We start from the raw sequence: 115,343 nt of genomic DNA, 5'->3' as shown, positions 1-115,343 counted from the left end.
ATCGTTGTATCGTTGACCAACTGTTGTGTCCCCCGCGCATCTACACCCTGTGTCCATTCGAGCAGTGGAGAGATCAGGTAGAGGTCGGAGAAACACAGATGTTTGGTGTTGGTCAGCTCCATCCAGAAGTTCCCTCCTGCGGTTACCGGCTCATAGCGCTCGTACACTTCCTCGTAATATTTCTCGGCTTCCGGACGGGTCGTGCCCATCGCAGCAATCTCTTCGTCACTCATCACACTTGTGCCTGCAACGGTTGAGTCTGCACTCATCATCAGGAACGGCTTGCCCACGCCTTCCGCAGGAATACGCTTCTCGCCAAACAATACACCGTCCATATTCATGCCTGCTTTCACACGTGGATCATCCATTAACATCTGTACTGTCGTTGCTCCGCCAAATGAATGCCCAAACATGCCGATATTGTCCAGATCCATTCGTCCGGTAAAGCGTCCGCTCGGATCTTCCGCACCCAACTTCTCTACCTCATCCAGTACAAACTGTGCATCCTTCACCCATGTCTCATTCAACTTGTCCATGTAACTGAATTGTAGCTGCTCAAAACCTTCTTTCCCTTCCGATTCAAACTGCGCCACACGTCCATCCGGGAATACGGACACCAGACTGCTATACGTGTGATTAATGCCCACAACAATGAAACCTTGACTGACCAGTTGCTCGACTTGGAACGTATTCTGATTTTCATACCCATGCAGACCATGAGAGAAGAGAACAACCGGATACTTGGCTTCGGCCTCAGACAACTGAGCTTCCTGAATCGCATGTGTTTTGACCTGACTCAGACTGGAAAATAAAAGCTTTGGCAGTTTCAGTACTTCATTGAAGGCTTTCCCGTAGATATCCGGCTTATTAACATAAGGAGCTGTTGCGCCCTCTGCGTCTGAATTCGTTGGGTACCAGATCTGTACCATCAGCTCCCGTTGATCACCGGCAGAACTCGTCAGCAACTCCTCACGGCTGTTATCTGTCCAATCGTAGGATACCGTTCCGATTCCATAAGGACCTGCTGGCTTGGCAAACGTAAACACTGGGAAGAGCAGCGGCAAGCCAATGCTCACAACAGCGTATACCAACACCAGAAGAGACGTTGCGATGATTCGAACACGACCGAATTTGCCCGCCACAGGTGATGTCGAAGCAGATGCCCCGGAACGTTTACTGTTCAGCGAGGTTACACCTGACTGTTGCTGGCGTCTTGCTTTTGTAAATAACACAACCAGTGGAACCAACGTGAGCAGATACGCCGGAATCATCGGCCAACGAAGTCCTTCGACCACACCATGGACGATCAACAGCACACCCGATATGACGAATCCACCCCATACCATTTTTCGAAAATGTTGACTCTGTCTCCCGATTACCCCCACGAACATAAGCAGGTTAAAAATAAGATAAATCCATTCTACTGTCCTCATATACTTAAAGCCTCCCTTTCTACCTCCAATCTTAAAACCTCCAGTTACAGGAGATTCAAGCATGATTTTTGCGGATAAAAAAATGCACTCCTTGAATGACGCTGAATCACCCACAGGTTCTCCATTGTATTCAAGGAATGCACATATGATATTACGATATAAATTGATTTTTGAATATTGGACTAGCGATCTTCGCCGCCATCTATCCGTTGTCTTTTGCCGATGCCAAATGCGAAATATCCTGCCACCACGATTGCCATAAACGTAGCTCCAACAACCAGAGGCAAGCGCGTATCCGGGTTAAACGCCATACCGATAATGACGAGGATCAGATACACAATAATAATGTAATTGCTGATCGGGAACCATTTGGACTTGAAGTTATGATCCGCCATCTCGTTGCCCCAACGCTTTCTGAATCGGAACTGGCTGAACGCCAGGGCGAACCATGGAACCATACCCGGAAGAACACTTGCACTGTAGATGTACAGGAACAGCTTGGAGTCCGGCATCAGGTAGTTCAGCACAACCCCAATCAACAGCAAGGAGATTGTGATGACGATACTGTTGCGGGGAACCCCGCCTTTGGACAGCTTTTTGAAAAAGGCAGGTGCCTGCCCATTCTCAGCCAGTGTGTATAACATCCGTCCCGCACTGTAGATCCCGCTGTTACATCCCGACATGGCCGCCGTGAGCACCACAAAGTTAATGATCCCCGCTGCAGCAACAATACCAACTTTGGCAAAGGTGAGCACAAACGGGCTGCCCGTCTCGCCCACTTCGTTCCAAGGGTACAGGGTTACGATAACAAATATGGCGCCAACGTAGAAAATAAGAATACGCCACACGATATTTTTGATCGCTTTACGCAAGGTGTATTTCGGATTCTCCGCTTCGCCTGCTGTAATACCGACCATCTCCACCCCTTGATACGCAGCCGTTACGATACACAGCGCGAAGAGGAAACCTTTGATGCCCCCAGGGAAGAAGCCACCATGGCTGAACAGATTCGATAGACCAATGGCCTGACCCCCATTCCCCCAGCCGAAGAAAATGAGTCCTGTTCCGATCACGATCATCGCCACAATAGCCGTCACTTTGATCATCGCAAACCAGAATTCAAATTCTCCATAGAACTTCACAGCCGCCAGATTTGCCGCCGCAATGATGAGCACCCCAGCAAGTGCAGGCAGCCACTGTGGAATATCCGGGAACCAATACCCGACATAGATACCAATCGCCGTAACTTCCGCCATACCAACCGTAACCCATAGGAACCAGTAGCTCCAGGCGGTCAGGAATCCGGCAAGCGGACTAATATATTTGTGAGCAAATGTAGCAAACGAACCCGTGACCGGCTCCTGAATCAACATTTCACCCATAATGCGCATGACAAAAAAGATAACGATACCAGCCAATAAATAAGCCAGCAGCACGGATGGACCTGCCCATTTGATCGTACTTGCCGATCCCATGAACAAACCAACGCCGATTGTACCTCCGAGTGCAATCAGCTCTACATGGCGGGGCTTTAGCCCTCTAGATAGTTGCTTTGATTCCAAACGATTCTCCCCTTTTCTTGTGTACTGCTTCCTGATGTAATCTTTAATTTTCACATTCACATTAACGCAATGCAGAATTACTTCACCAAATTGTACGAGATGTGCCGCAGAAATACAACAAGGAATGTGAGGAAACGGATTCACTACACATATAGGTATAGGATAACCGCTTAATGAATATGGCAGTCAGATAAGGTGAAGTCTGATTGTACAAGCTGAGCCCATTTCAAAGTGTGGAGTAGAACGATAGTACAAAAAGTACAAAAAGAACCCCCTTCAACAGGAGGCTCTCTCAACTCTACTACTTATTACCGAACTATTGCTGCTTCATCATGGCAGGCAGTTCATTCAAAAATTCATGCATCGTGTAGGCATCACGTTTATTCCACTTTTGCTCCACCACATACACATGACCGTTCTTAACCGCAGGAAGGTCCTTCCATATCGCTGACTTCATCAGTTCGTCATTCTCAGCGGAATCTTCCCCTGCCCCAGCTGCCATCAGGAATACGTGATCCCCGGTAAATGATGGCAGACTCTCAAGTGATATTTGAGCCCATGGCATTTCTTCATCAATCGTTACCTTTTTCACCTCATTCGGTATATCCAGTCCATAAGGTGAGTATAAGTCTGCAGCCAGCCCTGTCGTCATAACATACAGCGTACGATTTGTGTTTAAAAATATCGTTGCCGTCTCATCCGGACCGATGTTCGCACTCTGTTTGAACGCATTCCAGGCTTGCTCCGATTTCGCATCATAATCGACCAGCCACTGCTGTGCCTCTGCCTCCTTATTCACCAGGAGACCAAGTGTAGGCAGGCGCTGCTCCAATGGAGCATCTACGTCGATTCCGACCGTCGGCGCCACTTTTGCAATCTGATCCAACTCCTCCCCTTGAGCGTGAAGACCTGTGATGATCAGATCTGGCTCAAGCTCAACCAGCTTTTCCAGATTCAACGGCGCACCAAGATCTTCAATGTCCTTGACTTGATCCTGATATATTGATTCGAATCGGCTATCCTGACCGACTGCATCTGCTCCAAGTACCAGCATGTCCCCGAAGGTTTTATTATCATAATAGACGATCCTCTGTGGATCAGTTGGAATCTCTACCTTACGTCCCAGATAATCCACGTAATCTTTGGTTTCCGGTTTCTCCGCAGCGGCTTCCTTTTCTTTTACGGTTGTCTGCTGCGTTGTTCCGTCATTTACCGACGCACCTTCATTGCTACTGCAAGCACTCAGGCCGATACTCAGCACCAGAACCGCACCAATAGACCATCCCCATCGTTTCACACTATACATGACGTTCTCCCCATTCACTCTGTTTTAGTGATAATCATTATCACTATCTTCTACCTATAGTAACGATCCCGCATAGGCGCATCAATGGACAATTCCAGGGCTTTTCAGACAATACTTAGCAGGTGTAACACCAAGTTATGTTCTATCTCGCCTATCAATTGGTTGAAAAAAGAGCGTATTTACACTATGCTATTCCATGAGAATCGTTATCAATTAGTAAGGGGATTGTGGCATGAAGCTTCTATTACATACCGATCAGGTACATGGAATCTATTCGCTTAGCGAGATTGATTTTATGGAGGAACCCGTCAGCATACTGCCTTCGCAAGAGCATCGTCTCCTCATTGTCGTTTCGGGAAACTTCAGGTTGGATCTGGGGGAAGAGACCCTTACTGCCATTGAAGAACAGTGTTTTTATATTCGACCCGGAGGCAACATTGTACTAACCAGGCAGGATCATGAGCCGTTCGCTGTCTATATGTTTTCTTTTCATGTAATTAAAGTTCAGGCTTCGTCCGTCTGGTTTGACACAAGTCCTGCCTTTGATGGAAGTACGTTGGGATCCGATCGTTCCTATTCCAGCGTGCACACCATTATTCAGGATATGACTCGTCAACGCCCCTATATCAACAAAGCAGAAAGCAATGCCTATCAACCTATGTTCCATATGCTGATGCTGTCTCTCTCTGAACAGAATACGAAAGCTCACTCTTTGGAAAATACCAGAGATGCCGTTAAACGCACCCTTATCTATTTGCAGGAACACTACGCCGAGAAAATTAAAGTGCAGGAACTATCCGATATATCCGGGGTCTCCTTATGGCAATACAATGAGCTGTTTCGCTCACTGACAGACAAAACCCCGATTGAATATCTAACCGAGATTCGTTTGAATCGAGCCAAGGAATTGCTTTTACAGACAGAAGAAACCATTGAGTCCATCGCCCATCAGGTTGGATTCAATGATCATTATTACTTTGTCAGACGATTTCGTCAGAAGACCGGGTTGCCTCCTAGAGAGTATGCAGCGATGTATAAGCAAAGCGATAGGGACAAGGACATTTTTTTCCGTGACTCTACAGGAAGGCTGTTAGAACTCCCCAAGGACAAATCACGTATCGTATATCTGGATCGCAATACAGCAAGTGACTTGATGGCCCTGGATTTGTTCCCAGTCGGTAGTCCCAAGAGTCTATTAGGCCAATTCATCGATACCGCTCCAATGCAAAACACAACTGAAATCAGCTTTCCCCCCAAGCCTCAGGAGATTCGAAAGCTGAAGCCCGATCTTATTCTCGTCGCCAACTACTATGGCATTTCTCTGGATGAAATGAATACCATTGCTCCAACCATTGTGTTGGATCGTGAGCAAACATTGGATAGCCGCTTGCGAACCTTGGGCCAAATTTTCGGCAAAGAAAAAGAAGCGGAACGTTGGCTGATCCGCTATGAAGCCATGGCTGAATACATGTGGAATGTGTGTAAAGGTGCATTTGAACACGGCGAAAGTGCCACAGTTCTTGTGGACGGAAATGATGGAAATCTCTATGTCATGGCCTCTCAAGGTCTCACAAACACACTGTACCATGCCAATGGATTCAGACCTCCTCATGAAGTAGCGACATTAATAGAGCAAGGCGAGGCTTTTGTTAAGATCGAGGAAAGCGATTTTGAGCGTTATGTAGGGGATCGTATTTTTATGATTTCTGCAACTCGAGATGGGGACGTCACTGACCCTACTTCTTATGAGCGCGACGTGAGTTGGATGGAAAGCCCCTATTGGCGTGATCTTCCTGCGGTGTGTAACGGCAAAGTGTATCACGTAGGGCAGCATTGGAATATGGAGGGTGCGCTGGAACGTATGCAAGTGCTACATGCTTTGCCAGAACTGTTGCGTAATCACTCCTACCCTGATAACTCGTGATGATAAACGAATCTGAAAACCCATAAAAAAAGAGCTACCAGAAAAATATCTTTGGCAGCTCAACATCCATTTTTGTAATCATCCGGAAGGCAAATGAACCATCACCGTTGTCCCCACGCCCACCTGACTTTTCATTTCGACAGTTCCGTGATGGAGCATCACGATTTTTTTGACGATGGCAAGGCCCAGACCGTTACCACTGATGCTACGATCGCGTGACAGGTCTGTTTTATAAAACCGCTCGAAAACATACTCCAGTTGCTCTGGCGCTATTCCAATGCCCGAATCGGTTATCGTGAAAAAGATTCCATCTACCGACTGGCTCGTGCGTATTTCGATATGCCCACCCACGGGAGTAAACTTAATGCTGTTGCCTAGTAAATTCATCCACACTTGGTTAAGCTGGTCCTGATCTGCCCTGATTTTGATACCGTCCACCAATTCTAAGTGAATTGGAATGCCTTTGGCTGACCATTGAGGCTCGCAAGTCACCACCACTTGCCTGATTTGCTCATCAAGATTATAGGTGGTTGTCTCGAACGGATGATGATCGGAATCCAGAGACGCAAGCTCCAGCAGATTATCACTAAGTCTGGATAGTCGTCCACTCTCCGTAATAATGATATCGAGGTAATAGTTACGATCGGCCTCAGCGACCAAGCTGCTGTTTTTCAACGCCATGGCAAAACCGGAAATAGAGGTCAGCGGCGTTTGAATCTCGTGAGATACATTGGAAACAAAATCCTGTCTCATCTGTTCCAGCTGTTTAAGCTCACTCGCCATTTCATTGAAACTCTGCGTCAATGCTCCCATTTCGTCCACACGTTTTGTTTGAATTTCCACATTAAAATCACCCTTCGCCAGTCGTTTGGTTGCCCGCGTCAACACCTGGATCGGCTTTACCAAATACCTTGCAGCAATAAGGATACAAAAACTTCCGATCAACAGTGCAAGCAATAATACCAGCAAAACCATCCGATTAATGATATTTTCATTCTGCGGAGAATACTGCATAAACATGGCTTGTGGTTCCCCTTTGTATGGAAAAGGAAGACCTATGAACGTCTGCTCCACTTCTCCGGGAGAACGATAGATCTGACCCTGCAACACCATTTGAACCACTTCTGGTGCAATTTCAACGGTCTCTGTATGGTCTAAGTCATAAAAGGTTACGTTACCCGAAACGTCATATAGATGAATGGGATAGGTGGACACTTTAACCATACTTTTGATGAAAGCATCCCTGTCCTCAGGTTGCGTTTGCTCATATAGACGGATCAGTTCCTCCCCTACAGAAATCATGTCATTCTGACCGATATGATTTACTTCCTTTTTGAAAAGGAAGATCCCCATGAAGAAAGAGGTCAGCAAGCTGAAAACAATGACGACCAGAAACGTGCAAATAATACGAACATATAAGGTTTTGATCATGTGATGACTAACCGGTAGCCCAGACTACGAGCCGTTTCAATCTGAAAATGGTGTGCATCGCCAGCGAATTTTTCCCTTAGTCGCTTGATGTGAACATCAACTGTCCGGTCATCCCCTTCGTAATCACTCCCCCAGATCTTAATGATTAATTGTTCCCGGGTAAAAATCTGCCCAGGCTGGTTTGCCAGCATGAACAGCAACTCGAACTCTTTTAGAGGCAAATTGATTGTTTCCTCTCCACGAATCACTTGAAAGCTGCGTCGATTCAGCACAATGCCCCCTAGTTGAATGGTCTGGGAAGAGACAATCAAGTAACGTTTCAGCAATGCTTTTACTCTCATCACAAGTTCTAGTGGATCAAAGGGCTTCGTTAAATAATCATCTGTTCCCAACTGAAATCCCTTCACTTTCTGGGCCGATTCCCCTTTTACCGTGACCATTAGCAATGGCATATTCAGATCCATACGCCGGATCTCCCTGCATAATTCCCAACCATCCAAACGCGGCATCATAATATCAAGGATAACTAGATCAATTGGGGATTTCCCCACAATCTCCAGTGCTTCAGCACCGTCCTTAGCTACCACAATCTCGAATCCTTCATTACGCAAAAACAAGGTAATCAGCTCACGAATATGCACATCGTCATCCACAACTAGGATTTTGGTCATATCAAATGTATGCCTCCAATATCTATCTTGTTTCTTCCACTTGGGAGGAGGTCTTCAACCAAAATGCCAGCCCAGCAGGTTCCAATGATAGAAAAATAAACTCAAGATCACTGCTGCTACCGTTACAAACGTATAGTGCACACGCTTCAGTAACGTCCAATATTGGTTTTTCCATGCCAGAACGCTCATGATGAATATTGCCGCAGTCAACCCTACAAGGATAACCGGCATAAACAGATAGAGACGTAAAGATAGTGGAATATGGCTAAGCCGATCAATCAAATCCATGTTCATCACCAGAAGCGTTGCGCCCAAGGTTAATAATCCCCATATAGACGTAATAGCTGACAACCGTACTGCCCATTTCTGCGCTTTTGGCATCACTCTGATTTCGCGTCTGCGATAAACAAATCCATGCAATACAGTGATGAACAGAACAACCGAAATGCCGAGCAAGAGGAGCCAGAACTTCGATTGGTTCATTAACGGTGCAGGTTCCAGCGGCATTGGGTTTAATATATCCAGAAACAGATACGTGACCTTGCCCTCTGCATCGGTGCGGAACCCCATCTGATGTGTCCCTCCGACCTCCTGGAATAAATTCACGCCAATCGGAGTATACACTTGCTGATCTGCACCACTTCCAATAGTCAGTCGGTTATCCGAAACCTCAATATTGATTTGAGTCAGAAAACTGAAAAACTTATCGATCTTCGTGTGATTACGGCGTGTAAATTGATAAGAGCCTGCATATTTTTCCAGAGACTCCCCTAATTCGATAGAAGATTCATTAGGCTGCTCAGTTGCATGTACAGGATAGTATCGGTCAAAAAAGGCTTGCGCCAACCCTTCTGCTGCCGTTCCGCCTTCCCCTCCACTATAGGAAACAAAGATGCCCACTTTTTTGTCCGGTACAAGATAAAGCGCTGTATTAAACAGCTCATCGGCCCCTCCATGAGAGATCACACGCAGCCCATTCATATTCAACTCGTAAAAGCCCAGATCCATGGCGGGTAAACGTTCATCAAACTGGAATGCCGGAGAATGCATGAGTTTGGCTGTTTCCGGCTTGAGCATTTGTTTATCTTCATATCGCCCGTCTTGAAGATGGGCAATCATAAAATGAGCCATATCGTTCGCCGACACGCTCGCTGATCCCGCAGGACGAAATCCTCCCTCATACGTTGGCCGTTTGGTTACAAACTCGCCGTTAGCTCGGGCGTATCCAAGGGCGGCATAAGGTTCCAGAGACGCTGGAACAGGCTCCTCTACCGTAGCATAATTCATGCCAAGCGGATCAAATATATTTTTCTGTATATAGTCATTATAGGCAACACCGCTGACCTCTTCGACGATAAGTCCCGCGAGTGAGGCGCCATAATTGGAATAAGACAGCATCTCGCCTGGTGGCTTAACCCTTGCAGGCATATGTTTTGCCATCGTTTCAGCAATAGAGACGGGAAGTTTCCCCGGATCGGTAGTGATCTGATAACCTACACCGCCTTCCTCGAACCCTGCGGTATGGGTCATGAGATGACGCAACGTAATCGGTTCCTCATAGGTTCTCGGTATTTGCACCGTTTTCAGATAAGTGTTGACGTCTGTATCAAGATCAAGCTTGCCCGCCTCAACCAATTGCATCACGGCGGTCCATGTGAACAGCTTTGTTGTTGAAGCAATTCGAAATAGGCTGGTTTGGGGATCAACGGGTTTATTTTCTTCGATGTTCGAATGTCCGTACCCTTTGGAGAGCAGGATCTTCCCATCCTTCACAATCGAAATGACTGCGCCTGGAATCTGTAAAGATCGCATTTGCACATCCATCATCCCATCCATGAATGCCGTTAACTGATCAGTATCCTCCAGATTAGCTACGACTCCTTGCTCCAATTTGCCCGAATTTAATCCCTGATTGGATACTGCTGCCGATAGTGGCATGGTCCCTAATCCAGTTGCACCTAATATCATGCCTAACAATAACACCAGTAAAATCATTTTCCCAAAAATCTTTCTTATCAACGATGACATGACTTGCCCCCACCACTCCGCATATTTTTTGATACCTGTTCCTTACGCTTTCTTTCGAGAGCATATCAAGCACGTATGAACGGAGCGTGAACCTTTTTTTCATATTTTGCCAAATTAAATTACCTTTAGTAAGATAGGAGCAGATTGAATAGGAAAAGGAGACTTTACATGCCTGACTTTTTACTGGTTTTATTTTTGTTTAACCTGTCTCTCTTTCTGCTTCACGAAATGGATGCCATCAGGCGGTCCGAGTGGAAATTGTTTATGGTGTTAAAAGATATGGAAGATGATAAAGCCTATAGGTATTTCACTTGGATTCACCTGCCAATGTATACCATCATCCTCTCTCTTCTTTTTAGCTCATATCAGACCATTACATTTTGGGTGCTGGATATCTTTTTCATCATACATACCGTATTACACTTCTTTTTCGAAAAACATCCTCGAAATGAATTTAAAAACGGGTTCTCCAGATCATTGATCTACCCTATGGGAATAATCGCTTTAATTCATTTGATATTCCTAATCATCTAATCTGTTTACACCGACGAAATGAAGGAAGCTGGAAGGGTATTGTTGAATAACAGTGAATGTGGAGGTGTGCCTATGCAGCAGCATCATGCAGAACGAGTTGAATTATTTGTTTCCAATACCCAGATCATCAAGAAGTCGTTTAAATGGCAACATGCGATGATGCAACGTCTGGTTGCCCTGCTCTATGCAGCGGAGAATAAAACAGCGGATGGGGAAGCTATTCTTCAAAGCCATGAGTTGATTAAGCAAAATACAAAACTCTTCTCTGCATTCAGAGGTAATTCGGCCATTAGCATTGCTGCCATGCTCTCCCTTACAACGGATGAAGAGACGAGACTGGCAGACACCTTGCATGTCTATGACTTGATGAAAGAGATTAAATTTCGCAACTCCGATTATCTGGTTATTGCCGCCTATCAGATCGCTACTCAGACATCAGCTGACCAGTTTCAACCTACGGTGGAGCGGGCCAAATTATTTTATGACGGCATGAAAGCAGAGCATCGTTTCCTCACTGGACAGGATGACTACATTTTCGCTGCCATGTTAGCCCTTTCCGATCTCGAAGTAGATACCGGTGTGGCACGTATGGAACAACTCTACGGGGAATTAAAACCAGAGTTCTCTTCCAGAAACAGTGTGCAGGCGTTAACACAGGTACTGGTTCTTGGAGAGGATCCCCCGGATGCAGTTGCTCGTGTGATTGCCTTAAATGAAGCTTTTCGCAAAAGGGATCTTCGAATGGACAAAACGTACACATTACCATCTCTCGGGATACTTTCTCTACTGCCTTCGGACAGAGAGTCATTAGTGGATGAAGTCGCGGAAACAAATGACTGGTTACGGACTCAAAAAGGCTTCGGTGCCTGGTCAATCGACAAACAGGAGTTGCTCCTGTTCTCGTCTGCTCTGGTAGCCATTCAACATGTGGAGAATCTGCGGAACGGTGTGCTTACGACAGCAATCTCAACCAGTATCACAAATATTATCATCGCTCAACAAGCAGCCATGGCCGCAACTGCCGCAGCATCGGCTGCTGCCGCTTCTTCATCATCGAATTGACACTTAGAACTGACTCCCAAAGTGTTCCAAGCATAATAAAAAACGAGTACCGGGGTGAACCCTGAGTACTCGTTTTCCTATGGAACTCAATCATTTCCGACATAATCATCGAGATGCTTGTCTTTCCCTAATCCAGAACATACAGAGGCAACGTGAAATAAAAAGAACTCCCTTTTCCGACTTCACTTTCTACGTGTATGTTTCCATCATGATACTGAATAATTTCCTTCGCAATCGCAAGTCCAATTCCACTGCCCTGAACCACATGCCGATCATGTTTCTCACGGAAAAAGCGATCAAATACAAATGGCAGTGACTCTTCCATAATACCCGCTCCATTGTCCTCCACACGGATGGTAAGTCGTCCTGGAGATTCACCGTCATTTTCCCATTCCTCAATGGAACAATGAAGACGAATCATTCCACCTGCACCTGTATGCTGAATCGCGTTAAACACCAGATTGGTCAACACCTGAGTAATCCGATCCATATCAATCACGACTTGATATTCACTTCGCTGAGCAGTCGTAATGTTCATCTGAAATTCGTAGCTCATGTCAGCACGTGCAATGTCCAGCCTGAATTTGTCCTGAATGGTATCCATTAACTCCTGCAAGCTCATCATGATAAAGATCATTTCAGACTTGCCCGACTCCAGTCGGGACAACTCGAATAGATCGTGAATGAGACGGTTTAGCCCCAGCGCCTTCACTAAGACCATTTGCAGATATACTTTTTGATCCTCTTCATTATCCACCAATCCGGATACAATTGCCTCCACATAACCCTGAATCGCAGTCATCGGTGTGCGCAGTTCATGCGATATATCGCTCAGCAATCGTCTGCGTGACAATTCCAGACGGCCCATATCTTTATTTTTCTGCTCCAGCTCTACTGTACGATCCTGAATACGATACTCCAGGTTGGTATTTAACTCGGATAACTGCTGATTCAACTCTTCAAGCTGCTGTGCGTTCAGACTCAGCTCCTGAGCAGACCTTTTTAACAACAACAGTGTGCGTACACGGCTTATGAGTTCATTACGTCCAATAGGTTTTGATATATAATCATTGGCTCCGGCGGCAAAACAGGCTGTAATTGTATCATCTCGATTACTTGCTGTCATAATTAGAATAGGTAACTCAATCAGACTGTAACGCTCCCTGATCAATCCGCATAGTTCATATCCAGACATGCCGACCATCATCATATCCGTGATCACCAGATCAAAATTCTGCAACTCATTGATACGCACGAGTGCTTCAGTGCCACTGTTCGCGATTTCAAACACACAGGCCAGTGGTGCAAGCTGCTGAATCACCACCTGCAGGTTAACGGGCTCATCGTCCACAATTAATACACGATAAAGTTGGATCTCCGATTCTTTCGCGGAACTGACTTCCCTATTAAGAGCATGTGAACTTGCTGTCTTAACTGCTGCAACAGAACGAAGGGTGCTTACGCCGTTCTGAATGGATTCATTGTTTTGCTTATCCGGTAGCGCAGTTGGAACATTCTTCTTATGCTGCCTGATGGTGAACGAGAAAAGGGAGCCCTGATTCACTTTCGACTGTACTTTAATCTCTCCTCCATGCAGCTCGACAAGTTGCTTGGTGATTTTCAGTCCAAGTCCGGTACCCGTGTTATCAATGGAAGCCAGCTTTTCGAATGGATTGAAAATCATTGCAAATTTATCCTCCGGTATGCCAATCCCTGTATCCTCTACCTGAATTTCTATATCGCCCTGCACAATCCGTGCACGAATCACGATATGACCCGATGGTGTGTACTTGATCGCATTGCCGACCAGATTAAACAAAATTTGCTGCATTCGATTCTCATCTGCTTCGATCGGTGGAAAATGGGGATCAATTCGATTGTGTAATAGAAGATCCCTACCAGTAATGAGCGGTTTAACCACGGTGAGGACTACCTGAACTAATTGGTGCAGATTTATTTTGGTTCGATTCAGACGTACATCGTTATTTTTAAGAAGTGCATAATCCAGAATATCGTTAATCAGAAAAGACATACGTTGACCACTTGAGACGATCATGTTCAGATGCATTCGCTGGTTATCTTCCAACCGGTCATCCATGCTGTGTAGCAACGACTGCGTAAGCCCGATAATTCCGTTGAGCGGTGTACGAAGCTCGTGGGAGGTATTGGCCAGAAACTCATCTTTTACCCGATCCAATTCAAGCAGGCGCGAAGATAAACGTTCATTGGTTTTCATGGCATTGGAAAATTTGGTGGATACAATAATCGACAGACAAAGAATGAGAAAGAGAAGACCATATGAGAAATAGATTCCTGTTTGAATTATACCGTTATTCATTAAAATATCATTCACTACGGTAATGAAGAATACGATCGTACCTGCCAGCATCCAGTGTGCCCCAGCAAGTTTTTTCATGGCAGCTCGGACCACATTTTGAATGATCACAATCCCGATCAGAATCGCGTATGCCTGCATGAACAACGCAAACTTCGTATATACCTGAGTAGGTGTGAACAGGATAAATACAGTGAATAGCAACCCTGGAATCCAAAATATACGTAATCGTTTGGACATCTCGTTGGGGAAAATGGAGTAACAAAAAAGTAGAGCAAGTGGAGAGCTGCCCAAGAAGCCTAAATACTCAATTTTAAGGAACGTATCACCACTCATTCCCGGAATAAGCTCTGATAAAATGTACTGGGAATCAGAGCTGTTCTTCATCGCCAGCAGAATGCAGATCAGACCAAAATACAGAGACTCCCGATTTTTGCGCAACAATGCATACAACAGGATATGGTAGAGCCCCATAATCAACATGCAGCCAATAATCATGCTCTCGGATACAATTTTGTATTTCATGGATTGATTCAATTGATTATATTCACCGATCGTTAGAGAGCCAAACAGACCCGCTTTTCGATGTGTATAGTTCGAAACTTGAATGATAATATCAGCTTGAGTCTGCCCTGCCTCCATTCGGATTAGAGCAGGCACCTTATATGAAGAAGATTCCTTTAACGTTCGTCCGACAATCCCACTTTCGGATACAAGTTTGCCATTAATCCACAATCGGTGTGAGGAAGTTATCCCTGAGGTTAGTAATCCCAGCTCTATATCTTGCTCAGGTAAATCCACCACCAGACGATACGTGGCGAATCCCGTATTATCCAGCTTATGCCCACTGATTTCATAATTCCCCCAAGATTCTGGAACATTAACGTAACTTACCGGACCCGTTCGTTCACTGGCAAAATCCTTGGGCTCCAGCAATTGTTTCCAATAGAATGCCCATTCGCCATCTAACCGACTTCCTTCTCCAGAGGACAGAGCTTCACTGGTAATCGTTAAACGCCCATCCTGAACTTCTGCATTCATCTGATTAGAAGGTAATTCAATCAAGATCAGTACCGTAAAAATCAGAAAAAATAGCATAACAGGGATGATGTAATACAGGAAAGAAGTACGTTCATTCATGAGATTCCCACCACTGTGTCCCCTCTTTTAACTGAATAAAAAACCGAACCACCGGGTTCATGCATGTATCATAGCACAACCCTATTGTTCAGATGCCATAGTTTTCAAGCCAGCGCTGAATCTTCTTCTCCTGCATGTGAAGATACGTATTGATCCACTGGTGGAGATGCATGCGGCGCGGATCAACGGCTATGGCAATATCGTCATCCTGATCCTCCAGCTGCACATATTGAAGATCAAGGGAGTAGGCTGGATTCTGATCCAAATAACGTGAAATTTCAAAAGCATCATAGACTGCAGCGATCACTTCGCCTTGCCTCACACGATCAAACAATTCGGAAGTATTCTTGTAGGCAATCTGATTCTGCGTGGGGAAAAGCTCACGTGTGAAGCCTACGTAAGACGTGCCTTGAACAATGCCGATCTGTGTTCCACGTTGCTGAAGCAGCGTTAGCACATCGGGAAATTTGTTTTTTTTGCCGAGCTCCGCAAGTTGAAGGCGGTTAATCAGCAGTGCTTGTTTGAAATGCAGATACGCATTGGAGAACAGTACTCGCTTCGCCCGCTCCAGGGTGATACTCAATTTGGATATGCCGACATCCACCTCCCCGGAAGACACCTGATCAATCACTTCATCGAAAGAATCCGCTGTTCGGATATACTCCGGTTTAACTCCAAGTTTAAGAGCGATGTCGTTGGCAAGCTCAACATCGCTCCCGCGCAGTAACCCTTCTTCATCGGTGTAAAAGAACGGATAACGATCCTCTACCTTCAATCCAATCCTCAGCTTGCCCCTGCTCAAAATATCCCGAATATCTTGCGGATATCCTTCTAATTCTTCCGCAGTATAAACTCTTGGCTCACTTCCCTTAGCTGCCTTAGCTGCTGTGATGTCCGTTTCTGCTGCCCGAGACTGAGCCGTTTCAGTCTGCGGACTTGCTATGGTTGATACAGCGTCTCGGGATACGCTTGTACAGGATGAGAGGATAAGTCCTATAGTTAACATGAACAACAGCAAGATGCACAGCCGGCCGTAACTTCTGATCATGGTTAGCCCCCTTCTCCTGCAAGTGGAAGCTGCGTTTTGCGAAAACAAGCTGCACATACGCTCATCTCGTACACTGCAATTCGAATGTGGCAGACTTTGCAACGTGCAATTGAAACAGTCGCCAGTCCACCGACAACCTCTTCCAGTTCTTCTTCCAGCAGTTCATCGGACTGGCGGTTCTCCTGCTCCGCATCGTTTCCATTCTGTTGATATCCCATCTTCTGCCTCTTTCGAAGATTACTGAAGCCGTATTGTCTCAGATCATATCAGAGAACAGACGGAATACCGTAACCCCACGTTATATTTTGACCACTCATGCCCTGACCATAATCAAGTAACAGGCCTAGACCTTGTACAAGCTCTTCCAATTCAGGCACAGAAGGTTTTAAGGTGAACATATCATAGTTCTTCCTGCGACTTCGTCCGGCATTTATGTGGTTCTCCATACGGTAGTAACCAAACGTTAACGTATTGACCGAGACTCGAAAAGGCGTCATCTCTTTGGCAAAGCTTTTGACATATGCCTGGGCACCCTGGTTATACACCGGAGAAGAAGGAAATCCACTATAGTGCATCATATCTGCCAGTATGGGTACGATCATCTGTCCACTCTGTTTACGCGCCATAAAATGACCTGCTGCACGGGTATATAGAAAGAGTTCACTTAACTGACGATGGCTGGTTAGAGCAAAAGCCGCCGGATCACTTTGGAGCTCAGACAGTTCATCCACCCAGCTACTACCATGAATATAGAAGTCGAGCCCCTGCATATGCTCGGCAGATGCTGACAGTACGGATTCAATTCCCTTCATTCCCAGGTCCGGCGCAACGATAGTCCGGCAGTTCTTCTGGTCGTGCACAGACAGATCGGAATGAAACTGCTCTGCTTGTTCTGATGTGGCAAAGCTTGCTGTAATCTGCAAGCCACGATGTAACAAATATACAACCATCATCTGCATAACTGTACTCTCTGCATGATGTACATACGCCGTTTTCATCAGCTTCCCTCCCTCTGATTACAATTCAAGTTTGCCCTTAACGCAAAAAGCCGCCATCCAGTTTTAATGTCTGTCCGGTATGATAACGTGCCGCAGGTCCTGCGAGGTATATTACCGCCTCAGCTATCTCTTCCGCATATCCTTGTCTTCCGGTGAGGGTGTGGCGCAGAAAATCATTCAGCTTCTCTTGCGACACCTCCCCCGTCATCTCGGTATCAATCATACCTGGTGCGATGGCACTGACCTGAATGTTGTTTGATGCATACAGGCGGGCATATAACTTCGTCAGCCCCATCAAAGCGCCTTTGGAAGCTGCATAATTACACTGCCCTTCCCGGCCATATATACCGCTCACCGACACCAGGTTGATAATGCTTCCGCTGTCCTGAAGAACCATGTAGCTGACCGCTTCCTGTGAGCAATAACAGGCACCAACATAATTGGTTTCCAGCACCTCATTCCACTGTTGCTCTTCCATCCGCAGTGCCATCTGGTCGCTCGATCTTCCGGCATTATTAATCAGGACATCCACACGGCCAAATGTATCAAATACCTCTTTCATCACATCCGCTACAAAAGCATGGTCCGCAACAGAGCCCTTGAACAACTGCATCCGTCCGCCTGCTGCACTCACCTCTTCTGTTAGCCGGTCCGCTGCAACGTCATCCCTGACATAAATGCCTGCCACAATGGCTCCCTCTGCAATGAATCTCATCGCTATGGCCCGCCCTATGCCCCGTGTTACCCCCGTAACCACAACGACGTGATCACGAAAGGTCATTGGCCTCGCGTTCCTTTGGTCTTTCTGGCCATAATCAGTTCGGCAATAGATTGCACATTTTTCAGATGAATCTGCAACTCTGTCGCGGGAAGGTCCTCGACCATCACGCCGTATACTTCTTCCATACCAACCATAACCTCAAACGCCTCCACAGAGTCCAGTCCCAGTTCTTCACCGAACAAAATCATGTCATCCGTAATTTCCTCTGCGGTGATGTCCTCCAGTTTGAGCCGATCAATTAACAACGTTTGTTTGATTGTCTGTTTGATCTCATCCATCTCTACCTCGTAATTCACTGTCATATGTGTAAGCCTCCTATAATTTTTTTCAATTAACACGGTTCACTCAGCGACGCTACTGACGATTGCCGCAGAATAACTGCCATTAACGGTAGAACTGATGGTCAAAATATGCTGATATGCAGATGTTCGCTCAGGCAGGCCCAGATGGGCGTAGGTACCTTTGGCAAGTTCGTGCATGACTCCCGGGCTTACAAGCTCTGCAGCCGCCGCGAGATGTAACATCGAACTGTACGATTCTCCATAGCCAGCCCATGCATTAAGGTTAATGATCGGCACAGATGGTACGGCCACAGCTTCCCCGATCGAAGATATGGCGCTCTGCTCTAACTCCAATTCACCGGGACGTCCCACTGAATTGAGCAAAATCAGATCCATTTGCCCCATGCTGGTTTCAGCTTCATGGAGTGCATCGGTAACTGCCCGGATCAACGCCTCGCTCTGTCTCGAAGCGTCATGTGCTGCGCCAGAAGCAACACCGAGTCCACTCAATTCCGCATAGATCCCGGATCGCGTCTGATCAGCTTCTTCCAGGTCACTGAGGACCATACAGACACTGCCTTCCGTCATCTCGTAACGGCTGTCCTGCAATCCCTTGGCCCGGTCGATATCCTCCGCAAGCTGGGATCGTTCATCTCCAGCACCAATCATACAAGACGTCAGGGCTCCCTCTCGGATCTTGCCCGTTGCATACAATGCGGCAGTCAATCCCTCAGTGCCTCCTGTGCTGAAGGAGCTATTGAATCCCTTAAATTGCAATTTCTCAGCCGTCTGACCAGCAATGGAATTAATGACCGTATGCGGGAAATAGATCGTACTTGCATACTCCGGGCCTTTGACAAATACAGATTCCAGAAAGTTCGAAATACTGCTCGTGCTTCCTCGTGCTGTACCGTAGATAAAACCCGTATGCTCCAGCTGAGACTCGCCCAGAGCTGCATCCTCCAGCGCTGCAAGAACTGCACCAATCGTATTCTGTGTGAGCTGGTTCATTCTGCGCTCATATTTGCTCTTATCGTAATCTTTTAAGGAGAAGAAGGATGTTTCCGTTACCTGTTCGGTGTCCTTACCCAAAGCCCCGAGTACATTCCCCTTACGGATATCCCCTTTGCTGACGGCACCCACTCCAGTAATGACAACACGTCGTCTGGAGACTGCCTCGCCCGGATGCTCTGCAAGTGAATTCTCACGTTCAGCATTCTGCACGCTCGAATACCGCTCTTCTTCAATTCCATTTGTACGCAGCACAAGCGAAACATTGTGTCCTCCGAAACCCGAATTGTTGCAGATCATATATGCCGGACGCATCGGACGCATCGAATGTTGAACGATATCAACATCCTCGCATCCTTCGCGAGCTTCTTCAAAATGAAGCGTAGCGGGAACGTATCCTTGCCTGATAGCGTAGAGCGAGGTAACCAGCTCCAATGCAGCCGAAGTACCTAATGTATGACCAAAATAGGCTTTGCTTGAGCTGATAGGAATCGACAGATTAGGCCCGAAACTACCCTGCAGACCACTAATTTCAGCACGATCATTTGCCTGTGTTCCAGTCCCGTGTGCGTTTACGTATTCAATATCTGTTTTGGATACTCCAGCAAGGCTGATCGCCATCTCCACTGCACGTTGTATACCCGCACCTTCCGGGTGAGAAGCCGTCATATGATGGGCATCGTTACTCAACCCATAGGCACATAATTCAGCATAGATCGTAGCACCACGTTCAAGTGCGGCGTCCAGTCTCTCCAGAACCACAAAAGCAGCACCTTCTCCCAGATTCAATCCGTATTGGGTGCTGAAGGGTGAAGAGGGACGGGAATTAAGTGCACGGAGTACATTAAATCCGGCATATACACTATGCGACAATGGATCAGATCCACCAGCGAGCATCACATCGGCATACCCCCAGCGAATGAGATCACTTGCATAGCCTATGGCATTACCACTCGCAGCACATGCCGTATTTAACGTTGCGACCGGACCTGCCACACCCAGAACTCGCGCTGCATCATCGCCCTGCTGATAAAATGGATACCGGGACGTATGATCAACGTCCAACTCAGACAGGTTCCACTGTTCTTCCAAAGATAGAACTCCACCGTTACACGTACCCAGCGTGAGTCCGATCCGCGCAGGAAAAACGGATGGCTTTCTGCCTGTTCCTTTTGCCCTGTCGTGATGTTTCATGTTATCCGCATGTGCTATTGAAAGGCCACTATCGATTAACGCTTTCCTCGCAGCAGCGATGGCATACCGTGCACATAAGTCCATGGATAGCTCCGCTGTGCCTGCAAGTGCTCCTTCACGGATGGAATCCTCCAACTGACCTGCAAGTGAACTCTGTAACTTATCCGTGTCGAAGCGGGTTACTTCCCGAATTCCGGTCTCAGCAGCAAGCATACGCTCATATACCATCTGCGGGTGATCGCCAAGTGCGCATAATACGCCCATGCCTGTAATCACGATACGATCCTTCGTGTTGGTATTCTCTCTGTCGCTCATATTCGCCCTCCTCTCCTTATCCCAATCGGATATAACTGCTTCGCTTCTCACTCGTCTTCCAAGAATACGGTGCAAGCCACTGCCGGGAAAGCTTCATCATGATTGGTGTACTTTGGTTAACTGTGAACATCGCGTGGGGGATGCCTGCCTCCGTTTGAACCCGGATGGATCTGCCCAGCATCTGAAAAGCCAGACCGAACTGTTGATATTCCGGCGCAATATACAGTGCATCATACAAGATCGTGTCCTCGTCCAGTCGATACGTCATCGACCACCCCTGAACTCCCTGTGTGGATTGAATACCGAAGCTGTTGCTTGGTTCCAGGGGAGCAAAGGTTTTGAACGGAGACAAAAATGAAGGGAAATCAAGCTCTCCTGTTTCAATGGATTGTCTAAGTTGCCCCTCTTCCTGATCTGCCCATAGAAATAACTCCAGCCCATTGGGGATAGCTCGTTCCCTTAACCAGGTCGCCTCAGCAATTCCGCTTCCAAGATGGATATGGAAAACGACTGATTCACATTGCGGCTGTATCCAGCCTTCCTTATGCAATAAAGCTTCGATCGTATCCGTCGAAGACTTGTCAGAGTAATAGCTCAGAGAGAGCGTAGCCATTTCTTTCTCCATACCTAAAATTCGTGCTTCCTGGAGCAACGATGTAGCGATTTTTTGCCTGCGCCATGGCTTCGATACGAAGATACACTGTAAGACTGCATGCCCGTATCCACCCCGCTGCTCAAGCACAAGCAGGCCCACGGGGACACCTTGCGATTCTGCTCCGATTAACATGAACCGTTCAGATTCCATTGGATCATTCAAGCTCTGTTCCACTTGTTTGTATAACCACTGAAACATGAACGATTTATACTTCAACCTGTCCTGGAGTGTTAGCCGTTTGATAGTGATCATAGTTATCCTTTCTGGCTGACAATAGTGAAGTGGTTAGACATTGTATGGATACATTCGCAGCCGTAATGATAGGATCAATAATTGGATTCATAGCCAAAAGCAGAATGATGGTGACCTCGGAAGGCAAACCGAGCATCTCCGCAATAACCGCGATCATACCAATAGAGACAACACCCGGGGAGCCTGCACCAGCAATCGATATCACCACAGCCCCTGCAAGCACCGCGATCCACTGCGACAACGTAAAGTCAAAATCATACAATTGGACGGTAAAGGTGATGCCAAGCGTATACACAAGCACCATACTGTAACGGCACATGATCATGCCCAGAGGTACGACCAATTGTACGATACGCGGATCTTGCTGAAGCTTCATACTCAGTGCCTCCATACAGGTCGGAACGGTGGCGATACTATTCCGTGTACCGAATGCCAGAATTAACGCATCCTTCAATGCAGACAAGATGACCCAGACAGGCTTCCGCAATGTTACAGCCATGATCACAATAGATAGCACAATCAGAATCACGCTGGAAATGTAAAACATCATAATCAACTTCATCATGGCAGGTAGAATATCCAAATTTAGTGTCGCGAACTGCCCTGCCATCATACAGAAGAGTGCAAAAGGCAATGCGTACATGGACCAGGAGATCACCTTTTGAAACGCTCCAAACAATACATCAGCAATCTTCAGCACGTCATCTCCCTGCGGTGTCCGCATCATGCCGACTGCCACCCCAACGATCACGGAAAAAAACAAGATTTGCAGCGTATTGTTTTCCGTCAGCGCTGTGAATATATTGGATGGAATCATGTTAAGCAAAAACGAAAATATCCCCTGCGGCTTCTCTTCGATGGACAGGGCACTGTTATCGGCGCTCAGATCGTATACAATAGCCCCAAGTACATGTTTGGATTCTTCTGGCAGCCCTGCACCCGGACGACCTATTCCACCAAGACCGAGACCCAACAGACCACAGAATATCAACGCTATGGTATATACCATGCACATGCGAACGATCATCTTCATCGCTCCGCTCTGGATAAACAGACTGCCGATGCTAGAGATGATGGCGGTCATCATAATGGGAATGACACACATCTTCAAAAAGGACAGATACAGATCGCCAAAACGTGATACGGCATGAGCCAACTCAGGAACGTATAATCCTGCCGCAATTCCAGATACCATACAGAGCACAATCATCCAGAATGATTTGATCCATTTCAATGAGAAAGCTGTCTTCCTTGACACGCAGGCACCTCTTGTTCGTCATTGTAGCCATGGTGACTGCTGCACTGAATTCCTGTTCAGACAGCGGACTTTTCGGCTCGTGTTAAGCAATTTGGAGTGCGATCCTACCTGGGTAGGGGATCACACTCCAATTCATTCCATGCTTTTTAATATAAGTATGAAGTATATAAGGAAGACTACTTGGCTTGTGCGTTACCGTAATTCTCTCCAACACGGATGGCTGCTCTTGCAGCATCCTCGGCAATACTACCCACGCCATTGAAGAAATCAGTTGCGCCGTCTTTGCTACCACCAGCCACAGATTCCAGCTCGGTTTCTGTCAACTCATCCGCCTCGCCGCGTGCTTCTGGCAATACAATCGTTGCGTGGTAACCTGTTCCATCCACTACATTGATTTTGAACTCACGTGGTACTTCTTGACCCGTTTCTTGCTGAATTGCTGCGTAGATGTCGCTTACAGCCAATGCGCGGAATGCTGCATCCGAACTTGCCTTAGCCATAACTGCGTTAACCGTTTCTTGAATCTGCTCTTCTGTCCAACTCATGTAATGATTCCTCCAATAGATCGATTTGGTTTCTTACCTTATTCAGCATAACAGCCCAGTTTCAAGCAACGCTCAAGGTTACTTCAAGTTTAGTTCAAATCTACGCCAGCTGACGGCTGGCCAGTTCTGCGAAGAGCCCATTCTGCTCCATCAGCTCCTGATAGGTGCCAGACTGAATGATTCTGCCTTTATCAAATACATAGATATGATCCACCTGCGTAATCGTACTGAGCCGGTGTGCAATCACAATCCTTGTCACCTGAAGCTTGCTGAGGCTTTGGCTGACAATACGCTGTGTCCGGTTGTCCAATGCACTTGTTGCCTCGTCAAAAAAGAGAATCTTCGGCCGTTTGGCAATGGCTCTGGCAATCATTAAACGCTGCCGTTGTCCACCAGACAGTGTACCTCCACCTTCGGAAATTACGGTATGCATGCCCATCGGCATGCTGCGGATGTCATCATCGAATCCAGCCATGGCTGCGGCCTCCCAAGCATCCTGAATCGTCAGATCCGACGTTCCTGTGATATTTGTGAAGATATCACCGGACATCAGTTTGCTATTTTGCAACACCACCCCGAACTGACTCCGAAGCAAGCTGATATCAAGCGAACGCAGATCCTGACCATCGAAATAAATAGAGCCGCTCTGAGGTTGTTCGAAACCAAGTAACAGTCGCATTAACGTAGACTTTCCACAGCCTGATGCCCCGACAAAGGCTACATATTGTCCTGATTTGATATCCATCGACAGGTCGTTCAACACAAGTGCCTGATCCTCTTCATACCGGAACTGGATATGGCGAATCTCGATCGCTCCACTCACCTCACCCGGATCTTCCAACTGATCATGAATTTCAGGTAACGTCTTGAGAATGGGTTTGGCTCGTTCATATAATGGAACAATGTTCACCACGGATAATAGTGCTGTAGCCATACCGAGCATGGCCATAAGGAAGCTGGTAAATGCAGCGAAAAAGGCGATAAACTGTCCTGCCGACATTTCTGAACGGGTAGATACCACCAGATAGAACAACACCATTGATGTCAGCAATGGGAAAAAGGCTTGAAATACACTGGAGAAGCTATCCAGCATCCGAACTTTATAGGACCACTTTTTCTGCTCCGCAAATGCCCTGGCCCACAAGAAGAAAGCCCGGTTCTCGGCTGCTGCCATCCGAAATTTGCTCATTCCGTTCAATAGCTGAAGTACTGTTCCGGCAATCTGTCCCTGAAGCTCCAACAATCGGCGCTGGTAACGTACCTGTAGCAGGCCAATCGCAAAGGTAAATGACATGGAGATGAGGACAAGACCACCCGCCACCAAGGCAAGAACAGGACTATACCGGAACAATAATGCAAATTGAAAAATGGAGAACACACCTGTTAGCAGCGAACTGATTACTGCACCGGATAACAGCTGCCGAATCGCATTGATGCTTCCCGCTCTGGAAGCCAAATCCCCGGCTGAATAGTTTCGGAAGAACGAAACCGGCAGATTCAGCAATCGATCCCAGATGGCAGCCTGAACCGCATTCTCCACGCGTCCTTCCATACGCAGCGCGGCAAGTGAACCTGCGAGTCGGAACAAGGCAATCGATAACACGACCGCGATGAGGATAAAGGCCATCTGTACCAACGGCCCTCGATAAGACTCCGGTATAATGGTATCCACCAGAATACCGCTGGCGAGCGGGACCATAATGCCCAGTAATCCAGCCAGTGCCCCCATCAGAATCACCATCACGAGATCCCGACGAACCGAGTGGTGAGCACCATACTGAAGCAGGTCTTTGATGCCAAGCTCGCGCGCGGGAAAAGGCCGGTAAAACATGTACGCCATCGGCTGTATGGTAGCCGCCATTTCATCATTAACGAACCCATTTTCCCCGTGCAATGGATTCTCCCAGCGATAAGAATTGGCCCCTGCCGGGATTAATGCAATTGGCTCGCCTGATGTCTCCAGGTATCCAACAAGCGGTCCATTGTCCGCTTCCCACCATTCCCCTTTAAGTGCGACCTGGCGGGAACGCACACCGGAAGCTTCCGCCATCTCCTGGACAGGTGAACGCTTCGATTGGCTTTTTAATTTTCGTGTAACAGGCTTCATCACGATACCAGCATAGTCCCCAACGATCTTGCCTACGGGGTAAAGCGGATCAGTAGAATAAAAAGAGACAACTTGCTGCTCATCCGGCCCGGTAACGGCAATCAGTTTTTTGAGCGCATGGTCCATTAAGGAATCATCATGCTCCGTACGCTGTTGCAAGCGTTCCTGTTCCTGCAAGCGTTCCTTGGCAACCACGACCGCAAGCCTGTTGGCGACTAATCGATGGAAGGCATATAACCCGTGAAGTGACGGGTCTGTGGGTAACCAGGACTGTGTTACTTTTACATCGACCACAGCCGCTTGTTGCGTTTCCAGCCAGCCCGAGGACGTTACGGGTATGTACCAAGCATCTTCTGTAGTAACGGGATGTTCTTTCCCCCAGAGTACCATGCCATCCTGTACTTTAATCCATACGGTACGCATCGGCCTCCAGGTCTGATCAGGTATCAGATTCTGATCTTCCCCAGGTTCCAACAGTGTAAATTCAAGTGGTGAATTCCGTACATTCAGTGCTGCCGACCAACTACCAACCCACTGATCTACCCTGGATGCCAGCCACTCGTTATCCCACTGGTCGTTTACTCTTCGGTTCAGGAGTAACTCCTTATCTATCCGGAATACTTTGGTACCGACAGACGCTGTTAACAACAAGCCCATTCGCTCCACCATCTGACCATTGTCAAAGCCGAACAAGAGCGCTCCCTCATCCAGACTGAACATATAACGGCGTTTATGTCTTGTTCCAGAGTTCTCTCCTTCCATGACTACAGCGAATACATCCACGTAACCGGAAGCCACGTACCATACACTGTTCTCATCCGTGATCAGAATAGGGTTATTTCCTTCCACATCATGAATCGTTCCAACCTTTGTAAAAAATGACTCCATTTTCGGCCTGATCGGCTCTGCCACGCTTTCACCCCCTTCTGCACCCCTGTTACTGACTCTGAATAAGACGGGTGTAATATCCGTTTTGCTCCATCAAAAACGTATGCGTTCCCCGTTCAATTATCTTCCCGCGTTCCAGTACAATGATCTCATCGGCATCCCGGATGGTGCTCAAACGATGAGCCACCGTAATACAGGTCAGACCTCTGCGCCGAAGACTGTCATCGACCAATTTCTCTGTTGCCGGATCAAGTGCACTCGTCGCCTCATCCAGGATCAGAATCGACGGGTTGCCTGAAAGGGCTCTGGCTATTTCCAGCCGCTGTCTCTGTCCTCCGCTGAAGTTACCGCCATTCTCCGAAATCATGTGGTCATACCCACCGCTACGTTCTGCGATATGGTCATGAATGACGGCGTCTTTGGCTGCACGAACGACATCCGTCTCTGGAATCGTTGCATCCCAGAATGTAATATTTTCCTTGATCGTGCCTTCAAGCAGCACAATCTCCTGATCCACAACGGCCAGGGAATTGCCCATCCGATGCCTGGAGATCTCATCCCGACGCAGATCATCAAATCGAATCTCACCTTCCCATGGTTCATATATTCCGGCAATCAGTTTTGCAATCGTGGATTTTCCGCTGCCCGAACCGCCTACCAGAGCCACCTTCATGCCTGGCTGAATAGACAGATTAAACTGGTCAATTAACGGTGCCTCCAGCTTGCTGTATCCGTATGTCAGATTACTGATCTGTACCTGACCGGATAACTTGGGACTGTCCTTCTGTTCGTCTGTTTCATCCAGATCCGATTGAATCTGACGATCCACCGGATATTGCAACACGTCATCCAGACGTTTCATGCTCCCTCCTGCTTCCTGAATCGTTCCTGCCAGCATGACCATCTCATTCACAGGCTGACTGAAGCTTGCCGCAAGACTTTGAAAAGCCACCAACGAACCAATGGTCAACGCCCCGTCCATGACTTGAAAACCGCCAAAAAATAACACGGCAACAGCCCCCAGACTGGTCAACAGTGTGGGAACAGACATCAGAAACTGATTGGATACGCCAAATTGCTGATTGGATTGCAACAGTTTTGCCTGATAACCTGACCATTTGACGAAAAAATCAGACTCAGAGCTATTGGACTTCAACGTCTCAATAACCTGAAGTCCATTCATGGAGACACCCTGCATCTTGCCGCTTTCCTGCAACAGGCGCAGATTCTGATCGTTGCGCTTACGTGTGATGAATTGCATGAATATAACATTAAGCAGGGATACCCCTATCGTAACTACAGCTAGCAATACACTGTACTGCAACATCAGGAGCAGATAAAACAGGATCATGACACAATTCAGTGCAGCGACTGCCAGCTGTCCAGACAACAGCTGCGCGACCCGATCATTGATGGCCACCCTTGATGCGATGTCTCCGCTATGCCGTTGGGAAAAAAATTCAATCGGCAACCGGAGTACATGCCAGAAAAAACGACTGGATGAGCTTAAAGCCAGTTTCATCTCCAGTCTGAGCAAGTAGTAGCGTTGCAGCCAAATCAGCAATGCACGCAGCAGCGCCGTTATTCCCATACCAACCAGAAGCGGGAATAACCAATTGTTCAGATGTCCAAGTAAGACCTGATCAATAAAAATTTTGCTGAACACCGGAATGACCAGACCGGGCAGAACCAGAAACAATCCTGCTATAATCGCATAGACCAGTGCCTTCTCCGAACCTTTGATTCGACTGGAGAGAGAGCTAAGCAGACTTGACGTTTTGCCTTGTGGGACATAACCCTCCGCAGGCTTCATCGTCAGTACAACACCCGTGAACGACTGATCCAATTCCTCAAAAGTAATCTCCCGCGGGCCCGTAACCGGATCATTGAGGAACACCCGATCCTTCTGAATGCCCTCCAATACTAGAAAGTGATTGAAGTTCCAGTGGATGATGACCGGCCATGGCATGTTTCTCAGATCCTCGGGATTTTTACGGTACCCTTTGGCTTCCATTCCATATTGCCTTGCTGCCTTGAGAATATTGTTCGCTTTACTGCCATCACGGGACACGCCACAGGATATCCGAAGCTCCTCCAGTGGAATGAAACTTGTGTAATAGGAAAGTACGATCGACAGTGAGGCAGCTCCGCATTCTACAGCTTCCATTTGTAATACCGTCGGCGTTTTCACTCTTCTTGGGGCCACTACTCCATCATCCTCCCTATGCCTGTTCGACTATATTGACTCCTCATTTGAAATAGGGAATGACGGTTGCAATCGGTCGCTGCGAATGAACCGTAATGGTTCCATCCATCGTCATTCCGCTATTCAGACGCACAGGCGGACCTTGTTTTGTTGTCCAGTTATATCCACTCGAAAACTCCGAGTTAGGTGAGAGATTCACGCGTACTTCCAGCGAGAGACCTTGTAAGGCCATCTGCTCTACAAGACCCTCGTTACCTAATGTAGACTGTAACTCTTGTACCGTTACGGGGAATTCAGATACCGAAACGACCTGCCCGATCATGGAGCCATATTCTTCACGATTAACGGTACTTGGCGAGACACGGACTTCCATGCCCGGAAGTAACTGCTTGCCTTGATTTACGGGCACATATATAACCCCTATTAATTCATCCGTCTGAGACCCGTAGGTCTCCATCCGGAACATCTCCGTTCCTTCACCCACATACATTCCATTCTTAACTAACACCTCGGTGACCTTTCCTGTGTAAGGACTGACCACTTGAGTCTGGTACTCATAGTTCAGTAACTGCTGCTCCTGCTGCTGTTTTAACTTGCCCAGCTCCGCAACACGTCCTGACTTGCCTTGAGATGAGGCACTTTGCAGATTGGTGATAGCAAGCTTCGTTTGCCTGATCTGGTCAAGCAATGCCGGTTGCTCGATCCGACCAATCACCTCTCCTTGCTGAACCGTATCATTCTCCACCACTGCAATATCGGAGATTGCGCCTTCTGAAGAGGTGTGTACCGTTTTTAGGCCGCCCGGCCGAATCAATACACCCTGTCCTTCTGCCCTCGTGGTCATGGTGCCAAAGATTCCCCAATACAGCGCAGCTGCCAGAATTAAACCTGCTCCGATGAGCATCAACCAGCCGCGGGGAGAGGTGACACGTACCAGATTATCCAGCTGTTCCGGAGAAGACAGCCGCTCAAGGGCTACTTTTCGAAAAACCTGTTTATTCATCCTGACCTCCCCCTTTCGCTGAATCTCGTGATGAATCTGAAACGGGCGTCTCATTCAGGGTCTGAAATTTGCCCTGCTGTAACTTCTTCATTACAATGCTCATTCCCTGAACATCACCCTGGGTATCAAAAAAGTGTTCACCCGTAACCCCCTCCCAAGATGTAAGGTCGGACAAAGCTTCTGCTATCGCTTTCGGACTTCGTGAACCTGCTTCTTCTATACCCGCAGCGAGTAATTTCAGTGAATCATATGCCTGTGCTGCCCATTTGTCCGGTGCCTTACCATAGTGTTTAATATAGGTTGATCGAAAATCTTGATTGACGGTCGATTGTCCCTGATCATCGTATACGGAAGCGACGATTGTGCCTTCTACGGACCCGCCGCCTTGTGCAAACTCAGCCGAATCAAGCGCATCTCCCCCAATGATAGGGGTATCCATACCCGCCGCACGGATTGCTTTGACAAACGTAATGCCTTCGTCAGCCCTAGTCGCTACCATGATCAGATCCGTGTCCAGTGTTTCCCATTTATTCGCAATCCGCATCATGTCGGCTCCGTCCTTATAACCGGATACGCGGTCAACCACATTCTGTCCGGATAGGGTAGCCTGACGTTCAAATGCATTCGCGAGCCCTCTACCATACTCGTCATCGGTATAGTAGATTGCGATATTCTCATGTTTCGTGCCCGCAGCATACAGGGCAAGAGATTGCCCGATCTGATTATCATTCGGTATATTTCTAAAAATATAAGGACTGCTCACATCGGTCAGTTTGGGCGAGGTCGATGCCGGAGACAACAGTACAATGCCCGCATTGGCATATATACGTGAAGCCGGTACGGTTACGGAAGAACCCCGATGTCCAATGACCGCGCTGACGGAGGGATTATCGGCAAATTGCTGCGCAATGGCCATGCCCTTTGTCGTGGAAGCGCCATCGTCCATCTCCAGCAATTTAATTTTTTCCCCTCCCAGAACACCCTCTTTGTTAATCTGCTCCAGCGCCAACTGAAGTCCTTCACGGAATTGTTCATTCTGCTTTTCAAAAGGCCATACAGCTCCCACGATGACTTCATTTGATGAGCTTCCAAGCGTCTTTTCTCTGATCTGGTCTGGCGCAGTGTCAGATGAACACCCACTGATTACCAGTGCACCAAGCAGTACCACACTCCACAACACCCATTTCAGGCGATTCCCCCCACTTCCATTCACTAGACCTATCTCCCTCCAGAGCTCAAACCTGGAACGCCCAAGTTTTAATATCATTAATTATAGAAGGAGCCTAATCATCAAGACCATAAATTGAAATTCAAGTTAACCTCAATTTCATATCAAATTTTATGTATCCAATCGACTTATCCCGGTCCACATGCGATACTTGAAACAGAATACATCGAGGACTTTCGACGAACGATTGGAAGGATACGGACTTTGACCAAAGCGATATACATAAGGAGAATGAAAGCCCTATGTCTTTGAAAAACACGATTTTGATCGTCGATGATGATCATGAAATCAATGAATTGTTAACGATGTCTTTGAAACGGGAAGGTTTTCAGACTATATCTGCATACACTGGCGTGGAGGCACTTCGAGCTGCACAGGAGCATTCACCTGATCTTGTACTCCTGGATGTGCTGTTGCCTGGGATGGATGGTTTTCAGATCTGTAGCGAGATTCGTAAAACGAGTAATGTGCCTATTTTGTTCGTAAGTTGTAAGGATGAAGCCACAGACAAAGTCATCGGACTTGGGCTGGGAGGGGACGACTTTATCTCCAAACCATTTAGTCCAATTGAGCTGATTGCACGAGTCAAGGCTCATATTCGGAGAAACAACATGCCACAGAAACAAGAGGAACAGGTGGATGAAACGCTGGTATTTGATCAACTACTCATCGACCCAGCTACCCATCGTGTACTCGTCGGTGACAAACCCATTGCTTTGTCGGCCAAGGAATTCAAATTATTGTTTCATCTTGCGAAGAACCCTAACCGCGTATACAAAAATGAACAGCTTTTCTCGCTGCTCTGGGATGATGTGCATATGGGCGATACGCATACAGTTATGGTACATATCTATAATCTGCGGAAGAAGCTGGAACAAAATCCGGCCAAGCCACACTATATCCGTACAATTCGGGGTGTCGGGTACAAATTCAATGACAAGCCTGTTGAATTCGCAGAGTAAACGTATTACAGCACACAGGTATGTACGTTCATTCAAACTAAAAAAGCCGCCAGAATGGCGGCATGATGATGGTAACTATATTCTCTTTTTCATTGAATGATTAACTAACGATATCTGCTTCCCGGAATTCTTCCACGAAACTATCCAGCCAATCCGAACCATAGTCCAGCGCACCCATATCACTCTCAATAAAAGCAACATCTAGTCCCATCACCCAGAATCGGCGAGCAACAATAAAGAGATCAACCGCCTGCTCATCTTCGGCAGAGAAACTTCTGACTGAACGATATCCTGCCATGAGCGCATCCCATAATGCTGCTTTTCGTTCATCAGACTGTCTTTTTCGAACTTTCACTTGAGCTAAATCATAGGCACGCCAGCCTTTGGCTGCCCACTCGAAGTCATAATGGATGAACTGATGTTCCTGTTGAAACACATTGTTATTTCCATGCATATCGCCATGGCACAGACCAAAGTCCAGCTCTTGTCTGGAAGTGGCAACGATGCGTTCTTTTAACGTTGTGGCAAACGTATGGAGAAATGCTGCTGCTTCATTGTTCTCACCGATATAGTGGATAATTCGCTCAAGGGGTTCGTCAATAAGTAACTTCAGATCCAGCTCATATCGTGGCAGCTCCATGTTCACCTGATCCATAGCCTCATGCAATTCAGCCGCAGATTGACCAAAGGCGTAACAAGACTCCTCATCCTCCAGGTTGTTCTCCGTACCCTCAATATACCGAAACATTACAGCAACCCGCTTGCCTTCCGCAGCCTCCAACACCGTATATCCCGTATGATCTTTCTTCTCGATGTATTCTCCAATGTCGGTATGTTCCGCAGAACCTAGAACGTTCTTCAGTTGAGACAATAATGAAAGCTCATACTGAACATCTGCCTCCGTGATTTCAGTGCGGTAGATACGGAGAATGTACATGCCACTGGACGTGCGAACCCGGTAAGTATCATTCAGTCCTCTAAGCCAAAACAAACATTCTTCCCATGTTCCAATGTCATAGTGATTCCTCAATGCAGACTCCAGGTACCTGGGGTTAAGCACTGAACGTAAAGCAGTCGGTTGAATGGACATATGGTTGCTCCTTCGGTTTAATATGATTATTTCTCATCTGATGAACGATGTAATCCTTTCACCTATCAACCTATAACATAGTATATTTTTCGTTTATTTTCCAGAATATATATTTTGATAAGCAAATACTCTCTAGACTCTTATAGCTCCATCTCTCTCATCAGCAGGTTAGATAGGGCTATTTACATTGACTTGCTTTCCAGGTTTCAGCAGGTTATTACACTCTGGGTCGGTGCCAGCGCTCGACAATGCAGCACATTCACGAAAGGCAAAGTGTTTGCACCCCCTACATTTCTGAACATCCAGATGCACTAATGCATAATTGATGGCTTCACCCGTGTGCTCAAACATATGATCCGAACCAATTCGTTCAATCAAACCTGTTCTCTTCAACATCTCCAACGGTTGCGCCTGAATGCCTGAAAGTAAAATCCTGCCCCCGGATCTCTCCATATGTTTGACAACACGGGCCAGATTGGATTCACCTGTTGTATCCATAAAAGGCACCTTACCCATGCGTAACAGCAGAGTGCCTGGTCGCCGATGAATCGAATCCATGACCGACTTCTCGAACATATCCGCTGCGCCGAAAAACAGTGGCCCTTCAATTGTGTATAGGCTTATTTGCGGGCAGTCATGTCCTTCCCGAACCATGTGGGCCATGACTTTCTCATGTTTATGATCGGGATCGGGTAGTACTTTGGCAACCTTCAACATCTCACTCATCCGTTTAACAAATAAAAGGACCGCCAGAATCAACCCAACCTCTACAGCCGTTGTTAAACTTGTAAATACAGTCAGCAAAAAGGTAATCAGCAGAACGAGTGAATCACTCGTTTTGGTTTTCATGACATGTATGAAGGATCTCCGTTCACTCATATTCCAGGCAACCAGCATGAGAACAGGAGCCATACTGGCAAGAGGAATGTGGGATGCATATGGCGCAAAGAGAACAAGTACCAGCGAAACCACTACACCGTGAATCACGCCAGACCATGGCGATACTGCGCCGGATTTGATATTTGTTGCTGTACGTGCAATCGCTCCTGTTGCAGGAATACCACCAAACAACGGCGTCACCATGTTAGCAATCCCCTGCCCAATCAACTCTCGATTGCTGTTATGGCGACTTCCGGTCATGCCATCGGCAACAACTGCGGATAGCAGCGATTCAATTCCACCCAGCATGGCGATGACAAAAGCGGGTTGCAGCAAGTTCACGATACGCTCCCAAGTGATCTCAGGCACATGAAACTGAGGCAAAGAGTTAGGTATCGCGCCAAAGGACGAACCAATTGTAGCCACCTGCCCTTCAAAAAAGAACGCCGCGACTACCGTCGAAAGAACCAGCCCCACCAGTGATGAAGGCACCTTCGGTGCAAACTTGGGCACAAGCAGAAGAACAGCCAGACAGATTCCAGCTGTAAGCACACTGTATATATTAATCGTCGAGATATGCATCCCGATTTCTTTCATATTGGACCAGAAATCCTCGTGTTTCTCGATGCCTCGAAGTCCCAGAAAGTTCGTTATTTGTCCGCTAAAAATAATGACGGCGATCCCTGCCGTAAAACCGATAGTCACCGGCCTTGGAATAAACTTAATTAATGCCCCGAGCTTGAATACGCCCATTAGTACAAGCATCAAACCGGCCATCATTCCGGCGATCAGCAGATTCTCATATCCATACTGCATCACAATGGCAAAGAGGATCGGAATGAATGCCCCCGTTGGCCCGCCAATCTGGAACTTGGACCCACCCAGCAAGGAAATGAGAATCCCTGCGATTACTGTGGTATACAATCCATACTCTGGTTTGACCCCGGAAGCGATGGCAAAGGCCATACCGAGTGGAATCGCAATGATACCTACAATCAGTCCTGATAACAGATCCTTGCGAAAAGCGGCAGCGTTGTACCCTGCATATCTCCCCATCCATTTCATGTACCAAAACCTTCTTTTCTTCATATATTTGAATATTTGAATATATTTAAAAGACTACTCCCCTGCATACGTCCTGTCAATCGGATTACGCACAATCTCAGCAGGAACTTAACACAAAAAAACAAGAACCTCCGGTGATTACACCCAGTTGCTCTTGTTTATTGTGTCAGGACTCTTTACGAATATCTTCCAGCATGGAAATGGCATCAACCAGATGATTGTCAAAAATCTGTTTGGTGACTGCCAGCAGATCCTTAATCAGCGGATCACGCAGCGAATAGGTGACGGTTGTCCCTTCTTTTATTCCGTGGACAACGTTTTTGCTGCGCAATACAGCCAGTTGTTGTGAAACGGCAGAGCCTTCCGATCCCAGAATGCTTTGCAGTTCATTCACGTTTTTGGCTCCTTCACTCAGCAGCTCCAGAATCTGAATCCGCATCGGGTGTGCCAACGCTTTGAAAAAATCCGCTTTAAACTGTTGTATGCTCTGATTCATACGCTATGCCCCTTCAATCGAACTTTTGAAGATGCAAATATCATAACATAGAACGGGTACCATGCTTTACTCTAACCGTAAACGGTTTGATGGAAAAATTAAGATTGACCTTGAAGTACACTTCAACCTTTATACTTCACTTATAGTCTCCACAGACCGTATATCTGAACTCCATCAGGAAGGGTGATTCCTCAATGAACCTGTATATCCATAATCACAAACGCTCGTTGACGAGCTTTCTATTCGAGAAATATATCGGAACGTTAGATACCAAGAAAATTTTTTCAACACGCGAGCTTACCCGCAAACACCTGGATCATATGGGCTTGGAAAACATTAAACCTTATATCTTGGGTAAAACAAAACTGTCATCTTCCATTAAAGAGCGCTCCCATGAAGACATGCAGGTGTTCACCTTAAACGATCAGCATTCCCGTGAACAGAGGGTCATTCTCTACATTCATGGCGGGGCGCATACACACCAGCCGCTGTCTTTACACTGGAAATTCATGGACCGCATGGCTCAGGCTCTGAATGCCAAAGTTGTTGCTCCCATCTATCCAAAGGTTCCGCATTTTAATTATCAGCACACGTATCCGAAACTGCTCAATCTATACCGGGATCTGCTTGCCTCCGTGGACGACCCAGCACAACTCACCATTATGGGGGATTCCGCAGGCGGGAACATATCCCTAGCCTTGACCCATTATCTGAAGATGCATGATCTCCCGCAGCCCAAAGATATCATCTTGTTATCACCTTGTGTGGATATGGTGCTGGACAATCCGGTCATATTTGATTACGAGACACGCGACCCTATGCTCGCTGTGGAAGGGTATGATGTCATCCGGCGGATCTGGGCAGCTGACAAACCGTTGAACGATCCGTTAATCAGTCCAATCTACGGAGATTTCGCCGGTCTGGGCAAAATCAGCATCTTTATCGGGACTCACGAGGGTTTGTTTCCTGATAATATGAAGCTCGACAAACTACTGACGGATCAAAGAATCGATCATCAAACGTACGTTTACCCCAAAATGAACCATGTCTTTGTCCTCTATCCGATTCCGGAGGCCAGGGATGCGCAGCGTAAAATGGTTAACATCATAAAAAGCTCAGCACATGAAGCTGGACAATAGACTGTAACGCATCCCCCCACTCCTTTCGCAAAAAGAATGAAAAAAAGCTCAATCCCTGGACTACCGCCACCGGATTGAGCTTACTTTCTGTTATTCTGTCATCTAAATATTATTTATATGAACCATATTCAAACCAGTCAAAGTCCGCTACCTGATCGGAAGAAGTACCGTTGCTGCTGCTAAACATTCCGATACAACAGCCAACAAAGCCGCCGGCTACTTCGGTGCTCAGGCTGCTTGTATCCACCTGTTCCGCGACCAGATGATACTGACTTCCATCCGTGCTGCAATAGAAGTTTAGTTGCTGACCTGTTGCGGCCAGTTTGATATACACCCGCGGTACATCACCCTCCAGTGCGATTTGCGCTATGTGGGTATCCTGACCATCTATACAGGTCAATACACGCAGCACCTGCTGTTTATCCGCCAGAGCACGCTCAATCCGTACGTGATACAGATCGTTCTGAATGACGACAAGACCAGCCGTTTCATTGGCATTCCCGGGCACAAATTCCATCGCTGTAGCTGCGACATAATCCATATGCCTTTGACGCAGACAAACAAAGCTGGAATTTTCTTTTTCCTTCAATGTTTGCGGTTTCAGCTTCAGTCGCAAGTATCCTTTTCGTTCGGTTAATGAATAGAGATCCTCCTGAGGATTGCGCAGGAACATCCATTGCAAGCCCAGTTTATCACTGTCAAAATGGTCAAAACGCAGTTGCGGCTCTACCGGAACAGGCTTCAAATCCAACGTGCCCTGCTCCTCCAGGATTCCGCGGCCCTCATTGACAACAGGCCATCCGTCCTCCCAAACGACAGAAGCAAGGAACGTCTCCCGCCCCAGGTTGCTATAGCTCCCTCCATATGGACGCGAAGCAAGCATGACCATGAACCATTGACCGTTCGCAGCCTGCACCAAGTCGGCATGTCCTACATTAACAACAGGGTAACGTTTACCCAAATGGCGATGTGTAATGATTGGATTATTCGGATTCCCGACGTATCCTTCGGTCAAACTTTTGCTACGAGCAATGGTCACGGCATGGTTTGGCCCTGTGCCTCCCTCTGCAATCAATAAATAGTAATATTCATCGATCTTATACAGGTGCGGGCCTTCCGGCCAGATGACATCCACCATCGCCCCGCGCCACAGAACGTAACTGTCTCCCACCAGCTTCATACTGCCCAGATCCAACTCCCGCAGCCACACTTCCCAGTTCCCATTGTAACGAACTCCCTCGGAGCAAGGACGTGTACCAAGGTAATACGCTTTGCCGTCATCGAAGAAAATCGTAGGGTCTATGCCTTCTGCGCCTTCAATAAAATATGGATCAGACCATGGCCCAGCCGGGTCGGTAGCGGTTACAACAAAATTGCCGCCATGTGACACATTGGTTGTAATCATATAGAAGGTACCTTCATGATACCGAAGCGTTGGAGCGAATATCCCCTGTGAATGGCCTGCTCCCTGAAGATTTAACTGTGAAGGGCGGTCCAGCACATTGCCAATCTGTTTCCAATTCACTAGATCACGGCTCTGAAAGATCGGAACGCCAGGAAAATAGGCAAATGTTGATGTCACCAGATAAAAATCTTCACCCACCCGGCATACGGATGGATCTGGATAAAACCCGGGCATAATCGGATTGTTATACGTGCATTTTTCGCCTTGATTTGCATTCTTCATTCTTTTACCCCTCCAATGGTTAGTCCAGTCACAAAGTATTTTTGCAAGAACGGATACAGTAAAACAATCGGCATTGCCGTCACAACCGTGATTGCTGCCCGAATGGATACAGGCGTCACCATGTTGGTTACATTTTTGAATGAATCCACGTTGACGGTCCCCCCCTGTGAGGTCGCAGAGGATAACAATTTCATCAGCTCATACTGCAAGGTGGTCAAATTCCGATTTCCCGCCGTGTACAACATAGAGTCAAACCAGGAGTTCCACTGACCTACAGCAATAAACAGTGCAACCGTAGCCAGAACCGGTTTGGATAGGGGAAGCACGATACGCATGAAAATCCGAAAATCTCCGGCTCCATCCATCTTCGCGGATTCAATCAATCCCTCCGACAGTCCCTGAATGTAGGTACGAATGACGATCATGTTGAACACCCCGATCAACCCGGGAATAATGTATACCCAGAAACTGTTCAGCAGCCCCACTTGTTTGATCAGCATGTATCCCGGAATTAAACCGCCGCTGAAATACATCGTCATGACAAACAGCGTTGTGACCAATTTGTTAAACATATATTCCTTGCGGCTCAGTACATAGGCCAGCATGGCTGTACAGAACAGCTGTACAACCGTTCCCACCACGGTTCTGGCGACTGAAACAAATGCGGCTTGCGTCAGATTCGGGTTTTGGAATACGGAGACGTAATTTTGCAGCGTCCATTCCCTCGGCCAGAGATAGATCCCCCCACGGATCGTATCCAGCCCGTTATTGAAAGATACGGCAATGGTGTTTAAAAAAGGATATAACGTAACAACCATGACAAGCAACATAAATATGCCATTGGTGATAGAAAAAATAGAGTCTCCCAAGCTTCGGTTTCTACTAAATCGTTTCACAGCTCTGCCCCCTTATCATATCAATCGCTCTTCACCAAGAGACTTGGCAATCCCGTTGGCGATAAATATGAGCACCAGACTGACCACACTTTTGAAAATGCCTGCTGCGGTGGCAAGTGAGTAGTTGCCGAGATTAATCCCGTATTTCAAAACAAAAATGTCGATCGTCTCGGATACATCCTGCACAAGTCCGTTCCCCAACAAGTATTGAATCTCAAAACCCGCGTTCAGTACGTTACCTACGTTGATGATAAGCAGGATAATAATTGTTGGTTTGATGCTTGGAAGCGTGACATTGAACATTTTACGAAACCGTCCGGCTCCGTCGATGGAAGCTGCCTCGTACAAGCTCGGATTAATCGACGCCATGGCCGCCAGATAAATAATCGTGCCCCAGCCAATTTCCTTCCACATGCTGGACAGACCTACAATCCCCCAGAAGTACTTTGGTTCGGCAAAAAAATTGATCGGTGCATCAATCAGGCCCAATTTCGTCAACAGCACATTCACTATTCCTGTTTCCGTTGATAATACATTCGCAACAATACCTGTTACGATGATCCACGACAGGAAATGTGGAAGGTAGGAAACCGTCTGTACCACACGTTTGAACAATACCATTCGCAGTTCATTCAATAAGAGCGCCAGACCAATCGAGCCGACAAATCCCAGAAACAGACTGATCAGGCTCATCGCCAGCGTATTGCGAATGACACGTAAAAATGTAGGGTCCGTGAATAATGTTCGAAAATGATCCACCCCAACCCAATCCTGCTCCATAAAACCAATGCCCGGTCTATAATTCTGAAACGCCATCAACCAGCCCCATAATGGTCCATACGCAAAAATAGCGATAAACGCAATAAACGGAAATGACATCCACATTAATTGTCGCTGACTTTTCATTCTGGACAGGTTGTACCCGATCCAGCTTGTTCCCGCTGGGATATGGCTGGTTTTTAACGAAGGCTGCAACTCCTTTTTGGCCATGTTTTTCTCTCCTTGCTTACGAGTTTATCTATATCACCCAGTCTGGGTGAATCGATTCCATTCCTATCCAACCTCTGAATCTAGCGTGTAAGAAAGGCTACGGGGTTCCCCATAGCCTTTCTGTGTGACAGGCCTTTATCCCCACAGTTCCATACGTCTGCGGACTTCCTCCGTCAGCGCATCTTCATACGCTTTAATATCTGCACTTTCCTTGAGCGTGGCTTGATACTCATCCCAAGCCTTATCAAATTCGGCTGGTGAAGTCATAATCACTTTTGGCAGCCATTTGCGTTTTACATCGTCCATTTTCTGTCTGGCGATGGTCTCCGGTTTATTCGGTTCAAAATTATAGGTATAGATTGGGAACCACGGTTCATTTTCCTCCGCAGGCTCAAGGAAGTCGGTAAACTTCGTATATCCATAAGCCTTCAGCACTTTTTTGTCGATGTCATTCAATGTGGCAAGGTACTCCTCCGGCTGCTCCTTAGGGTCAAGGGCATTCTTCCCGTCAGCGGTCATGCCTTCATGATGCGGGAAATAGACCAACGGGCTTCCCGTGTTTGCCAGCACCCAGTCCGGATCTTTGGAATTCGCACGTTGCTCTTCATTCCTGGAGAACACGCCTTTGTCATCGACTTGGTAATCCACGCCTTCCTGCCCCCAGGTTCTCAATACCTCCATCTCAGGGTCCAGCAAATCATTAATATATTGAAGTGCTCCCTCAATATCCTCGCAACTCTTTGTAATGGCCAGGCCACCATTCACATTAAGGATTGGATTGTTCTGATAGCGCCCTTTAACATCCTCGGAGAGTGTAATGGACAACGGTACATAGGTTTTGTCATACAATTTTTGCTTCACGAGTGATGCCTCGGCGTCAAGGAACTGCCATCCTTGATCCACCATGCCCAGCACACGTCCGGTTGAAATTTTGGAGATATATTGATCATAGTTTGCTGTAAAGGTTTCGTTATCGACCAGGCCTTGATGATATACCTCATTAATTTTCTTGAAATATGCCTTCGCTTCCGGAATGGTATTATAGTTTTTGGCTGTCAGCGTTTCTTTATCAACGATGGCTGCGCCTTCGTTAGGATAACCAGCCATGAAGAGCGGAGGGTTCTCCAGTGCGAAATAACGCCAGTCATAGGAGATAATTTCAAACCCAATTGTGGGCTGACCATCAACAGTCGGGTGAGCTGCTTTATACCGTTCAATCAAGTCGAAGTATTGGTCAAGCGTTTTGATTGTCGGATAATTATCCCACTCCAGTACGGCCTTCTGAATCCAGAATGCTTCTCCGTCATGGGATACTTTCATCGACTTTTCTTGTATATTGCCGAATTGAGGAATGAAGTAGATATGTCCATCCGTCGTATTTTTCATCTTCTTCCAGTCTTCGCCCAGGTAATTTTTGATGTTTGGATATTTATCGATGTAATCCTCAAGAGGTACTAACGCTCCTGCTGCTACCAGTTGCTGAGTTCCATCACTCCCATCGATAAAATCGGGATATTCGCCGCCTGCAATGAGTACACCAATCCGCTCTTTGGCTGTTTGGCCTGTAAGCCAGTCCATCGTGACTCTGGCGCCTGTTTTCTCCTCAATAGCTTTTAACACCCGATTATCGTCAGGCGCAATTTTTCCCGGTACGGCAAAAAATGCAGAAAATTGTTTCAATTCCCTTCCATCTGCTGTCTTTTCCCCTTTCGAGGACGATCCCGGTGTACATCCAGTGAGTGCGATGACCAGTATTAAAGCGAGCAGAGCACTATACTTGATTCTTTTTCTAACATCCTTTTTCATCATGACCCCTCCATCGATTATATTGACAGAAGCTTTTTGGAAAGCGCTTTCCAAAGGCTGACTTAAAATTATCATGCTTCCATGCCCCTCTCAACGGGATAAACTATAGATGGAATCCCACTAATTCCAGCATCTGCGAAAAAAAATATCCCGCCGCTCCGTCAAGGAGTGCAGGATGTTAATCAAGAGAGTACGCAGCATGGGCACTTTTACGATATTGTGCAGGAGTCTCCCCCATGAGTTTCTCGAACCGGCTAATAAAGTAATCGGAATCCCGATATCCCACCATTGTTGCGATTTCGTATACTCTTTGATCTGTTCTGCGCAACAGCCGGGCGGCTTCCTCAATACGCAATTGATTCAAATAATCACTGAAGCTGATCGAGAAATGCTTTTTGAAAATCTGACCCAGATATGCACTATTCATGTAAAACTGCTCCCCGAGCAATTTCAGGCTGATATTTTCTCTGTAATGCTCGTGAATGAAGGCCTCAATTTTGGCTAATACGCCCATCGCATTTGACTTTTGCTGCTCCTTCAGTTTCTCTGCGCACATGAGCGAGAATTCGCATAAATGTTCAATGTTTTCCTCCATGGATAACATCGCGTAGTTCACCTTCAGAAAAGTCGATTCCATCAACCCCGAATCTGGAGTAACCGTATCGTTATTCACGAGATCCAGCAATGTGTATGCCAAATAATGCAAGTGAATGCGGACCATACCAGGCTCGATTCGCTCATCCAGAAAAAATCGAAAAATGGCCTTTGCATGACTGTATAACTCATCCGTCTGCTGTTCCTCAATAGACTTGACTAGCCCATCAAATAATTGTTTTTCGAACTGTCCCGGCCGATTAACAAATAAGGTCGTATCCATAAGTTCGAAGTAATAAATGGGCCTGCAAGTGGTGAAGAAACGTAAGCTTTTCATTATGCCGCAGGATTGATAAGACTCGTGCAGCGCCTCCAACTCATGTACTTCCTTCCCGACATAACAAGCAATAGCCGCCTCTTGACCATGGCTCAGATCGGCATGTAATCGGGTCAAATATTGCTCCAAGGTCACTGCCTCACGGTTCACCATCAGGTCCGTAACCATAAGCAGAACCGCATTTTTATCACCTGTGAAGGGCTTCAAAATTTGTCCCGGCAAGGGCTTGCCCACCCATGCCTCAACCCGAGCGCACCAATCCGTTCCCTGTTCTGGACCGGCTTCCGCCTCAATCAGGATGCAACGCAGTATGCCGACATCTTGATAGTGGGGCTGCAGACTCGTAACAGCATCCTCCTCAGCCACCCCAAGCAAGATTGACTGCATATGCTGAGCCATAATAATTCGATCTTTTTTTTGCTGATATCGCTTCTCTTCCGTCCGCGCATTAAATGCGACCCTGAACTCCTCAAGCACCTGAACCAGTTCGGTCTTCACAATAGGCTTGAGAATGTAGTCATCCACCTGGTATTTAATCGCCTGCTTGGCATATCCAAACTCATAGAATCCACTTAGAAGAATCAGCTTGATGTCACCGCCATATTGCTCGTACAAGGTTTTGGCAAGCTGCAATCCGTCCATTTCCGGCATCTTAATGTCGGAAATCACCAGATCGGGCTGCATAGCGCGTATGCACTCCAATGCCTGCATGCCATTGGAAGCCTGACCGCAAATCTGAAACCCGTAAGACTCCCAATCAATTAACAATAGAAGTCCTTGGCGAATAAATGGCTCATCGTCCACAATCAGCACGTTGATCATATCCTCGCTCCTTATTCTTGAGATGCCTGCATAAGAGGAATTTGAATGCCAATCGTTGTTCCCTTCCCCTTTTCACTGAATATGTGCACCTGAACGAAATCATCAAAATACATCCGTAGCCGAATATATGCATTCATCATACCAATGCTGCTAAGCTCGCTCATCCGATCCATACTCGGGTCTTGCATCATTTTGCGGAGCGAGGCCAGCTTCTCCTGATCCATACCGACTCCGGTATCTCGAATGGAAATGTACAGTTCATTACTTCGAATTTCGAATAATACCTCCACGACCCCATCATTCGACGTCCCCTCAATGCCATGGATACAAGCATTCTCCACAAAGGTGAGAACGGTTAGCTTGGGTATCATCATGGCAGCAATGGATTCGTCTGTGATCCGGATTGCAAATTGCAGCTTTTCGCCAAAGCGATACTGCTGGATACTCAGATAACTCTCCACAAAATTGATTTCCTCTGCAATTGTAATCAGATCATCGCCCCAATTGATCGTCTGACGTAACAGCAGTGCCAGTTTATGAATGACATCGGAGGTTTCGAGCTCGTCCTTGATCAAACTCCGCATACGGATCGTTTCAAGCGTGTTGAACATGAAATGGGGATTCACCTGACTCTGAAGGGCTTTCAGCTCCGCCTGCTTTTTGGAGAGCTCAAGGGCTTGCCGCTCCACCTGGCCCTTAAACACAATCTCAATCAGGTTCTTGATCTTGATGACCATCATGTTATAACTATGGGTCAGGCTGCCGATCTCGTCTTTGCCCACAGGTCCCGATATCACCTCAAATTTCTCATGCTTCACTTGATCCAGGTGCTTCGCTATCCGATCAACTCGGATGACCAGTGATCTGGATATCAACCAGATTAGCAGTGTCGGCACCAACAGATTAAGAATGATTAGTAAAGTCAAATTAAGCTTGGAATTAACAATCTCCGACAGAACGTCCAATTTCTCCGTGCTGACGACAATCTGCCAATCCTCGGATACGACGGGAATCGATTGCATGGATTGAACAGGGTCAATTGGACTGTTTGCAATCAGATTAAATGGCTTGCGCATCTGATTCATTTTTGAATCGTTCGAGAAAATGACCCTGCCATCCGAAACGACATACACCTTCCCATTGGCTCCCTCATTTTTAAGCGATTTGTTGATGAAAGCGTAGTCCAGATCAACCTTTAACACCTTTTCAACCTGCTGCTCCCCAAAGTAATCCAGCTTACGAATAATGCTTACTTTGCGTCCTCCCTGACTTTGCGACATCTCCGCCTGTTGTTTGTCAAAATACGAATAGATCATGATATGGTCGCTCGTGTTCATCAGCGCTTGATACCAATCACTTTTCTTCACCTCATCATCCAGCTTAATAAAGTTTCCTCCATTGACGAAGGTATCATTGCCAACATAAAACGTAATTTGATTCACCTGCTGGTAGCTGTAGTAGTACCTGACCAGATTGTTGTTGCTAAGCATATCATAGTAGGCAGAGTAATAGTCTTCCTGATCGCGATACTTGAACTCCATGAACCGGTTCAGCGTTCCATCGGTATAGAGAAAATTGGACACATACAAGCTATTGTCTATACTGTTCCGCAGGTTGAACTTGATCCTTTGCTGCATTTCATTGAATCGGCTATGCTCCTTCTCTTCAATGTTACCTTTGATGCTTTGGTAAAACACGGTATTTGTGACCAGGACCGGGACCAGCACACAAAAAATGAACAATATGTACAACTTGGTTTTGAGACTCCAATCATCCAGAAACTGAATGCGCTTACAGTATATCTTTCGGCTCATGTTATGTCTTTGTCTCCTCTAACCATGTCATATATCAACATTATTATAACGAGTACAGGAAGGGTTGGATACTGCAATCCAGGATTTCCGGGAAGCCTTTCATTCAACTTCCCGATTGACTGGTCCAACAGGACACACACTAACTCCCCACATATTTTCGTATGAACCCGATCTGATCCTACGTCGAAACGGGTATCACGTTATAATTTCAAGAGCATTTCGTACTGGCCCACATGATATGCAAAACCTGATTTGACTAGGAGGAAATCTTCCATCGGTTTCAGATGAGACTCCACATTGAGGACACTGATTCTAGGAGATTCTGTACGTTGGACCATCTCTGTCAGGATGCTGCTTGCAATACCTTTGCCCCGGTAATTTTGGTTCACTGCAAGCTGTGGAACATCACCTGTTTTTAGATCTATAATGCCATAACCAACAATGTTGTGATCCTGACGTGCAACGACATAGATAAAAGCCTCCGGTACAGCGTAGATGGAATCAATTGAATTTTGCCAGGAGGGCTCCACATCCCAAAATTCCTTAAACTGCTCCACATCGATTTTCTCCACACATTCCACCGTGCAGGTCGTTTGCGGTATGAATTGATCTTTTTGCAACTGGAAACATGAAAATTCCCTTTGAATTTTGAAGTTTTGTTTACTGTACAGCTGAACTGCAGATTCGTTGGATTGGATGACCTCCAGCAAATATTGCTCTACATTTTTTTCTTTTAACAGCTTTTGAATATTCAAGAGCAGATCGCTTGTAATGCCTTGCCGTCTGCAATCTTTTACAACGCCTGTCCCAAGGTCATATGCAGTTGCCTTTCCATTCCAGCTTCGAAGCCCATTGATAACAAATCCGACCATTCTCTCATCCTTAAAGGCTCCCATAGAGATTTCGGGGTAATAACCCCTTCGTTGAAGCATCTGTTGAAACTTCCAAAAAGGCAAATCCATTTTAACCTGGTAGTCGGAGAACGCATCCACAAACGCCTCGTGAAGTGTCTCCATGCTTATTGTGTCCAACAATTTATAACTGTACATTAGGGCACTCTCTCCTTTAAAAAGATGAAAACAATAATATATTAGGGCTCATGATCCCTATCCTTATTTAAATATTCTACTAAATAGTGTTAACACTATAAAGTAATATCCGTACGATAAAATCTGCTTTCTTCAGAGTTTTCAGACACGTCCTAATAACTAAAATAGACCGCTCCCTGGTTAAGGAATACGGTCTATCGAGTCATTATTCTATGGGGATACCGATTTTGTTAAACCAATTTTGGTGATCACCGTATCATACGGCTCCAATTCCACGGTCTGTTTTCCATGCTCTGTATTGATCGTCGTGGACTGAACCTGATTGCTATTATTGATCACAACCAATATGTTGCTCTCGGGATAGTAGGCGCACTCGGTATACAAGTTATCCGTGATGTACTTTGTTTCATGGAATTCATTGCCCGCAAATCGAATCGAATTCAGAAGTAGTCTTGTATTTTCCCAGCTGAATTCGAAGGAAGGCAGGTAGATCCCTTTTCCTTTTCCAAAAGCATGTGTGGACAGTGTGATCTGACCATCCGTTTCACTTACTACAGCTGCTGATCCATCAGTAAGATAAATGTTATCTTTCGGAAGTATGCTGGCCCCCTCAGGCACCAAACCATACTCATCATTAACTTCATACGACCATTTTCCATGAACAACCCGTGCTCCTGTATCCTCATCTACCCCAAGCACATGAGCCATTCTGAAAAAGCTGTCGTACCCGTCCATTGCCGAAGGCTGGTTAATGCCAATAAAGGTACCACCCTCATACACCCATTGGGTCAATAAGTCCACAGACTTGTGGTCACTCCAATGCGCTCCACCGCTCCATGCTGAACCTACAGAGCCGGCATTGATGACGACATCTACATCCTTCAATGCCCCCTGTCGAATATCATCAAAATCAATAAACTGCACGTCAACAGGCAACCCGGCTAATGCCTCATTCACATGAATCAGATCATGCATATGTGTTTCATGAAAATGACCGGACAAGGTCCACGATCTTAACTTGCCCCAGCTATGCAGCACGGCTACCTTTGTCTTGATCTGATAAGGCTTTCCAGCCTGATGTAGCTCTTTCATTTCCCTGAATTCATGGGCAATCTTCTCGATATAATCCACAAAGTCCGGGTAAGGCTCAACCAGATGCAAATATCCACCCAGTCCAATCCGGTCAATCGACTCACGCAGCAGCGCACGCCGGATATTAATCCAGTATTTCTTCGCATCCAGGGTAGGGTCTCCGCCCTCCTTGAAGGTAGGAAGCCCGCCTAAGCCAACTGGGAACAAGTAGGGATGCAAGCGAATCTCATGGGTATCAGCCTTAACGCCGGAGCACATTCTTGCCTCGTAACCGGAGAACACACATTTGATCATGCCGTCGAATCCAAATTCCTCAAAGCGATCATTATACGGCTCCATGCCCACCCAGCTGTCATCATAGAAGACATACGCCAGCTTGTCATGATTGTGTACAATATCAATTAACTTTTTACCGAATTCAATGACAAAATCATTGATAAATGCCATCCAGTCCAGTTTGTGCTGATCCGCAGGCATGTGAGTGACCTGATATTTACCGCCATTTACAAAGTCCTCGGCGGAGAGTGAATACCCATATTTTTGAGCAAACAGATCCAGCGCTCTCGAACTTACCGTGAAATCGTATGAACCCCAATCCGAGAACAGATGGCGATTCCGCTCATCACTGCCCCAGATCCAGGCGAAGTTATAAAATAGGGACGTAAAACGTACAACGGTTGTTTCCGGGTGTTCTTGGCACCACTTTTCCATCCAATCCAGCAAATAGGTTTGTGTGTCTGTATAGATCGGGTCAATCTGCATCAGATGCTCTTTGTCCCAGTTATTCGTCGTATGGTTGTACATGGAAATCTCTTCCCATATCCGATAAACCATGAAACTCACGGTGTATTTATGCCAAGGAGCAACGCCGGTAATGACAACATTGCCAGATTCCCTTTCATAATTCCACTGTCCTCTAGGCACCTCTTCCCCAGTCGTTCGATCATAAACTTGCCAATATTTAAACGCTTCTTTGGAATCATTCACCCTGAATTGTTCAGCAAAGAAGTCCTCCATCAGATAGATGGATACATAATCTTGCACAGCAACCTTAGGATTCGTAATGAGAAAACATTGCTGCAGTTTATCCAGATTACGGGATGCCCACTCATTATGATCCCGAATAATGCAAATGGTTGAATAGATGCCGTATCCGGCATTGATAATCTCATCGGACAATTTTGTACCGTCACTGTCACGGATCACATCGGCACCCCAGCGGTTGGCAAGTTCAAGCGTCAGTGCTTCATAACCGGATTCCCCCGGTAGTGTAAAGGAGCCTTTGGTTAATTTGGACAATTGGGTTCCCTCCCTATCTCAACATATCGGACAGAAAAGCGAGTGCCAGGCCCTGACCCCAGCCCTGAATCCAGTCTTTTGGAATATTGCGATAGCCATCCCGATCCTTCATCACCGCGGTACCGCCCGATACACCAAGCACGCGTCCATCTTCGCTAATGTTGTTCAGGATGCCTTCCAATGCCTTTTGCACGTATTTGGTATGCAGTGGATTGCCGTTGTTGATCATCGCTGCTGCAATACCCGCGGAAGCTGACACCTCTTCATACGATTCTTCGTCATCCAGAACCGTACGCCACAAGCCATTCTCGGTCTGTACCAGCTTGAGAGCCGCCAATTGATCACGAAGGGCACACTCTACATCCATACATTGCGGATACAAGTACCAGTCGTTCAATTGCGGTTTCACCTGAGACATCGTATAGGCTCCCCAAGCGTTCGCTCTGCCCCAATAAAATCCGGACATGTGGTCCTTGTTGATATTGTTATAACCGTGATACCACAGACTGCTGCTCGGATCTTGCAGGTATTTGATATGCCAGTAATACTGATTCAGCGCATCCTGAATCATGGCTTCATCTTTTAATTTGCTACCTACGCGAAGCAGGAAAAATGCCGCCATAAACAAGGTGTCCGCCCAAGCCTGTTCCGGAAAATCATTGGAAACCGATACCGTATGCTGAAGCACATTGTCTCCAAAGCGAAGCGCATGATTCTGGAGATAATCGACTTTGCTGAGGACAATATCCCAATATTTCTGATCCCCGGTTTCTTCATATAAAGTGATGAGCACATGGCCCATGGCACATGTATTCACCGTCCAACTTGGCAGACCCAGCTCGATATATTCGTCTGCCCATTTCACCAGCCTGTCCAGAATCTCTTGGTTGCCTGTCGTTTGATAGGCTCTGGATACACCATAATAAGCCACTCCACCGGGCCAATCCCATGTCAGATCCATATCCAGTGTTTTCTTGGTAACGTTCTCGATTACGTGTAGAATCTGATCCCTGTCATATTTCACTTGAAGCATTGTTATTCCCCTCTCCCTGTGCACACGCCCCCAAGTGCGCCCTGAGAGGTGTCCGTCCATTTTTGTAAACGCTTTACTTATTCCATTGTACGCAGTAAAATAGTCTCAATCTAAGCATATTCATAACAAAACTGCGCAATTTCAATCATTTATACATAGGAGTCCTCGAAAATGCCCAAACCGAAGAAACCTGTCATTGAATATCGTCACTATAGCCTGCCCATTGATTTCCCTGTCCTGTTACTCAGTGGAGACCGCTGGAGAATATCCGATATCAAGAGTGAGCATCTTCATTTCCATAACCACATGGAGATTGGCATCTGTTATTCAGATGGAGGCATCATGGAGATTAAGGGAGAATCTGTGCCTTTTCGAGCAGGCGACATCTCGTTCATTCCCCGATATCTTCCGCATACCACATACAGTTCACCTAATAACGCCAGCCTGTGGGCTTATATCTTTTTTTCACCGGAAGAACTCTTCCGTCATTCGCTCAAAACAGCACAAACTCACATTGAACCGAATCTATGGGCGATTCAGGGAACCAATTGCATTCTGAATAAGGAACAGCATCCCAAAATTCATATGCTCGCAACTTCAATCGTTGAAGAAATGAAGCAGCAGTCCCCCTACTATCGGGAGAGCGCGTACGGCTTGTTGATGTCTCTATATATCGAACTGCTTCGAATTCATGCGAGCAGCGAACGCTTGTCATCTCAGGATCACGAACGGGAAAGAGACCTCCAAGGTGACTTGGTCATCTCACCCGTGCTGGAGTTTATCACCAAAAACTATATGATGCCTGTGACCATCGATTACCTCGCTGATCTGTGTCATCTGAGTACAACGCATTTTCGCCGCAAGTTCCATGAAATTATGGGAACCACGCCGCTTGATTTTCTGAACAGTACCCGGATTGAAGAGGCATGCAAACGATTAAAAAGCACCGAGGCCTCCATTCTGTCCATCTCTGAGCAGGTCGGCTTCCGATCCATCTCCAGCTTTAACCGCTGCTTCGCCAAACTGATGGGCGAATCGCCTAAAGCCTGGCGCAAAGGCGCTCATACAGAAGCACAGTCTGCAAAAGCCTCAATACTGGAATTCACGGGGTGGGTATGAATTCACGTTAGTATATTGAGATAACCCTGCTCATAAAAAAGATACAAAAAATCCCAAAAGTCATGATGACTCTCGGGATTTTCCAGTTCAAATCAACAACTTCATGTTTACAGCAAATCCAGTTCCACAAGTAATCTGCGGACAAGAGTTGCCATCTCGGCACGAGTTACCGGAGCTTTTGGCTCAAGTGTCGTTGCCGATTTGCCTTGAATCAGACCCAGCTTCACCGCTTGTGCGGCACTGTCTTTGGCCCAATCAGACAACGTTGATGCATCAGTATAGCTGTCAAGACTACTAGCTGTACTACTCGCAGCTGGTGCAGTATGTCCTGCCATCTCGTATGCACGGATCAGCATGACCATCACTTGCTCACGTGTCATGGCATCCTGCGGACCGAAACGATTACCGCTGTAGCCCGTCATGAGGCCATAGGCAGTTGCCGTTTGCACCACATCGTTGTACCAATCTGCTGCCTTAACGTCTGCGAATGGTGAACTTACGCCTGTGTCTGGTTTCAGGCCAAAGGCCCTCACCATCAGTGCAGCAAGCTCTGCCCGAGTCATACTACGCGAAGGCTCATAACGAGCAGACGACACGCCATTCACAACCAGACGTGATGCCAGATCATGAACTGCTTCGCTTGCCCAGTGGCCCTTCATGTCGCTAAACGCAGTGTCATATCGGATCGGCAAGTACACGCTGTTGGTCAGACTGCTTGCGATGGCAACCATCCGGCCTTCCCGCACTTCGAAGCGAGTAGGCACATGCCGCAAGCTGCCGTCAGACTCAAGAACGACCACGGTCGATACGGAGCGCTCGTCCTCTCCGACCGGCAGGTACAGTTCTTTGGTTGTCATTTTCAAAAGTTTATCAATCTCGATTGACTTAGTACCGTCACTTGCGGTCATGTTGAAGGCAACCGGGGTTCCTCTTGGAATCGTACGTCCCTCACTGGCAAGCTTCGCAGCAAGCCGTTCGTATGCCTGATCCGGTTTACCTACATTTAAGCTTACTTTGATATCTTCTAAGCTTACTTTGATATCTTCCGCCTTTTGCGCCGGGAACGCTGCTTCAAGTGCGTTCAGATCGATAGCATTCCAATCCAAACGGTAGCTGCCCCAATCGCTTTCCAGATCCATCGAAATGTCTTTGGCAGCGAGTTGTTTAATCAGATCCGCATCCAGTTCGAAGCGTAGTTGCTCCAGTTGGCCTGCAACGTGCAAACGAATTCGCTGTCCTTGCTTGACTGCATCAAGCAACGCTTCTCGCACAGGATGAGCAACTACGGTTGGGCCACTTACGCCTGGCGTAACATCGACCAGCAACAATCCATCCTTCTGCACTGCATCCAGTTCCAGAGGTATCTTCATGTCTTTACCTCCAACGGCACTATCGATGGCTACGCCACCCACCGTCAACGGACCAACAGGCACATTGGATGCCGGTGGTTTACTGCCACCCGAGCTTGGCGAGCTTGGCGCGCTTGGCTCCACGCTTGAAGAGATCCGCTCATTCACCTTCACCGCAGCAGAGGATGCTGTCGTGAGTTTTGGCTCACTCGTTGTTCGTTTGGCGATAACAACCCACTCGCCTGGTTTTGCTTTGATGACTTTATCGGAAGGTAGCGTGTTCCATCCACTGATATCCTGTTCAAATGTTGGCAACATCACTTGCGATTGGTCCGTGAAAATCCGGTATGCCAGTTCACTGCCAACCATGTTGCCTTTGTGTCCGGCAGCACTGATCGAGACACGTGTCTCTCCCTTTTTGCCCGTTCCGATTGTGGATGCTTTAATCGTATCCATGTAATCCGGTGGTGCAGCTCCCATCTTCGGTGCAACAACGGATACAATATCCGTTGTGCTGAGTTCCGTACCTTGCCATGTATAATCGGCCTGGATTAGAGCAGCTCCAACACGTTTTCCGTCGAGAAGGCCATCATCTTGAACGGCTGCGTTCGCTTCACCCATAACCAGACTGTAGGTGATGCTGTCGTTGTCTGCGAGTTCACGAGTTCCATCCGTATACTCCACATAAGTCTGAACCGTAGCTTGTTCTCCACCAGCAACAAGTTCTTCCGGCATAACCAGTTTCAGTCTGCGCGGCAGCTTGAAGTCGCCGTTCAGCACCTCAACAACGGCAGAGTTCACATTGCCTGCCGCATCCTCGGTTTTAATTCGGAGACGGGTCTTCATGCGGTTCACATCAATCGGCACCTCATGTTTAAAGACTCCGTTCTCGTCCGGTTTGAACTGTGCCAATTCTTGATCACTATCGGCATCCGTTACCGTCACTTGGGCGTCGGTCATCGTTGTACCCTGTACGAGCGCAACGCCTCCCTGTGCCCGTTCGCCTTGTGAAGGTGAATCCAGATAGATCATCGGAGCCGTCGTATCCATCGTCACGTACAGCATTGTGACTGACGTATCCCCTGTGCTGGTATTACGAGCTTTGAGCTGGACTGCGTATACACCATCTACCTCAAAGTTGAACTTCAGCTTGTCTGTTGTTGCAAGGTTAGTGGTGCCGAGCGAACCATCGTCCGTCGAAGCCTCTACAACCACGTTTGGCTGATTCGAAGCCACGTTCACGGTCACCTGATTCGAACTTGTAACAACCTCGTATTTGTTGTTGACCACTTGTTTGTTATCGAGTGAAAGCACTGGTCCTGTAGGGGCAGGAAGCAGCTTCGACCCGCTATACGTTGTTGTGGATAAACGAAGATTCGCTTGCTCGTCGGAAGCCGGTTGGCGTGCGACCGTAACTCCGATGCGATACGATTTGCCCGGCTCCAGTCCGGAATGGCGTAACTCTTTATCCTCCATGGCAATGGTGCCGTCTGCATTGCGCAGTACTTTGCCGTCCGCACCCAGCTTAGGCGTTCCTAGTGCATTCCATCCACCTACGGTGACATGATACTTGCCATCCTTGAGCGTGGTTTTCAAGTCGGATTCACTGTATCCTTCTTCGCCAAACGGATCATACAGATGTCCTTGCTCATCCGATGCGGTCAGGATGTAAGTGAACTCCTCCGCTTCTTCTTCGGCTGTTTTGGTGATTGCCGGAAAAGCGACCTCAAACTGCCCGTTACCGATGCTTCTCATTTCCACTACCGGCACGGCGTTGGGAGCAAACGGATCTACGAGCGTGTACCCTTCTTGTGAAGACAAGACAGAGAATGCCATATCCGTTTTCAGTTCCGTACGAAGATAATATGTCCCTTGTTGCAGCAAACCACGAAGGTCTGCTCCGCCGAGGTACGCAATCTGCTTCACGTCAAAGGTCATCTCGCCTGATGCACGACCGTCAGCACCAATATCGGCACTTTCGATCTCGATGCCTTTGGCAATCATGATCCCTGGATCAATGGATTCGTCCGGTGTAGGTGTGGCCTGCAAACGGTCCGAAGACAGATACAGATCAACCGTATCTCCAGGCGAAGCGTTATCCACGGTCCAGGTTGCTGTGAATTGGTCCGCATCCTGTGTATCTATCGCAAGTTCCGTCGAAGACAGTTCCGGAAGTACCGGAATGTTCATCAGCTTGGACTTGACCGATTGACTGGACGTCAGCGTCCAACTTCCCGTTTTTGCGTCTTCCTGTGGAATCGCGACATAGATCCGACGAATATCGGTGCCCTGAAGCTCTTCTTTTTTGGTCACTGTTGTACCGTCGCTCTTCAGATCACCCTCTTTAGGTGCTTTGATAATCTGTTCAAACGCTGTTGCGTTCCGATCCGTTGCTTCTCCATACACGATATCATACGTGCTTCCGTCGTCACGCTTCAGAGTCAGGGTAGGTCTGGTTGTTGTAAAATACTCCAATTCAAGAAGCGCATCCCCTGTCACTCCACTCATCGGGATCACATGTGTTTTCCCTCCATTGGACGTGCGAATGCCGCCAATGCCGAGATTTTGCGAACTATCCTCGATCATATCGATACCGTCCCCAACGGCGGTATATCTAATCTCGTAACGCTCAGGCTCCTCATTTTCCCATGATGTCGCAAGCGTCTCTATACCTGTTCCGATCTGTAACAGGCGCGGTCCCTGCTCCGGATCATTAATTGCCAGATGTGCGAGCGCCTCATCGTCCAATGCCGATCCATCCGTCAAGAATGAGATGCCGCCGCCCCAGTAATATTTGATGCCCAGGGTGAGGAATAACAAGGAGATTCCTGCCCACAGTTCATCGTTATTAACGCCTGCACGAGTTCCAAATCCTAAACCGCCGACAACCGGCACTGAACTTGGTATCTGTATTTTGGAGCTGACCATGCCTTCGAAATCGACTCGGCCCTTCTCCAGGTTCTCGCCGATAAACAGGCTGGCACTGCCCACAATGATATCCCAACCACCAACATCAATCTGTGCCCTGGCTCGGATAAACATTGGACTGGCCCATTGAGTTTGAACCAGTGCTTCCGTCAGCATCGGAATGACTTTGCTGCCTTCGCCGAAGCCGAGTTTGCCCACCACTTTGAATCCGGTAGCTTTGAGTGTCAGGTCTACACTTCCTGAGAAAACAGCCGGCTTCTGTCCCAGCTCCATATCGATGCCTGCCTCCAGCGTCAGTGGCAAGCGCTCGGTACCACCCGCAATTGTCATCGCAAGTTCACGGATTGCGCCGCGAATACTTGAGATTTTGGTAGCCGGATTGATCATGATGCCCGGATCAGGAAGGTCCGATCCAAAAGCAATGACGTCTGGAATAATACGTCCGTCAGGAACCCGTTTAAAGGCAAGCTCCGCACTAATGGAGAACAAGTTCTCTAGCTTCGCCTCGAAGTTAACGCCGTACGAATTCATGACGCCGTATTTGTTCGGATCTTTATAGTGCGTAACATTAATGCCACCTTTTACACTGTCCTCGGAGTCCGGTTTGAACAAACCAATTCTATTATCCAGTTCAAACGCCAGTGAGGAATCAATACCTACAAAGCCCGATTGGTTGAACATAACGTTGCTTACTTCCCCGTTTACAATAAACATCTTCATTGCACCACCGAAGGACACCCCATCCTGCCGCAGCACAAAGTCATTGAGTTTCAACCCAAAGCCATTCAGCGAGAAGGTAGGTGTTGAAAACAACGTGTGTTTATTAAAGTACACATAGGAGACAAGCAGATTGCGGTATGGATTGAGCGCATCGCCCAGCATACCGTTAGCCCAAGTCAGGGTTCCGTTCAGGGTAGGGTCTTCCGGATTGCGTCCTTCCTCCCATGCCTGCTCTTCATCCGTCAGCTTTGATTCCGTTCCGAGTGACTTATCGAATCCGTTGTAGAAATCAACGGTCCATTCGCCGGAATGGAATACGAACCCGCTGTTCGCCACACTTAGGGTACCGTCGCCACCCACAAAGAGGGTTTGCAAGAACGGCGTGTCCGTATTGGCTCTCAAATCTTTGGCGAGCGGGAAGTTCCCTGTTGAAATGGTGAGGTCTTTCCCGCTGTAAGCTACACTCTTGTTGAGAATCGCAGGTTCTCTATCCGATTGAACCGTGTACTGGGCGTTTGCCCCCGTACCGGACTGCACGATCTTACCGCGCACTTCCAGAACAACCTCCTGCTCGGTATCATGATCAAGTCCTTTTTTGAACGTTTCGAATGCCGCTTCATTTTCGAACGTCTGGACCGCATATACCGGCGAAGCCGATGCATCGATGGCTCCAGCTACATCCAGAGCAGGGTCCAGTTTGCGTGATGCTGCTACCATTTCCTGCTTGGCAGCAGTTAGTCTCGCCCGATCCTGATCCAACTTCGTTTTGAACTGCGCGTCCGTCAGGTTACCGTACGTCCATGGCAGCACGCTGGCAAACGTCGCTTTCTCACCAGCACCTGCATTTAGGTCCAGTTTGGTTTTATATACAGCGAGAATGCCGGCTTTGCGAACCCGGTTCTCTTCGTTCTCAGTTATGGCAAAGGTCTGGTCTGTCTTGAAGCTCAGCGCTTCAGCCATCTCGGGAATTGACTTGTCCCGATAGTCCACTTGCACGGCATATTCACCAAGTGGCAAGATCGCGTCGTTCAGCACTTCGAGCGTTGTGCCATCCGCATTCACCTTTTCCCCGCCACGATATACCAGCTTCAAATCTCCCGCGAACCCGTTTCCAAGCGGCTGGGATGTTACAGATCGGGTCACCGGCACTTTGTAACGATCCCCGTTCTTCACGTTCACCAGATACATGTCAAAGTTGGCAGCGGTAGACGTTGCTTCATTGCCAACATTGTAGGCAGCGATATTGGACACGTTCAGTGTGATGTACTTCTCGTCCTTGCTGTACGCTTCCTCCGGTGACATGGCGTAGACCAATGTCTCTCTTAATTCACCGACGGGTGGCAGGAAAATAAAACCTGCTCTTGACGATTCATAGATTGCACGAATTTCCGATTCCGGAAGTCCCTCACTCTCTTGAGCAGCTGTCTCCAGCTTTTTCTCTGTTTCCGGGCTGCTCACCGTCACCATATACTGGCGCGTTGAAGGCCAGGCTTTGCCTGTACCCTTCACTCGCCATTTGGCTGCGACGACCTCGCCCGGTTTATACGGGATGAATTCAATGCCCTGTGCAGCTTGTTCCGGCGGAACATCCTTGCGGAAGGTAAGCTTCTGGCTTGTTGCATTGAGTTCCTTCCCATTCTCATCCACAAAGCTCAGACCTTTCTCCAGTGTCAGAGTCACATCAATCTGGCTATGGTTGGTGTTGAACATCTCCAGGTTCTCGATCTCCGTGTTCACTTCGAACACACCGTCGTTAACGTAACCCGTCTCTTCCTCATTGGTCTCCAATTTCTGCGTTGGATCCAAGAAACGAACATCAAATACCTTCTCTGGGGATACAATCTCTCCCAAACCGTACACCAGTTCATACGAGTGCTGGGCGCCAGCTTGAACCGTATCAGGCTCCCAATAGAAAGCCACGGCCGTATCGGCTGTACCGTAGTCATTTGTATCCTGCGTAAAATCAAGATTCTCGTCCGGTTCATATTCCCATTTCGTTCCGGCAAGATTGGCCCAATGGCCTACCACCATTTCATCAACGATGTTAATACCGCCCTCGAACAAGTTGTTGAATCCATAGGCAATGACATTTGTCGCCAGCGGGTTGCTCAGATCAAGCTTGTCCCGCATCACCCAGTACGGTGGCAGTTTATGCAAATTGTACGCCTGCTCGTCCACGTTTTTGTCATAACCGAGCTTTTCTGGCTCGTGAACCAGTTTGCGCTCCACCGTAAGTGGAACGGAATAATTCTGCCCGATCTGGAAGGCCGGGCCGTCATTGCCACCGACCGACGTGTCCAGTAATACACGTGACCCGATCTCTACCTTGGCATTTGTCGTATTCTCCACCACATATTGAACACGGGCATTTCCGCCCTGATCCTTGTCTTCCTTCAACAGCAAAGTGATGACTTGGCTAATGCGAATACCTTGAACGGTCCATACGGTAACCAGACTTTGGGTACCGTCATTACCCGTAACGACCTTTGGAGGTGTAACCTCCGAGGTCCAGTTCGGTGCCATTTTGTACGGATTACCAAAGATCAGATCCGTTCCGTTAATGCGGAATGTCGTGAACGACGTCTCCGGGTTATCTCCGCCAAAGATCATATCCACGCCGTTATCCTTTTTGCGGATTGGCTGTCCGTCTTCAGTACGAATACTGAAGCGCCCACTTGCATTGTCCACTGTTACCTTGATAAACCCGTTCTTAATGGATGTCGTTCCCGCTGAGGAAACGGCCGCTACCGCGATGTGAAGTGGCAAGACGCTGATCAGCATGACCATGGCCATCAACGTTGCGATTATCCGAATGATTTTGTTCCGTCGCATGGGTGAACCCCTTCCGTTTCTCTAATTGGCCCGATTAACAAGCAGCGTGGAGTATACGCGTTCGCGCTCCTGATTCTGCACAATGATGGTGTACCATCCTGCTTTGGGCAGTGTAACCTTGAAATCTTTGCTGATCAGATCCTTGTAAGTCACTCGGGTCGCGATATATTTCATCTGTCCTTCGCGAACCAGACCCGGGAAATAATAAATGTCATACGTGCCAAGTTCGTTCTCCAGCTTGGTTCCGCCAGTAGTCTCGATCGTGCGGAAGTTGCTCACATTGAACGTGACCGTACCTGTATTCACAATTGCTGTTTCGGATTCGGTATCCGACAACGGAATGCCATTGGCTGTAACGAACATGCCATCTGTCGAACGAACAAACACCGTTTGCAGCGCGTAGCCTGCATTGCCGAGTTGGTCCTTCGCCGTGTAACGAATCGTGTGTTTACCCGTCACCGTGAGGTTCAGTGGTTTCTCCACGTATTGTCCGCCTTCCAGCACGTACTCCGCAGCCGTCACCTGAATCTGCTCCGCAGATGTGAGATTGTCGCTCACTGTGTATCCGCCCAGATCCGTGACCAAATCGAAGCCTTGTTTGTTTTGCAGAACCGTGGTGGATGCTTTGTTCAGACGGATCGTTGGTGCCGTGTTATCCAGACCCGCAATCGTAAAGTTGACCTGTTTCTTGTTACCAAGTACGTCTGAAAGTAAAATCGAATGCTCCCCATTGCTGGCGTAGTCGGCGCTAAAGCTCGCTACCGGGGTTGCCCCGGCATAGATCGTATTGCCTTCTAATACAGATGATGGCATCACAAGACCTACACGCACTTTGCCTTTGGAGTAAGCCTGATCGCCGATCTGCACCAGTTTGCTATCATCGATGGTCTGTCCGTCGTTGTCTACTCGAACCATCGTGATCTCTTCTACAGCCGGGATCGATCCAACGAGTGTTGTAATCGCTTCGGATTCCAGCTTCGCATTATTCCCTGCGGCATCTGCCAGCGAGAAGCGTGCTTTACTACCTGATGTCATGACCAATGAGGATTGGTTCGTCCCTGAACTATTGGAAACCACCTGATAATCCTGAACCTGTCCCTGTTTCGGCAGCACTTGCGCCACGATCAGATTAGACGCGATCACATTACCTGTTGTCGGTGCTGCGAAATGAGTAAATTCTCCGTTTGCATTGTACCCGTCACCCGCGCTATCCACGACAGCAGTACCACTACCGTAACGGATCAACGCTTTGAGATCGGGATGGTTGTAGTGCATGACAATATCCGCTTCCGGCGGCGTGGTATCGATGTTGCTCACCGTTGCCGTGACACTACCTGTAAAACCAACCGCATCTTCGTACTCAAACGTGAATTCTCCGTTCTCTCGGAACGTTTTGGACGACGTTGGCAGATTCGTGATGCGGATCGGTTCACTCGATTGCAAACTTACTTTAACTGTGCCATTCGTTGCCGCAATCGTGGAATACTTCACATTCACCATTGGCGGCGTATCATCGAAGTTGGAGACCACGATGAACACGGTTGCTGTATTGCTGCCATCCTTCACGGTGAAGGAGTAGCTTCCGTTGCGGTATATGTTGAACCGTTTGTTCGCCTCCAGCGTTTCCGGCATTTCCGGGTTGCTGTTCGTTGGCTTCACGGTCTTGCCATCAACGAGGTCGAACAGGATCTCTTGTCCTTCGTTCTGCCCACCATCCTGCACCTTCTCGCCTCCGCGAACCGGCATGATCTGCTCCAGTGAAGCAAGCCCATAGGCAGGGGCATCCTGAAGCTGGATTTCAGGTGTTACGATATCGCTGATGTTGTCGTAGTAGCCTTTGAATTTGACCCGAACCTGTGACTTGAGTTGTCCTGAATCATTCGTATCAACAGGAACGCCAACATAGTTCGTGTAAGGAAGCCAAGTGCTCCAATTGTCTCCGCCGTTGGTGGAAACGGAATAGAAGTAACCTTCCTGTGCTGGCACATCAACCGTCAGTTCCATGATGGCGGTGTACCCGTCATCTCCTGGACCTTCTGTCCGAATCAAACGCGCGCTACCAACAGGTGGTTCACTGCTCAGATAGAACACGGAGAACAGACCACTTGTGTGGTAAAGCTTACTGTTACCCAAGCTATCACTGGCATGGACATATAGACGGTAATTACCGTTGTCCTTTTTGTTGTCTACCTGCAAAGTGATCAAACGATCCGCAGGGGACACGCTCCAGCCCTTGCCTTCCGGATCTGGTTCCTTCTCGTCTTGCCCGTCCACCACCTTAATCCATTGGTAACGAATGTTCTTGGCTGCAACACCGTTAAAGTCCACCAACGTGTCAGACACATCAATCTGTACCGTCTGCTCTGGCATCGGATACAGATAACCCTGCGAACCGAATTTCGTGACAGGTGGCAGATGGTCGAATTTGTACTCCTGATAATAGTAGTAATAACGTCCGGTATCCTGCTGCTTGATGCGCACATGGGCGTACCAGGTCCCGTTCAACGTTTTGTCGGCAGGGAAGCTGTAGCGCTCGGCGGGTACATCCCCAAGCTTTGTTTCCTTCGGTTCATCCTCAAAAGCAACCCATTTACTGTTGCCCACAGGACGTTCAGAGCTTTCACTGTATTGATATTCAATCGTATCGATTGGAACACCAGCTACGGTGAAGTCGGGTCCGTCATTGATCGCATAGGTACCCGGATAGGCTTTGAACTTGGTTGAGATGACAAGCACATCAACTGCTTTTGGATCGGCAGTAGCTGAATGACCTGCCACATCCTCGGCTTTCGCATGCAGCTCGTATTGTCCACCTTTGGAGATCGCCGGATCATTCAATGTTGATATCTCAGCTTCACCTTGTGCGTTCAGCTCGGCATCCTGCCACCCGGAAGCGACAGGGCTCTTGCCCACGGCCACGAACTGGTATTGCACCTTGTTATTTTTAATAGAAGAAGTCGGATCAGCTGCCTTAACCGTAATCTTCACATTGTCGGAGTTATTGTCCACGATGTTTGCAACTTCGACGGTTGGATCGTCATTGTCAATTTTCAACAAGCCGACATGGTACGACCAATTGGAATCATCTTGTTTGAAATCGACCAAAGGCCACTGCATTGTATTGCCGTAATCGGACAGATTCGGCAGAATGCTTGAGCGATAATATTCCTCCAGCTCAGCAGGTGTGGCATCCGGGTGCTGGGCAAGGTAAGCTGCACGTTCACTGCTGCCTTTGTCGTATTGCATCCGCTGACGTGCCGAGTCCCAGCTCATATCGGCAGTCCATGTATGCAAATACCAGTTCCCGTTCAAACCTGTGCCGTCATCCGGCAGTTCTACTTTCACGCCATTCTGTCCGGTAGTCAGTACAACGCCCTGGAAACCAGATGCATATAGTTCATCAGAAGGCTGCTTCTGCGTCAGGGAATACCGTTTCACTGCCGCAAAGTTGTCGTTTTGCCCAGCGAAAGGATCATTCGGACTCTGGTTCAGCACATAATACACGAGCCCTGAACCACTGCCTGGCCGGAATAATCCTTTGCTCGTCTGGCCGTTCAAGTCGGGATCGAACGCATTGATTGTGAATGATCCATTTCCCACGTATTGTCCTTCGGGAATAATTTCTCCGTCCTGATTCTCATAGACAAAATTCACTTCAGGTGCCGTATTGTCCACAGACAATCCAGCCCAATCAATCTTCTTGACTGGCTCAGTGAGCACGTTACCCGCGTAGTCCGTCAGAGCCTTCCCGTCGCCAGGATTGCTGGCATGCTCCAAAGCAGCTGTCTCCAGCAATGACGTTTCGATGCTCTTGCCGTCTGGTACCGTCATACGGAACGTCCATGTATTCGTGTTCTGGCCGCCAACATATGCGGCAGTTAAGCCATTGGCAAACTTGAGTCGTGTATCCTCGGTCGGAGTAAACGCGCTGATGACCTGTTCGTTAAGGTACACGGTAAAATCAACAACATCGCCCTTGTTCAGCACAAGTCCCGTTAGTACTTCAGGCTGCACGCCGTTGCGAGATGCTGAGTACTGTGGTACGCGCGCGTCGATAATGGTACGGAACGTACCGCCCGGGTTCGCGTTATCGGCAAAAGGAACTGTTCCAATGCCGTTAAAAACGGTAACGGGATTACCCGCACCATCACTGAATCCTGCTGCATTCATCCGTTCCAGTAATGTTGGACGGTCCTCCTCGGAGGGCGCGATCAGGCGCTTCGGATCAATGGGAATGTTGCCTGTGCTATCATTTAACGCAGCCTGATAACGAAAGTTAAAGGTGGAGCGTGCATGACTGTTCCGATCCAGTCCACCCTGCGCAAAGTCACCGTATCCGCTGTCTGCGCTCGTTAGATAATAAACGGACGGATCGAAGCCGTCTCCACCCGGATTACTGAACAGTTCGGTACGCATGAAGCTGAATTTGCCATCAATCCGGTCAGAGGCATCCTCTGCAGTCGACGGAAATACCGGCTCACTGAAATTCAGCGCCAGGTTGAGGTTGCTCCCTTGCTTCAGGAACAACTCATTCTTTTGTACTGCCGGATCGGCATTGAATCGAACTGCCCCGGTATGGGTCAGTGTATTGCCGTTGTATGTAGGAGGGGTGATATCCGCGAAATAGAGCTCAATGTCACTGGCACTTTTAAAAAAACCAAACAATGTGATTTCGATCGTATCATTGGGTCCGAAAGCGATCCATGACGAATTAGCCGACTTATCATGATTGAACTGATTGAACTTCTCTTTGCCGTTAACATCGACGCGGACGTTCATACCACCGATAAAAACGTCAATCGATCCAATCTTAAGGAGCATTCTGGCGTCTCCACCTTCAGCCAATCGTCTTAATGACGGATTGTTCGCTACCGAAATCTTGGCTTTAAATAAACCTGCTCCCTTCGTTCTAACATGACTTGCACTTACGGTTTCAATATCTTCCTTTTCCATTGAAGTACCCGGCGCACCGGCAGCAAATATACCAAAGCTGTTCGCCTCAAACTTGTCGATTTTATTGTTCCAGGAAGACATGTCTCCCCGATTGATGATCTTACCACCGCCGTTCGGAATATTAACATACGCGTACTCCGCAGCTGCGGAAACGGTCGGCAGGTGTGGCCAGCTCACAGACGTCAACGTCAGCAAAGCGGCAAGCAGGCAGAGTAATAACTTTTTGAACATGCGAGATTCCCCTTTTTTCCCGTTATGTATTCGACTTCTTCATCAGCTTGCGAATATCTTCGATCGTTACACAGATATGAATGCCATTCATTGTCCGGAACGAACCGGAGATTAATCCGATCACGCGACCCTCTTCATTTAACAAAGGACCACCCGACATCCCCGCAGACACCTGCGCGGAAGTCAGCAAGCGAATGACATCGTTCACCTCAGCGGTTGGTGCATTCACGATGCCCTCCGTAATGATCTTGCCATCCTTCAGCGGATATCCGATTGCGAACGATCGTTGCCCATATCTTGCAGACTGCTTGTCCCCTAAGAGGGTAAGGACCGGACGTTTTTTACTATTCTGCACAGACAGCATAGCCACATCGGTTTCGATGTCAGCGCTCAGAACTGTTATCTTTTGGATGGAACCATCTTCAAATACCGCTTCGAAAGAAACCCCGTCCTTCACAACATGGGCTGCTGTAAGTGCTCTACCATTACCGATCAGAAAACCGGTACCTACCGTTTTGAGCGTTCCGTCCTTGCGATACGCTTTCAGGTAAAAGACAGCTTGCGCCGCGGACTGATACGCTTTTTCAGCTCCCGATACGGCCACTTGCCCGGTCCCAGCCGCTTTGGCGACAGATGACCCCGTATACCCGTTCAGACACGCCACAGCAATCAGTACAGCCAAAATGCCAATCATCTGACGCCGCAAACGCCAAGATGTGATGCTTCTCTCCATTTTCTCAACTCCATCAGCCCATAGTCGCGCAAAGATAGGTCTTTCGATGCTTTTTCTGTGCCCGTTCGACATATCTTGCTTCCGCATTATAATGGATCACAATAAACAAGCAATAAACAGAAGAAATTTGTCGAAATATGATTGCGCGCCCCAGAGATATTCGCTACAATGCCGATAGAATACAAGAGATTTTGTTTGAATCTATCGAAGGTTTCGAACCAACTCTAAAGGAGCAGCACTTCGTGTTATTAAAAATTTCAGGCGTTGTCCTGACTGTTATACTTGCCATTACCGTACTGCTCCTGTCAACGATCAGAGAACCACAATCTGCGGCGCTTCATGCTCGTCAAGGTGTCCTGGACCTCTCGGCTTGGAATCCTGAACAGGACGAGCGGATCAAGCTGGACGGGGAGTGGGAATTTTACTGGGAGCGATTGCTTCCTGATGAATCTACACCTCTGAGGCAGGCTGGTCCAACGAAAGCACCCGATACCTATGCAACCGTTCCCGGCTCCTGGAATCGTCTTGAAGTGGATGGGGAACGATTACCTACCCATGGCTACGCCACGTATCGACTAGTGCTGCGTAATGCACCTATTAAGGGAACGCTGGCGATCAAAAAAATGAATATTCGTTTTGCCAGCGAAATCTACATTAATGGCAATAAGCTGCTGGAAGATGGGCATGCCGTGGCAAAATCTGCGGGTTACCGCCCAGGCAACTCCCCCCAGATTGGCTTTTTCCCCTATCACGGCGGTGACATTGAGATTTTGATTCGGGTGGCTAATTACGATTACACGGACTCTGGCATTCCAGGTCCACTCTTTTTCGGCGAACAAGCGGCCATGCTGAAAAAACATCAAACCAGCACAGCTATCGAATTCGGCACACTGGCTGTACTGGCCACCATTTCGATCATATTCCTCATCAGTTACCTGGGGTCTGCACTTTACCGAAACAGAGATGATTCCCTGCTGCTGCTTGGTCTAATCTGTCTGCTGTATGCCCTCTATAACGGCATGATCAGTGAACGTGTGCTGTCCCTTGTGGGCACGGAAATCTCCTTTAGCACACTCTATAAATTAAAAGATTTCTGCTCCGTGGCATGTCTGGGTCTGTTGACCTTTTACTTCTATCGATTCAAAACAGGTATCCTGTCCGGCATGCTCACGGCGGTGATCCTGATCATCTTCGGAGCTTACTTATGCATGGTCGCGCTTCTGCCTATTTCCGTCTATGGGATTGCTGCACCTTATGTTGTCGTTATGTACACGTTGCTGCTGCTCTGGTTGCTGTATCAATGCGCATCACAGTTCCTAACCAGTGAGACGGGCGAACGGCTGTCTACTTTCTTGTGGTATGCGGCTCTCTTAAGCATCATGCTGTACTGTCTGGACATTAATCTCTTCTCAATCTCGCTCAAGGAAAACATGAACATCGGACAGGCTTCCATTGTCCTGTTCAGCATCCTGATGCTGTTTCTGGCGGTGCTTCGATTCTTCGAGGCCTATCGTACGGTCCGTACCCTCAAAGATCAGTTGCTCTTGCTAGACAAGGTGAAGGACGACTTCCTGTCCAATACCTCGCACGAGCTTAAAACACCGCTGAACGCGATTGTAAATATCAGTGAGAGCCTGCTCAAAGGCGCCGAAGGCCCACTTACCGACGAACAGGCGCACAATCTAGCGATCGTGACGGGAAGCGGCCGACGGTTAACCTATCTGGTGGATGAATTGCTGGATTATTCGAAAATGAAACATGGCGACATCCCGCTCCACCGGTCTTCGACCGATCTGTACTCGTTTGTCGAATCAGTTATGCGTATGCACTCCTTCCTGCTTGGCGCGAAAAAGGTGGAGCTCATCAACCGCATCCCGGCCCATTTCCCGCCGATCTATGCAGACGGCAATCGACTGATTCAGATTTTGCATAATCTGATCGGTAATGCCGTCAAGTTCACGGAACGTGGCACCGTAAGCATTGAAGCTGCGGTTGTCCAAGGTAAGGCTGAATTACGTATTATCGATACCGGACGCGGCATCGGCACAGATAAACTGGAACATATCTTCCTGCCATTCGAGCAGGAAGCAGATACCGGGCCAGTCGTTGCTGGAGGAACTGGTCTTGGTCTGAGCATTACGCGTAAGTTGGTCGAGCTGCATGGCGGAACTATTCATGCAAAATCGGTGCCCGGCATGGGTGCCACGTTCATCCTGACCTTCCCGCTGGCGGATGGCAAAGGAGAGAAGCGATCCAACGTCATGCCACTCGCCATAGCTCCTACAAGTCCTGGTAAACGGCTGTTCCGGTTCGAAGAACCAACGATTGTAAAAGGAAATAAAGACGAATGGATCATCGTTGTGGACGACGACTCGGCTAATTTGCAGACCATTGTGAATCTCTTGAAGCTGGAGGGTTACAGTTATGCGGTCACTTCACGCTCCCCTTCCGTACTGGAGCTGCTGGACAAGCTACCTACTGTGCATCTTGTCATTGCTGACATCATGATGCCTGACATGTCGGGTTACGAATTGCTGGAACGAATCAGGGAGCGTTTTTCTCCTTCCGAGTTGCCTGTACTCATGCTAACGGCGAGTAATAAAGCCAATCAATTGAAGCTGGCCTTGGAGAAAGGCGCCAATGATTTCGTATCCAAGCCGTTCGAATCGGAGGAACTGCTGGCACGGATCGGCGGTTTGACTCGGATGAAAACATCCGTGCAAGCTGCGCGAGATGCCGAGATATCCTTTTTACGGTCACAGATGAACCCGCACTTTCTATATAACGCCCTGAACGCCATTGCCGAATTGTGCGTGGATGCGCCGAATCAGGCAGAACAATTGATTTTGCAATTATCGAGTTACTTACGGCGGAGTGTGCACTTCAAACATTTAGATTCCAAGACTAGCCTGATGAATGAACTGGAAATGATCGAGGCCTATGTAGCGATTGAGCAAGCTCGCTTTGGCTCAAGGTTGGAGGTCATCATCGACGTAGATGCAGACGTGAACCGGAATATGGACATTCCGCCCCTCACGTTACAACCCCTGATCGAAAACGCGATTCGGCACGGCCTGATGTCCAGCATTCACGGTGGTCGCGTCATGTTGTCTATTCGTAATCTGAATGATACGGAAACACGCTTCTCCATCGAGGACAACGGAATTGGCATAACCAGGGAACGGATGGATGAAATTCGGCAATCCACAGATGGCAGTAACGGCGTGGGATTATGGAATATCTCCAGCCGGTTGAATCTGCTGTATGGCAGACACCTTCAGATGGAAAGTCTGGACGGCGAGGGAACGCGGATTACATTTGATCTTCCAAATCAACGTCTAAGCACAGATGGGAACGGGGGTTATGAAACATGATAAAAGTCATCATCGTGGATGATGAGGATTTGTCGCTGAAGCGATTGAATCGCATTTTGACAGAAAGTGGAGAAGTTGAGGTGTCTCGCGCATTTCACGATCCAGAGGAAGCCTGCGAATATGCGGCGGAAAATAGCTTCGATGCGGCATTTCTGGACATTACGATGCCCCGCATCTCGGGAATGCACCTCATTGGTGAATTGCGTAAGTATCACCCTTCGCTCCCCATTGTGCTGGTGACCGGATATGAGGAATATGCAGTGCAGGCTTTCGATAAAGAGGTGATCGATTACGTCATCAAGCCCGTCACGGCTGAGCGACTGAACCGCAGCATCAAACGGTTGCAGGAAAAGCTTCACAAGTTCGTCGCCCCATCCGAACCGACGATTCCTGCACCCAAGCTGAACGTTCGTCTGTTCGGTGAATTCACCGTGTTCGGCGGAGCCGGAGCAGACAGTCCCATCAAGCTTAGAACACCCAAGACGGAAGAATTGCTGGCATTCTTGCTCTATACCAAATCAACTACCCGCGACGCCTTAGCCGATACGTTGTGGAAGGACCTCAGTCCGCAGAAGGCCTGGACGAACATCAATTCCACACTGTACTACGTACGACGTGCCATCGGCGATAATAGTGACGTGCCGATTATTCTCAAGGACCGGAACGGTATCCGGATCGATCGGGAAGCGATTGACTGTGATCTGTACGAGTTCGAGGCTTTGTTCCGGCAGATGCGTCAGGCCTCGGCACATCGACCCGATCTCTTCGAGCGGATGGACACGTTGTATACGGGTGAACTTCTGAAAGGAAGGCACTATGAGTGGGCTTTCGCTTGGTCCAGACAGCTGGAGCTGGATTTCATCATGACAATGGAAACTGCTGCCCACTATCATGCGAAGCAAGGCGAGCCGCTTCGGGCGTTGTATTATTTTGAACGTATCCTCCAAATTGATTCGATTCGGGAAGATATTCATCGTGAGATCATCCTGCTGTATCTGTCGCTTGGACGAAGAACTGAAGCGCAGCGTCAGTATCTGGTTCTAGAGGAATTGCTCAAAGAGGAGCTCGGCTCCAGTCCGGCAGCGGATATCAAACAACTACTTCGTCAATCTTGAAACAGCAAAAAAGCCCATACCTTGGCGATAATGAACTGCTCCCATCATAGTTTTCTATGGTCTACTATGACAGGGGGCGTTCAGTGTTGCCGTAGGATTGGGCTTTTTGCAATAGATGGACGTTCATTCGTCCTTGTCCGATGATTTTACATCATCATGGTCTAAAATCAATTACTCATTAATAAGTTTTTCTGTATTAAGGGTAAATCCTTCAATCACAACATCTTCGTCCACTTCAATCATGATGCAACGTCTGCCTTGGTAGTTCACCTGTTTCACATATCTCAGGTCTTGCGGGCTAACCGAAATTGTAGCAACCTTGGTTTCAATCTTAATGGACTTGGACGTGAACTTCGGCATAACACTGGTCGCCTTCATCTCATAATTCTTGTTGTCAACGATCGTTTCGAAGGCACGTTCTACTTTCTCCGTCGTCAGATCCTCTATACCGCTTGCGGTCAGTACACGTTCCAGATCTTTATAATCCAGCTTCGGAGGTTCTTCCTCATGGGACTCTTCGTTAATTTCGATGACTCGGTTGATCTCCTCATATACATGAGCAATGGTGGCTGAATCAAGCTGTTCACCCGCCACTTCCTTGACGATATCTTCGAAGATCGCCCGTTCTTCCAGTGCGGTTACGGATCTTTCTCCATTCAATACATTTTCAACAAAATGCGGATCCGGGAAATTGGATTTCCCTGTACAATACAGTACACGATTCACATCGGAGTAGTTGTCCGTGACGCTAGGATACAGGAACCCTTGCTCTGGCGTGCTTAATTTGATAATCGGATCGACAATAATGTTGTATTTGAATTCTCTCTCCACGTAATCAAACAAGAGTGTCTTCCGCTGCTTCTCCGTGGAATTCACGCTGCACAGAATGAACGGATGGGCGAACACCTCGTTCTTCTCACTCTCTTCCGTGGCTTCGTTTCTAGCCTTGGTCGGCAGATAATACTGTCCACGCACAAACGTAGCTACCATATCCCGCTCAAACTTCGTATCCACCAACATTCGATCCACGAGCAGCAGCATCAGATCCTGCCATTCATCCGGATCACCTGTTACCAGCGCCTGGTGAAGTAATACCTGTGCCGGGTCCTCCGCCGCTTCCTGGAACTTCAGTTCGAACAACTTTTGATCCAAATCACCTGTCAGCAATTTTTTGAAATTGCCCATGTACAGCTCCTGCTTCTCTCTGTCCACCAGTTCGAACGGGTGACGCTCCCAGTGATAGACTTCGTTCGTTTCCTTCGTGATATACACGTTGAGAATATCGTAAATATTCAGTAAATCGTGATCGAGTTTAAATTGCTTGCGTATATGCGCGACTTCTTTTTTATTCATGATTCGTTAGACAACTCCCATAATAAATAATTTTATCTGCGTGCAACTCTATATCCTAAAAATCAGTGCTCCCTTGGAAGTTTTCATCTGAGCAGTAGGTCACAAATAGGGGCAGCTATGGAGTAGCTGGATCAAGCCGTTCTTGCTCTCCATTTCTGTACTCTCAGTGAGAAATTATATCATATAATGATGACGATTAATGAGAAACAATCTATGGTATTTCCCTCTTTATCACGATCCATTTTTGAATATGGAAAATAGCTCACCGTATGGGAGGCACGAATGAGATTAAAAGAAAACAGAAAGACGCAACAGGAATGACTCCCGTGCGTCTTTTTTCGTTGTTTAACGATTCTTAAAAAATTAATTACTGCTCGGTAATATATCCGTATTCAACAGTGGTTCCCTGTCAGGAGAAAGTTTCCTTGCTTCCCGCAGAAACAGTAATCCCATAAACAAGGACACTCCGCCAATAATAATCAGCAATGCCCCCAACTCCTGACTGTAGGCTGTCAGCGCCCCGTCCCTAAACGCCATTCCACGAATCAGACGGTTAAGCCAGTTCATGGGTAATGCCCCTGCGAACATTTGGAACGGTTCTGGGAACGCCAGTGGCGTTAGTTGAATTCCCGTAGCCAGAAAGGACGGATATAATACCAAGCTGGTCCGCAGATTGACTTTGGATAAGTCTTTGGCAGTGTATCCAATCAGCATACCCATGAGTGACAAAGCAAAAGCATAAACAACTAACGGAATGATAAAAAGATAAGCCTCTGCTTCAAACCGCATTCCCCCCACCTGCTTTAATAATCCATAGGATAGAAGCAGCGAAAGTGAACTCAACACAACGTAAGGTACAATCCGAACCCATAGTTGAAAGGGTGACTTTCCGTTTGCAAACAGTTTCCCTTCCTGACGAAGCCGGGGTACAATTGAGCCCGCTGCACTTGTTGTAATCATCAATACTACGATATTCACAAATCCAAGCACCATAAAACCGACATAACTGGAGGTTGGATTAAACAGCATCCGCTGCTGAAGGGATAACGGTGACACGATTCCTTTAGCTGTCTCGGCATCCATCCCTTTTTGGATCAGACGTGTCATGGAAAGGGTCATATTCTCTGTCAGTATGATTTCCTGAATCGCAGTGCGAATACCTGTTAACCCCGAGGGCATCGTGTTATCCATCAAGATGCCGATATTTGTCGATTTCCCTTGTTGTTGACGCAAACCCAACTGATTGGGAAGCATAATGACCGCTACAGCCTGCTCGTTGGCAAGCAATGTTTCAGGACTCATTCGGCTCGCATATACGCTTTTGACGCTCATGTATTGTGACGCATTTATTTTGGAGATCAATTGCCGTGAATATTCGCTATGATCCTCATCAATGACCACAACTGGTGATTTATTAAGTTGATTATGCGAAAACATTAATCCGAAAAATAAGGCTGCAATCATTGGCCCAATAAAAATTAGCCGTATATACTTACTGCCCGCGACGTACTTCCACTCGTCAATCAGTGATTTCATCAAGTTTCACCTCTGCCGTCATCCCCGGAAGCAAATCGGTATTCGAATCCATCGATATTCGGACCAGAAACATACTTAAATCGGCTTGCCCTTTTTCCCGCGACATACGCAAGTTCGCAAACTGAGGAGCAGTTGAGATAGAAATAACGCTCCCCTTCACCTGCGTTGGCTGATCCAAATAAGGGAAATGAACATCAATGCTTTGATTCACTTCAAGCTGTTGAATTTCACTTTCCTGTATGTAAAGGTCGGTGTAATACGTATTCTTTTGCACAACTGCTAGCGGGACTCCTGCTTGGACTTGATCCCCCTTCTCTACATTAACTCGGTCAACCAATCCGTCATACGGTGCGAGTACCTCCTTATCTCCCTCCCCAGCTGATTTCACTTTGAAAAGTACCTCTCCCTCTTTCACAGAGTCACCTTCAGACGCACCCGCCTCTGCAATCGTCCCGGGACTATTCTGATAAAATAATGTCGTTTGCTCTGCCTCAAGTATGCCTTGTTTCCGGCTCTCGGCCTGACTTACAGCATCCTTTCCTTTAACAGCCAAAAGTGAACCTCCAACAATGAGCACCATCGCAATTCCGATATACAAACCTGCTTTTAACTTCATCTTTTTATCTCTCCCATTCCCAATCCTCGTGTATGGTTAAATTTGCTGACTATTTTTGCTTTTTCATTTTGATGACCGCGTTCTCGGCTGCCTCCATGATCACTTCTCCCAAAGTGGGATGAGGGTGAATCGTCATGGCCAGATCTTCCACGGTTGCGCCCATCTCGACCGCAAGTGCAAGCTCCGATATCAGTGTGGATGCCTCCACTCCGACGATTTGCGCACCAATGACAATTCCTGAAGTCGGGTCAGCCACTATTTTCACAAATCCTTCGGGTTCTCTTAATGCCAATGCTCTTCCGTTAATCCCGAAAGAAGATTTCCCAATAACCACCGGAACGGCCTGTGCATTGGCTTCCGTCTCACTTACCCCAACACTGGATATCTCCGGATCAGAAAACACGACAAGCGGAATTACCTTGTAATCCACTTTGGAGGTAAGACCAGCAATGGCTTCTGCGGCTACTTTGGCTTCATAGGATGCCTTGTGGGCAAGTGCCGGACCGGCTGTAATATCTCCAATGGCATAAATGTGCGGGATAACCGTTCTGCACTGTGCATCCGTCTCAACCAGTCCTTTGTTTGTTACGGGCAAGCCTATGCGTTCCAGTCCTAACTGGCCGTCTGTATTGGGTTTTCTGCCGATCGTAACCAGTACATATTCTGCTGTAACTTGTTGCTGCTCCTGATTTTTTGAATAATGCAGTGTAACGGAATCCGCATTGTGCTCCACCTTTTCGGCAATCGCTCCGTTTACGATCTGGATGCCGTCCGCCTTCAATTGTTTGACTACAGGGGCTGCAAGTTCCCCCTCGAATCCAGGCAATACTTGTGCGCCTCCCTCCAGAATTGTTACCTTGGTTCCGAATTTGGCATACATCTGTCCAAGCTCCACCCCAATATAACCTCCGCCGATCACAATCAGACTACTCGGAACCTCCTGTAGAGATAATGCTTCAGTGGAAGATAAGATGCGACCTCCAACTGGAAATGCTGGCAATTCAATTGGACGAGACCCCGTTGCCAGTATGAGATTTTTAAAAGAAATGCTTTGCTCCTGCCCAGCTTGCTGGATCCTGGCTGTGTGCTCATCCACCAGACTGGCCTCTCCTTCCAGAATGTTCACACCCGCAGTCTTTAACAAATAGTGGACGCCACCTGCCTGTTTATTCACAACCCCCTGTTTAAAATCCTGAGCAGTCTTAAATGTCGCTGCCGCGTCAGCTTGATTGAACTGTCTGAACCAATCATAGCGATGCGATTCCGCAATTAAAGCTTTGGATGGTATGCAACCCACATGTGTACAGACCCCGCCGAGCTGTTTACGTTCGACAATCGCCGTTTTCATCCCCAACTGCGAAGAACGAAGCGCCGCCACATATCCCCCTGGACCTGATCCAATAACTAACGTATCCACAGATTCAAGCTTGCTCATATTCTGATACCTCCCGATTTGAAGTCATTTTAAAATATGATGACCATAATATATTATAACCATCATATTTTAAGACCGTCAACAACCGTATTTGGCCCTTTTCTAAATCAACTGATATTCAGTCGCCAAATTGACAGGCTTTATTATGATGACTATAATATTTTAAAAGCATAATGATGAAACTATGGAGTGAATGATCATGCCCTATCCCAAAGGACATAAGATAAAAGTACGAGGTAAGATTGTTGAAAGTGCGGCTCGAGCTTTTCGCACCAATGGTATCCAGGAGGTGAGTGTCCCGTTTATTATGAAGGGAGCTGGATTAACTCACGGAGGGTTCTATTCACACTTTGACAACAAGGAACAATTAGTTGCCGAAGCCTGCGAATATGCCATCAGTGATACCATTGCACTTCTACAGAACGTGGCTGATCAGCAAGAGCAAAATCCCAAAATCAATAAAGTAATCGATTATTATTTGAGTCCGTATCACCGCGACCAAACAGAAATGAGCTGTATTTTCCCCGCCCTTTCCAGCGAAATATCCCGTTCGTCCGAAGAGGTTCGGCAGGTGTTCACCCATGAATTGGAGCGGATGATCACTTTTATCTCCAATCTGGCTGAGATCGATATGTCCAGCGGTCGTGCACTGTTCAGTACAATGGTTGGTTCGCTTGTACTTGCACGCTCTGTTAGTGATCCTGAGCTTAGCGACAGCTTTCTCTCGGCGGGCAGGCAGCAAGCCAAAGAAATGGTTAAAAGGAAAGATATGTAGAGGTTTCGGTTTTTTATATTATACGTAGATTTGATGCTGCTATATCGAGTTGAAACACAAATAGACCGCCCACCCTTGCAAAGGTTGCGGTCTACTTAATTGTGTATCCTCTTGTTAAGCCCACCGCCCTTAAAAGCGGCTATTGCATTAGAGAGTCGTGTTAGCGCACGGCTCTCTGACGCATTATAAGCTGTTTCTGTCCTCAATGTAACATCGAGATTGTGGATTTCAATCCCAAGATAACCATATGTTCCGTATGTTAACACTTACGATACGGCGAAAATTTCAGCATCTTACATATTTACGCTTGAAGCCCGTCCGCCCTTTTTCCACTGCCTTTTGAATATTCTCAGAGGCATTCAGCAATTTGCTTTTGGGCTTGTCCTTGTTCACTTCGACAGGTCCCACAGCCTTGGCTATCTCCACTGCCTGATCGTGCAACGGTTGATAGGATGTTGCAACGGTATACAGGAAATTATTCATCGAATATTTCGTTCGTTCCGGAGATTCGTGAATCGTCTTTTTCACCTGTTCCAGCATCTCCATCAGTTTATTCTCCGAAAACTCAGCATCCTTTCGACTGCCGAGCAACCAACAGTAACAGCTCCATCCCGCTGACATTCTCAGTTCATCCCCACTAGCAATCCACGCATCGGAAACCTCTTGCGCAATGTCTGTCTCGGCTAACGTCACAGCAACGATAAAGTCAGAGATCATGTAAAAATAAGCTGCGTCAATCCAACGGTCAAAATCAGCTTCCGTCATCGCTTGAGGATCGGCAATCACGCCCGCAAAGTACATCGCATCATAATTCCCCGTTGCATATAGTTGCTCTGCCAAAGGTTGATCCTTTTTGATCCGCTTCGCCATTGGTTTCATCGCTCCGGTTGCCACGCCAAATAGCGGTTCATGCGCACCGTTAGAGATATAGATTTTTTTCGTTCGTTCTTTACCCAGCGCTTCTAGCTCTTGCATCACTTCATCTAGATTCATTTCGCGACACTCCCAATCCTATAAATTATATATCTAATCAAATCAAACAAACACTTATGTTTAACGAAAAACCGATGGAAAATCGCACATTATCCAATTGGAACCCTTCTGGCATATGCATAATTGTTACGGCGGGATTACTACCTTACGTATGAGGGGTTCCCCACTGGAGTATTTTTCCTAAAAAAAACTGAATACTATTCAAATTTCCCTGTTGCTCTGACAACCTGTTCGAGCATTATAACCGATCATAACTTCTATACCATTGTTTTGCACAGATCCCTGAAAAGATAGATATAACTTCTTCGCAGACAGACATTTTTCCTTTCTTATGCTTCTACTGGCAACTTCTGAATACCTGCCGAGGGCCTGATTGGAAAGAGCTGATTCCCCCAGCACAAGCAGAGCAACATATGTCCATGTCCAAGCAACGTTAAGCTATGGCAGGAAACGTCGCTCATCGTTTATGTTCAGTTTAGTGTTGTTAACAAAACCGAGATGAGGAAGGATGCGAGAGCATGAGCAACAATCAAGTGTTAGGCTTTGCCCCTGCCCTAGGCTGGAATTCGTGGAATACCTTTACGTGGGATATTAACGAACAATTAATTCGGGATGTCGCTGATGTGTTTGTATCGGAAGGTTATCTGGCCGCTGGTTACGAGTATATTGTCATTGATGATTGCTGGAGCCTGAAGGAACGGGATGCGAGCGGTAATCTGGTGGCTGACCCGGATAAATTCCCGAGTGGAATGAGAGCGCTTTCTGATTATATCCATAGCAAAGGACTAAAATTCGGCATGTATTCATGCGTGGGTACGCATACATGTGCCGGGTATCCAGGCAGCTTCGAGCATGAATTCCAGGATGCTGCCCTTTTTGCCGAATGGGGCGTTGATTATTTGAAGTATGATTACTGCTTCAAGCCGCGCCATATCTCAGGAGAGCTGCTGTACAAACGGATGAGTCTTGCGCTCAAAAACTGCGGACGCGATATCCTGTTCTCCGCCTGCAACTGGGGAGCCGACGACGTATACGATTGGATTCGGGAATCGGGCGCTCATATGTACCGCTCCACCGGCGATATCCGTGACAATTGGGATTCAGTGAAGGAACTTGCCCTGTCTCAATTGGGCAAACAAAGCTACACCGGCTCCTTCTGCCATAACGACATGGATATGCTGATTGTAGGTATGTACGGTGGAAGCAACAATGATTATATTGGCAGCATCGGCGGATGCAACGACATCGAATATAAAACCCACTTCTCTCTCTGGTCCATGATGGGTTCCCCATTAATGATCGGATGTGACGTGCGCAAGGCTAACCAGATTACAAAGGATATTCTCCTGAATCCTGACCTGATCGCTATCAATCAGGATGTAGAAGCGCGCGGAGCTTACCGCATTAAACCAGAACCACAATGGTTTCACACAGACGATGTATTTATGCTGGTGAAGGTACTCACAGATGGTGATCTAGCTATTGGTTTCTTCAACCTGAGCGACAGCCAGCGGGAATTGTCTTTGCAATTTTGGGATATGGGTCTGCCTTACGCTGCCGGTTATGCCCTTTCCCTGTATGACTGCTGGGAACATCAAGAGCTTGGCGTATTCCGTGAACGCTTCGCTCCCGTTGTCGCAGCACATGATTGCCTCGTCGTCCGGGCCAAACTGGTGAAATAGATGGCTCAACATCGCCTGTGCACCTCCTGTCAGGTTCCGCTCTCTTCAGACGATGTGGGCATCTACCTCAAATTGATCTCGCGCACTGCCCAGCAATTTCTGTGCATCGATTGTATAGGAGTGAAGCTGAACTGTGGACGCGAGCCTATTGAGAAGCTGATCCGTTATTTCCGAGAGTCCGGGAACTGCGCCCTGTTCCGTTAACGTTATACCTTCGTCCGGTGCAGCGTCATGTACTCTGTTGGCGTGTGTGAAGTTGATTTCTTGAATACTTTGGAAAAATATAACGGATCATTGTAGCCGACAGAATAAGCTACCGATTGAATCGGCAGGCCCGACGTTTTCAACAGTTCACAGGCGCGCTCGATTCGGCAGGATGTAATATACTCCAAAACAGACTTGCCGGTTGCTGCCTTAAACAGACGAAACAAATAACTGCGCTCCAGATTAACTGCCTTTACAATCTCCGTGACGGTCAATGTTGGCTTCCAGTAGTTCTGCTCGATGTACTTTCTCGCCAGCCAGACATAATCCTTGGCGTCCACCTGCGGCTCTTTCGGATAATGCTCCATATAGTAGGAGAGCAGCAGACGCAAACGTGCATCCGCCCGCAGTAATTCATAAGATGATGCACCCGCGTTCCAGGCAAGGTGGAAAAAAGGCTGCAATGTCTCCGGCGAGACCGTCACCACGGGTTGTACCTCTGAGAGCTGTGTCAGCCCCAGCAACCGCCCGGCATCCTCACCGCTAAACTCCACCCAAACGTACTCCCATGGATCTTGCGGGTCTGGATAATAGTAAATCTCCTTTTGCGGAAATATGATAAAGCTTTCCCCCGTAACGAGCCGAAAAACGCGGCCGCCCGTCTCCAGCGTCCCTTGGCCGCGGATAATATAGTGCAGCGCATAAACGTCACGCACGCCTGGCCCCCATTGGTGAGGGTTAGCTGGCTTGTGACCACCGCTGATAAAATACAAATTACTAGCTCTACTGCTCTCATGCCAAATCGGATTCAACCACGATTCCCCCTTTCTAAGACGCCCTGTTCTGGCGTTAGGTTTATCTTATATATCGTTGATCAGATGCTCGGTAACGCTTACATGCTAAATCCAGAGAGGAGAATGTTATATGCTTAGAATGGTTACGGTAGAACATGGACAAGTGCAAGGACTGCCCGCGGCGGACCCGCGGATTACCAGCTTCAAGGGAATTCCTTTTGCCGCACCTCCTGTAGGTGAGAACCGCTGGCGCGCTCCGCAGCCGCAGTCGAACTGGGAAGGTGTACTGCAAGCTTTTGATTTTGCCCCCATCTCCATGCAAGCCCCAACAGTCATCGATGATAACAATATCTATACCCGCGAATGGGCCGTTGATCCCGACCTGCCCATGGACGAGGATTGTCTGTATCTGAATGTCTGGACACCCGCCAAGCGTACGGACGAGAAGTTGCCTGTTTTTGTCTGGTATTTTGGCGGGGGCCTGCAAGTCGGCCATACGGCCGAAATGGAATTTGATGGCGAGCGAATCGCTCGTAGAGGTATTGTCGTTGTGACGATTAATTATCGACTGAATGCCTTTGGCTTCCTGTGCCATCCTGAGATTAGTGCCGAATCCCCACATGCACCCGCCAACTTTGGTCATCTTGATCAACAAGCAGGTACCCAGTGGGTCAAACGCAACATTGCCGCCTTTGGCGGTGATCCAGACCAGATCACCATCGGCGGACAGTCGGCAGGCGGAGGAAGTGTACTCAGCCAGATGACCTCTCCGCAAAATAAAGGCTTGTTCCAGCGTGCCGTCATCATGAGCGGTATAGCTACCGAGTTGTATCCGAAGGTCCGCGTGCCTTCTGTCCGTTCCACACTAAGGGATGCAGAGCAAGCAGGGGTTGAATTTTTCGACTTCCTGGGCGTATCTTCCCTCGCTGAGGCGAGACAACTGGATGCTGAATATCTCCGTGACAAAGCACTCGAATACAAAAGCTTCTGGGGAACCGTCATCGACGAACAATTCTGCGCAGGCGATCCGTTTACTCGTTTTGTTCAGCAGGAGCGCGAGGCAATCCCCGTAATGCTGGGGCATACGTCTTCTGAATTTTGGACCCGTCCCGCCGCAGCCAATCTGGAAGAACTGAAGCAGATGGCTGTGGAGCTGTTTGGCGAGGATGCTCCTGCCTTTTTGCAGCTATGTGAGGCTGATTCCGGCCAAATCGAACATGCTCTGCAACAAGCATCAGTCCGCATGATCCAACATGCCATTCTGCTCGCCATCCGTGCGAACAGCGGTCATCTGTCCGAAACGCCTCTCTACTATTATAACTTCGACGCCGAGATTCCGGGCTGGGATCACCCAGGTACTTTTCACTCCGTTGATCTGTGGTTCTTCTTCGAAACACTTGCCAAATGCTGGCGGCCTTTCACAGGCAAGCATTATGATCTGGCTCGCCAGATGTGTAATTACTTATCCAACTTTATTGCTACAGGTGACCCAAACGGTTCGGACTCCACCGGAAAGCTGATGCCTCATTGGACTCCTTGTACTACGGAACAGCCGTATCTAATAGAATTTGGCGATCAGGCTCAATTACAGAAGGCTGAGCCCGGACCGATGCTCGCGTTTTTAATTGAACAATATTTCAAGAAACAGAATGCACCTGTTGTTTAAAACATGAGGCTTGCCCTCTCACTATACAAAAAGAGCCATGCTATCGCATGGCTCTTTTTGTATAGTGTGAATGGTAGAGCGATGTTCTTTCCCCTATGCCTATTTAGCAAGCTCCTCCACTACAGCAGTCTAAGGTAACAAAATTAGACAGCAAGATAGATTCCACGAACACTCAGCATCATTCCAAGAGATTCGTTATATATGAGTCTGTGTTGGTTTGTTGATGATGACAGGTAGCATAATCTGTAGTGAAAAAATATCCTTTTCCTGCGATACCGTCAACGTCCCGTTGTGTTGCTGAATCATTTTCTGACAACTAACGAGCCCAATTTCGTTGCTATCTTTCTTTTTGCCAACATGTTTAATCTTATTCTCCACCTCAAGAATGACCCATTGTTGCTTCAAAGAAATCTGGATATGAACGGGATGCCCTGGATCGGCGTATTTTCGAATATTTGAAAATATGTTATCCATTACGCGACGCATGGCGACCAAATTGATTTCCAGCAAAAACTCCTCATGATGTGCATCTGTCTGAACCTGCACGTCTATATCGTCCAAAACCACTAATTGCTCATCTATGAGTTGATCGATAAGTGCTCTGCCCTCATACATTTCAAATTCTACTTCCTCTTCCTCAGCAGCAGAGGATACCGTAAAATATTCGAATAGTTTGTCCGACAACACTTTGATCTGATAGGCCTTCTCCCGGCTATTATGAATATACTGCAATAGATCCTCATGTGTCTTATATTTGTTGAGCTCTATGATATCCATATATCCTAATAGAATCGTGAGTGGCGTTCGCAAATCATGGGAAATCGCCGTGATCAATTCACGGTTGGCCATCCTGACCCTCTCCTCGCTGCCCAGCCGCTCCACAAATGATTTCCTCATCTCATCAATACTCTGGGCCAGAGATGACAGTTCATCCTTTCCCGATATCGTAATCGAATAGTCTAAATTTCCACCTTCGAGTATTTTGATCTCTTGTTCAAGCACGCCAATATAAGATGTTTTCTTATTAATCATCAGTAGAAAGGAAACAATGAACACAATGGCCGCTATGAAAACACCAATAATCAGAATGAGGTTGTAGTATTGATACTCATAAAAGCTAACCAAGTATATCTGGGCATCCTGATCCGCAAAATGGATAGTGGTGATGGGTATTTTCGATGGCACGATTTGAGTTAACAGCTCTTCATTAATGGCAGGATCAATCTCCGTGTTGGAGGAAAATATCAATTTGTCTTTTGCGAAAATATACAGATTTAAGTAGCGCTCATGTCTTATCCAAGCAGACAATTCCTCATGATCACGGGTTGACACGTTCTGGTTATTCACAAATGCTTCGAACCGATCAAGCGCATCTTGCTGCCTGTTCTCTACAAAAGTGGATTTGCTTAAATAACTATCCAATAGAGTCTCGCCAACAACTTGTAAAATAACAAGTGCACTTATGGAAATAACCAAAGAAATGATAACCGCCAGAACCAGTTTAATCTTCAGCTTTTTTCCGATTAATAATCTATTCAATTTTGTACCCCTTCCCCCAAACAGTCTTCACATATTTAGGGTTCTGCGGGTCATCCTCCAGTTTGCCTCTCAAATTACGAATATGAACCATCACCGTGTTATTACACGTATAAAAATAGGGTTGCCCCCAAACACTCTCATATATATTTTCTGCCGAGAATACCTTTCGTCGCTTCTTAGCCAACAGCAGCAAGATCTGGTATTCAATTTCAGTTAGAGCAATCTCCTTCTCCCCAACAAACACGGCTTTTGAATCCTGATGGACGGTAAGATCCTTAACGATAATCTGGTCCTTTTCTTCGGTCTTCTCCTTGCCCCGATATACATAATACCTCCGCAGTAAAGCCTTCACCCGCGAAACGAGTTCTGTATAGGAAAAGGGTTTGGACAAAAAGTCATCACTGCCTGAGGAAAAGGCCAATTGTTTGTCAGAATCCTGCGTTTTCGCCGTGAGAAACAGGATCGGTGCGCTTGTTTTTTCACGAATCTCCAGACAAGCCTTCAGCCCCGATTTATTGGGCATCATCATATCCAAAATAATGAGATCCGTCTCTTCGTTCACTTTATCAATCGCATCTTGACCATCTATCGCTTCAATCACTTCATAATTCTCACTCTCTAACAGAATCCTTACAATTTCACGAATTTCACTGTTATCATCAGCAATTAGAATTTTCTTGCTCATCTGATCCCTCCGTCTAATTTCAGTATAATATGCGCTATTAGCGACTACCAGCAAATACAATCGACTTAAGAATTCTTCAGAAGTTATGTAGGTATCTCTTAATAATTTCGTCTTATACTGTAAATATGTAGAAGTTATTACACAAAGGGGTCGTCAGGAATGCCACAAACTTCGAAAAAAGTAATGATTAACATATTGTTGGGTCTGTTCATCATGTTGTCCATTGGTCTACTGGTGTATTATTCTCCTGCCATTATTAAAATCATGTCTTCCATGGACAACTTCAGAGCGTATATTCACTCAACAGGCCATTGGGGTCCGGTCATGTTTATTTTATTCCAGATTCTTCAGATCGTGGTTGCACCCATTCCAGGAGAAGTGGTACAGATCGCAGGCGGTTATATCTATGGGGTTACACTTGGGTCCTTGTATACTACAATAGGCTTGATTATAGGCTCAGCGATTGCTTTTTATTTTACTCGTTTTATCGGTCGCGCTTATATTTCACGGCTAATGCAAAAGAAAAATAATAAGTGGATGTCGTTAATTCATGATGAGAAGAAGTTCTCCGCCTTTTTATTCATCTTTTTCGTAATTCCCGGCTTGCCCAAAGACATGCTTGTATTTGTCGCCGCACTTACATCGATTAGTTCGTTTAGGTTCTTCACGATCCTTATCGTCGGTCGTCTGCCGTGGATCATCGCATCTACCGTTGTAGGGTCCACGATTCATATGCAACAATATACCATCGCCATTATTATTTCTGTTATCGCTGTAATCGGGTTTGTACTCGGTTATATCTATAGGGAGAAATTGGTGGGATTGTTCTCCCGGTCAGACAGTACCAAAGCCAAACCCAAGGCTATACCCAGTTATAGTACGAATAGGGAGTCTCGTAAAATAAAAAGAGATACAACATGAACAAAGCCAATCTATTGATATGAAAACCGGAGGTATATCATCTTATGCAAATACTTAAAACCAATCGATTAATCCTGAGAAATTTCACCTTAACGGACGCAGCCGGACTGTTGGAATACACAGCAAATCCCAGAGTGAATTGTTTTATGGATCAACAAATTTCAACATTGGAAGATGCGGCGGCAGAGGTCGCAAAAAGAAGCAGTGACGATTCCCACATCGCGGTTTGCCTGAAAGACAGTAACGAGCTGATCGGTGAGCTGTTTGGTATGAGGGAAGATCGGGATTCCGATACGGATAAAGATTCGAATTCAGATACGTATAGTATAGGTTGGAATTTTAATGGCAGATTTGAAGGGAAAGGGTACGCCAGTGAGAGCGCCAATGCTTTCATCGAAAATCTCTTTATGGAACAGGGAATAAGAAGATTGTACGCTTATGTCGAGGATGATAACTTCCGTTCTCAGAAACTGTGTGAGAAGCTGGGCATGCGCCGGGAGGGTCTTTTTTTGGAGTTCGTTTCATTTGTCAAAAATGAGGACGGCACACCGAAATACGAGAATACGTATCAATATGCTTTGTTGAAAAAGGAATGGCTGGCACAGCGTGAATCTCAGAAATAAAGAATGACAAGCCCCATCATTAGTTTAAAAAAGTTATAGAAATGAGAACGTACCCATACGTACGTTCCACAACAAATACGGCGGCTTCTCCCTGGATAGATTCCAGAGGAAAAGTCGCCGTTTCATTATCGTGCATAACACTATTGATCGAGCAATGTATTTATAAGGTCACAATACATTCAGCTTAAATTCTAGACGGTGCTGCCCCAATATTGCTTTGCAATCTTCTGCCCTTGATCAATCTTCGCCCATTGCTGAGCCTCGCTTAATTCGTTACCTCCATCACAAGATGCAAAGCCGCATTGGTGAGACAACAGCAGCCGATCCTTATCGATGATTTTGGAAGCTTCGTCCAGCAAACGGACAACACGTGCTTCATCATCGAGTGTACTCGTTTTGGATGAAAGCAAACCTAATACAATTTCCGTTTCAGGCCTGTCCTTGAACACTTCCAGGGCTTCGATCGAACCTGCACGATCATCATCCCACTCCAGGAAGAAACGGTCATACTTCAATTGCTTCAGGAACAGATTAGCGATTTTCACATACGATCCACCGCCCATGTTGCGGGAATCATAATTTCCGCGGCAGTTATGTGTCCACATTTTCAAGCCCAGACTATGTCCGAAGTCAATCACAGTATTGTTAATATCAATAAATTCAGTTGCGAGACCTGATACTTCATCTTGATTAATATGTTCCCCTGTAAAAGGAGAGTTCGGGTTGTCGTCTGCAAACAATTCCCACAAGCAATCATCAAATTGCAGAATTTTACCGCCAACTGCAGCGAATTCCTCCACGAATTCCTTATACGCGATCACAAGACCCTCTTTAAGCTCTTGTTTATTCTGATATACAGAATCCGCACCTCCAATGTTATCCGACCAGGAAAGCTCACCGAAAATATGGGAAGGAGACGGCACGCAAAGTTTCGTTTGTTGCTCTCCAGCCGTGTCTTGCAGTTGTTGGAACAGTTGAATGAAATGATGGTTCTTTCCACTCAATTTATCAGTGATGCGCAGTCCAATATCTTTGCGTGTTTCATATTTCGAAGTTCCGTCCACATCTCTGAAAAAATAGCCGTGATCCGCGATATAACGCTTCACTCCGCCAAATCCCCATACAAAGTCCAGATGCCACATCGATTTGGAGAATTCGCCATCTGTAACAACGGACAAGTTATGTTCGATTTCCTTAGCGACAACTTGTTTGATAGCCTCAGTCTCGCACTTCTCATATCCTTCGTAGTTTTCATAGAATGGATATTGGATATCATCATTATGTTCGATTTGCGTTTTATATTTCAGCAGCTCGTCCGGCCGCAATAAACTTCCTACGATCTGGAACTTATCAGTCATGTAAAAAACCCCCTCGTTGTATACAATGATCATATCACGCTGAGGGCAGTTAGAAGAGATACTTAAAAACCATAACTGGTTATAGTTAAAAGCTATATCCACTTATTAGACAGATTTCAGTGAAACCGTCACCGACACAGTGTACCTCTATCCGTGAACGTTATTCAATTTCACACCGTACGACGACGCAGTTCATAAAAATACTGAACCGCTGGATGCTTTAATTTGACCTGCTCCGACATGTTCAGAATTCGCTTTTTGCCAACTCGTCTGTCCATTAAAGCCAGAATATTAAACAAGATATCCTTGCTCTCCAGATTATCCTCTATAGAAGTGGATAAATACGTCGTAGCTGCAACAGTAAAATTTGATTTACTGAGTGCGGTCTGAGCCAACAAAAGCTCTTTGGCATGCACGGAGATTTTTCTGCTTCTTGCCATGACATGAAGACGATCCTCGGGAATGGGTCCTTTGGAATCTTTTCGAATAGCTTCAATCTCTTCATCGCTCACAGGAATCATGATCTGAGGATCGCTCTTGATCTCCTGCTCTGACTGATACCATCGGATTGGGGTTGTAGTATCACTCATGTTGAGTACATTCTTTTTATCTACAGTAATATAACAATTGCCTGATTTATCAGGTGAATAGCTATAGCTGGTAGCACGGTACTCCACCCTTCCAACTAACGCAGGACTAAGAAAACTCTCCAGTTGTTGCTTCAATTTACTCCAGGACATAGATCCTCCTATTATCAAAAGCCTACCGCATGAATTGCGGCGATCATTTCAAATATTTTTCAATCCGTCTCCAGTATCAACATTCATCTAAATTATAACATAGCAAACCAAATTGATGATGGAAGAAACCCAGTTATTGGTTTTAAAATTCCCTATGTGATAAAATTGCAGAAAATTATCTACTTACTATTAAATCGTCATAGCCTACCATTGGAACATACGTTGTTATTCACAAAGGAGAGGAAGAGTGTAATGGCTACGAAGGAAGCAACCTTACCTGCTCATATGGAAAAACTCGTTAAAGATAATGATATCGCTACCGTAAAAGAAATTTTCGAGCAATGCGAATGGGATGCACGTGGGGGTTATAGCAAAGGTACGGCCCTCAGCTTTCGGCATATTTCGGATGAATTGGTCCGCTGGCTGGTAGCGCAAGGAGCAGACATTAATGCACGCGACAAATATCAACGCACGCCTTTACATGCCCATGCCTCACACTGGTCAGGAAATGTACCCCTGTTCCTTGAATTAGGTGCGGATCTGGACGCTGTGGATTACCAAAATGAAACACCGTTACATGCAGCGGTCAATGGGTATCGAACCAAAGTGGTTCAAGAGTTGGTAAACCAAGGCGCTACGATTAACGTAGAAAATAAACAGGGAAATACGCCATTAGCTAAGGGGTTAGCCAATTGCAGGAATAGCGATATAGTCAGTCTGGCAGAGATTGCCGCAATTCTGCTGAGTGCCGGAGCATCGGTCACCCCCGATATGAAAGAATCGGTGAAGCGGATCGGTAAGGATTTTGAATTCGTCCGTGAGAAGTTCAATAAGGACAAGGTCGATGAAGTTTCAGACGCGCTGATCAAACTGTACCCGTTATTTGATGTTGAGCCGGTAGCGAATCGGATCATACACGATGGGACTACTCCCATTCAGGTAAAGGCAACCACCTGGACCAAACAGCACCAAGAGCTGTGGGAATATCTCATTCCCGCCCAAGGCCACGCTCAAACGGTGCAGGGAGAGGTCATCCGCATCACAGGACGTGTGTCCCATGAAGTATTGGATAATGGCGGTGGAAACTGGGATGCGGAGTATCGCAAGATGCTGGATGCACTGATTCGTCACCTGGGCTCTGGTACGCCACTCGCCCCGGCACTTCTCCAAGAGGCAGCAGACTTGGTCAGCAGACTTCACAATGGATACGATTTTGATGCGCCCGCCAGATTATCCGAGTTGGCTGTGTTATGGGTGCTTGCCAATCCTCAGCCGGTGGCTATGGAGAAGCCTGCGTATACGCGTTAAACAGCAAAGCAAAAAAGAAGCGGAAAAGTTACCGCTTCTTTTTTCTATTAAATCTATCTAAATTATACTCCGTATCCATGATTAACGCCTTACTCTACTCCGCCTGTTCATTACTTTCAAACTCATTGAGCAATTCGCGTACTTTAGAAGTGGTCTTGGCGTTCATCAAGCTGTTTCTCAGCTCACTAGCACCGCGGAAGCCACGAACATAGATTTTGAAAAAACGGGCCAGCGGGCTGAACGAACGCGGTTCAAGCTCGGAATATTGATCATGGAGATCCAGATGCAGCCGTAGCAGATCAAGCAATTCCTTACTGCTGTGTTCCTTCGGCTCCTTCTCAAAAGCAAACGGATTCTGGAAAATACCGCGTCCAATCATAATGCCATCCACACCATATTGCTCCACAAGTTTGAGGCCTGTCTCACGGTCAGGAATATCCCCATTAATCGTTAGAAGAGTATTGGGTGCTATCTCATCACGAAGTTTTTTAATCTCCGGAATCAGTTCCCAGTGAGCGTCTACTTTGCTCATTTCTTCTCTCGTTCGCAGGTGAATAGACAGATTCACAATGTCCTGTTGCAAGATATGGGTTAACCAGTCGCGCCATTCGTCTACAGCGGTAAAGCCAAGTCTTGTTTTTACACTAACAGGCAATCCTCCGGCTTTCGCTGCCTGAATAATCTCCGCCGCAAGGGCTGGCCGGCAGATCAATCCACTTCCTTTTCCATTCTCGGCTACATTCGCTACCGGACACCCCATATTGATATCGATGCCTTTAAATCCTTCTTTCGCCATACCGATACTCATCTCACGAAAGAATTCCGGTTTATCTCCCCAGATATGAGCCACAATCGGCTGTTCATCCGCTGTAAACGTCAAACGCCCGCGCACACTATGGTGCCCCTCCGGGTGACAATAACTCTCTGTATTCGCAAACTCCGTAAAAAACACATCCGGTCTTCCCGCTTCACCTACGACATGCCGAAACACAACATCCGTCACATCTTCCATGGGTGCCAGTATAAAAAATGGTCGTGGCAATTCACGCCAAAAGTTTTCCTTTGTCATCTCAAAAGCTCCTCTATACATTCCAGGACAGTCTCTGTCCTCATTAATAGTTAAAATAGTAAAACTCGTAACTCATGCATCTGCTTGCCTATCATTTACATGATCATTCGTTTTTCGTTGCAATTCACATTATGGTGTCCTAGCTTCTTCACTTATACCATGCAAATGAACTTCCTTCAAACAGCAGTATCTGTTATTACTTCCATTAGATCTTCAGATTAATGGAAGTTCGATGATCTCAAAATTGCCCTTTCCCGATTTTATCACGTCTTTATTAGATTTTCAGCCCGATTGCACTTGCCGAACTGGAAAAGCTCCTCTAAAATGAAGCTCGACAGGCTTTTAACCTGCAAATCAAGATTTTAAGGAGGCCTGAATGATATATGGAAATTTCACTGGATATGATCAAAGACAAAGTCGAATGCTTGCAGGCTTATGACTTCCGTGAACTGGAACGAGCGATCGAAGAACGAATCGGAATGAACAAAGCATTAATGCTACGCGTGAAGCAAGTTCAGCATCAAGTGACGTTTGACCCTTTTCGCAACAAGATGTTATATAGTGCAATCGTGCATTTTGCCGTAAATTAATGGACCAAGATTTTCAATAGTGAAAAACAGTTCACTGACGCAATTGCATTTAAACATATCCTATAAAGCATGCAAAAAAGAAGACGCGAATTCGCTCGCGTCTCTTTCCATATCAAACTCCATTTTCTCTTATTAAAACTCCTGCTTAACCAACAACAACTTATAAGCAGAATTTCACCTGTAATCATACTTTACATAGTTAAATACGGGATCGTACCACTTTACAAACAGTCATTTTTGAGGATTAAGGGGGTAATACCATGCAAGAATTAATATTTATGAAGAATTATAAAAACAATGAAGTGCTGCGCAAGAGTTTTTTCGAGCTTGCTGTCAACACGTTTGAGATCAATTTTGAAGATTGGTATCAACAAGGATACTGGGGCGAGCGTTACATCCCTTATTCATATGTCGATGGAAACCAGGTTATTGCCAACGTTTCTGTTAACATCCTTGAGCTCATCATTCACGGTGAGAAGAAAAAAGCGATTCAAATCGGCACGGTGATGACACATCCTGATTATCGGGGGAAAGGACTCTCTACACGTTTAATGAACAAAGTTTTAGAGGAATACGAGAACAAGTACGATTACATGTACCTTTTTGCCAATGAATCGGTGCTTGATTTTTACCCCAAGTTTGGGTTTAAGCCTGTGGAAGAGCATCTTTTTTCAATGAATTATACGGCAAAAAAATCACCTGAGCCTGCGGACATCCGAAAACTAAATGTAACTAACGCGGAGGATTTACGTCTTATTCAAAAATTGGCATCGGAAAGATTGCCTGTTTCTCAGCATTTCGCAACCCATCATGCTCAAGGAATACTCATGTTTTATTGCCTGAATGTCTTTAGTGATGACATTTATTACTTGGAAAACGAAAACGTCATTGTTATTTATCAGAAAGAAGACAATCATATTGAGCTCTTCGACGTTGTTAGCTTAAACGAAATGAATATGAAATATATCTTGGATAAGATTGCAGATGAAGGTACGGAGAAAATAACCTTTCATTTCACTCCAGATGCAACAGATGATATCGTTCTAAAAAGTTCGATCACCAATGAAGGTTTATTTGTAAGAACCCATGGTGAACATCTCTACCCTCTGCACGTTAAACATCCGATTACATCTATTGCTTGATGATTTATTTAATAAGACCTAACACCAGACCATACTTAAAAAAGATCAAAAAGGAGCAGGATTTCCCTGCTCCTTCGTTATGTGAAACTTCTTTCTCTCATCAAACGTAAATTCACAAGGTATAATGAAATCAGATGACCGTTCAGCATGATCTTATGACCATCATAATGAAGGAGGGGACATTCGTGGCGTTTATCCCGCTAAACTGCCCCAATTGCAACGGAAAAATCGAATACAAGAAGGATGAGGTTTTAAAGTGTCCCTATTGTGAAACAGAGCTTTTATTGAAGCAAAATCATGTCTATTACGTAGACCAGACTATTAATCATTACCATGGAACGCCCCCTAAAGTACCACCGAAGCAGACTGCCTCCGTAAAGGTAATGCTGATACTGATGTTAGTCCTAACTGGCGCGATCGGTACATATTTTTATTATAGCAACAGCTCCACCTATCCAAAAACAGAAGCCAATCTGCCTGTACGAAAGATGCCTGAAAGCGAGGTTCTGCTCTCATTTTTGCGAGATATCTTTGATAAAGGGTCCGCCTTGCCAACAGAGGAGGAATTGGCTCGTATTCGCTATTTAACCGTAGAGCATTCGGAGAATGATCAGTGGAAGTTTACATATAGCCTCTCCGATCCCTTCAGCGATGAACAGGCCGAGAAGATCACTTATATTACTCAGGACAAAAAACTGAATAGCCAGCGGATTGATCAGCGAGATTTTGAAGCTTTTAGGGGACTGACGGCATTGGACCTGACGAATACCTATGAAATATCCCAGACGGACCAAACCACTTTGGCCCATATGCCCGGATTAAAAAGTTATGCTGGCGCTTTTAACGAATCCTTTAGTACATTTTCGGGCTACTTTGGCGACAAGTCTAAAATTACGGAGCTTTCCACGCAGCTTCGCAGCAATCAGGAATTGGCTATGTTGCTGGAATTCCCCAATCTGAACTCTTTATCCATTACCTATGTGGATGAGTCCGTAACAGATTTTCACTTGTTAAACCAATTGCCAATCAAGTCCCTGTCGCTCACCTTTGTCGATGAACTCGGATGGTTGTCGTCCATGACCGGGTTATCATCCTTGTCTATACAGTACAGTGAAACCACAGACCTGCAGCCGCTGTATGCCTTGACCCAGCTTCAGGAGCTTCAGTTGTCCTATTTAACGAATGTAAAGTCCATCGACTTTGTGCAAAATATGCCTGCTCTACAAACGTTAGATATTGAAAATGTAAACTTCTCCAGTCTGGAGCGCTTGACCGGCAAAAACTCTATTACCACACTACGCCTGGCTTCTCTAAGTGAGCTTGGCTCCGTAAAGGCCATAAACAGTCTGCCCTCTTTGCGGGAATTAACGTTGTCCGGCTACTACGAGAATGCGGAAGCGCTGACACTGCCTAAAGTAGAGCGAGTGGAAATTCCAAGCTCCTTTCTCCCCGGGCTAAAGGCCCCGGTTACAACCAGTCTGACGCTCCGTGGCGGAAGTGGGGAATTGAACTTGGCTGCGCTGGGGAAATTCCCGAAACTGGAGCAACTCTCGCTCTGGGAGATCGATGAAATAACCCGTCTTGCCGCCCTAGACGGCTTGTCCCGCCTAGAGAGCCTAAGCATTTACGACTCGTCACTGTTCAAGGAAAGCGATGCCTTATTTCGTTTGAAGCAGGTCAAATCTCTGATGTGCTCAGAGTGTAGGTTGAACTTTGAACAAAAAGCGGCCGCGGAGAACAGCGTGCTTGAACACTTGACCTTAGAGCAGCCATATTTCAGCATAAACAACACCTCTGTTACTGAAGTTGACCAGATGATGCCTTACTTTGCCAACATGTCCGCTCTACGTTCCTTCGCTCTGCAAGACAGCAATTTGGCTTCTCTCGAATTCATGAGCAACTGGCAGGCCATAGAAGAGCTTCATCTCGAGAACAATGCCATTTCCAATATAGAGACCCTAAGCCAGCTGCCTGATCTGCAAAAGGTATATCTATCCGGAAATTCCGTACAAAACAAATCCGTGCTTGGTACAGCTGTGCACGTATATTAATTCCCGGCTGGGATGATGGGAGTTTTATACTACTATAATTAATGGATGGTATTAAAAGAAAGACAAGAAGGGGTTCGAGAATTATGTATAAATTCTCGAACCCCTTATGTTTATGTTTAGCTTTCTAACCATCATCGCTACACTCCAGAACGCTGCGGATTGACCGTGCCAAAGATATGATACGGTGTTATCCCCTTTGAAAATAGACTATCGATCAGTTTGATCAATTCCTCCGACGATAGATCTTTGTCGTTGCGTATCCAAAGACGAAACATAGATATTAATGTTGAAATGTAAAACTCAATGATATATGGTGCCAAAACATCATCTGTTGGAAAATCCACAATCAATCGCTCAAAGGGAATTTCTCTTTTCAAGCGTTCCACAAAATGAACAGAACCATAGTCGCCCAATATAGCTTTAAGAACTGAAATCTCCTCTGCATTTTCTAAGCATTGAAGTGCATCTTGAATAGTATGTGTAGAAAACTCTCTGCCTGCCATTTCCTCCTTAATGGATTTCAAAATACGCTCTTCAACGCAGTCCAACAACTCATAGATATCTGTAAAGTATTGATAAAATGTACTCCGATTATATCCTGATTGGTTAGCAATCTCTTGAATAGATATTTTTTCGATGGGTTTTTGGCTATATAAATCGCAGAATACATTTATGAATGTCTGCCTTGTTTTGTCCGTAATTTCAGGTTGCTTTTTCATTATTTGCCTCCGTTTGCTGTTCGATCAATTATCCAACAGATATTAAAAATCTGATGGTTGATGACCGTATAGTGAATCAATACAATAATATTATACAACACGTTGTTGGATCATCAACAAGGATGAATATTGATTATTAGGAGGCTAAGATGAGAATTTTATTTTTCGGTAGAGGTGTAATATCGACCCAATACGCGTGGGCTTTCGAAAAGGCAGGCCACACCGTTGAGTTTTACGTTAGAAAAGGGAGAAAAGAAACCTTCGGAAGTCATATAGCGCTTGAAATGTGGGACGCACGAAGAGCGAAACGGTTAATCAAGGAAAACTGGAAAGTCAAGCTGCATGAGGAGATAAGCCCAAATTACGATCTTATTATTGCGAGTGTCAACACGAAACAACTTCCCGAAGCAGCACAATTACTATCGACTACCGCGGGTAACACCCCGATCCTTATATTCAATAATATTTGGCAGGATTTAAAATCATCGATCTTGCCCTTGTCTATGAACAATGTTGTCTTTGGTTTCCCAGGAGCAGGAGGCGGCATTGAGGACAATAAGCTTAGGGGCGGCTTCTTAAAAACGATATTTCTGGAAAAACCACGTGTAGGCACGGAACAGATAAACAACAAGGTCAAAGAACTATTTGAAAGCGCCCATTTTAAAATCAATTGGATAAAGGATATGCAAAGCTGGCTATGGAATCACTTTGCCGTGAATGCGGCGATGGAGACCGAGGTGTTAAAACGGGGAAGTTTTCCAGCACTTATGAATCATCGTGACTCATTCGCAAATGTTGGTAAGAATATGCGGGAAATGGCACCTGTACTTAAAGCAAGAGGCGCAAAGATGGACGCGATTACTCTACTGTTGACCAAAATTCCATCAGCACTTCTCGGCACGCTGTTTAACAAGGTTATTTTTACAAAGGGCAGCTTACCGCGACTTTTCATTGAATACAACAATAGTAAAGCCGGTTTTGCAGTACTTGAAGTTGTGAGAGAAGCAAAAAAGTTAGGTATACCTTCACCACGTCTTACTGAGGCATTTGCAAACACTGAGCAACAACACAAAGCTATTGAAAAAGGATAAACTGGAAAACTTGATATTGTTCAGACCAACATCAACTCTACTAATGGTTATAACAACTATAGCCCGAGCTTTAGAAGCTTCGGGCAAAGTAATTTATTAAAACAGGTAAATGTAGCTTCAAAACACTACACCCTAACCAACATCGCTACACTCTCCACATGACTAGTGTGCTGTAACAAAATCAAAACAAAAAACGGCATCTCAGCCGTTTGTGATTAAAGTGTTGATGCAGACAGCGGCGGCGGTTTTCATACGATGAAAAGACACTTGCACAGTATGCCTGTTGATGCGGCTCATTTCTAGCAATATTAGATGTGATTTTACCTGAAAGCCTTTAACATTAAGAATAATTGATTATTAAAATGTACTTCATTCGTATATATTTTTGTAAATAAACCAATGCACTTGTCTATGATTTCCCCAGTGAACTTTTGGGACATGATGGCTTTATTCGAATAGATCCTTACTGTCTTCCAGTCATGAATAATTTGGTCCAATAACGGGTCAAGCGTATGTTTTGCATTGATATGATCAATGTTGTACTTATAGAGAGTATTTAACCTGTATTTCTCAGAACATTTTCTATAAATAGTACTGCTCAGTGTTTCTATAATCGTTTCATTTTTTATAATGAGCTCGTAATTTTCTGCCAACAACAGTATATTATTCAAACTTTCCGTTATTTCATTTTGATACCTGCACATATTTTCTACGAATGTATTGATGGTTGTGTGTGCTAAATTCTTATTGTTCAAGATCTCATGATTACCGTGGGACACTAGCGCATATTCCCAAAAGTAGTCTGGCATCTTTACGTGTTCCGAAGTCATACATGACCATTTAAATTCTGAAAATGGCAGAGAATATTGTCTGTATTCTGTGATATCATCAACCGTATATATTTCCTCGTTCGTAAGATTGAAGCCATAGACAAAAACAGGGTGCAGTCCATGTTTTTTGTTATAGTAAAAGTCTCTCCCGCGTTGATAAAATAAATCAATAAATATGGAAATCGGATGACCACTTGAAATAGAGTTTATGATCTCATCTTGTAACGTATCTAGTTCAGGGGATTTTTTACGAATAGAAATCCCCATTTCCTCAAGGATCTGATCTCCCTCCTCAAGATCCAACACCTCTAACTTGAAATATCCTCTTGTTTGTATTTTTTGTTTATCAAATCTATAAATACTAATAACATTATTCAAAATCGGCAACTCATCTTTTTTGAAATATCTGGCAAGCGTTAACAACAAGTTGTAACCGCAATTAAAATAAGGAAAATTATGATGAGGATACATTTTTGTCATGCCGTCGAAGGGCTGAAAGGTGTCCAGGGAAATAATTTCTTCCATAAAATATTTCTCCTATACTAAAATTATTGTTGATATTACGGCTATATTACCTCTTAACAAGGTTCATCATACGGTATTGCCGCGTTCCAGCCTTCATCTCTTCATATTTCTTCGAGCCGGGCAATGCGATGAATTCATTGATATCTCCAATATTCGTGCTCGCTTTGGCGTTGCTCGCAATCCCTTGTGTGCCAGTACGCTGCTTCGCACTCTCATCACATGATAGAAGAACATTCGAAGTCACATCCTGATTGCGGATTACAGACAGGCCTGCTTCCTCTAACAGCCTGATGTTCTGCGCTACCTGATCTCCCAGCATCAGCTCCGTATACAGAAATACGCCGCCAACTCTCATTATCCGGTACACCTCTTCATAGAATCGTGATCGGTTCGGATAGGCATGTGCGGATTCTATATTTAACACCACATCGAAGCTCTCGTCTGCAAACGGTATATTCTCCGCATCGCCGACGAGATACAAAGATTCACCCCCTCGGGATTTGGCATTGCAATAGGCAATATTCGCCGGGCAGATGTCGAGACCGACAATAGACAGCGGCTTGAAATATTTAGACAGAGCTGCTATGTTCCCTCCCCTGCCGCATCCGATGTCGATCACCTGCCGCTCCCGAATCGCCGTCCTGCCCACTGTCTCAAGCAGCAGCTTGACCGAGTTTCTATTCCATGCATCGTCGGGCTCGATCACCGCATGTTGCTCATTCCCGTGCGGGACGTAACCATAATTTAAGAAGGTGGCGAATCGGCCTATACCGGACAGCGCAAGAGAGTGCGAAATCTCGCTATAATCCCGAATTTCAGCCTCTTTCCGATTCCATTCGGAAGGGTGGACAAACTGCTCACGCCGGTCGAGCATCGATACATAACGGTCATCGTTCGTATATACCGCATCGCAGATGCAGCATTGCAACATTGCCTCCGACTGGACCAGCACGCCCTTGCAGCTGGAGCATACCAACCTTGCATGTAGATGTTGTAACATGACTATCACCCAGCCGACGTATGCATTTGATTCAACGCGTACACATTATAGTAATTTGGGATATTCAAATCTTCATAGTAATCGATCACGGCATAAAAGCCGTTGGTTTGGAAGATGTTCTCGAGCCTGCTGATCTGCTCTCCGTCCAGTCCGTGTACCTCCATTACAATTTGCCTGATTTTGCCCCAATCTTCCGGTTCGATTCCTTCCAGCACCTCGAACTCACTTTTTTCCACGTCGATTTTGAGAAGATCAATTTGGTTCAGATCATAAAAACGGATCATTTCGGAGATCGTAGTTAGCTTGCAACGATAGACTTGTTCATTCAGAAGCTTCGGCGACATAAGATGATCGACAAAGCGGTTTAGCATTCGCCGGTCAGCGAAATTATCTTCGTAATGGTTGATTAACCCGTATCGGAGATCCTGATCGTGGTTCTCCCTGTATTTGATCTGGACAGAGTCTGTGGACATCGTAGGAAAATAGGCAAACTCCGCTTCCTTGATCTCATTGGAAAGCCCGACGTTAACCGTCGTTACGCGAGGCAGCGAACTCGTATTCATCTTCAAGAGTTTAAACGTCGGAGGCAGTGGCTCAAAGGCATACACCCTGCAGTCGCTCTTGCTGCTGACATATAGGCTGAACATGCCGATATTAGCCCCGACGTCCAAGACCGTGCCATGATCCGGAAGCGTAATACCGTGCTTGAAATACATCTCCTTGTGGAAAATCTCGTTGTAGAGAAACTCGGTCTCTCCTTCGTTGTTTTGATAGATTTCAATCCCGTTGTGCAGCCGTTTCTTTGTAATGGCCTCTGTCTGCAATGGATGACGCTCATGCTCCGTCTTGCTCATTCAATTCACCTTCTCAACAATTTGTTTGTAGGGCATTTCTCTAACTGCTGGCGCTTTCATAGCGTTTGACGGCCAGCTTCCAGAACAGCCTGACCACTAGAAGCGATATAACGGGAGCTACAAAAATCCATATCCCAAGGAACAAGTCCAATCGATCAATCAAATAAACCGACGGCATGTTGGTGATGAACAAGATCGGCACGACATACAGCCCAATTCTCCGCAGCCATTTGGGGTATATGTACATCGGCATATTGTTCAAATCCCAACATTTGTCGAGTATTTCGAAGATCGAACTGGACTTCACCGTCCAGAAGGCAAGGATTTGCGGAAGTAGAAGCACCGAATAGGTCACGATCGTGCTACTCAAGATCACGCCGATATATCCGGCCACGTGGATCAAGCTTGGCTCGATGTCAAGACGCCGCCAAGCCAGTACGATCATCGTGATCCCGGCGATCAGGTTCGGGATCGGAAACGCAAAGTTAACGTGCCGGAATGAAATCATGAACTGCAGCGAAAGCGGCTTCGTCATATACAAGTCCAGCGTCCCGTTGCGGATATGGCCGGCGAATCTATAAAAGTTATCCATAAATAGTCCTGTATAGATTGCGATCATAATCGTATAGGTCCCCGTGAAGATCAACATCTGGTCAGGAGAAATGCCATTGATTTCGATCCCGAGCTGGAAAACGAACAAGATATAGATCAGCTTGGAAAACAGAAATACGGTCTCCATGATCAAACCGGAGTAGAAATTCGCTTTGTATTCCATGTAACCGACCAAGCTGTTCTTTGCGAAAATAAAGAACATACGTACATGCTTCCGAAACTCCGTCAAGCTGATACTCACAGATCTAACCTCCAACGGCTACATATTTCCTCATCCCGGAATCCCACGACAACTTCGAAATCATCATAAGAACAATTACCCAGACCGCTTGTAAGAGGAGTCCGCGCACGATTTCATGAATCGCCATGCTGCCATTGATGATGTTAACCGGGAAGAATACGACATATTGAAACGGTAAATAGCTGGAGATTCTGGCAAACGTATCTCCGAAAATATTAAGTGGAAAGATGGCACCACTGAGCAGATAGACGCCTTGGTTGAACGCGATATAAACGCCCCAAACCTCGGTAATGATGAACGCGAGAGCACTAATCGAATAAAAAAGCAGGAAGTTGATGAGCAGTCCGAACAGAATGCTGACCAGGAACATAACGATCTGCACCCCTCTAAGCTGAAACCCCCAAATCTGAGTAAAAACGATCATCAGTATGACGAATAAGACAAGGACGACCCCGATCTGAACCGTTTTCCCACCGAAAAAATTGCATATCCGATAGCTGAAATAATGAATGGGCTGAGCGATAAATTTGCTCAGTCCACCCGTCTTGATATCATTCGCGATTTCCCCTTCGAAGCCGGCAGAAACCAGCTTGGAGACGACGCCGGACAACACGGAATAAATGATGATCTGTGAATAAGTATAGCCATTAATAATCTCTTGCGGCGAACTGCGAAACACGGCCGTCCAGAGGAAGCATTGGACGAGAATGATGAAGCCGCCGCTGATGATACTCATAAAGAAATCGGTCCGATACTCCATCGCATTCTGAAGCGCAAGGATGTACGTCCTTTTATACTTCTGTAAGGCTTTCATGTCTGACCCCATCTTTCTGATACAAGCTTTCGATGCCTCGCTCGACAGGTATATCTTCAACTGTGAAATCAAGGATCGGGAACCGGTCCAGCATCATCTTGGAAAGCCGCTGAAGGTCATGCTTATCGATCTCCATGACGGCATTCATGCCGTCATGTTGCATGATAGCGCCATAGTCGCTTAGCGCTTGCCTCGGCACTTCGTCCGTAAATTGCAGCTTGATGATCTTTTTTGCATGAAACAGCTCGTTCACACGCCGAAGATCGCCGTCGTATACGATCTTCCCTTGATTGATGATGATTGTTCGTTTGCATAAATCCTCAATATCCGCCATATAGTGGCTTGTCAGAATGACCGTTGCTTTCGTCTGCTGGTTATAATACTTCAGGAACTCCCGAATGCGCTTCTGCGAAATCAGATCGAGTCCGATTGTAGGCTCATCCAGAAAAATCACCTTAGGCCGGTGGATGAGCGACGCAATTAGCTCCATCTTCATCCGTTCCCCCAGCGAAAGCCTACGTACCTGAATATTGAGCAGATCTTTAACATCAAGTATCTCCGTAAGCTCATCCAGGACAAGGTTGTAGGGCTTATCCTCGACCTCATAAATGCATTTGTTCAGGTACAACGATTCGTTCGCCGGTAAATCCCACCACAACTGCGATTTCTGCCCCATCACGATCGAGAACTGCATCTTGAATTCTTTTTTTCGCTCCCAAGGGACATAGCCTAATACCGTCGCTTGCCCGCTTGTCGGATACAAGATGCCGGACAGCATCTTAAGCGTAGTTGTTTTGCCGGAACCATTCGGGCCTAAGAACCCGACCATCTCGCCTTGCTCGATTAAAAGTGATATCTCGCTAACCGCTTCTTTGATCAGTGATTTCCGCTTCACTAAATTTTTTAGCGATTTTTTGAACCCCAATTCTTTTTCGTAGTAATTGAAGCTTTTGGATAAGCGTTCCACTTGGATAATGCTCACTGGTTCACCTCATTTATGCTCATGTAGAATAGTTAAACACCGTGCAAATGCAAGACACTGCACTTGGAACATGCCGGTGTCAGTCGTTCATCCATCATTTCCCTTATCCTTCTGTAGGTCATGCCGTGCCATAATTCCTGTACGGACGCTTCATTTAATTTGCCGATCTCAAACTCCTTGAAAAATTTGCATGCAACAATCGTTCCATCGGGCGTAATATCCATCCGGTTCGAGAGAGCCAGACACTTCTTGTTCATCGTGCCTTTACTCTTCACCTCTTTGCCGAGCACGAAATCTTCGATCTGGTCATAATCCAGATTCGGCTGGTAGCGTAAACGCATTTTCCAGACCCGATTATTCACCCGGTCCAACTCGCTCATCAAAGCAGGGATACGCTCCGGATCGAGCTTGTAGTTAAAGGCGTGCCAGCTTCGTTCGCCCTTGTGCTCGCTCGCCGGAAGGAAGTCGAACTTCTGGTCAAAGTAATCGTCCATTCCCTGCGTGCATTCGTCCGAGATGTACCACGGGAAGCAGACCATGACCATATCTACACCGACGTCCTCCAGAAATTCCAGCAGATCGTAAAGCTTGTCGGTCATAGCATCGTTAACGACGGTATGGATCGTAATTTTGCCCCTGAATCGGTTTTCCTTGCGCAGCTGGACTAGCATCCGAATAGCATCTATCGCCTTGTTGAATACCCCTTTGCCGCGAAGCGCATCATTCTCTTCTTCGAATCCATCAAGTGCAATGAGCAGCTCCAGATTGTCGGAGATTCTCAGCAAGGCGTCCAGCTTTCGCTCGATCAGCATCGCGTTCGTGCAGATCGTCGTCTCGCGAGGATGGGCTTCAAGTAAATCGGCCAAACGGTCGAAATGGCTGTATACGAGCGGCTCGCCGCCCCAGATATAGAGTCTCGACTTGGCTGGTTCCGTCTCAAGGATCAGCTTCTCCAGCAGCCCGTAGTCGAGCTGTTCCCGCTGCTGCTCCGGTGTCATAAAGTGATGGTATCCGGTGTCGTTCCATTGATAGCAATGCTTGCAGCGCAAGTTGCATTGGTTCGTGAGTTTAATCCCGACCGACTCTGGCAACGGTGTCGCGTAACCCGCTATTTTCTCCATGTTCCGCTTTGTTTCCACCGTATTCTTGATAGTACGTTTCAATATTTGCAAATCCTTTGGGGAACGTTTAATCTCTGATTTCGGATTCATATCAACACCACCCTTCTTAAACCTATTAGGTCATTCACATGAATCAATAGATATAATACCTTGAACAAGCCGTACAAATCGGAAGCATATTTTTTTTCATATACGCGCGATAATCTTTGTACTTGTCACTACTCCAGATATCCAGCAAACTCTCTTCGTTCACGTTGCCAAAGGTCAGATCATAGAAGGCATGGCAGGGCGAAACGTCGCCCCTTGCCGTAATCTCCGCATAAACCCATGGAAGGGAGCACCGATTCCGTTTATCAGCCATCTGATGGAATTGCCCCGAGAAATAGTTGCTCAAATTTTGTTCATCTATCGTCTTCGGATAGGTGATCACATGGATGCTGTTTTTCAAGCAATACGCTTTAACATTATTGAGCTGTCTCGTCAATTCCGGAATATCGATCTGGCTGAACGAACTGGTGTCACGCCACACCATCCCCTTGGCATAAGGAGCTTCATGCACGTCGAATTTGTCACTAAGAACCTCCACATATTGGGCATACTGCTCTTCCGTTGCATAGAGTTGCACTTCCATGCTGATATGGTCCAACATTGACAAGTCGATATGCTTAAAGAAAAATTCCTCAACGTACATATAGTTCAAGGGCGTAATGATAAAGGATACACCCATTTTCGGAAATTGCTTGCCCTTGCTTTCCCGAAGCTCATAAAGCTTCTCGATCCCCTTGATTACTTTCTTGAATACGCCTTTGCCTCTCTGCTTATCGTTGATTTCCTCAGGGCCGTCGAGCGACATCCAGATCTTATTTGGAGCAGTCTCGACAAGCATCTCGGCATGCTGCTCAAGCAATGTGCCGTTCGTGGGGAAGTCCGCTTTACTTCCATAGTGATTGATCATGGCGAGAATGTCGCTCAGCCAAGGGTACATCAGCGGCTCGCCGCCGAAGAAATCGTAATACGGCTTGCCCGGGCTGCACTCGACGATGATCTTTTTAATGAGATCCGGATCCAGATGCGCTAACGTTTTTTTGCTTTTGTAGGGACCTTCGAGTCCCCACTCATAGCACATCTTGCATCGTAAATTACACTCCTCCAACAGCTGCATGACGATCCATCTCGGATAGCTTGTCTTTGTCTTATCTTGGACGACACTCAATTTGTTTACGCTCATCGCATAACCCCTTCTGCCATTGAAATCTTACCCCTTCGTTAACGCGACTCTCGCACAATAATGATCCACATAATTCGTCCGTTCTCCGGGTCTGTTCATGATCGCTTGATGCATCTCCCTAAGGACCTCTACGGAAAAATCCATCTCCCGCCACTTCTCGTAGCGTATTCCGAACCCCAGTGATTCCCACAATTCCAAATTGCTAAGCTCGTGACTTCCGAACGGCTCCAGCAGAATAAGAGGGGTTTCGGATGCAAGCGAGTCGATTAATGTGCCCGCTCCCGGCTTGGCCACGATAGCCATCGCCTCCGAAGCGATATCGAATAACCAATGATGATCAACCTCAGCGGCGTATGACTTCGTGTCTTCTCCCGTTATTTCGATGTATGGCGGAAACTCGTGCAGGCCGTTCGCACTCTTCACCCATGCACACCATTCCGGATCATTCATCCAATATCGGTGATCGGGATCGGGCTTCGCTTCCTTCCAATCGTAAGCTACGATATCAAGCCCATAGTTATGGCCGACAAGCTCTGGAATTGTACTTTGATAAGTGCCCATCCCCCAGCCGCCACCATGAACAACAAGCCGCCGCTTCCTTGAGTCGAAGGGCAGTGCCGTACGATGAAGAACTGGGATTTCGCATCGAATCTCCATCTTGTCAGTGTCATAGAGACAAGCATTGTAATAATACTCGTCATAGCGAGAATGAAACTTCTTCAAGCTCTTCCAAGACGGGGCCAGATCTGAATCGACGTAGAGCAGGTCTACATGAATTTGATTCGGCAGCATCTTCTCCCTATACAAATCCAGAATATAGATCCAGTGTCCGGATAACGATATGAATTCGTACCGGTCTTCCGCTTTCCACGCCTCCAGCAATAGCTCGACCTGGGCATAATCAATGCTGTTGCGTATATCCATCGGCATTCGGGCCGATAAATTGGCAAGTGCGAAATTATTGTGGTAAGCCTTTCTGCTGTCTACAATATGATCCATCTTGTCTTGCTCCAAATAGCTTTCGAACACGAGCACTTCCGTCGCGATATCCCTTTTCTCGAAATCACTTGCAGCTAACAGACCGGGAATATAGAAACCCAGACCGAAACCCGAGCATAGAATCGTCACTTTCCGCTTACCCATAAAATTTCTTCCTCCATTCATGGCTTCAAGCGCTTCGGACTGCATCAGCGGGCGATCTTGAAGGATAACGACGACAGCACCTCCTTAACCTTAGCGGTCAATCGTTCGTTATCCCATTCCCCCTGGATCAACGAATAATATAATCTGCCTTTCACCTGCTTATTCCGGATCCCCTTGCACTCGCTGACGACTTTGTTAATAAGGAGCGTATTCGCGCTTAACGGTAAAATACCGAATCCTCGATCAGGCTTATATAGAACACCCTCGCGGTCCAGCGATTCAAGCAATTGATCGAATGATACATCGCATGCAAACTGTAAAGTCGCATGCGTCATGCTCCCTGCCGTGTCGTGCTTCTTCAGGTAGCGGTCAACGTAATGCTTGATCAGACTCATCGATCTTCTTGCATTCACCTCAACAATCGGAACGATGCGGCCGTCCGTCAACAGCATAGAATCGACGCATACGTCGCCGTGATAACCCGACCGATACAGCTCGCGGGCCGCCCGTTTCATTACATCAAAATACTTCGCTTCCTGCAGCATATGAAGCAACCTATCGTCTGCTGTATAGGAGCCTTGGTAAGCGAAATTGTGATTGACCAACTGCTGCACTGAGATATGTCGGTAAGTACCGTCCGAATCGATGTGGAATTGGCAAGAAAAATCCAATTCCTTGCGGAGGAACGGCTCAATAATAAACCGAACCATTTTTCCCTTGCTGCACTGATCGGCGACATAGGATGTGACTCGCTGCAAAATCGCTTCCGACTCGATCAGCAAATTCCCTTTCCCGGATACCCCAAACTCATCTTTGATCAGGAAGGGTCCTTGATTCAGCAAAGTCAAGCCGCTTGCCAGCAGCTCTTCGGGAGAATAGACCGTCTGGCTGTCACACCGAAGATCAAGGCGACGGTTCAATTCGGTTGAATACAGCTTCGAATTGACAGTCTGAACCGTTTCGATAGCTGGAAAATCCTGTTCCAGCCCGTAACGCGTTGCAGTACGATCCGCCCCCGGAATGACGGCAAAGGGCGACAACCGGGCGCCGTCCAGCAAGTAGAGATCCATGTCACCCATTCGATCGGCTGATGTGAGCAGGTCGAATATATTGGCGGTTCTGCCTACGCTTCCTACATCAGGACTCTCGAGATCGGTTGAATTGGAAAGAAATTTAAATCCGATCTCATGCAAATACTCTTTATGGCAAACGTTCATTCGATAGCGAGTAATGAGCTTATCCTGCGCCTCGCAAAATGGGAAGAGCAGCTCATCCATGGCCATCACGATATTCTCCATTTCAGGATCGTGAAACGACGGCAGTTTGGCTAGATTAGGGTCGCGCCAGAAGCGTTCCGCGTCAAATGTCCCGATAATGAGCTCGAACTTGCGTCTATCGTTCATACAGGCGCTGTTTTCTGCAGCTCCGAGATATAATTGCAGAAGGTCGTTACCGACTCCATAAGATTGAAGTCGAATTGTTCAAAATCGATTTCAATACCGAAACGCTCTTCCACCTGTAGTACAAAAGTAATTAGCTGTAAAGAGTCCAATCCCCCGTCTTCCATGATGTTCGAATGCTCGTTCAAACTGTTTACCAGTTGGGCGTCTTCCTTGATTTCGCATATCATCGCTATGATCTGTTCTTGCATAGGTACCTCCCGTTTAATGGATTATTGACCCTGGTAATAATGGATCGTTCTAGCGAGTGCATCATGCAAACTGATCGCCGGTTCCCAGTCCATAATCGTCCTTGAAATGGTAATATCCGGCTTCCTTCTCCTTGGATCGTCTTCCGGCAGCGGGAGAAACTCTAACTGCGCGTTGGACTTCATTAGCTCCTTCAATATTTGGGCGACTTCAAGTATGGTGACTTCCTCCGGATTCCCCAAATTGATTGGCTGTTCATACGTGGTGCCCAGCAGTCTCACAATCCCTTCCAGCAAATCGTCGATATACTGAAAGCTCCTCGTCTGTCTGCCGTCGCCATAAATCGTAAGGTTTTGCTTGGACATGATTTCATTAATGAAATTGGTAATCACGCGTCCGTCATGTAAATCCATCTTCGGACCGAATGTATTGAAGATCCGAATGACCCTTACCGGTATACCGTATTTCCTGTTCATCCAGTAGGTGATCGCCTCTGCATACCGCTTCGCTTCGTTGTAGCAGCTTCTTGCTCCAACCGAATTCACGTTGCCATAGTAGCTTTCCGGCTGAGGGTGAACAGTGGGGTTACCGTAAATCTCGCTTGTTGAAGCCAAGAAGAACGCAGCCTGCTTTTCTTTGGCCAGATACAGCAGATGCATCGTCCCTTCGCTGTTGACCCTCATCGTTTCGATCGGATAGGACAGATATTTGGGCGGACTGGCAGGACTGGCAAAATGCATCACCCAATCGACAGGGCCTTCAATTGCGAGCGGATAAATGACGTCATGCTCGATAAACTTGAAATTTGGCGACCGTAAGAGATTGTCTATGTTTACAGTAGACCCGGTCAGAAAATTATCGACGCCGATAACGGTATGGCCTTCCCGCAGCAGCCTCTCGGCGAGGTTGGAACCGATGAAGCCTGCGACTCCTGTTAATACAATGAATATTATGATCCTCCCCCTTGCTTAAGGACTGTGAAACCACTATTAATTCAATCGAAACAGGCTTGGTTCTATGCATGAGTCACAAGATGTTGGGTTAAATACTAGGAGAGATTCTTGAGGTGAGTGGATCCGTTGTGGTTGTGCCGGAAAAAGCGCTTGAAGCAATGCGGATCGTTGAAAGACAAGAAGGCAATAGGCTGTCAGCAAACGTTTGTTTTAATACAAGAGCAACGGTTTGGCTTACTCAACACGCTGTCTCCCAACGATTATAATCCCGGCATCACTCCTTCCATAAATATGCCCGGATCACCACGGGCTTCGCGCTAAGGCTTCTATTCGGGTGCAAGAAGAGATATCCACAACTGACATCATCTGCTCCCTCAACATTACTGAATAGCTACCTTCTTCAGCCATCGTTCAAGGAATATGGATTCTTCATTTTCTATATTCGTAATCAGCGTTTGTAAACTTTCGGAAATACTCGTATCCTTTGTCAAATTATATTTAATCGCTAGATTCACAAGGATTTTTGCTTTAAGTTCAATAGCTGTGAATTCATCTATATGCTCTTGATTTAATTCAATTAAATGCTGATTATCGTACAAGTACTTGAATCTTAGCGTCATTATCTTCTTATGATCATAAAGTAAATGAAAGGGTCTTATATCAAACATAACCTTATGTTCCAATGTCTCTTTCGCATAATTTAATAGAGTTGTGTATATTTGCATGCCGAAGTCAAGATTATCCTTGTCACCCCCGTAGTTGAACATATCCCAATACTCCGGCGTTTGCTTAGTGAAATAATTTCTTATCGAATTCACTAGGGTATCTGCACTGAATTTATCCTGATTTTGATCATTGAATGTATACAGATAAACCATTTCTCTAAGGTAATCATGATTGGTTGTTAGATGATTTGTGTCGAACGCAAGATTGAAATCAGTAAATGATATCTCAGCCTGACTATACACCCCGTTCTTAAAAAAATCGGAAACATACAACATCTCTCTATCCAAATCATAGCCGTAAACAAATATGTCATGATGCAATTGAAGTTTATTGTAGCGATCGCTTAGGGGCACGTAGAAATAATTGATCATGGTGTGGACATAGTTATTAGCATTAATATTTTCTACAATAAAATGAATAACAGAGTCCCATTTAGTTGTTACAGTATCTCTATGTATCTTTTGAGTAGTAATCCATTTGCACGCATCCGAAGGCCGCAGCTCATAAGTCAGAGGGAAATAAAAATCTCCCCAATGATGTTTATAATCTTTGTTAATAAATAATTGAATATAATTGCTAAATATCCATGGGTGTGCGCACTCGTAATGGGTAAGTATGGACAAGAGATGAGCATGTTGCGTATAGGTTGTAATCATCGGATAACTGACCGGCAATATTTTTCTGCCTAACGTTTGAGTTGAATTCTTCAACCTTTCGTTCACCCCTCGTTATCTGGTTAAATAGCTTAAGGATTTCGAATCAGTATATCTCATTTAGCAATAAGCGCTTCGTGCTTGCCCTGTCCAGTTTTCCTGTTTTTGTTTTTGGAATGTTATCGATAATCCTCCATTGTCTAGGCACTTTATACGTTGACAAATGCAAGTTGCAATGTCGTGTCAGTGCCTCTATATCGATCAGGCATTCATTAAAAACTTTCAGAAATGCGATAGGCACTTCGCCTAACAGATCATCGTGTACACCAACAACCATGACCTCCTCCACTTCTTTCAAGCCGTACAAAAATTCCTCGATTTCTTCCGGATAGATATTGATACCGCCGGATATAATGATATTCTTCTTTCGGCCTGTGAGTATAAGACACCCTGATTCATTCCAATATCCCAAATCTCCTGTCTTTAACCAACCCTCAACAATGGTAGCGTTCGTTAACTCCGGGTTTTTGTAATAACCGAGCATCACATTCGGGCCCTTGACCCAAATTTCTCCGATAGCCGCTCCTTCAACCTCATTCTCTTCTTCGTCAACAAGACGAATAGAAACGTCATTTATGGGTGATCCACAGGATAGGCAGTGCTCTCCCCGTTCCATCATGGTCACCCGCGGAGAAGCTTCGGTCAATCCATAGGTTTGAATAATGTCCGCGTGAGGAAATACAGTCTGAAGATGGTCTACTAATTTCGCGGGAATCGCCGCACCGCTAATTACAATAAATTCAATGGAATCAAAGGCACTCCAGTTCTTTGTCTGATGGAAATCGGAAACAAAGTGCATCAATTGCGTAGGCACCGCTGAGAATGCCGTGACCGCCTTATTCTGAAACAGTTTAAACGCGGTGCGCGGCAGAAAGGGCAAGCTGATAAGTTTAATTCGGGTTCCATATAACATACAAGAAATCAATTGCGTGACAATCGTAGAACTGAAATGAACGGGCATCGTTACAAGAAACGAATCTTGTTCTGTATACCCCACCTTTCCGCCATGTGCCAACGCATTCGTTAATACATTCCAATGGGATAACATAACGATTTTAGATTTTCCGGTTGTGCCCGATGTAGGAAGGAGAATCGCACATTGATTGGGATCGGACTGATTGGTTAACGAGATCGATTCGAACGAAGGCATTGGTTCTTGCGATAAATCCTGAGCGGTAACCCAAGGTATGTCGCAATTTAAATGCGCTGGCTGTGCAGATTTGCTGATAACCAATTTGGCGTCACTGGCAATTAAAATATTTTCAATTTCAGTATTGGACGCCGAATAAGGAACCGGTACTAACACATAACCGCAGAATTGAATGCCCAGCGCCGCAAAAATGAACAAGGGCTCATTATTTGTGTATAATGCAAGATGGCTTCCGGACTCAAGCTCAAAATTCTTGTGGATATATAGAGCAATCAAATAAGCTTCTGTCATCACCTCTGCGTAAGTCCATTGCTGCTTTAGATCTTCAAGGATAATATGATCTTGGCGATCAGAGGCCTCCAGAAATAGACGCTGAATGATAGTCATCATAGCGTTTTCACAGTCAAATAATTAAGGATTAATCCAGCCGTGGAGAACTTCTCAAATAACAGATCTTCATCAGGGATCGAGATGTTAAACTTCGATTCCATTAGAACAATAAGCTTGATGAAGCCTACTGAATCGATCCCTTGGTCCAACAAACGGGTATCGTGGCCTTCCGGATACTCGATGTCCAGCTCAGCAAAAATTTCATCTCTCAAGATAGATTCTATTGATTTAGACATCATATTCCCCCGTTAGATAATCTTTAGAAAGGCTGATTAAAGAGGATAGTATACGTGATGAGCAAGTGAAAGTGATTTTGAAGAAGAATAAGTTCATAAATATAGACAAGGTGAATTTGCACTGAAAGAGTTGTTTGCAGAGATGCTGCAATTCATGTTGGAGGTGGAATATGACACGGTGCAGGACATAAAAAGCTTGACGCGAAGAGTACAACGACGGAAATACTTGAGGGTTCCCTCGTCAACATCGCAAAGCCTAAAAAAAAGCATTTTCCCAAGCAATGAAGCGTTGCTGAAAATGCTCTACAAAACTACGATGAATGTCACTCGTAAATGGACAGAGTGTATATAAAACTGGGAGTAAGTCCCCAATCAACTCTCCATTTTCTTCCTCGACGGGATCGAACTATACTGCGTAAAGTTTTTCTTGGTAGCGTTTACACTAGTAGATTTACAGCACCAAGCGCCCGATATATTTAATATAATTACAAATATACCAATTGTCAACAGTTTTGAAAAAGCCCGTTGATGCCCTCTGGAATTCCATTCGTCATCTGGTTGTTTCTCTCATTTGCGATTGTTTCAAAATGTGTATGGTAAAGGGAAAATATAGTTAACGCAGCCATTCCAGTCATAAAGAATACGCCCAATACAATAAACATTGTCAGAATGCTTCATAACCACAATGTCGAAGTGTTTTCGTCTAGGGACTGTTAAGCTTACGAGGAAACAGACGAGCGGAGATATTGATAAGGAGAACGGCTCGACTTCAAACTGGAATCGCTCATGAACACGATACAGAACCACGTGTATCAGCGTCCAAAGCTGAGTTAATGAAGTTTTGCCTCGCTTTGACGTCCAATCGAAATCAGTTATAACTCTAGCACATGGGTAAACACGGTTTCCAGTAACCTCTTTCATCCGTTCGGAAAGAAAGAGGTTACTGGTACGAAAGTCTGGCTGTTGGCCAGCGGCGAGCCACATGAAGATGATATTTTCACGAACCGCCCTACAAGGCTTCTCTACCCACATTTGGCTACAAGCGTGATGATAAGAAGCTTCTACTTGATGAGATCTATGCCCCTATAGTTCAAGAAATTTCACCTCTATCTGTATTAGGATTAGGGTGTGTACAAAATCAGTAATTACTTCATTATTACAGGTACAAAAAAAGACACGGAAGAACAACTCCGTGCCTATATAAAGCAATTATCCCGCTTCACCGAACTTCAAATTGAAGGTCAACAAGTCTTTAAGCAGGCACTTCAAAGACTTATTCAAAAAATTGAAGTTATTAGAGACGGTTCAATCAAAGCCATACATTACATATTTCCCGTCCTCAATCCATAAGGAAGTTGGAACAACGAGAGGCGTAGGAATTAATCCTGCCCCTTCCATTTTAGCATCGCCACCGATTCCACATGCACCGTATGCGGGAACATATCCACCGGCGTTACCTCCACGGTGCGATAGCCGCCATCTTCCAACACACGAAGATCACGTGCCAGCGTACTCGGATTACAACTCACGTAAACCACGCGTTCCGGCTTCATCTCCAGGATCGTTTCCAGCAAACGTGGATCACAGCCCTTCCGCGGCGGATCAACAACGATCACATCTGCTTCGATGCCTTGTTCTTTCCAGCGTGGAATAACGTCCTCTGAGGCACCAACTTCGAACTTCACATTACGCATCTCGTTCAAGAGCGCATTGCTGCGAGCATCCTCAATTGCTTCGGGCACGATCTCAACACCATACACCTGATCCGCATGTTGCGCGAGGAAAAGAGAAATCGTACCGATGCCGCAATAGGCATCAATTACCGTCTCTTTGCCGCTCAGTCCAGCGTACTCTACCGTTTTGCCATACAGTACTTCCGTTTGCACCGGATTCACCTGATAGAACGAACGTGCCGAGATGGCAAACTGCACATCACCGATATAATCATAGATTACATCACGGCCCCACAGGACGCGGGTTTCATCGCCAAAGATGACGTTGGTCTGTTTTTTGTTCACGTTCTGGCAGATGCTCGCCACATGCGGAATGGCTTCACGGATACTGCCAATCCATTCGTCTTTGTACGGAATGTCTCGACCATTCGTAACCAGAACAAGCATCATCTCGCCTGTACGGAACGCTTTCTTGACGACAACGTGACGCAGCAATCCGCGACCTGTCTCTTCGTTATAGGCGCTAATTCCAAAATGACTGCCAATCTCCTTCACCTTCGCGACCACTTCGTCATTGTGTTCATGCTGAATGAGGCAGCTCTCCATATCGATGATCCGGTGACTTCCTTTAGCGTAAAAACCACCTACCAGACCACCCTCGGCAGCTCCAATTGGCACCTGTGCCTTGTTCCGATATCGCCACGGCTCGTCCATACCCATCGTAGGCAGTACGCGAATCGCGTGTTCTGTATCTTCTTCGTTCATGACACCTTCGAGACGAAAACGAATACGATTACTTCCAATCATTTGCGCTTCAGAAGATGCTTGTCCAGGTTCAGTTGTCTGATTCGCATCATCTTCCAACCGTTCCACCAACTTAGCCTCATCAACTGAGGCGTCATCTTGCGCGTTGGATGCCAACGTCTCCGCATCCTCCACCATCACGTTCAACTTGCCAATCCGCTGCAAATTATCGACCACCAACTGGCGTTTCCACGCAAGCTGTCCGGCATAGCTCATATGCTGGATTTGGCAGCCGCCGCACTGATCATAGATCGGGCATGGCGCGGATACTCGATCTGAACTTGCTTTCACGATCTCCAGCAATTTGGCGTAGCCGTACTGCTTCTTGGTTTTCATCACGCGCACACGCACGGTTTCACCTTGAAGCGCACCCTGCACAAAGAGCGTGTATCCATTCGCACGACCTACACCCTCACCGTCATGGTTCATGCCAATGATGTCGATGACGGTCTCTTCATTTTTGGTAACGGGCAGTCCTTCGATTGGTGCAGATTCACGCGCTCTCCCTTTTGGACGAACGGCAGAAAGAGATGCGCCTTGTGGCCGCACCTCTTTTCCCTGCTGACGTGTAGATGGACGAGATGATTGACTTGGCTGACGGGACGCTGAAGCGTTCCCTTGCCCCTGAGAGGCAGCCGAATTCCGGCGGTTTTTTCCACGACCGCTGCGGTTCGTATTAGACAACGTACATTCACTTCTTTCTTCTTATATGGTATCACATCAAAAAATAACGTTCCGAATTTCTAATGAACTTCAGAAACGTTATATCATCCTCGGATGGTGTTTTCCGACCTTTTTCGGTCATTTTCTCCAAACTAACGACACTGAGATTCGTTAGATTCGCAGCTTCGGCAATTTCGCCACATTAAGGTTTTCTGAGTTCGTTAGCCGCCAGTCGGCACTCGACCAAACTGTTACATTCAGCACGATGTACCACATCGCAGTACCATCGAACTAGACCAGCACTCTTAACCTTCACTGTTCATTATTCACCGTTCAATGTTCACGTTCACTCAATCACCACAATATGCCCTGTATCAGCTCAAAGCATGGTGACCACATGAGATTATACGCGATCCCACTGCACACAGCAACTGGAAAATGCACTTCCATCTCGCCTTACGGCAGAGCTGAATCCAACTCTCCTCACCACTTGTGCGATGCTATACAACAACCACTGCGGCATTGACGCTTTCCGCAAGCGACCACATTCTCCGCCAAGTGCCAAGTTTAACGATACAACATCAGATGATGACGCAAATTCGTAAACGTAGCTGGCAGCGTGCCGCCCAACTCTCCATCGAGGTTCAACTGCACATAGCCCGGCGACGTAACTTCCATATGACTCGTCTGGAAATGAACCACTTTCTTGTCGTTCAGATGCTCCCCACGCAGCGCGAGCGTTACGAGGCGAATCATATCAGCCAGATTACATTTGCGGACACCGATCACATCGAACAGACCATCATCAATGGTTGCTCCTGGAGCCAACTTCTCAAAACCCCCGACCGAATTGGTATTGGCGATGAGGAATAACATGAATTCATCATGGATCTCTTCCTGACCGTCGGCACGAATAATCAGCTCCTGTGGAGACAGGCTCGCCATTTTCTCAATACCCTTCATATAATAGGCCAGTTGCCCAATCATCGTTTTCAGACGACTCGGTACTTCATAGGTCAGTTCAGTCAATGATCCGCCACCGGCAATGTTGATAAAATATTTATCATTTGCTTTGCCCAGATCGAGCGGACGAAGTTGCTGGTTAATGACCAGATCCACGTAATCTTCCCACTGTCTCGGAATGCCCAGTGCACGCGCAAAATCATTCGTTGTTCCCAAAGGAAACACACCCAGCGGAGGACGGTTCTCCCGCTCAGCCATACCGTTAATCACTTCATACAACGTGCCATCGCCACCAGCAGCAATAATCATGTCATAACCGCGCTCAATCGCAATTTCAGCTTCCCGGGTTGCGTCACCTTCACCCGTTGTTGCGTGACATGAAGCTTCAATACCACCTTGATCCAAACGCTGCAAAATATCAGCCAGACGTTTCTTCATTTCTTCCCGGCCTGAGGTCGGATTATATATTAAGCGAGCTTTTTTCATCTCATACGCCACCTATTCCACATTATCCATGAGTCTAAACGACCTCATATTCTTACGTTGCATCAGTCCACAAAAGGGCATATTTTTTACACAATAATGAACTTGCGTTAATATTGCTCTAATCTTTCGTCTTACCTATATCTATGCATCAGGAATTCCGTCTCATTCCAAAGCCTTTAACTCCTATCATATCATCAAATGTAAAGATGTCCTAGCCTGTAATCCATAAGTATATTTTTTCATATAGGTACCTACTAATCCATCCATTACCCAATAAACCTCACGCACCGATCCTGAATCTTCTCCACTACCTTTTATGTAAAATAGTCTCATTAATCAACCATTCTGCCCGCTTGAACAGGAATTAGTCTTCGATTTCGATGATCTTCATATGATTATGACATAGATATGCTACAAATTTACAAATCTTAAGATGAAAAGATAAATAACATAAACCTTTTTCCAATATAGTTTTAGTGCACCCTCAACTTAGCACCACATCATACCCTTGAAGGAGAAGTGTAAATGAAAAAAATCGTGTTAATGCTCCTGGTCTTTCTTATGGCATGTATTCCTTGGGTCACCGTTGTTGAAGCAGCAGAAATTAATCATGATCAGGTTGTCGGATTTCAGGAAATCTCCCCAGTCACCGTAATGCAACAAGCAGCCAAGCGTTTTCAGCCATTTCTAAAAGTCTATCATGGTTGTGTACCTTTTCCCGCAGTGGATCAACAGGGCAATACCAGCGCTGGCTTGAATACATCCGGGTCATCGAATGGGAACTGTAGCTCAAACACAGGGCAGATCTACTCCCGCTCCGCATGGCACAATGGGGTGTGGGCTATCATGTATTCGTGGTATTTCCCCAAAGACTCCCCTTCCTCTGGACTCGGCCATCGTCATGATTGGGAAGGAATCGTCGTGTGGGTCGATAATCCGGCAGCTCCCAATTCCAAAATCCTCTCTATCGCATATTCCGGTCACGGCCAGTTTACAAAAGTTACACCGAGCAATAACAATACACAAGGTAACCATCCGTTGATTTCCTATAATAGTACCTGGCCGCTGAACCATGAGCTCGGCGTTACTAATGCTGT

84 protein-coding genes (2 of these 84 cut by a window edge) are annotated in these 115,343 nt (G+C 46.6%); 20 read left to right on the top strand and 64 right to left on the bottom strand.

The genetic code is table 11. The features are described 5' to 3' along the window. The 3 genes from CXK86_RS24825 to CXK86_RS24815 all read right to left on the bottom strand — a co-directional run. Positions 1-1,433, bottom strand: the 5' portion of a protein-coding gene (locus tag CXK86_RS24825) for an alpha/beta hydrolase family protein (RefSeq protein WP_101314781.1). Its footprint begins 91 nt before the window's first position; 1,433 of the gene's 1,524 nt are visible here — the first part of the coding sequence; its start codon is at positions 1,431-1,433; its stop codon lies beyond the left edge, outside the window. 182 nt (positions 1,434-1,615) lie between these two features. Then, positions 1,616-2,995: an amino acid permease gene (locus CXK86_RS24820; RefSeq protein ID WP_076253758.1), complete on the bottom strand. Its 1,380-nt coding sequence runs from the start codon at positions 2,993-2,995 to the stop codon at positions 1,616-1,618. Positions 2,996-3,311: 316 nt separating this feature from the next. Next, on the bottom strand, positions 3,312-4,301 hold the full coding sequence (locus CXK86_RS24815) for an ABC transporter substrate-binding protein (RefSeq protein WP_076253759.1): 990 nt from the start codon (positions 4,299-4,301) through the stop codon (positions 3,312-3,314). A 232-nt stretch (positions 4,302-4,533) separates the two neighbouring features. On the opposite strand from CXK86_RS24815, the gene CXK86_RS24810 reads away from it, so the two are divergent. Continuing rightward, positions 4,534-6,225, top strand: coding sequence for an AraC family transcriptional regulator (locus CXK86_RS24810; RefSeq protein ID WP_076253760.1), 1,692 nt, complete (start codon positions 4,534-4,536; stop codon positions 6,223-6,225). 78 nt (positions 6,226-6,303) lie between these two features. Here CXK86_RS24810 and CXK86_RS24805 read toward each other — a convergent pair whose 3' ends face one another. The 3 genes from CXK86_RS24805 to CXK86_RS24795 are packed head-to-tail and all read right to left on the bottom strand — an operon-like array spanning position 6,304 to position 10,355. Beyond that, positions 6,304-7,656 (bottom strand): sensor histidine kinase, encoded by a 1,353-nt coding sequence (locus CXK86_RS24805; RefSeq protein ID WP_076253761.1) that lies wholly within the window; start codon positions 7,654-7,656, stop codon positions 6,304-6,306. Beyond that, a complete protein-coding gene (locus tag CXK86_RS24800; protein ID WP_076253762.1) occupies positions 7,653-8,327 on the bottom strand; it encodes a response regulator transcription factor in 675 nt (224 codons plus the stop codon). The genes CXK86_RS24805 and CXK86_RS24800 overlap by 4 nt, the downstream gene beginning before the upstream one ends. A 54-nt stretch (positions 8,328-8,381) precedes the next feature. Further along, the gene (locus CXK86_RS24795) at positions 8,382-10,355 is read right to left on the bottom strand and encodes a serine hydrolase domain-containing protein (protein ID WP_076253763.1); all 1,974 of its coding nucleotides are present in this window, start codon (positions 10,353-10,355) and stop codon (positions 8,382-8,384) included. A gap of 168 nt (positions 10,356-10,523) precedes the next feature. Here CXK86_RS24795 and CXK86_RS32915 point away from each other — a divergent pair, with 168 nt between their 5' ends. After that, positions 10,524-10,889: a DUF6713 family protein gene (locus CXK86_RS32915; protein ID WP_017690584.1), complete on the top strand. Its 366-nt coding sequence runs from the start codon at positions 10,524-10,526 to the stop codon at positions 10,887-10,889. 72 nt (positions 10,890-10,961) lie between these two features. Continuing rightward, the gene (locus CXK86_RS24785) at positions 10,962-11,951 is read left to right on the top strand and encodes a DUF4003 family protein (RefSeq protein WP_076253764.1); all 990 of its coding nucleotides are present in this window, start codon (positions 10,962-10,964) and stop codon (positions 11,949-11,951) included. 127 nt (positions 11,952-12,078) lie between these two features. Here the strand turns inward: CXK86_RS24785 and CXK86_RS24780 are convergent, their stop codons facing one another. The 14 genes from CXK86_RS24780 to CXK86_RS24715 all read right to left on the bottom strand — a co-directional run bounded on the left by CXK86_RS24780 (position 12,079) and on the right by CXK86_RS24715 (position 31,181). Next, positions 12,079-15,426 (bottom strand): ATP-binding protein, encoded by a 3,348-nt coding sequence (locus CXK86_RS24780; RefSeq protein ID WP_101314780.1) that lies wholly within the window; start codon positions 15,424-15,426, stop codon positions 12,079-12,081. An 88-nt stretch (positions 15,427-15,514) separates the two neighbouring features. Beyond that, positions 15,515-16,474: a substrate-binding periplasmic protein gene (locus tag CXK86_RS24775; RefSeq protein WP_076253766.1), complete on the bottom strand. Its 960-nt coding sequence runs from the start codon at positions 16,472-16,474 to the stop codon at positions 15,515-15,517. Between the two features lie 2 nt (positions 16,475-16,476). Beyond that, positions 16,477-16,692, bottom strand: coding sequence for a hypothetical protein (locus tag CXK86_RS24770; RefSeq protein ID WP_017690588.1), 216 nt, complete (start codon positions 16,690-16,692; stop codon positions 16,477-16,479). A gap of 48 nt (positions 16,693-16,740) precedes the next feature. Then, positions 16,741-17,472, bottom strand: coding sequence for a hypothetical protein (locus tag CXK86_RS24765; RefSeq protein WP_076253767.1), 732 nt, complete (start codon positions 17,470-17,472; stop codon positions 16,741-16,743). 37 nt (positions 17,473-17,509) lie between these two features. Further along, the gene (locus CXK86_RS24760; protein WP_076253768.1) at positions 17,510-18,253 is read right to left on the bottom strand and encodes an SDR family oxidoreductase; all 744 of its coding nucleotides are present in this window, start codon (positions 18,251-18,253) and stop codon (positions 17,510-17,512) included. After that, positions 18,250-18,555 carry a phosphopantetheine-binding protein gene (locus CXK86_RS24755; protein WP_083684981.1) on the bottom strand — a complete coding sequence of 102 codons (306 nt, stop codon included), beginning with the start codon at positions 18,553-18,555 and terminating at the stop codon, positions 18,250-18,252. The genes CXK86_RS24760 and CXK86_RS24755 overlap by 4 nt, the downstream gene beginning before the upstream one ends. Before the next feature lie 39 nt (positions 18,556-18,594). Beyond that, positions 18,595-21,054: a beta-ketoacyl-[acyl-carrier-protein] synthase family protein gene (locus CXK86_RS24750; protein ID WP_076253769.1), complete on the bottom strand. Its 2,460-nt coding sequence runs from the start codon at positions 21,052-21,054 to the stop codon at positions 18,595-18,597. Positions 21,055-21,070: 16 nt separating this feature from the next. Further along, on the bottom strand, positions 21,071-21,907 hold the full coding sequence (locus tag CXK86_RS24745; protein WP_076253770.1) for a GNAT family N-acetyltransferase: 837 nt from the start codon (positions 21,905-21,907) through the stop codon (positions 21,071-21,073). A 7-nt stretch (positions 21,908-21,914) separates the two neighbouring features. Continuing rightward, positions 21,915-23,219: a dicarboxylate/amino acid:cation symporter gene (locus CXK86_RS24740; protein ID WP_101314779.1), complete on the bottom strand. Its 1,305-nt coding sequence runs from the start codon at positions 23,217-23,219 to the stop codon at positions 21,915-21,917. Between the two features lie 176 nt (positions 23,220-23,395). Further along, positions 23,396-23,764: a hypothetical protein gene (locus tag CXK86_RS24735; protein ID WP_017690595.1), complete on the bottom strand. Its 369-nt coding sequence runs from the start codon at positions 23,762-23,764 to the stop codon at positions 23,396-23,398. A 100-nt stretch (positions 23,765-23,864) separates the two neighbouring features. Further along, the gene (locus tag CXK86_RS24730; RefSeq protein WP_083684987.1) at positions 23,865-26,783 is read right to left on the bottom strand and encodes an NHLP bacteriocin export ABC transporter permease/ATPase subunit; all 2,919 of its coding nucleotides are present in this window, start codon (positions 26,781-26,783) and stop codon (positions 23,865-23,867) included. Between the two features lie 25 nt (positions 26,784-26,808). After that, positions 26,809-28,965, bottom strand: a complete 2,157-nt coding sequence (locus CXK86_RS24725) for an NHLP family bacteriocin export ABC transporter peptidase/permease/ATPase subunit (RefSeq protein WP_076253772.1) — start codon at positions 28,963-28,965, stop codon at positions 26,809-26,811. A 43-nt stretch (positions 28,966-29,008) separates the two neighbouring features. Continuing rightward, the gene (locus CXK86_RS24720; RefSeq protein ID WP_076253773.1) at positions 29,009-29,968 is read right to left on the bottom strand and encodes an NHLP bacteriocin system secretion protein; all 960 of its coding nucleotides are present in this window, start codon (positions 29,966-29,968) and stop codon (positions 29,009-29,011) included. Continuing rightward, a complete protein-coding gene (locus CXK86_RS24715; RefSeq protein WP_076253774.1) occupies positions 29,961-31,181 on the bottom strand; it encodes an ABC transporter substrate-binding protein in 1,221 nt (406 codons plus the stop codon). Before CXK86_RS24715 ends, CXK86_RS24720 begins: the two co-directional genes overlap by 8 nt. A 257-nt stretch (positions 31,182-31,438) precedes the next feature. Between CXK86_RS24715 and CXK86_RS24710 the strand changes: the two genes are divergently transcribed. Then, positions 31,439-32,158, top strand: a complete 720-nt coding sequence (locus CXK86_RS24710) for a response regulator transcription factor (RefSeq protein WP_076253775.1) — start codon at positions 31,439-31,441, stop codon at positions 32,156-32,158. Positions 32,159-32,258: 100 nt separating this feature from the next. On the opposite strand, the gene CXK86_RS24705 is transcribed toward CXK86_RS24710, so the two are convergent. The 3 genes from CXK86_RS24705 to CXK86_RS24695 all read right to left on the bottom strand — a co-directional run bounded on the left by CXK86_RS24705 (position 32,259) and on the right by CXK86_RS24695 (position 35,688). Continuing rightward, on the bottom strand, positions 32,259-33,248 hold the full coding sequence (locus tag CXK86_RS24705; RefSeq protein WP_076253776.1) for a phosphotransferase: 990 nt from the start codon (positions 33,246-33,248) through the stop codon (positions 32,259-32,261). A 168-nt stretch (positions 33,249-33,416) separates the two neighbouring features. Beyond that, a complete protein-coding gene (locus tag CXK86_RS24700; RefSeq protein ID WP_076253777.1) occupies positions 33,417-35,192 on the bottom strand; it encodes a SulP family inorganic anion transporter in 1,776 nt (591 codons plus the stop codon). A 166-nt stretch (positions 35,193-35,358) separates the two neighbouring features. Then, positions 35,359-35,688 carry an ArsR/SmtB family transcription factor gene (locus tag CXK86_RS24695; protein WP_017690603.1) on the bottom strand — a complete coding sequence of 110 codons (330 nt, stop codon included), beginning with the start codon at positions 35,686-35,688 and terminating at the stop codon, positions 35,359-35,361. A 194-nt stretch (positions 35,689-35,882) separates the two neighbouring features. Here CXK86_RS24695 and CXK86_RS24690 point away from each other — a divergent pair, with 194 nt between their 5' ends. Next, complete coding sequence (locus CXK86_RS24690) at positions 35,883-36,827, top strand: alpha/beta hydrolase fold domain-containing protein (RefSeq protein WP_076253778.1); 945 nt, start codon at positions 35,883-35,885, stop codon at positions 36,825-36,827. A 109-nt stretch (positions 36,828-36,936) separates the two neighbouring features. On the opposite strand, the gene CXK86_RS24685 is transcribed toward CXK86_RS24690, so the two are convergent. From CXK86_RS24685 to CXK86_RS24645, 9 genes are all read right to left on the bottom strand, one after another. After that, positions 36,937-38,514 (bottom strand): glycoside hydrolase family 43 protein, encoded by a 1,578-nt coding sequence (locus CXK86_RS24685; RefSeq protein WP_076253779.1) that lies wholly within the window; start codon positions 38,512-38,514, stop codon positions 36,937-36,939. Next, on the bottom strand, positions 38,511-39,410 hold the full coding sequence (locus tag CXK86_RS24680; protein WP_036668326.1) for a carbohydrate ABC transporter permease: 900 nt from the start codon (positions 39,408-39,410) through the stop codon (positions 38,511-38,513). Before CXK86_RS24680 ends, CXK86_RS24685 begins: the two co-directional genes overlap by 4 nt. A 15-nt stretch (positions 39,411-39,425) precedes the next feature. After that, positions 39,426-40,400 carry an ABC transporter permease gene (locus CXK86_RS24675; RefSeq protein ID WP_036606005.1) on the bottom strand — a complete coding sequence of 325 codons (975 nt, stop codon included), beginning with the start codon at positions 40,398-40,400 and terminating at the stop codon, positions 39,426-39,428. 135 nt (positions 40,401-40,535) lie between these two features. Next, positions 40,536-42,206, bottom strand: a complete 1,671-nt coding sequence (locus tag CXK86_RS24670) for an extracellular solute-binding protein (RefSeq protein ID WP_076253781.1) — start codon at positions 42,204-42,206, stop codon at positions 40,536-40,538. 178 nt (positions 42,207-42,384) lie between these two features. Continuing rightward, positions 42,385-43,959 carry a response regulator gene (locus CXK86_RS24665; RefSeq protein ID WP_101314778.1) on the bottom strand — a complete coding sequence of 525 codons (1,575 nt, stop codon included), beginning with the start codon at positions 43,957-43,959 and terminating at the stop codon, positions 42,385-42,387. Positions 43,960-43,970: 11 nt separating this feature from the next. Further along, a complete protein-coding gene (locus tag CXK86_RS24660; protein ID WP_101314777.1) occupies positions 43,971-45,773 on the bottom strand; it encodes a cache domain-containing sensor histidine kinase in 1,803 nt (600 codons plus the stop codon). Positions 45,774-45,973: 200 nt separating this feature from the next. Continuing rightward, positions 45,974-46,822, bottom strand: coding sequence for a GNAT family N-acetyltransferase (locus tag CXK86_RS24655; protein ID WP_101314776.1), 849 nt, complete (start codon positions 46,820-46,822; stop codon positions 45,974-45,976). A gap of 210 nt (positions 46,823-47,032) precedes the next feature. Beyond that, positions 47,033-49,213: a 1,3-beta-galactosyl-N-acetylhexosamine phosphorylase gene (gene gnpA, locus CXK86_RS24650; protein ID WP_101314775.1), complete on the bottom strand. Its 2,181-nt coding sequence runs from the start codon at positions 49,211-49,213 to the stop codon at positions 47,033-47,035. 13 nt (positions 49,214-49,226) lie between these two features. Then, positions 49,227-50,246 carry a glycoside hydrolase family 88/105 protein gene (locus CXK86_RS24645; RefSeq protein ID WP_101314774.1) on the bottom strand — a complete coding sequence of 340 codons (1,020 nt, stop codon included), beginning with the start codon at positions 50,244-50,246 and terminating at the stop codon, positions 49,227-49,229. Positions 50,247-50,417: 171 nt separating this feature from the next. Here CXK86_RS24645 and CXK86_RS24640 point away from each other — a divergent pair, with 171 nt between their 5' ends. Then, positions 50,418-51,365 (top strand): AraC family transcriptional regulator, encoded by a 948-nt coding sequence (locus tag CXK86_RS24640; RefSeq protein ID WP_101314773.1) that lies wholly within the window; start codon positions 50,418-50,420, stop codon positions 51,363-51,365. A 107-nt stretch (positions 51,366-51,472) separates the two neighbouring features. Here CXK86_RS24640 and CXK86_RS24635 read toward each other — a convergent pair whose 3' ends face one another. From CXK86_RS24635 to CXK86_RS24625, 3 genes are read right to left on the bottom strand one after another with little or no spacing between them, the layout of a single operon-like run. Then, positions 51,473-59,194, bottom strand: a complete 7,722-nt coding sequence (locus tag CXK86_RS24635) for an S-layer homology domain-containing protein (protein ID WP_101314772.1) — start codon at positions 59,192-59,194, stop codon at positions 51,473-51,475. Between the two features lie 21 nt (positions 59,195-59,215). Beyond that, complete coding sequence (locus tag CXK86_RS24630; RefSeq protein ID WP_101314771.1) at positions 59,216-64,378, bottom strand: hypothetical protein; 5,163 nt, start codon at positions 64,376-64,378, stop codon at positions 59,216-59,218. A 22-nt stretch (positions 64,379-64,400) separates the two neighbouring features. Then, positions 64,401-65,111: a S1 family peptidase gene (locus tag CXK86_RS24625; protein ID WP_180361869.1), complete on the bottom strand. Its 711-nt coding sequence runs from the start codon at positions 65,109-65,111 to the stop codon at positions 64,401-64,403. Positions 65,112-65,353: 242 nt separating this feature from the next. On the opposite strand from CXK86_RS24625, the gene CXK86_RS24620 reads away from it, so the two are divergent. Together CXK86_RS24620 and CXK86_RS24615 are read left to right on the top strand one after the other, a co-directional pair. Then, positions 65,354-68,485: an ATP-binding protein gene (locus CXK86_RS24620; RefSeq protein ID WP_180361868.1), complete on the top strand. Its 3,132-nt coding sequence runs from the start codon at positions 65,354-65,356 to the stop codon at positions 68,483-68,485. Beyond that, positions 68,482-69,600: a response regulator gene (locus CXK86_RS24615; RefSeq protein ID WP_101314768.1), complete on the top strand. Its 1,119-nt coding sequence runs from the start codon at positions 68,482-68,484 to the stop codon at positions 69,598-69,600. Before CXK86_RS24620 ends, CXK86_RS24615 begins: the two co-directional genes overlap by 4 nt. A 171-nt stretch (positions 69,601-69,771) precedes the next feature. Here the strand turns inward: CXK86_RS24615 and CXK86_RS24610 are convergent, their stop codons facing one another. The 4 genes from CXK86_RS24610 to lpdA all read right to left on the bottom strand — a co-directional run bounded on the left by CXK86_RS24610 (position 69,772) and on the right by lpdA (position 74,540). Next, positions 69,772-70,953, bottom strand: coding sequence for a DUF4317 domain-containing protein (locus CXK86_RS24610; RefSeq protein ID WP_036668338.1), 1,182 nt, complete (start codon positions 70,951-70,953; stop codon positions 69,772-69,774). A gap of 363 nt (positions 70,954-71,316) precedes the next feature. After that, positions 71,317-72,489 (bottom strand): ABC transporter permease, encoded by a 1,173-nt coding sequence (locus CXK86_RS24605; RefSeq protein ID WP_101314767.1) that lies wholly within the window; start codon positions 72,487-72,489, stop codon positions 71,317-71,319. Next, positions 72,473-73,105, bottom strand: coding sequence for a biotin/lipoyl-containing protein (locus CXK86_RS24600; protein ID WP_101314766.1), 633 nt, complete (start codon positions 73,103-73,105; stop codon positions 72,473-72,475). Before CXK86_RS24600 ends, CXK86_RS24605 begins: the two co-directional genes overlap by 17 nt. Before the next feature lie 49 nt (positions 73,106-73,154). Further along, positions 73,155-74,540 carry a dihydrolipoyl dehydrogenase gene (gene lpdA / locus CXK86_RS24595; protein ID WP_101314765.1) on the bottom strand — a complete coding sequence of 462 codons (1,386 nt, stop codon included), beginning with the start codon at positions 74,538-74,540 and terminating at the stop codon, positions 73,155-73,157. A gap of 199 nt (positions 74,541-74,739) precedes the next feature. On the opposite strand from lpdA, the gene CXK86_RS24590 reads away from it, so the two are divergent. Further along, positions 74,740-75,315, top strand: coding sequence for a TetR/AcrR family transcriptional regulator (locus CXK86_RS24590; RefSeq protein WP_101314764.1), 576 nt, complete (start codon positions 74,740-74,742; stop codon positions 75,313-75,315). A gap of 285 nt (positions 75,316-75,600) precedes the next feature. On the opposite strand, the gene CXK86_RS24585 is transcribed toward CXK86_RS24590, so the two are convergent. Further along, a complete protein-coding gene (locus tag CXK86_RS24585) occupies positions 75,601-76,308 on the bottom strand; it encodes a DNA alkylation repair protein (RefSeq protein ID WP_101314763.1) in 708 nt (235 codons plus the stop codon). 518 nt (positions 76,309-76,826) lie between these two features. Here CXK86_RS24585 and CXK86_RS24580 point away from each other — a divergent pair. Continuing rightward, positions 76,827-77,990 carry a glycoside hydrolase family 27 protein gene (locus CXK86_RS24580; RefSeq protein ID WP_036606020.1) on the top strand — a complete coding sequence of 388 codons (1,164 nt, stop codon included), beginning with the start codon at positions 76,827-76,829 and terminating at the stop codon, positions 77,988-77,990. A 206-nt stretch (positions 77,991-78,196) separates the two neighbouring features. On the opposite strand, the gene CXK86_RS24570 is transcribed toward CXK86_RS24580, so the two are convergent. Beyond that, positions 78,197-79,006 carry a helix-turn-helix domain-containing protein gene (locus tag CXK86_RS24570; protein WP_101314761.1) on the bottom strand — a complete coding sequence of 270 codons (810 nt, stop codon included), beginning with the start codon at positions 79,004-79,006 and terminating at the stop codon, positions 78,197-78,199. Positions 79,007-79,118: 112 nt separating this feature from the next. Between CXK86_RS24570 and CXK86_RS24565 the strand changes: the two genes are divergently transcribed. Then, positions 79,119-80,654: a carboxylesterase/lipase family protein gene (locus CXK86_RS24565; RefSeq protein WP_101314760.1), complete on the top strand. Its 1,536-nt coding sequence runs from the start codon at positions 79,119-79,121 to the stop codon at positions 80,652-80,654. Between the two features lie 195 nt (positions 80,655-80,849). On the opposite strand, the gene CXK86_RS24560 is transcribed toward CXK86_RS24565, so the two are convergent. Both CXK86_RS24560 and CXK86_RS24555 read right to left on the bottom strand, forming a co-directional pair. After that, positions 80,850-82,193, bottom strand: a complete 1,344-nt coding sequence (locus CXK86_RS24560) for a sensor histidine kinase (protein ID WP_101314759.1) — start codon at positions 82,191-82,193, stop codon at positions 80,850-80,852. Further along, entirely contained in the window at positions 82,186-82,878 is a 693-nt protein-coding gene (locus CXK86_RS24555; protein WP_036668346.1) for a response regulator transcription factor, read from the bottom strand. Before CXK86_RS24555 ends, CXK86_RS24560 begins: the two co-directional genes overlap by 8 nt. A gap of 159 nt (positions 82,879-83,037) precedes the next feature. On the opposite strand from CXK86_RS24555, the gene CXK86_RS24550 reads away from it, so the two are divergent. Both CXK86_RS24550 and CXK86_RS24545 read left to right on the top strand, forming a co-directional pair. Beyond that, a complete protein-coding gene (locus tag CXK86_RS24550; RefSeq protein ID WP_101314758.1) occupies positions 83,038-83,799 on the top strand; it encodes a TVP38/TMEM64 family protein in 762 nt (253 codons plus the stop codon). Positions 83,800-83,843: 44 nt separating this feature from the next. Continuing rightward, positions 83,844-84,422, top strand: a complete 579-nt coding sequence (locus tag CXK86_RS24545) for a GNAT family N-acetyltransferase (protein WP_076329551.1) — start codon at positions 83,844-83,846, stop codon at positions 84,420-84,422. A gap of 191 nt (positions 84,423-84,613) precedes the next feature. Here the strand turns inward: CXK86_RS24545 and CXK86_RS24540 are convergent, their stop codons facing one another. After that, on the bottom strand, positions 84,614-85,780 hold the full coding sequence (locus CXK86_RS24540; protein ID WP_101314757.1) for a cobalamin-independent methionine synthase II family protein: 1,167 nt from the start codon (positions 85,778-85,780) through the stop codon (positions 84,614-84,616). A gap of 170 nt (positions 85,781-85,950) precedes the next feature. After that, complete coding sequence (locus CXK86_RS24535; RefSeq protein ID WP_101314756.1) at positions 85,951-86,520, bottom strand: SF0329 family protein; 570 nt, start codon at positions 86,518-86,520, stop codon at positions 85,951-85,953. A 252-nt stretch (positions 86,521-86,772) separates the two neighbouring features. On the opposite strand from CXK86_RS24535, the gene CXK86_RS24530 reads away from it, so the two are divergent. After that, complete coding sequence (locus CXK86_RS24530; RefSeq protein WP_101314755.1) at positions 86,773-87,828, top strand: ankyrin repeat domain-containing protein; 1,056 nt, start codon at positions 86,773-86,775, stop codon at positions 87,826-87,828. Between the two features lie 94 nt (positions 87,829-87,922). Here CXK86_RS24530 and CXK86_RS24525 read toward each other — a convergent pair whose 3' ends face one another. Then, positions 87,923-88,897: a tRNA dihydrouridine synthase gene (locus tag CXK86_RS24525; RefSeq protein ID WP_101314754.1), complete on the bottom strand. Its 975-nt coding sequence runs from the start codon at positions 88,895-88,897 to the stop codon at positions 87,923-87,925. Between the two features lie 383 nt (positions 88,898-89,280). Here CXK86_RS24525 and CXK86_RS24520 point away from each other — a divergent pair, with 383 nt between their 5' ends. From CXK86_RS24520 to CXK86_RS24510, 3 genes are all read left to right on the top strand, one after another. After that, positions 89,281-89,487, top strand: coding sequence for a DUF2536 family protein (locus CXK86_RS24520; RefSeq protein WP_076329555.1), 207 nt, complete (start codon positions 89,281-89,283; stop codon positions 89,485-89,487). A 260-nt stretch (positions 89,488-89,747) separates the two neighbouring features. Further along, the gene (locus CXK86_RS24515; protein WP_100526347.1) at positions 89,748-90,629 is read left to right on the top strand and encodes a GNAT family N-acetyltransferase; all 882 of its coding nucleotides are present in this window, start codon (positions 89,748-89,750) and stop codon (positions 90,627-90,629) included. A 383-nt stretch (positions 90,630-91,012) separates the two neighbouring features. After that, complete coding sequence (locus tag CXK86_RS24510; protein ID WP_257468174.1) at positions 91,013-92,680, top strand: leucine-rich repeat domain-containing protein; 1,668 nt, start codon at positions 91,013-91,015, stop codon at positions 92,678-92,680. Between the two features lie 137 nt (positions 92,681-92,817). On the opposite strand, the gene CXK86_RS24505 is transcribed toward CXK86_RS24510, so the two are convergent. Continuing rightward, positions 92,818-93,399 (bottom strand): TetR/AcrR family transcriptional regulator, encoded by a 582-nt coding sequence (locus CXK86_RS24505; protein WP_017690637.1) that lies wholly within the window; start codon positions 93,397-93,399, stop codon positions 92,818-92,820. A 149-nt stretch (positions 93,400-93,548) separates the two neighbouring features. Between CXK86_RS24505 and CXK86_RS24500 the strand changes: the two genes are divergently transcribed. Next, positions 93,549-94,490 (top strand): ketopantoate reductase family protein, encoded by a 942-nt coding sequence (locus CXK86_RS24500; RefSeq protein ID WP_101314752.1) that lies wholly within the window; start codon positions 93,549-93,551, stop codon positions 94,488-94,490. Between the two features lie 320 nt (positions 94,491-94,810). Here CXK86_RS24500 and CXK86_RS24495 read toward each other — a convergent pair whose 3' ends face one another. The 12 genes from CXK86_RS24495 to CXK86_RS24440 are packed head-to-tail and all read right to left on the bottom strand — an operon-like array spanning position 94,811 to position 106,433. Beyond that, positions 94,811-95,845, bottom strand: coding sequence for a hypothetical protein (locus CXK86_RS24495; protein WP_101314751.1), 1,035 nt, complete (start codon positions 95,843-95,845; stop codon positions 94,811-94,813). A gap of 46 nt (positions 95,846-95,891) precedes the next feature. Beyond that, the gene (locus tag CXK86_RS24490; RefSeq protein WP_101314750.1) at positions 95,892-96,845 is read right to left on the bottom strand and encodes a class I SAM-dependent methyltransferase; all 954 of its coding nucleotides are present in this window, start codon (positions 96,843-96,845) and stop codon (positions 95,892-95,894) included. A 5-nt stretch (positions 96,846-96,850) separates the two neighbouring features. Beyond that, entirely contained in the window at positions 96,851-97,699 is an 849-nt protein-coding gene (locus CXK86_RS24485; protein ID WP_101314749.1) for an FkbM family methyltransferase, read from the bottom strand. A 40-nt stretch (positions 97,700-97,739) separates the two neighbouring features. After that, a complete protein-coding gene (locus tag CXK86_RS24480) occupies positions 97,740-98,552 on the bottom strand; it encodes an ABC transporter permease (RefSeq protein WP_101314748.1) in 813 nt (270 codons plus the stop codon). A 4-nt stretch (positions 98,553-98,556) separates the two neighbouring features. After that, on the bottom strand, positions 98,557-99,366 hold the full coding sequence (locus CXK86_RS24475; protein WP_017690646.1) for an ABC transporter permease: 810 nt from the start codon (positions 99,364-99,366) through the stop codon (positions 98,557-98,559). Next, entirely contained in the window at positions 99,344-100,348 is a 1,005-nt protein-coding gene (locus tag CXK86_RS24470) for an ABC transporter ATP-binding protein (RefSeq protein WP_100526342.1), read from the bottom strand. Before CXK86_RS24470 ends, CXK86_RS24475 begins: the two co-directional genes overlap by 23 nt. Positions 100,349-100,380: 32 nt before the next feature. Further along, complete coding sequence (locus CXK86_RS24465; RefSeq protein ID WP_101314747.1) at positions 100,381-101,559, bottom strand: radical SAM/SPASM domain-containing protein; 1,179 nt, start codon at positions 101,557-101,559, stop codon at positions 100,381-100,383. Between the two features lie 43 nt (positions 101,560-101,602). Then, positions 101,603-102,697 (bottom strand): radical SAM/SPASM domain-containing protein, encoded by a 1,095-nt coding sequence (locus CXK86_RS24460; protein WP_017690649.1) that lies wholly within the window; start codon positions 102,695-102,697, stop codon positions 101,603-101,605. A 27-nt stretch (positions 102,698-102,724) separates the two neighbouring features. Continuing rightward, complete coding sequence (locus tag CXK86_RS24455) at positions 102,725-103,840, bottom strand: UDP-glucuronosyltransferase (RefSeq protein ID WP_076253850.1); 1,116 nt, start codon at positions 103,838-103,840, stop codon at positions 102,725-102,727. A 44-nt stretch (positions 103,841-103,884) separates the two neighbouring features. After that, on the bottom strand, positions 103,885-105,243 hold the full coding sequence (locus tag CXK86_RS24450; RefSeq protein WP_101314746.1) for an ATP-grasp domain-containing protein: 1,359 nt from the start codon (positions 105,241-105,243) through the stop codon (positions 103,885-103,887). Then, positions 105,240-105,491 (bottom strand): acyl carrier protein, encoded by a 252-nt coding sequence (locus CXK86_RS24445; protein ID WP_076253814.1) that lies wholly within the window; start codon positions 105,489-105,491, stop codon positions 105,240-105,242. Before CXK86_RS24445 ends, CXK86_RS24450 begins: the two co-directional genes overlap by 4 nt. 21 nt (positions 105,492-105,512) lie before the next feature. Then, on the bottom strand, positions 105,513-106,433 hold the full coding sequence (locus CXK86_RS24440) for an NAD-dependent epimerase/dehydratase family protein (RefSeq protein ID WP_218640806.1): 921 nt from the start codon (positions 106,431-106,433) through the stop codon (positions 105,513-105,515). Positions 106,434-106,555: 122 nt separating this feature from the next. On the opposite strand from CXK86_RS24440, the gene CXK86_RS32295 reads away from it, so the two are divergent. Beyond that, entirely contained in the window at positions 106,556-106,708 is a 153-nt protein-coding gene (locus tag CXK86_RS32295) for a hypothetical protein (protein WP_180361867.1), read from the top strand. A 114-nt stretch (positions 106,709-106,822) separates the two neighbouring features. On the opposite strand, the gene CXK86_RS24435 is transcribed toward CXK86_RS32295, so the two are convergent. The 5 genes from CXK86_RS24435 to CXK86_RS24405 all read right to left on the bottom strand — a co-directional run bounded on the left by CXK86_RS24435 (position 106,823) and on the right by CXK86_RS24405 (position 114,246). Then, a complete protein-coding gene (locus CXK86_RS24435; RefSeq protein WP_076253816.1) occupies positions 106,823-107,878 on the bottom strand; it encodes a hypothetical protein in 1,056 nt (351 codons plus the stop codon). A gap of 49 nt (positions 107,879-107,927) precedes the next feature. After that, on the bottom strand, positions 107,928-109,421 hold the full coding sequence (locus tag CXK86_RS24430) for a class I adenylate-forming enzyme family protein (protein WP_083684999.1): 1,494 nt from the start codon (positions 109,419-109,421) through the stop codon (positions 107,928-107,930). Beyond that, entirely contained in the window at positions 109,418-109,657 is a 240-nt protein-coding gene (locus CXK86_RS24425; protein ID WP_017690656.1) for a phosphopantetheine-binding protein, read from the bottom strand. The genes CXK86_RS24430 and CXK86_RS24425 overlap by 4 nt, the downstream gene beginning before the upstream one ends. Before the next feature lie 1,379 nt (positions 109,658-111,036). Further along, positions 111,037-112,818, bottom strand: a complete 1,782-nt coding sequence (gene rlmD, locus CXK86_RS24410; RefSeq protein WP_076253819.1) for a 23S rRNA (uracil(1939)-C(5))-methyltransferase RlmD — start codon at positions 112,816-112,818, stop codon at positions 111,037-111,039. A gap of 546 nt (positions 112,819-113,364) precedes the next feature. Further along, positions 113,365-114,246 carry a diacylglycerol kinase gene (locus tag CXK86_RS24405; protein ID WP_076253820.1) on the bottom strand — a complete coding sequence of 294 codons (882 nt, stop codon included), beginning with the start codon at positions 114,244-114,246 and terminating at the stop codon, positions 113,365-113,367. Between the two features lie 525 nt (positions 114,247-114,771). Between CXK86_RS24405 and CXK86_RS24400 the strand changes: the two genes are divergently transcribed. Continuing rightward, positions 114,772-115,343, top strand: partial view of an NPP1 family protein gene (locus CXK86_RS24400; protein ID WP_076253821.1) — the 5' portion only. It continues 145 nt past the right edge of the window; only the first 572 of its 717 coding nucleotides appear in the window; the start codon lies at positions 114,772-114,774; its stop codon lies beyond the right edge, outside the window.

Origin of the sequence: Paenibacillus sp. BGI2013 (genome assembly GCF_002843485.1) — a bacterium.
In the GTDB taxonomy this organism is placed as follows: domain Bacteria; phylum Bacillota; class Bacilli; order Paenibacillales; family Paenibacillaceae; genus Paenibacillus; species Paenibacillus amylolyticus.
Note: the sequence above shows the minus strand (reverse complement) of the source record. Positions and strands in the feature narration are given on the sequence as shown.

Bases quoted from the DNA above. Each gene is read 5' to 3' on its own strand.
- CXK86_RS24780 (WP_101314780.1), bottom strand. From the start codon at position 15,426: ATGAATGAACGTACTTCTTTCCTGTATTACATCATCCCTGTTATGCTA.
- CXK86_RS24455 (WP_076253850.1), bottom strand. From the start codon at position 103,840: ATGGGTAAGCGGAAAGTGACGATTCTATGCTCGGGTTTCGGTCTGGGT.
- CXK86_RS24805 (WP_076253761.1), bottom strand. From the start codon at position 7,656: ATGATCAAAACCTTATATGTTCGTATTATTTGCACGTTTCTGGTCGTC.
- CXK86_RS24505 (WP_017690637.1), bottom strand. From the start codon at position 93,399: ATGAAAAAGCAACCTGAAATTACGGACAAAACAAGGCAGACATTCATA.
- CXK86_RS24785 (WP_076253764.1), top strand. From the start codon at position 10,962: ATGCAGCAGCATCATGCAGAACGAGTTGAATTATTTGTTTCCAATACC.
- CXK86_RS24635 (WP_101314772.1), bottom strand. From the start codon at position 59,194: ATGCGACGGAACAAAATCATTCGGATAATCGCAACGTTGATGGCCATG.
- CXK86_RS24540 (WP_101314757.1), bottom strand. From the start codon at position 85,780: ATGACTGATAAGTTCCAGATCGTAGGAAGTTTATTGCGGCCGGACGAG.
- CXK86_RS24685 (WP_076253779.1), bottom strand. From the start codon at position 38,514: ATGAAGAATGCAAATCAAGGCGAAAAATGCACGTATAACAATCCGATT.
- CXK86_RS24500 (WP_101314752.1), top strand. From the start codon at position 93,549: ATGAGAATTTTATTTTTCGGTAGAGGTGTAATATCGACCCAATACGCG.
- CXK86_RS24445 (WP_076253814.1), bottom strand. From the start codon at position 105,491: ATGCAAGAACAGATCATAGCGATGATATGCGAAATCAAGGAAGACGCC.
- CXK86_RS24750 (WP_076253769.1), bottom strand. From the start codon at position 21,054: ATGAGCGACAGAGAGAATACCAACACGAAGGATCGTATCGTGATTACA.
- CXK86_RS24425 (WP_017690656.1), bottom strand. From the start codon at position 109,657: ATGTCTAAATCAATAGAATCTATCTTGAGAGATGAAATTTTTGCTGAG.
- CXK86_RS24555 (WP_036668346.1), bottom strand. From the start codon at position 82,878: ATGAGCAAGAAAATTCTAATTGCTGATGATAACAGTGAAATTCGTGAA.
- CXK86_RS24565 (WP_101314760.1), top strand. From the start codon at position 79,119: ATGCTTAGAATGGTTACGGTAGAACATGGACAAGTGCAAGGACTGCCC.
- CXK86_RS24430 (WP_083684999.1), bottom strand. From the start codon at position 109,421: ATGATGACTATCATTCAGCGTCTATTTCTGGAGGCCTCTGATCGCCAA.
- CXK86_RS24590 (WP_101314764.1), top strand. From the start codon at position 74,740: ATGCCCTATCCCAAAGGACATAAGATAAAAGTACGAGGTAAGATTGTT.
- CXK86_RS24475 (WP_017690646.1), bottom strand. From the start codon at position 99,366: ATGAAAGCCTTACAGAAGTATAAAAGGACGTACATCCTTGCGCTTCAG.
- CXK86_RS24705 (WP_076253776.1), bottom strand. From the start codon at position 33,248: ATGTCCATTCAACCGACTGCTTTACGTTCAGTGCTTAACCCCAGGTAC.
- CXK86_RS24720 (WP_076253773.1), bottom strand. From the start codon at position 29,968: ATGAATAAACAGGTTTTTCGAAAAGTAGCCCTTGAGCGGCTGTCTTCT.
- CXK86_RS24460 (WP_017690649.1), bottom strand. From the start codon at position 102,697: ATGAGCGTAAACAAATTGAGTGTCGTCCAAGATAAGACAAAGACAAGC.
- CXK86_RS24615 (WP_101314768.1), top strand. From the start codon at position 68,482: ATGATAAAAGTCATCATCGTGGATGATGAGGATTTGTCGCTGAAGCGA.
- CXK86_RS24495 (WP_101314751.1), bottom strand. From the start codon at position 95,845: ATGGAAGAAATTATTTCCCTGGACACCTTTCAGCCCTTCGACGGCATG.
- CXK86_RS24490 (WP_101314750.1), bottom strand. From the start codon at position 96,845: ATGTTACAACATCTACATGCAAGGTTGGTATGCTCCAGCTGCAAGGGC.
- CXK86_RS24535 (WP_101314756.1), bottom strand. From the start codon at position 86,520: ATGTCCTGGAGTAAATTGAAGCAACAACTGGAGAGTTTTCTTAGTCCT.
- CXK86_RS24760 (WP_076253768.1), bottom strand. From the start codon at position 18,253: ATGACCTTTCGTGATCACGTCGTTGTGGTTACGGGGGTAACACGGGGC.
- CXK86_RS24520 (WP_076329555.1), top strand. From the start codon at position 89,281: ATGGAAATTTCACTGGATATGATCAAAGACAAAGTCGAATGCTTGCAG.
- CXK86_RS32915 (WP_017690584.1), top strand. From the start codon at position 10,524: ATGCCTGACTTTTTACTGGTTTTATTTTTGTTTAACCTGTCTCTCTTT.
- CXK86_RS24675 (WP_036606005.1), bottom strand. From the start codon at position 40,400: ATGGCCAAAAAGGAGTTGCAGCCTTCGTTAAAAACCAGCCATATCCCA.
- CXK86_RS24580 (WP_036606020.1), top strand. From the start codon at position 76,827: ATGAGCAACAATCAAGTGTTAGGCTTTGCCCCTGCCCTAGGCTGGAAT.
- CXK86_RS24405 (WP_076253820.1), bottom strand. From the start codon at position 114,246: ATGAAAAAAGCTCGCTTAATATATAATCCGACCTCAGGCCGGGAAGAA.
- CXK86_RS24610 (WP_036668338.1), bottom strand. From the start codon at position 70,953: ATGAATAAAAAAGAAGTCGCGCATATACGCAAGCAATTTAAACTCGAT.
- lpdA (WP_101314765.1), bottom strand. From the start codon at position 74,540: ATGAGCAAGCTTGAATCTGTGGATACGTTAGTTATTGGATCAGGTCCA.
- CXK86_RS24465 (WP_101314747.1), bottom strand. From the start codon at position 101,559: ATGAATCCGAAATCAGAGATTAAACGTTCCCCAAAGGATTTGCAAATA.
- CXK86_RS24810 (WP_076253760.1), top strand. From the start codon at position 4,534: ATGAAGCTTCTATTACATACCGATCAGGTACATGGAATCTATTCGCTT.
- CXK86_RS24510 (WP_257468174.1), top strand. From the start codon at position 91,013: ATGCTGATACTGATGTTAGTCCTAACTGGCGCGATCGGTACATATTTT.
- CXK86_RS24625 (WP_180361869.1), bottom strand. From the start codon at position 65,111: ATGGAGAGAAGCATCACATCTTGGCGTTTGCGGCGTCAGATGATTGGC.
- CXK86_RS24765 (WP_076253767.1), bottom strand. From the start codon at position 17,472: ATGAAAACGGCGTATGTACATCATGCAGAGAGTACAGTTATGCAGATG.
- CXK86_RS24485 (WP_101314749.1), bottom strand. From the start codon at position 97,699: ATGAGCAAGACGGAGCATGAGCGTCATCCATTGCAGACAGAGGCCATT.
- CXK86_RS24585 (WP_101314763.1), bottom strand. From the start codon at position 76,308: ATGAATCTAGATGAAGTGATGCAAGAGCTAGAAGCGCTGGGTAAAGAA.
- CXK86_RS24770 (WP_017690588.1), bottom strand. From the start codon at position 16,692: ATGGGATATCAACAGAATGGAAACGATGCGGAGCAGGAGAACCGCCAG.
- CXK86_RS24600 (WP_101314766.1), bottom strand. From the start codon at position 73,105: ATGAAGTTAAAAGCAGGTTTGTATATCGGAATTGCGATGGTGCTCATT.
- CXK86_RS24450 (WP_101314746.1), bottom strand. From the start codon at position 105,243: ATGAACGATAGACGCAAGTTCGAGCTCATTATCGGGACATTTGACGCG.
- CXK86_RS24525 (WP_101314754.1), bottom strand. From the start codon at position 88,897: ATGACAAAGGAAAACTTTTGGCGTGAATTGCCACGACCATTTTTTATA.
- CXK86_RS24550 (WP_101314758.1), top strand. From the start codon at position 83,038: ATGCCACAAACTTCGAAAAAAGTAATGATTAACATATTGTTGGGTCTG.
- CXK86_RS24645 (WP_101314774.1), bottom strand. From the start codon at position 50,246: ATGCTTCAAGTGAAATATGACAGGGATCAGATTCTACACGTAATCGAG.
- CXK86_RS24745 (WP_076253770.1), bottom strand. From the start codon at position 21,907: ATGTTTCAGTGGTTATACAAACAAGTGGAACAGAGCTTGAATGATCCA.
- CXK86_RS24815 (WP_076253759.1), bottom strand. From the start codon at position 4,301: ATGTATAGTGTGAAACGATGGGGATGGTCTATTGGTGCGGTTCTGGTG.
- CXK86_RS24690 (WP_076253778.1), top strand. From the start codon at position 35,883: ATGAACCTGTATATCCATAATCACAAACGCTCGTTGACGAGCTTTCTA.
- CXK86_RS24710 (WP_076253775.1), top strand. From the start codon at position 31,439: ATGTCTTTGAAAAACACGATTTTGATCGTCGATGATGATCATGAAATC.
- CXK86_RS24530 (WP_101314755.1), top strand. From the start codon at position 86,773: ATGGCTACGAAGGAAGCAACCTTACCTGCTCATATGGAAAAACTCGTT.
- CXK86_RS24670 (WP_076253781.1), bottom strand. From the start codon at position 42,206: ATGAAAAAGGATGTTAGAAAAAGAATCAAGTATAGTGCTCTGCTCGCT.
- CXK86_RS24640 (WP_101314773.1), top strand. From the start codon at position 50,418: ATGCCCAAACCGAAGAAACCTGTCATTGAATATCGTCACTATAGCCTG.
- CXK86_RS24515 (WP_100526347.1), top strand. From the start codon at position 89,748: ATGCAAGAATTAATATTTATGAAGAATTATAAAAACAATGAAGTGCTG.
- CXK86_RS24660 (WP_101314777.1), bottom strand. From the start codon at position 45,773: ATGAGCCGAAAGATATACTGTAAGCGCATTCAGTTTCTGGATGATTGG.
- CXK86_RS24755 (WP_083684981.1), bottom strand. From the start codon at position 18,555: ATGACAGTGAATTACGAGGTAGAGATGGATGAGATCAAACAGACAATC.
- CXK86_RS24605 (WP_101314767.1), bottom strand. From the start codon at position 72,489: ATGAAATCACTGATTGACGAGTGGAAGTACGTCGCGGGCAGTAAGTAT.
- CXK86_RS24795 (WP_076253763.1), bottom strand. From the start codon at position 10,355: ATGTCATCGTTGATAAGAAAGATTTTTGGGAAAATGATTTTACTGGTG.
- CXK86_RS24665 (WP_101314778.1), bottom strand. From the start codon at position 43,959: ATGATCAACGTGCTGATTGTGGACGATGAGCCATTTATTCGCCAAGGA.
- CXK86_RS24545 (WP_076329551.1), top strand. From the start codon at position 83,844: ATGCAAATACTTAAAACCAATCGATTAATCCTGAGAAATTTCACCTTA.
- CXK86_RS24775 (WP_076253766.1), bottom strand. From the start codon at position 16,474: ATGATCAGAAGTTACGGCCGGCTGTGCATCTTGCTGTTGTTCATGTTA.
- CXK86_RS24630 (WP_101314771.1), bottom strand. From the start codon at position 64,378: ATGTTCAAAAAGTTATTACTCTGCCTGCTTGCCGCTTTGCTGACGTTG.
- CXK86_RS24695 (WP_017690603.1), bottom strand. From the start codon at position 35,688: ATGAATCAGAGCATACAACAGTTTAAAGCGGATTTTTTCAAAGCGTTG.
- CXK86_RS24700 (WP_076253777.1), bottom strand. From the start codon at position 35,192: ATGAAATGGATGGGGAGATATGCAGGGTACAACGCTGCCGCTTTTCGC.
- CXK86_RS24800 (WP_076253762.1), bottom strand. From the start codon at position 8,327: ATGACCAAAATCCTAGTTGTGGATGACGATGTGCATATTCGTGAGCTG.
- CXK86_RS24735 (WP_017690595.1), bottom strand. From the start codon at position 23,764: ATGAGTTGGACAGAAGAGCAGATTCAAGAAACGGTTAACGCAGTTATG.
- CXK86_RS24655 (WP_101314776.1), bottom strand. From the start codon at position 46,822: ATGTACAGTTATAAATTGTTGGACACAATAAGCATGGAGACACTTCAC.